This is a genomic window from Vreelandella venusta (genome assembly GCF_007989605.1).
Taxonomy (GTDB): Bacteria; Pseudomonadota; Gammaproteobacteria; order Pseudomonadales; family Halomonadaceae; genus Vreelandella; species Vreelandella venusta.
The window spans coordinates 1-115,343 of record NZ_BJUL01000007.1; the positions used below are offsets into that span (position 1 = coordinate 1).

General features: G+C 50.6%; 111 protein-coding genes and 1 tRNA gene (1 of these 112 running past the window's edge). 31 read left to right on the forward strand and 81 right to left on the reverse strand.

Annotated elements, in window-relative coordinates; translation table 11 throughout:
- Positions 1-45: 45 nt before the first annotated feature.
- Positions 46-122 (reverse strand) — tRNA-Val (locus tag HVE01_RS09240).
- A gap of 181 nt (positions 123-303) precedes the next feature.
- Between HVE01_RS09240 and HVE01_RS09245 the strand changes: the two genes are divergently transcribed.
- A complete protein-coding gene (locus HVE01_RS09245; protein WP_146943727.1) occupies positions 304-1,374 on the forward strand; it encodes an endonuclease/exonuclease/phosphatase family protein in 1,071 nt (356 codons plus the stop codon).
- Between the two features lie 30 nt (positions 1,375-1,404).
- Here the strand turns inward: HVE01_RS09245 and HVE01_RS09250 are convergent, their stop codons facing one another.
- Entirely contained in the window at positions 1,405-2,781 is a 1,377-nt protein-coding gene (locus HVE01_RS09250) for a class II fumarate hydratase (RefSeq protein ID WP_146943729.1), read from the reverse strand.
- Positions 2,782-3,130: 349 nt separating this feature from the next.
- On the opposite strand from HVE01_RS09250, the gene HVE01_RS09255 reads away from it, so the two are divergent.
- On the forward strand, positions 3,131-3,505 hold the full coding sequence (locus HVE01_RS09255) for a phasin family protein (protein ID WP_146943731.1): 375 nt from the start codon (positions 3,131-3,133) through the stop codon (positions 3,503-3,505).
- Between the two features lie 75 nt (positions 3,506-3,580).
- Here the strand turns inward: HVE01_RS09255 and hda are convergent, their stop codons facing one another.
- Entirely contained in the window at positions 3,581-4,285 is a 705-nt protein-coding gene (gene hda / locus HVE01_RS09260; RefSeq protein WP_125747466.1) for a DnaA regulatory inactivator Hda, read from the reverse strand.
- On the reverse strand, positions 4,282-5,394 hold the full coding sequence (locus HVE01_RS09265) for an AI-2E family transporter (RefSeq protein ID WP_146943733.1): 1,113 nt from the start codon (positions 5,392-5,394) through the stop codon (positions 4,282-4,284). The genes hda and HVE01_RS09265 overlap by 4 nt, the downstream gene beginning before the upstream one ends.
- Before the next feature lie 200 nt (positions 5,395-5,594).
- On the opposite strand from HVE01_RS09265, the gene purM reads away from it, so the two are divergent.
- Both purM and purN read left to right on the forward strand, forming a co-directional pair.
- Positions 5,595-6,662, forward strand: coding sequence for a phosphoribosylformylglycinamidine cyclo-ligase (gene purM / locus HVE01_RS09270; RefSeq protein ID WP_125747462.1), 1,068 nt, complete (start codon positions 5,595-5,597; stop codon positions 6,660-6,662).
- Positions 6,659-7,417 carry a phosphoribosylglycinamide formyltransferase gene (gene purN / locus HVE01_RS09275; protein ID WP_146943735.1) on the forward strand — a complete coding sequence of 253 codons (759 nt, stop codon included), beginning with the start codon at positions 6,659-6,661 and terminating at the stop codon, positions 7,415-7,417. The genes purM and purN overlap by 4 nt, the downstream gene beginning before the upstream one ends.
- Positions 7,418-7,502: 85 nt before the next feature.
- On the opposite strand, the gene dcd is transcribed toward purN, so the two are convergent.
- The 4 genes from dcd to cobA form a co-directional block, all read right to left on the reverse strand.
- Positions 7,503-8,069, reverse strand: coding sequence for a dCTP deaminase (dcd, locus tag HVE01_RS09280; protein ID WP_038483741.1), 567 nt, complete (start codon positions 8,067-8,069; stop codon positions 7,503-7,505).
- 11 nt (positions 8,070-8,080) lie between these two features.
- Positions 8,081-8,881: an iron-sulfur cluster carrier protein ApbC gene (apbC, locus tag HVE01_RS09285; protein WP_146943737.1), complete on the reverse strand. Its 801-nt coding sequence runs from the start codon at positions 8,879-8,881 to the stop codon at positions 8,081-8,083.
- Between the two features lie 154 nt (positions 8,882-9,035).
- Positions 9,036-10,160 (reverse strand): coiled-coil domain-containing protein, encoded by a 1,125-nt coding sequence (locus HVE01_RS09290; protein ID WP_125747456.1) that lies wholly within the window; start codon positions 10,158-10,160, stop codon positions 9,036-9,038.
- A gap of 139 nt (positions 10,161-10,299) precedes the next feature.
- Entirely contained in the window at positions 10,300-11,136 is an 837-nt protein-coding gene (cobA, locus tag HVE01_RS09295; protein WP_240645190.1) for a uroporphyrinogen-III C-methyltransferase, read from the reverse strand.
- A 265-nt stretch (positions 11,137-11,401) separates the two neighbouring features.
- On the opposite strand from cobA, the gene HVE01_RS09300 reads away from it, so the two are divergent.
- The 4 genes from HVE01_RS09300 (at position 11,402) to HVE01_RS09315 (ending at position 15,593) form a co-directional block, all read left to right on the forward strand.
- The gene (locus HVE01_RS09300) at positions 11,402-12,301 is read left to right on the forward strand and encodes a GGDEF domain-containing protein (RefSeq protein WP_146943739.1); all 900 of its coding nucleotides are present in this window, start codon (positions 11,402-11,404) and stop codon (positions 12,299-12,301) included.
- A gap of 28 nt (positions 12,302-12,329) precedes the next feature.
- Positions 12,330-12,668, forward strand: a complete 339-nt coding sequence (locus tag HVE01_RS09305; RefSeq protein ID WP_146943741.1) for a 4a-hydroxytetrahydrobiopterin dehydratase — start codon at positions 12,330-12,332, stop codon at positions 12,666-12,668.
- Positions 12,669-13,859, forward strand: a complete 1,191-nt coding sequence (locus HVE01_RS09310) for an amino acid aminotransferase (RefSeq protein WP_125747447.1) — start codon at positions 12,669-12,671, stop codon at positions 13,857-13,859.
- A gap of 249 nt (positions 13,860-14,108) precedes the next feature.
- Positions 14,109-15,593 carry an NCS2 family permease gene (locus tag HVE01_RS09315; RefSeq protein WP_125747445.1) on the forward strand — a complete coding sequence of 495 codons (1,485 nt, stop codon included), beginning with the start codon at positions 14,109-14,111 and terminating at the stop codon, positions 15,591-15,593.
- Positions 15,594-15,599: 6 nt separating this feature from the next.
- Here the strand turns inward: HVE01_RS09315 and HVE01_RS09320 are convergent, their stop codons facing one another.
- The 18 genes from HVE01_RS09320 to leuC all read right to left on the reverse strand — a co-directional run bounded on the left by HVE01_RS09320 (position 15,600) and on the right by leuC (position 35,201).
- A complete protein-coding gene (locus tag HVE01_RS09320; RefSeq protein WP_146943986.1) occupies positions 15,600-16,934 on the reverse strand; it encodes an MATE family efflux transporter in 1,335 nt (444 codons plus the stop codon).
- A gap of 165 nt (positions 16,935-17,099) precedes the next feature.
- Positions 17,100-17,684: a YceI family protein gene (locus tag HVE01_RS09325; RefSeq protein WP_125747443.1), complete on the reverse strand. Its 585-nt coding sequence runs from the start codon at positions 17,682-17,684 to the stop codon at positions 17,100-17,102.
- A 72-nt stretch (positions 17,685-17,756) separates the two neighbouring features.
- Positions 17,757-18,311, reverse strand: coding sequence for a cytochrome b (locus HVE01_RS09330; protein WP_125747441.1), 555 nt, complete (start codon positions 18,309-18,311; stop codon positions 17,757-17,759).
- A 232-nt stretch (positions 18,312-18,543) separates the two neighbouring features.
- Positions 18,544-19,743 (reverse strand): O-succinylhomoserine sulfhydrylase, encoded by a 1,200-nt coding sequence (locus HVE01_RS09335; protein WP_125747439.1) that lies wholly within the window; start codon positions 19,741-19,743, stop codon positions 18,544-18,546.
- Positions 19,744-19,801: 58 nt separating this feature from the next.
- Positions 19,802-21,325 (reverse strand): amidophosphoribosyltransferase, encoded by a 1,524-nt coding sequence (gene purF, locus HVE01_RS09340; RefSeq protein WP_089038171.1) that lies wholly within the window; start codon positions 21,323-21,325, stop codon positions 19,802-19,804.
- A gap of 167 nt (positions 21,326-21,492) precedes the next feature.
- Entirely contained in the window at positions 21,493-22,092 is a 600-nt protein-coding gene (locus HVE01_RS09345) for a CvpA family protein (RefSeq protein WP_125747437.1), read from the reverse strand.
- Positions 22,093-22,095: 3 nt separating this feature from the next.
- Complete coding sequence (locus HVE01_RS09350; RefSeq protein WP_125747435.1) at positions 22,096-22,743, reverse strand: SPOR domain-containing protein; 648 nt, start codon at positions 22,741-22,743, stop codon at positions 22,096-22,098.
- A 42-nt stretch (positions 22,744-22,785) separates the two neighbouring features.
- Complete coding sequence (folC, locus tag HVE01_RS09355; RefSeq protein WP_125747433.1) at positions 22,786-24,126, reverse strand: bifunctional tetrahydrofolate synthase/dihydrofolate synthase; 1,341 nt, start codon at positions 24,124-24,126, stop codon at positions 22,786-22,788.
- On the reverse strand, positions 24,119-25,138 hold the full coding sequence (gene accD / locus HVE01_RS09360) for an acetyl-CoA carboxylase, carboxyltransferase subunit beta (RefSeq protein WP_125747431.1): 1,020 nt from the start codon (positions 25,136-25,138) through the stop codon (positions 24,119-24,121). Before accD ends, folC begins: the two co-directional genes overlap by 8 nt.
- Before the next feature lie 90 nt (positions 25,139-25,228).
- Entirely contained in the window at positions 25,229-26,032 is an 804-nt protein-coding gene (gene trpA, locus HVE01_RS09365; RefSeq protein WP_125747430.1) for a tryptophan synthase subunit alpha, read from the reverse strand.
- A gap of 8 nt (positions 26,033-26,040) precedes the next feature.
- The gene (gene trpB, locus HVE01_RS09370; RefSeq protein WP_125747428.1) at positions 26,041-27,279 is read right to left on the reverse strand and encodes a tryptophan synthase subunit beta; all 1,239 of its coding nucleotides are present in this window, start codon (positions 27,277-27,279) and stop codon (positions 26,041-26,043) included.
- An 85-nt stretch (positions 27,280-27,364) separates the two neighbouring features.
- A complete protein-coding gene (locus HVE01_RS09375) occupies positions 27,365-28,000 on the reverse strand; it encodes a phosphoribosylanthranilate isomerase (RefSeq protein ID WP_125747426.1) in 636 nt (211 codons plus the stop codon).
- A complete protein-coding gene (gene truA, locus HVE01_RS09380) occupies positions 27,997-28,959 on the reverse strand; it encodes a tRNA pseudouridine(38-40) synthase TruA (RefSeq protein WP_125747424.1) in 963 nt (320 codons plus the stop codon). Before truA ends, HVE01_RS09375 begins: the two co-directional genes overlap by 4 nt.
- A 24-nt stretch (positions 28,960-28,983) precedes the next feature.
- On the reverse strand, positions 28,984-30,567 hold the full coding sequence (locus tag HVE01_RS09385; protein ID WP_146943743.1) for a type IV pilus assembly protein FimV: 1,584 nt from the start codon (positions 30,565-30,567) through the stop codon (positions 28,984-28,986).
- 168 nt (positions 30,568-30,735) lie between these two features.
- Positions 30,736-31,848 (reverse strand): aspartate-semialdehyde dehydrogenase, encoded by a 1,113-nt coding sequence (asd, locus tag HVE01_RS09390; protein ID WP_125747420.1) that lies wholly within the window; start codon positions 31,846-31,848, stop codon positions 30,736-30,738.
- Positions 31,849-31,976: 128 nt separating this feature from the next.
- Entirely contained in the window at positions 31,977-33,056 is a 1,080-nt protein-coding gene (gene leuB, locus HVE01_RS09395; protein WP_038483705.1) for a 3-isopropylmalate dehydrogenase, read from the reverse strand.
- A 42-nt stretch (positions 33,057-33,098) separates the two neighbouring features.
- Entirely contained in the window at positions 33,099-33,746 is a 648-nt protein-coding gene (gene leuD / locus HVE01_RS09400; RefSeq protein ID WP_146943745.1) for a 3-isopropylmalate dehydratase small subunit, read from the reverse strand.
- Between the two features lie 3 nt (positions 33,747-33,749).
- Complete coding sequence (gene leuC, locus HVE01_RS09405; RefSeq protein WP_125747416.1) at positions 33,750-35,201, reverse strand: 3-isopropylmalate dehydratase large subunit; 1,452 nt, start codon at positions 35,199-35,201, stop codon at positions 33,750-33,752.
- 158 nt (positions 35,202-35,359) lie between these two features.
- On the opposite strand from leuC, the gene HVE01_RS09410 reads away from it, so the two are divergent.
- Positions 35,360-36,259 (forward strand): LysR family transcriptional regulator, encoded by a 900-nt coding sequence (locus HVE01_RS09410; protein ID WP_125747414.1) that lies wholly within the window; start codon positions 35,360-35,362, stop codon positions 36,257-36,259.
- 90 nt (positions 36,260-36,349) lie between these two features.
- On the opposite strand, the gene bla is transcribed toward HVE01_RS09410, so the two are convergent.
- From bla to HVE01_RS09425, 3 genes are all read right to left on the reverse strand, one after another.
- Positions 36,350-37,246 (reverse strand): class A beta-lactamase, encoded by an 897-nt coding sequence (gene bla / locus HVE01_RS09415; RefSeq protein ID WP_213017554.1) that lies wholly within the window; start codon positions 37,244-37,246, stop codon positions 36,350-36,352.
- A 73-nt stretch (positions 37,247-37,319) separates the two neighbouring features.
- On the reverse strand, positions 37,320-37,886 hold the full coding sequence (locus HVE01_RS09420) for a GNAT family N-acetyltransferase (protein WP_146943747.1): 567 nt from the start codon (positions 37,884-37,886) through the stop codon (positions 37,320-37,322).
- A 69-nt stretch (positions 37,887-37,955) separates the two neighbouring features.
- Positions 37,956-38,813 carry a LysR family transcriptional regulator gene (locus HVE01_RS09425; RefSeq protein WP_146943749.1) on the reverse strand — a complete coding sequence of 286 codons (858 nt, stop codon included), beginning with the start codon at positions 38,811-38,813 and terminating at the stop codon, positions 37,956-37,958.
- Between the two features lie 149 nt (positions 38,814-38,962).
- Here HVE01_RS09425 and HVE01_RS09430 point away from each other — a divergent pair, with 149 nt between their 5' ends.
- Complete coding sequence (locus tag HVE01_RS09430; RefSeq protein WP_146943751.1) at positions 38,963-39,565, forward strand: glutathione S-transferase family protein; 603 nt, start codon at positions 38,963-38,965, stop codon at positions 39,563-39,565.
- A 260-nt stretch (positions 39,566-39,825) separates the two neighbouring features.
- Here the strand turns inward: HVE01_RS09430 and HVE01_RS09440 are convergent, their stop codons facing one another.
- The 3 genes from HVE01_RS09440 to HVE01_RS09450 all read right to left on the reverse strand — a co-directional run bounded on the left by HVE01_RS09440 (position 39,826) and on the right by HVE01_RS09450 (position 42,219).
- Positions 39,826-40,290, reverse strand: a complete 465-nt coding sequence (locus tag HVE01_RS09440; protein ID WP_146943753.1) for a GNAT family N-acetyltransferase — start codon at positions 40,288-40,290, stop codon at positions 39,826-39,828.
- 288 nt (positions 40,291-40,578) lie between these two features.
- Complete coding sequence (locus HVE01_RS09445; RefSeq protein WP_146943756.1) at positions 40,579-41,079, reverse strand: P-loop nucleotide/nucleoside kinase family protein; 501 nt, start codon at positions 41,077-41,079, stop codon at positions 40,579-40,581.
- Between the two features lie 15 nt (positions 41,080-41,094).
- Complete coding sequence (locus HVE01_RS09450) at positions 41,095-42,219, reverse strand: FAD-dependent monooxygenase (RefSeq protein ID WP_146943758.1); 1,125 nt, start codon at positions 42,217-42,219, stop codon at positions 41,095-41,097.
- Between the two features lie 104 nt (positions 42,220-42,323).
- Here HVE01_RS09450 and HVE01_RS09455 point away from each other — a divergent pair, with 104 nt between their 5' ends.
- Positions 42,324-43,232, forward strand: a complete 909-nt coding sequence (locus HVE01_RS09455) for a LysR family transcriptional regulator (protein WP_125747400.1) — start codon at positions 42,324-42,326, stop codon at positions 43,230-43,232.
- 144 nt (positions 43,233-43,376) lie between these two features.
- On the opposite strand, the gene HVE01_RS09460 is transcribed toward HVE01_RS09455, so the two are convergent.
- The 13 genes from HVE01_RS09460 to HVE01_RS09525 all read right to left on the reverse strand — a co-directional run bounded on the left by HVE01_RS09460 (position 43,377) and on the right by HVE01_RS09525 (position 54,502).
- Entirely contained in the window at positions 43,377-43,742 is a 366-nt protein-coding gene (locus HVE01_RS09460; RefSeq protein ID WP_146943760.1) for an SH3 domain-containing protein, read from the reverse strand.
- Between the two features lie 143 nt (positions 43,743-43,885).
- Positions 43,886-44,164: a tautomerase family protein gene (locus tag HVE01_RS09465; RefSeq protein WP_146943762.1), complete on the reverse strand. Its 279-nt coding sequence runs from the start codon at positions 44,162-44,164 to the stop codon at positions 43,886-43,888.
- Between the two features lie 106 nt (positions 44,165-44,270).
- Entirely contained in the window at positions 44,271-44,789 is a 519-nt protein-coding gene (locus HVE01_RS09470) for an AmiS/UreI family transporter (RefSeq protein WP_125747394.1), read from the reverse strand.
- Between the two features lie 22 nt (positions 44,790-44,811).
- Positions 44,812-45,396: an ANTAR domain-containing response regulator gene (locus HVE01_RS09475; protein WP_125747392.1), complete on the reverse strand. Its 585-nt coding sequence runs from the start codon at positions 45,394-45,396 to the stop codon at positions 44,812-44,814.
- Position 45,397: 1 nt separating this feature from the next.
- On the reverse strand, positions 45,398-46,549 hold the full coding sequence (locus HVE01_RS09480; protein WP_125747390.1) for a transporter substrate-binding domain-containing protein: 1,152 nt from the start codon (positions 46,547-46,549) through the stop codon (positions 45,398-45,400).
- Complete coding sequence (locus HVE01_RS09485) at positions 46,539-47,675, reverse strand: AAA family ATPase (protein ID WP_146943764.1); 1,137 nt, start codon at positions 47,673-47,675, stop codon at positions 46,539-46,541. The genes HVE01_RS09480 and HVE01_RS09485 overlap by 11 nt, the downstream gene beginning before the upstream one ends.
- Before the next feature lie 76 nt (positions 47,676-47,751).
- Entirely contained in the window at positions 47,752-48,792 is a 1,041-nt protein-coding gene (locus HVE01_RS09490) for an aliphatic amidase (protein WP_125747386.1), read from the reverse strand.
- A 546-nt stretch (positions 48,793-49,338) separates the two neighbouring features.
- Positions 49,339-49,962 carry a peptidase E gene (locus tag HVE01_RS09495; RefSeq protein ID WP_146943766.1) on the reverse strand — a complete coding sequence of 208 codons (624 nt, stop codon included), beginning with the start codon at positions 49,960-49,962 and terminating at the stop codon, positions 49,339-49,341.
- A gap of 255 nt (positions 49,963-50,217) precedes the next feature.
- Entirely contained in the window at positions 50,218-50,652 is a 435-nt protein-coding gene (locus tag HVE01_RS09500; protein ID WP_125747382.1) for a glyoxalase superfamily protein, read from the reverse strand.
- Positions 50,649-52,046: an MATE family efflux transporter gene (locus tag HVE01_RS09505; RefSeq protein WP_146943768.1), complete on the reverse strand. Its 1,398-nt coding sequence runs from the start codon at positions 52,044-52,046 to the stop codon at positions 50,649-50,651. Before HVE01_RS09505 ends, HVE01_RS09500 begins: the two co-directional genes overlap by 4 nt.
- A 413-nt stretch (positions 52,047-52,459) precedes the next feature.
- Positions 52,460-53,077 carry a LysE family translocator gene (locus tag HVE01_RS09510; RefSeq protein ID WP_146943770.1) on the reverse strand — a complete coding sequence of 206 codons (618 nt, stop codon included), beginning with the start codon at positions 53,075-53,077 and terminating at the stop codon, positions 52,460-52,462.
- Between the two features lie 90 nt (positions 53,078-53,167).
- The gene (locus tag HVE01_RS09515) at positions 53,168-53,569 is read right to left on the reverse strand and encodes a GFA family protein (RefSeq protein WP_146943772.1); all 402 of its coding nucleotides are present in this window, start codon (positions 53,567-53,569) and stop codon (positions 53,168-53,170) included.
- A 210-nt stretch (positions 53,570-53,779) separates the two neighbouring features.
- Positions 53,780-54,502 (reverse strand): DUF4336 domain-containing protein, encoded by a 723-nt coding sequence (locus tag HVE01_RS09525; protein ID WP_146943774.1) that lies wholly within the window; start codon positions 54,500-54,502, stop codon positions 53,780-53,782.
- Between the two features lie 383 nt (positions 54,503-54,885).
- Here HVE01_RS09525 and HVE01_RS09530 point away from each other — a divergent pair, with 383 nt between their 5' ends.
- Together HVE01_RS09530 and HVE01_RS09535 are read left to right on the forward strand one after the other, a co-directional pair.
- On the forward strand, positions 54,886-55,752 hold the full coding sequence (locus tag HVE01_RS09530; RefSeq protein ID WP_198350391.1) for an SUMF1/EgtB/PvdO family nonheme iron enzyme: 867 nt from the start codon (positions 54,886-54,888) through the stop codon (positions 55,750-55,752).
- Positions 55,745-56,287 carry a carbapenem self-resistance protein CarG family protein gene (locus HVE01_RS09535; protein ID WP_146943776.1) on the forward strand — a complete coding sequence of 181 codons (543 nt, stop codon included), beginning with the start codon at positions 55,745-55,747 and terminating at the stop codon, positions 56,285-56,287. The genes HVE01_RS09530 and HVE01_RS09535 overlap by 8 nt, the downstream gene beginning before the upstream one ends.
- A 189-nt stretch (positions 56,288-56,476) precedes the next feature.
- Here the strand turns inward: HVE01_RS09535 and HVE01_RS09540 are convergent, their stop codons facing one another.
- From HVE01_RS09540 to HVE01_RS09570, 7 genes are all read right to left on the reverse strand, one after another.
- Entirely contained in the window at positions 56,477-57,250 is a 774-nt protein-coding gene (locus HVE01_RS09540; RefSeq protein ID WP_146943778.1) for a class I SAM-dependent methyltransferase, read from the reverse strand.
- Positions 57,251-57,382: 132 nt separating this feature from the next.
- Positions 57,383-57,886, reverse strand: a complete 504-nt coding sequence (locus tag HVE01_RS09545; protein ID WP_146943780.1) for a P-loop NTPase family protein — start codon at positions 57,884-57,886, stop codon at positions 57,383-57,385.
- 110 nt (positions 57,887-57,996) lie between these two features.
- The gene (locus tag HVE01_RS09550; protein WP_244973797.1) at positions 57,997-58,620 is read right to left on the reverse strand and encodes a class I SAM-dependent methyltransferase; all 624 of its coding nucleotides are present in this window, start codon (positions 58,618-58,620) and stop codon (positions 57,997-57,999) included.
- 94 nt (positions 58,621-58,714) lie between these two features.
- Positions 58,715-59,029, reverse strand: coding sequence for a YdeI/OmpD-associated family protein (locus HVE01_RS09555; protein WP_146943782.1), 315 nt, complete (start codon positions 59,027-59,029; stop codon positions 58,715-58,717).
- Positions 59,030-59,035: 6 nt separating this feature from the next.
- On the reverse strand, positions 59,036-59,191 hold the full coding sequence (locus HVE01_RS09560; RefSeq protein WP_186808830.1) for a 3-methyl-2-oxobutanoate hydroxymethyltransferase: 156 nt from the start codon (positions 59,189-59,191) through the stop codon (positions 59,036-59,038).
- A gap of 174 nt (positions 59,192-59,365) precedes the next feature.
- A complete protein-coding gene (locus HVE01_RS09565) occupies positions 59,366-59,854 on the reverse strand; it encodes a GNAT family N-acetyltransferase (protein WP_125747369.1) in 489 nt (162 codons plus the stop codon).
- A 31-nt stretch (positions 59,855-59,885) separates the two neighbouring features.
- On the reverse strand, positions 59,886-60,383 hold the full coding sequence (locus tag HVE01_RS09570; RefSeq protein ID WP_146943784.1) for a GNAT family N-acetyltransferase: 498 nt from the start codon (positions 60,381-60,383) through the stop codon (positions 59,886-59,888).
- 590 nt (positions 60,384-60,973) lie between these two features.
- Between HVE01_RS09570 and HVE01_RS09575 the strand changes: the two genes are divergently transcribed.
- Positions 60,974-62,287, forward strand: a complete 1,314-nt coding sequence (locus HVE01_RS09575) for a hypothetical protein (protein ID WP_146943786.1) — start codon at positions 60,974-60,976, stop codon at positions 62,285-62,287.
- A gap of 20 nt (positions 62,288-62,307) precedes the next feature.
- Here HVE01_RS09575 and HVE01_RS09580 read toward each other — a convergent pair whose 3' ends face one another.
- Positions 62,308-62,826, reverse strand: a complete 519-nt coding sequence (locus HVE01_RS09580; RefSeq protein WP_125747363.1) for a zinc ribbon-containing protein — start codon at positions 62,824-62,826, stop codon at positions 62,308-62,310.
- Between the two features lie 163 nt (positions 62,827-62,989).
- Here HVE01_RS09580 and leuS point away from each other — a divergent pair, with 163 nt between their 5' ends.
- From leuS to HVE01_RS09605, 5 genes are all read left to right on the forward strand, one after another.
- Complete coding sequence (leuS, locus tag HVE01_RS09585) at positions 62,990-65,575, forward strand: leucine--tRNA ligase (RefSeq protein ID WP_125747361.1); 2,586 nt, start codon at positions 62,990-62,992, stop codon at positions 65,573-65,575.
- The gene (locus HVE01_RS09590; RefSeq protein WP_125747359.1) at positions 65,572-66,084 is read left to right on the forward strand and encodes an LPS-assembly lipoprotein LptE; all 513 of its coding nucleotides are present in this window, start codon (positions 65,572-65,574) and stop codon (positions 66,082-66,084) included. Before leuS ends, HVE01_RS09590 begins: the two co-directional genes overlap by 4 nt.
- Complete coding sequence (holA, locus tag HVE01_RS09595; RefSeq protein WP_146943788.1) at positions 66,081-67,148, forward strand: DNA polymerase III subunit delta; 1,068 nt, start codon at positions 66,081-66,083, stop codon at positions 67,146-67,148. Before HVE01_RS09590 ends, holA begins: the two co-directional genes overlap by 4 nt.
- Before the next feature lie 158 nt (positions 67,149-67,306).
- A complete protein-coding gene (locus HVE01_RS09600; RefSeq protein ID WP_146943790.1) occupies positions 67,307-67,720 on the forward strand; it encodes a PA2779 family protein in 414 nt (137 codons plus the stop codon).
- Positions 67,721-67,730: 10 nt separating this feature from the next.
- Positions 67,731-68,672, forward strand: coding sequence for a PA2778 family cysteine peptidase (locus HVE01_RS09605; protein WP_244973796.1), 942 nt, complete (start codon positions 67,731-67,733; stop codon positions 68,670-68,672).
- Between the two features lie 40 nt (positions 68,673-68,712).
- Here the strand turns inward: HVE01_RS09605 and sthA are convergent, their stop codons facing one another.
- The 9 genes from sthA to HVE01_RS09650 all read right to left on the reverse strand — a co-directional run bounded on the left by sthA (position 68,713) and on the right by HVE01_RS09650 (position 78,422).
- On the reverse strand, positions 68,713-70,104 hold the full coding sequence (gene sthA / locus HVE01_RS09610) for a Si-specific NAD(P)(+) transhydrogenase (protein ID WP_125747351.1): 1,392 nt from the start codon (positions 70,102-70,104) through the stop codon (positions 68,713-68,715).
- Between the two features lie 100 nt (positions 70,105-70,204).
- Positions 70,205-70,459, reverse strand: coding sequence for a (Na+)-NQR maturation NqrM (gene nqrM, locus HVE01_RS09615; RefSeq protein WP_009723507.1), 255 nt, complete (start codon positions 70,457-70,459; stop codon positions 70,205-70,207).
- Between the two features lie 203 nt (positions 70,460-70,662).
- A complete protein-coding gene (gene nqrF / locus HVE01_RS09620) occupies positions 70,663-71,895 on the reverse strand; it encodes an NADH:ubiquinone reductase (Na(+)-transporting) subunit F (protein ID WP_125747349.1) in 1,233 nt (410 codons plus the stop codon).
- A 68-nt stretch (positions 71,896-71,963) separates the two neighbouring features.
- Positions 71,964-72,581: an NADH:ubiquinone reductase (Na(+)-transporting) subunit E gene (nqrE, locus tag HVE01_RS09625; protein WP_009723509.1), complete on the reverse strand. Its 618-nt coding sequence runs from the start codon at positions 72,579-72,581 to the stop codon at positions 71,964-71,966.
- 1 nt (position 72,582) lies between these two features.
- A complete protein-coding gene (locus HVE01_RS09630) occupies positions 72,583-73,251 on the reverse strand; it encodes an NADH:ubiquinone reductase (Na(+)-transporting) subunit D (protein WP_125747345.1) in 669 nt (222 codons plus the stop codon).
- Between the two features lie 2 nt (positions 73,252-73,253).
- Positions 73,254-74,075: a Na(+)-translocating NADH-quinone reductase subunit C gene (locus HVE01_RS09635; RefSeq protein WP_125747343.1), complete on the reverse strand. Its 822-nt coding sequence runs from the start codon at positions 74,073-74,075 to the stop codon at positions 73,254-73,256.
- Positions 74,075-75,301 (reverse strand): NADH:ubiquinone reductase (Na(+)-transporting) subunit B, encoded by a 1,227-nt coding sequence (locus HVE01_RS09640; RefSeq protein ID WP_125747341.1) that lies wholly within the window; start codon positions 75,299-75,301, stop codon positions 74,075-74,077. The genes HVE01_RS09635 and HVE01_RS09640 overlap by 1 nt, the downstream gene beginning before the upstream one ends.
- On the reverse strand, positions 75,301-76,650 hold the full coding sequence (locus HVE01_RS09645) for a Na(+)-translocating NADH-quinone reductase subunit A (RefSeq protein WP_125747339.1): 1,350 nt from the start codon (positions 76,648-76,650) through the stop codon (positions 75,301-75,303). The genes HVE01_RS09640 and HVE01_RS09645 overlap by 1 nt, the downstream gene beginning before the upstream one ends.
- Before the next feature lie 317 nt (positions 76,651-76,967).
- Positions 76,968-78,422, reverse strand: coding sequence for a glyceraldehyde-3-phosphate dehydrogenase (locus tag HVE01_RS09650; RefSeq protein ID WP_146943794.1), 1,455 nt, complete (start codon positions 78,420-78,422; stop codon positions 76,968-76,970).
- 251 nt (positions 78,423-78,673) lie between these two features.
- On the opposite strand from HVE01_RS09650, the gene mfd reads away from it, so the two are divergent.
- Both mfd and HVE01_RS09660 read left to right on the forward strand, forming a co-directional pair.
- Positions 78,674-82,123, forward strand: a complete 3,450-nt coding sequence (gene mfd / locus HVE01_RS09655) for a transcription-repair coupling factor (protein ID WP_186808831.1) — start codon at positions 78,674-78,676, stop codon at positions 82,121-82,123.
- A gap of 106 nt (positions 82,124-82,229) precedes the next feature.
- Entirely contained in the window at positions 82,230-83,354 is a 1,125-nt protein-coding gene (locus HVE01_RS09660) for a L,D-transpeptidase family protein (protein ID WP_146943798.1), read from the forward strand.
- Between the two features lie 88 nt (positions 83,355-83,442).
- Here HVE01_RS09660 and HVE01_RS09665 read toward each other — a convergent pair whose 3' ends face one another.
- From HVE01_RS09665 to HVE01_RS09685, 5 genes are all read right to left on the reverse strand, one after another.
- Positions 83,443-83,706 carry an Lpp/OprI family alanine-zipper lipoprotein gene (locus HVE01_RS09665; protein WP_009723517.1) on the reverse strand — a complete coding sequence of 88 codons (264 nt, stop codon included), beginning with the start codon at positions 83,704-83,706 and terminating at the stop codon, positions 83,443-83,445.
- A gap of 222 nt (positions 83,707-83,928) precedes the next feature.
- A complete protein-coding gene (locus HVE01_RS09670; RefSeq protein ID WP_146943800.1) occupies positions 83,929-84,561 on the reverse strand; it encodes a L,D-transpeptidase family protein in 633 nt (210 codons plus the stop codon).
- A 154-nt stretch (positions 84,562-84,715) separates the two neighbouring features.
- Positions 84,716-85,177, reverse strand: a complete 462-nt coding sequence (locus HVE01_RS09675) for a DUF6586 family protein (RefSeq protein ID WP_125747329.1) — start codon at positions 85,175-85,177, stop codon at positions 84,716-84,718.
- Complete coding sequence (topA, locus tag HVE01_RS09680; protein ID WP_125747327.1) at positions 85,174-87,801, reverse strand: type I DNA topoisomerase; 2,628 nt, start codon at positions 87,799-87,801, stop codon at positions 85,174-85,176. The genes HVE01_RS09675 and topA overlap by 4 nt, the downstream gene beginning before the upstream one ends.
- A 303-nt stretch (positions 87,802-88,104) precedes the next feature.
- The gene (locus HVE01_RS09685) at positions 88,105-90,642 is read right to left on the reverse strand and encodes a DUF3141 domain-containing protein (protein WP_146943802.1); all 2,538 of its coding nucleotides are present in this window, start codon (positions 90,640-90,642) and stop codon (positions 88,105-88,107) included.
- Positions 90,643-90,869: 227 nt separating this feature from the next.
- Between HVE01_RS09685 and HVE01_RS09690 the strand changes: the two genes are divergently transcribed.
- Positions 90,870-91,856, forward strand: a complete 987-nt coding sequence (locus HVE01_RS09690) for a LysR family transcriptional regulator (protein ID WP_146943804.1) — start codon at positions 90,870-90,872, stop codon at positions 91,854-91,856.
- A 248-nt stretch (positions 91,857-92,104) separates the two neighbouring features.
- Positions 92,105-93,163, forward strand: coding sequence for a lipoyl synthase (lipA, locus tag HVE01_RS09695; protein ID WP_146943806.1), 1,059 nt, complete (start codon positions 92,105-92,107; stop codon positions 93,161-93,163).
- A gap of 114 nt (positions 93,164-93,277) precedes the next feature.
- Here the strand turns inward: lipA and lipB are convergent, their stop codons facing one another.
- From lipB to HVE01_RS09750, 11 genes are all read right to left on the reverse strand, one after another.
- Complete coding sequence (gene lipB / locus HVE01_RS09700; protein WP_125747319.1) at positions 93,278-93,937, reverse strand: lipoyl(octanoyl) transferase LipB; 660 nt, start codon at positions 93,935-93,937, stop codon at positions 93,278-93,280.
- Positions 93,938-93,939: 2 nt separating this feature from the next.
- On the reverse strand, positions 93,940-94,251 hold the full coding sequence (locus tag HVE01_RS09705) for an HP0495 family protein (RefSeq protein WP_125747317.1): 312 nt from the start codon (positions 94,249-94,251) through the stop codon (positions 93,940-93,942).
- 136 nt (positions 94,252-94,387) lie between these two features.
- The gene (locus tag HVE01_RS09710) at positions 94,388-95,587 is read right to left on the reverse strand and encodes a D-alanyl-D-alanine carboxypeptidase family protein (protein WP_146943808.1); all 1,200 of its coding nucleotides are present in this window, start codon (positions 95,585-95,587) and stop codon (positions 94,388-94,390) included.
- 69 nt (positions 95,588-95,656) lie between these two features.
- The gene (locus HVE01_RS09715) at positions 95,657-96,631 is read right to left on the reverse strand and encodes a septal ring lytic transglycosylase RlpA family protein (protein WP_146943810.1); all 975 of its coding nucleotides are present in this window, start codon (positions 96,629-96,631) and stop codon (positions 95,657-95,659) included.
- 2 nt (positions 96,632-96,633) lie between these two features.
- Positions 96,634-97,650 (reverse strand): lytic murein transglycosylase B, encoded by a 1,017-nt coding sequence (gene mltB, locus HVE01_RS09720; RefSeq protein WP_125747312.1) that lies wholly within the window; start codon positions 97,648-97,650, stop codon positions 96,634-96,636.
- Between the two features lie 47 nt (positions 97,651-97,697).
- Complete coding sequence (gene rodA, locus HVE01_RS09725) at positions 97,698-98,861, reverse strand: rod shape-determining protein RodA (RefSeq protein WP_125747310.1); 1,164 nt, start codon at positions 98,859-98,861, stop codon at positions 97,698-97,700.
- A complete protein-coding gene (gene mrdA / locus HVE01_RS09730; protein WP_125747308.1) occupies positions 98,861-100,768 on the reverse strand; it encodes a penicillin-binding protein 2 in 1,908 nt (635 codons plus the stop codon). Before mrdA ends, rodA begins: the two co-directional genes overlap by 1 nt.
- 35 nt (positions 100,769-100,803) lie before the next feature.
- Complete coding sequence (rlmH, locus tag HVE01_RS09735) at positions 100,804-101,271, reverse strand: 23S rRNA (pseudouridine(1915)-N(3))-methyltransferase RlmH (RefSeq protein WP_125747306.1); 468 nt, start codon at positions 101,269-101,271, stop codon at positions 100,804-100,806.
- Positions 101,268-101,654 carry a ribosome silencing factor gene (gene rsfS, locus HVE01_RS09740; protein WP_009723533.1) on the reverse strand — a complete coding sequence of 129 codons (387 nt, stop codon included), beginning with the start codon at positions 101,652-101,654 and terminating at the stop codon, positions 101,268-101,270. The genes rlmH and rsfS overlap by 4 nt, the downstream gene beginning before the upstream one ends.
- A gap of 107 nt (positions 101,655-101,761) precedes the next feature.
- Complete coding sequence (gene nadD / locus HVE01_RS09745) at positions 101,762-102,421, reverse strand: nicotinate-nucleotide adenylyltransferase (protein WP_164517078.1); 660 nt, start codon at positions 102,419-102,421, stop codon at positions 101,762-101,764.
- A complete protein-coding gene (locus HVE01_RS09750) occupies positions 102,418-103,725 on the reverse strand; it encodes a glutamate-5-semialdehyde dehydrogenase (RefSeq protein ID WP_125747304.1) in 1,308 nt (435 codons plus the stop codon). Before HVE01_RS09750 ends, nadD begins: the two co-directional genes overlap by 4 nt.
- A gap of 186 nt (positions 103,726-103,911) precedes the next feature.
- Between HVE01_RS09750 and HVE01_RS09755 the strand changes: the two genes are divergently transcribed.
- From HVE01_RS09755 to HVE01_RS09765, 3 genes are read left to right on the forward strand one after another with little or no spacing between them, the layout of a single operon-like run.
- Positions 103,912-104,769: a hypothetical protein gene (locus tag HVE01_RS09755; RefSeq protein ID WP_125747302.1), complete on the forward strand. Its 858-nt coding sequence runs from the start codon at positions 103,912-103,914 to the stop codon at positions 104,767-104,769.
- Positions 104,762-105,694 carry a diguanylate cyclase domain-containing protein gene (locus HVE01_RS09760; protein WP_125747300.1) on the forward strand — a complete coding sequence of 311 codons (933 nt, stop codon included), beginning with the start codon at positions 104,762-104,764 and terminating at the stop codon, positions 105,692-105,694. Before HVE01_RS09755 ends, HVE01_RS09760 begins: the two co-directional genes overlap by 8 nt.
- 27 nt (positions 105,695-105,721) lie before the next feature.
- Positions 105,722-107,113, forward strand: coding sequence for a bifunctional DedA family/phosphatase PAP2 family protein (locus HVE01_RS09765; protein ID WP_125747298.1), 1,392 nt, complete (start codon positions 105,722-105,724; stop codon positions 107,111-107,113).
- A gap of 10 nt (positions 107,114-107,123) precedes the next feature.
- Here HVE01_RS09765 and HVE01_RS09770 read toward each other — a convergent pair whose 3' ends face one another.
- From HVE01_RS09770 to mpl, 3 genes are read right to left on the reverse strand one after another with little or no spacing between them, the layout of a single operon-like run.
- Entirely contained in the window at positions 107,124-107,747 is a 624-nt protein-coding gene (locus HVE01_RS09770) for a LysE family translocator (protein ID WP_171880229.1), read from the reverse strand.
- Positions 107,747-108,415 (reverse strand): flavin prenyltransferase UbiX, encoded by a 669-nt coding sequence (locus HVE01_RS09775; RefSeq protein WP_125747296.1) that lies wholly within the window; start codon positions 108,413-108,415, stop codon positions 107,747-107,749. The genes HVE01_RS09770 and HVE01_RS09775 overlap by 1 nt, the downstream gene beginning before the upstream one ends.
- Positions 108,412-109,797 carry a UDP-N-acetylmuramate:L-alanyl-gamma-D-glutamyl-meso-diaminopimelate ligase gene (gene mpl, locus HVE01_RS09780; RefSeq protein WP_146943812.1) on the reverse strand — a complete coding sequence of 462 codons (1,386 nt, stop codon included), beginning with the start codon at positions 109,795-109,797 and terminating at the stop codon, positions 108,412-108,414. Before mpl ends, HVE01_RS09775 begins: the two co-directional genes overlap by 4 nt.
- A gap of 242 nt (positions 109,798-110,039) precedes the next feature.
- Between mpl and HVE01_RS09785 the strand changes: the two genes are divergently transcribed.
- The 5 genes from HVE01_RS09785 to HVE01_RS09805 all read left to right on the forward strand — a co-directional run.
- Positions 110,040-110,426: a glutaredoxin family protein gene (locus HVE01_RS09785; protein WP_146943814.1), complete on the forward strand. Its 387-nt coding sequence runs from the start codon at positions 110,040-110,042 to the stop codon at positions 110,424-110,426.
- Between the two features lie 326 nt (positions 110,427-110,752).
- Positions 110,753-112,324 (forward strand): ABC transporter substrate-binding protein, encoded by a 1,572-nt coding sequence (locus HVE01_RS09790; RefSeq protein WP_125747290.1) that lies wholly within the window; start codon positions 110,753-110,755, stop codon positions 112,322-112,324.
- 151 nt (positions 112,325-112,475) lie between these two features.
- Positions 112,476-113,525 carry an ABC transporter permease gene (locus HVE01_RS09795; RefSeq protein ID WP_089038088.1) on the forward strand — a complete coding sequence of 350 codons (1,050 nt, stop codon included), beginning with the start codon at positions 112,476-112,478 and terminating at the stop codon, positions 113,523-113,525.
- Entirely contained in the window at positions 113,522-114,466 is a 945-nt protein-coding gene (locus tag HVE01_RS09800) for an ABC transporter permease (protein WP_146943816.1), read from the forward strand. The genes HVE01_RS09795 and HVE01_RS09800 overlap by 4 nt, the downstream gene beginning before the upstream one ends.
- A gap of 7 nt (positions 114,467-114,473) precedes the next feature.
- Positions 114,474-115,343, forward strand: partial view of an ABC transporter ATP-binding protein gene (locus HVE01_RS09805; RefSeq protein ID WP_125747284.1) — the 5' portion only. 147 nt of this gene lie beyond the right edge of the window; 870 of the gene's 1,017 nt are visible here — the first part of the coding sequence; it begins with the start codon at positions 114,474-114,476; its stop codon lies off the right edge, out of view.

Genomic DNA, 115,343 nt, shown 5'->3' on the forward strand with positions numbered 1-115,343 from the left:
TGAGCTATGGTCCTATAAGTAACTAGCTGCACATAACACGAAATATGGTAGGACCAGGCGGATTTGAACCGCCGACCTCCACGATGTCAACGTGGCGCTCTAACCAACTGAGCTATGGTCCTGCTGTGCAACGGATGCGTATTCTACGTCTTCATAGCTGAATTGCAAGTAGTTTTTAGCACTGCTCAATCAAGCAAATGAACGACTCCCCTCAATTTTAATGTCTTATCGACACTTATCTGTGGTTACCGCTAAGCTAAACATAGATTAACCACTATTCACGGTTAAACCAGGAGGCAAATCTTGCTTGGGCCTTTGCTAGGATGCATCGCTATCTCATTGTTACTCGCCACACTGATTGCCCGCGTACCTATGCGCTGGTGGTGGGTGCGCAGTTTTGAATTTCCGCGACTGCAAATCGCCGTATTAGCGGCAGTATGTGGTTTAACAAGCCTTTGGATATTAGCCCCAGGGCCGTGGCGGGTTACCGCAACACTGGTCTCACTCGTCACGCTAGCGCTTCAGCTGCGCTATATCCTGCCATGGACAAAGCTCTGGCCTGTGCAGGTAAAAGCCGCCCATAATGCCCCTAAAGACCAGATGGTTACACTGTTAATCGCCAATGTACTGACACCCAACCGCCAGTCAAAAGAGTTACTGGAGATCATTAACCACCACCAGCCAGATATAATTCTCACGCTGGAATCCGACCAATGGTGGCAAGAGCAACTTGACTCGGCATTAGATGAGCAGTGGCCGCATAGCGTTAAGATTCCCCTAGACAACCTTTATGGTATGCACCTCTATTCTCGCCTAGACCTGAAAGATACTGAGATTAAGTGGCTTATTCAGGATGACATACCTTCGATTCACACCCAGGTAGAGCTTAAAAGCGGCCAGCACATTCGCTTATTTGCCGTTCACCCAAGACCACCAGCCCCCAGTGAAAGCGAAAAATCGCTATGGCGTGACGCGGAACTGTTGTGGATTGGCAAAGAAATACATCGACACCCAAAGGCCACTATTGTTGCCGGCGACCTGAATGATGTTGCCTGGTCACGTACAACACGCCGTTTTTGTCGCATAGGAGGCATGCTGGACCCACGACGTGGTCGCGGCTTGTACAGCACCTTTCACGCTAATTACCCCCTATTGCGCTGGCCTCTCGACCACGCGTTTGTAAGCGAGCACTTCACCCTCGTCAACATGCAGCGACTTGGGGCGTTCGGATCTGACCACTTCCCTATATTGACCACTTTTTGCTATCGGCCTTCGCGTCAAGATGAACACGAAACGCCCGATGCCAGTGCAGAAGAGCGTCAAGAGGCAAACGACACCATTCAAAAGGGCAAAACGGAAAAACAAGAAACCTAACCGCCCACCCTCTTAACATCTCAACAGAGGCTACTCAGGTATACCTCCTTGCGTTAATACCGCAGGGTCTAGCAAACGTTCGAGCGTTGAGCGATCTAGATCAGTTTCTTCTTCTGCTACGTCGATGATTGGTCGCCCAGCTTGATAGGCTTTTTTAGCCACCGCGGCGGCGGCGTTATAGCCAATCACGCTATTAAGGGCCGTGACTAAAATAGGATTCCGTGCGAGCGGCCCCTGTAAATTATCGTCACGCACTTTGAATGTGGCGATAGCACGCTCACCCAGCAAGGTAGCGGTGTTACTCATCAAGGTAATCGATGTAAGAAGATTCGAAGCGACTAGCGGCAGCATCACGTTGAGCTGGAAGTTACCACTCTGACCCGCCACCGTTACCGCGGCATCTAGGCCGATAACTTGCGCTGCCGCTTGGGCGGCCGACTCGGGAATCACAGGATTTACCTTACCCGGCATAATGGAGCTACCAGGCTGTAGTGCCTCAAGCTCAATTTCGCCCAGCCCCGCCAACGGCCCTGAATTCATCCAACGCAAATCGTTAGCGATCTTCATAACCACACAGGCTAACCCTTTCAACTGCCCTGATAACTCCACGGCAGCATCCTGGGATGCCAAACTGGCAAAAAAGCTGTCATTAGGTACAAAAGGTAGGCCGGTCTGCTGGCTTAAGTCACTAGCCATTAGCTCGGCAAACCCCTCAGGCGCATTGATACCGGTGCCCACCGCCGTGCCGCCTTGCGCCAATCGACACAGCCTTGTCATGACGCTATCAAAACGCTCGATGGCCTGCCCCACTTGGCTCGACCACGCGCCTAGTTCTTGATCCATACGCAGCGGCATGGCATCCATCAGATGAGTACGACCTGTTTTAACAACATGGGCCAGCTCGCTCGCCCTACGATCAATCGTGGCCTGCAGCTTCACCAGTGCGGGACGCAGTGTTTCATTAACGGCTATCGCTGCCGACAGGTGGATGGCCGTTGGGATAACGTCGTTACTCGACTGCCCCATATTAACGTGATCATTTGGCGTTATCTCCACCCCTTCACGACTGGCAAGCGTCGCGAGCACTTCATTGACATTCATATTGGTCGATGTACCAGAGCCTGTCTGGAAGACATCAATCGGAAAATGCCCATCATGCTTGCCACTCATCACAGCCTGAGCCGCCTTCTCAATCGCCTCTGCGCGGGGTTTATCTAACAACCCCAACTGACAGTTACTTCGCGCAGCAGCGAGCTTTATCCGCGCGACAGCGTGAATAAATGCCGTGGGCATGGGTGTATGCGAGACAGGGAAGTTGTTGATAGCCCGTTGGGTTTGAGCGCCATAAAGCGCATTTGCAGGCACATCAAGTTCACCCATGCTATCCCGTTCAATACGTGTATCCATCCTGGCACTCCTTTTAAAAATGACTTAGCCAACGTCGCTCACATCACTAACGTCACGTTTCCCAAAGATTATTTTAGTGATAACGGTTATCTATACGTTTAAGCCTAGCCCTACCGGCGCGTTAGGTAAATCCATGCGCATCATCGACTCACACAGCGACACTCACACGATCTTTAAATTCACTCCACCGCAATGTTGCACTGCACAAAAACCCCTGTTATGCTGCAACGCAAGATAGCTAGATATCAGCTGCGGTGGATGCTTAACCAAACCGTTGCTGATCAACCAATACTAACGGCACCGTCAATCAATGGGCCGATTAGTGGGCAATGGAACAGGAGTGTTTACCATGCAAACATTTAACACCAACGAAATGACTCAGCAGTTCGACAACATGTTCATGGCGCCTGTGCGTGCGTACATGACGCTAAGCATCGATTACTCTGAAAAAATGCTTAACGCACAGTTTGATGCCAACAAATCTTACCTAGATACCGGCATCGCCCAAATGCGTCAGCTGATGAGCGTAAAAGATGCCAACGGCCTGCGCAGCTACATGGAAGGCCAGCAGAAAGTGGCTAAAGAACTCGCTGAGCGTGTAAAAGGCGATGCAGATAAAGTCGTTGCTCTTCAGCAAGACTTCTTGCAGAAAGGCCAAAAACTGACAGAAGATAATGTTAAGCAAGCGCAAACTGCTGCTAGCAAAATGAGCAAAACTGCTTAATCTGTTAGTTATTGACTTGCTGCCATTAAAACGCCCCTGCCAGTGATCTGGCAGGGGCGTTTTAGCAATTGCGCTTTACCAATTAAGAGCAGACTTGACGAAAGGAATAGTCAGTTTCCGCTTAGCGGATAGCGATGCTTGATCAAGCGTCTCAAGTGCACGACACAAATCCCCCAGCTCTCGCGGCCCCCGGTGCAAAATGTAGCGCCCTACATCATCAGGTAGCTGCATTCCACGTACGTTGGCGCGAAGCTTTAACGCTGCTAGGCGTTCGTTATCATCCAACGGATGCAGATGAAACGTGACTCCCCAGGTAAGTCGAGATGCTAAGTCAGGCAATGCAACATCTAACTGGCGCGGAGACGTATTGGCGGCAATCACTAAGGCTTTTCCCGCATCACGCAGCCGATTAAAAGCGTGAAACAGAGCTTCTTCCCAGCGTTTACGCCCGATCACATATTCAAGATCATCAATGGCGACAAGATCCAAGCGTTCAATATCCTCCAGCATCAGCGGAGGGAAATGACCCAGGTCTGCCAATGGCAGATAGAGTGCCCGCTTATCTGCATCGGAGGCCGCGTGACACGCCGCCTGTAAAAGATGGCTACGACCACTGCCCGGTGCGCCCCATAAATACAAAAACGGCTCAGCGTCAGACTCAAGCTGCCGACTCAGATACTCCATTAATGAAGCGTTTGCTTGTGAGGCATAGTAATTATTAAATGTCGCGTCGTCTCGCAACCCTACCCCAAGCGGTAGCTGTGCCGGCAAACGGCTCATGGTGACTCCCTTTCGTCGTGACGACCTAGTCCATCGTTGTCATGTTGCTGTTCTATCGGACGTTGCTCGGCATCATAGAGAGCACTGCCTTTATAACGATCTTTAATTTCCCTTAAAAGCACCATAATAATCGCTGCTACAGGCAATGCTAAGAGTACGCCCGTCAGACCGAAAAGATCCCCACCCGCCAGTACCGCAAAGATAACTGCGACAGGATGCAGGCCTATTTTATCGCCTAACAGCTTAGGCTGAAGTATGACACTTTCTGCTGCCTGACCGATACCGAATACCGCGATCACACCCAGCACAGCCCACCATGTATCAAATTGGAACAGCGCCACGATAAGCGCCACCACTAACCCCACAATAAAACCCAGGAACGGCACAATACTGACGAGCCCGGACACAACACCAATCAGCAGGCCGAAATTCAGCCCCATCAACGTTAGGCCCGCTGCATAAATGATACCCAAACACAGCATGACCAGTAACTGCCCACGCAGAAACGCTGATAGAACTTCATCGCAGCGCTGAGCCAACCGGTCAACATCGCTTTTCCATTGACGAGGAACCAAATCGGCAAGACTAGAAATCAGCCTGCTCCAATCAAGTAGTAAATAGAACGTTACGACAGGAATAAGCGCAACGTAGGTCACCCAGGAAATGAAAGCCACTCCAGAACGGCCTATTTGGCTTAGTGCTTGAGCTGCATAACTACCCGCATCACGCCAGTTTTTGATCAATGTTTCTCGAACGTTCGTTAGCTCGGCGCCCAAGTCGTACCCCGTCCACTCCTGAACTTGTGGCGCTAAAATATTCTCAATCCAGTTGAAAACACTCGGCAGCGCTTCTCCCAGCTGTTTTGTCTGCTGAACAACTAGCGGGATCAAAATAAGCAGGCTTAAAGAAAGTATCAACAACAGGACAAAAAAGACGCTACTAACTGCCCAGGGCCGCTTCATGCCTAACCGTTGGAAATAATTAGCAAGCGGGTCAGCTAGGTAGGCCAAAATTAAACCCGCAATAAATGGCATCAATACCGCATCTAGTAAGTAGATGCAGCCCACCAACACCACCAAAAACACAACGCCCCACCATGAATGTCGCATGCTCTTTATATCCCTCCTGGAAAGCTGGTTAGCGCCCTTAGCATACTGAATAGTAACAAAAGTAGCGTATTGAACATCGGTTAACGCCGCACATCGATGCGACTTACGTCTCTGGGTGTTACAATCCGTTCCGTTATTGCCCCAGCACTGGCCAATTCGCCAGCACTACCCGTACTGCTATAGGCTTCACAGGATCTGTCATGACCGATACCTCCACTTCTCAGGCCACTCCTTCACTCAGCTATAAAGACGCAGGTGTCGATATTGATGCCGGCAACGCGCTAGTTGATCGCATCAAACACGTTGCCAAACGCACAACACGCCCTGAAGTTCTGGGTGGCCTTGGCGGGTTTGGCGCACTGTGTGAGCTTCCCGCTGGTTATAAGCAGCCAGTCCTGGTCTCCGGCACGGATGGTGTCGGCACTAAGCTGCGTCTTGCCATGGACCTTGGTAAGCATGACACCATTGGCATAGATCTTGTCGCAATGTGTGTCAACGATTTGATCGTTGCAGGTGCTGAACCGCTGCTCTTCCTTGACTACTATGCCACGGGCAAGCTGGATGTGGATATCGCTGCAGATGTCGTGACCGGCATTGGCGCTGGCTGTGAATTGGCTGGTTGCGCACTAGTCGGCGGCGAAACTGCCGAAATGCCCGGCATGTACGAAGGCAATGACTACGACTTGGCAGGCTTCTGCGTTGGCGTTGTTGAGAAGGCCGATATTTTAGACGGCAGCAAGGTAGCCGAAGGCGATGTATTGCTGGGGCTAGCCTCTTCTGGCCCGCACTCTAATGGCTACTCGCTGATTCGCAAAATTCTGGAAGTTAGCAACACCTCACTCAGTGATACTGTGGATGGGCAGCCGCTTGGCGACGCGCTGATGGCGCCAACGCGTATTTATGTGAAATCGTTGCTGTCGATGATGCGTGGCACAGATATTCCCGTTCACGCGCTTTCTCATATTACGGGTGGTGGTTTACTGGAAAACATTCCCCGTGTTCTACCCGACACCCTCGCAGCCCACGTTGATCTTGCTACCTGGCAGCGCCCAGAAGTATTTAACTGGTTACAAGCCCAAGGCAATGTCAGTGAAACTGAAATGCACCGCGTACTGAACTGCGGCATCGGCATGGTGGTTGTCGTTCCCCAAGCCCAAGCTGACGACGCTATGGCACATCTGCAAGCTCAAGGCGAGACCGTCTATCGAATTGGACAGATTATTCAGCGCCAGGAGGAAGCCGTCGTTTTGGAGAACCTTCGCGCATGAGCAGTACCGACTTCGACAGTGGCGCGTTCAACGACACTATCAACGATATGGCGCCAGAACCAACAGCGGCGCGACGTGTCGTGGTGCTAATTTCTGGCAGTGGCAGTAATTTACAGGCGCTGATTGACGCGCAAAGCCATGATCGACTTGGCGGCGAGATCGTCGCTGTTATTTCCCATGAGCCGGATGCGTTTGGCTTGAAGCGCGCCTTAGAAGCAGGTATTGAAGCCGTTGCGCTACCTCATCGCGAATATGATAGCCGCGATGCTTACGACGGAGCGCTCATCAAAGTCATCGAACGTCATGAGCCTGACTTGATTGTTTTAGCAGGCTTTATGCGCATTTTGACGCCGCGCTTTGTACAGCGTTTTTTAGGCAAAATGCTCAATATCCACCCTTCACTACTGCCCGCCTATCAAGGGTTAAATACCCATGCCAGGGCGTTAGCAGACGGTGCCAAACAGCATGGCTGTAGCGTGCATTTTGTCACTGAAGAGCTAGATGGTGGGCCTGTTGTGCTGCAAGCAGAACTGAACGTGACAAATGAAGATACCGTTGAGACGCTTAAGGAGAAGGTGCACGCTCGTGAACACCTTATCTTCCCAATTGCCGTTCAGTGGTTTCTGCAAGGCCGCCTACAATATAGCGCTGAAAACGCCACCATGGATGGGCATCCTCTGCCTCCCCATGGTATGCGGCTCTCCCACACAGATGCTGCAGAAGAGCTAGACGAAGAGTTTGACGAAAACACCTAGACGTCACTGCTCTGACCATAAAAAACGCCTTACCGCTATTAGCGCGTAAGGCGTTTTTTGTTCAGCCTATCAATAAAGTGCGCAATTAAGTGCGCGGCAGCGTAACGCCTCGTTGCCCCATATATTTACCACCGCGATCTTTATAAGATGTTTCACACATCTCATCCGACTCAAGGAACAGCATCTGAGCTACCCCTTCATGGGCATAAATCTTGGCCGGCAGGTTGGTAGTATTTGAAAACTCAAGCGTCACATGCCCTTCCCACTCTGGCTCAAGCGGCGTTACGTTGACAATAATGCCACAGCGCGCGTAAGTGGATTTGCCAAGGCAAATCGTCAGCACACTGCGCGGAATACGAAAATATTCAACCGTGCGTGCTAATGCGAAGGAATTCGGCGGAATAATACACACATCGCCCTTAACATCGACAAAGCTTTTGTCATCAAACGCCTTGGGATCAACAATAGCCGAATGTATGTTGGTAAACACTTTAAATTCATCGGCACAGCGAACGTCGTAGCCGTAGCTCGACGTGCCATAAGAAATGACACGCTGATCATTCACATAGCGCACTTGCTCAGCTTCAAATGGTTCAATCATGGCATCGCTTTGCGCCATGCGACGAATCCACTTATCAGATTTAATACTCATTTGTTACGTCATCACTCGCTAAAAGAAATAGTCGGACCGCTGCTATGGCTAGCATTTACTGATTGCGCTACTTGATGGGCAATGTCTGCAAACGTGCGGCTCACTGAGCTGTCGGGTTCGGAAATTACGCTGGGGCGACCAGAGTCAGCTAACTCACGGATAGATAGCGTTAACGGCAACCGCCCAAGAACGGTCGTATCGTACTCTTCTGCAATGCGATCACCACCACCAGTACCAAAAATTGCTGCTTCGTGGCCGCAATTTTCACAATGATAAAGGCTCATGTTCTCTACTACGCCTAGCACTGGCACATTGACCTTACGGAACATCTCAATGCCTTTGCGAGCATCAAGAAGCGCAATATCCTGAGGTGTGGTGACAATCACAGCGCCAGAAACAGGCACTTTTTGCGCCAACGTCAGCTGAATATCGCCGGTACCAGGCGGCATATCAATCAGCAGGAAATCCAAATTATCCCATTGGGTTTGTGTCAACATTTGCTGAAACGCACCGACCACCATAGGACCACGCCAGACCATCGCCTCACGAGTGTTGACCATAAAGGCCATCGACATCGCTTGAAGACCGTGCGCTTCTAGCGGCAGAAACTTATTGTCCTCCGTCGCCTGAGGCCGTACGCCCTCTTTAACACCCAACATTTGCGCTTGGCTAGGACCGTAAATATCAGCATCCAGTACGCCAACACGATACCCTTGGCCGGAAAGCGCTAGTGCCAAATTAACAGTAACGGTCGATTTTCCGACCCCACCTTTTCCCGATGCCACCGCTACTATATGTTTTACACCGTCCATCAATGGCACTCCTGTCTGTTGCGACTAATCGATCCGTGGTTTGAATGATACTCCTAGGCGGCCTATTTCTAAACCAGCATGCAAAAAGCGGATGCAGGGGGTGCCTACATCCGCTTTCTTACGCTAGCAATCAGCGCATACTCATACGTGTCGATCAATTACTGCTCTGCTGCCCCTGATCTTCGGCACTCGCTTCTTCGGTTTGCTCAGAATCATTTGAGTCAGCGCTGTCACTCTCGTCATCTGTCAAAGAAGGTACTTCATCATTCGCCGCATCGTTGACATGTAAACGCCCCTCCAACGAAGAAAGCTCGTCACGCCAATCGCTAAGCTGGGTTTCCAGGCGCGCCAGCTGCTCTTCACGGGCTTCAATATCACTTTCAACGTTAGCTACTTCTTCACGACCAATATCCAGCGCGACCATAAGATCATCCATCTCGCTACGCACTTGGTCGAGGCTCTGTTGCTCTTCTTCACGCAGCTGGGTTAACGCGTCAACCTCGCTTTGTAACTCATCCCGCTCACTTGTAAGCGAGTCACGCTCGCTTTGTAAATTATCCAATTCACTTTGAACGGCTGCAACGTCTTCCTCAGTACCGGATAGTTGTTGGCTAGCTTCACTAATCTTAGTTTCTAATCCCGACAACTCCTCTTGAGCGGCATTAAGCTCGTCAACCGCCGCCTGACGCTCTTGTTCAGCTTGCTGGCGTGCTGACTCTGCTTCTTGGCGAGCCTCTTCGGCACTTTGACGCGCTTCTTCTACTTCCTGGCGAGCAGACTCAGCTTGGTCACGTGCGCTTTCCACTTGATCGCGCTCTTCTTTTAGCGATTGCAGATCGGCTTCAGCGCTCTCGACCTGCTCGTTCAACGCATCAACCTCTTGCTGAAGTGCATCACGCTCAGCGACCAGTTCTTCAAGACGCGATTGCACCGCATTTGTATCACGCTGAGCGGACTCTAAATCGCTTTGTGCCTGAGCCTGCTGCTCTTCCAGCGATGCCATCTCCTCGCGCATTGCACTTAAATCGGTCTCAGCTTGCTCAACTTCCGCAATCCGCTGGCTAAGCTGATTATTCTCTTGCTCGACGCTAGCTAACTGACCTTCTAACGTTTCGACACGCTCTTGGCGTGTGCCTGAATTAGACTGCGCCATAATTGCCCAAATAACAGCAATGGCGGCAATACCAGCAATACCTTTGACGCGGTTATCCTTAAAAAGCGTTTTCATGTCCGGCTTACTCGCTGACGCTTGATTATCCGAGTGGTTTGCTTCTGGCATATTGCGTCCCTCTCTTCATTTATAGGCTACCGATATCAGCAGCGTTAATAGACATTTAGCACCTGACACTCTTTTACTAGCATACACATCTAGCAACATCTAGCCAGCGATCAACGTATGTGACTAACGGCCTATACAGTTACCCGCTTGTTGGCTTAGCCACATGCTTACTCTCCTTAAAGCCTATCGCATCCGCAGCGGCAAGCTCAAACCAAGAAAGCGAGCTATGTAGTGACACAACACTGCCAATAATCAATAACGTAGGCGATGTAACCTCACCTTGGTAAAATGCCTCTGGCAGCTGTTGTAAACAACCAATATGGGTACATTGATGCTGTGTTGTGCCCTGCTCAATTAGCGCCAAAGGCGTGCTGGGCGTGAGTCCATGGTCCATTAATGCTTGGCAGATAGCCTCTAAGTTACTCAGCCCCATATAAAACACCAGGGTCTGGCCAGACTGGGCTAACGCTTGCCAGTCAAGCACGCCTTGTCCAGGTTGCAAATGTCCCGTAACAAAACGCACCGATTGCGCATGCTCTCGATGCGTCAACGGTATACCTGCATAGGCTGCACAGCCGGATGCCGCTGTAATCCCCGGAATAACTTCTACCGCCACGTTTTCAGCCACTAGCGCTTCAAGCTCTTCCCCGCCTCGGCCAAAAATGAAAGGATCTCCTCCCTTGAGACGCACAACTTGCTTACCTTGCTTGGCCCAAGCCACCAATGTTTGATTAATTTCATTTTGCGGGACGCTGTGCAACGCCTTCGCCTTGCCAACGTAAAACCGCTCAGCCTGAGGCCCAATCAAGGCTAGCACTTCCTCACTGACGAGGCGGTCGTAAAGCACCACTTCTGCTACCTGAAGCCGCTTATAAGCCTTCAACGTCAATAGCTCTGGGTCACCTGGGCCAGCACCTACCAAACTTACCCAACCATCGCCACCTTTTTGAGCGCTAGCCGAGTGGCCTGTTTTTATAGTGGCTGCCTTTACATCGCTCAAAGAAACACCCCGAGAATAAAAAATGATCTCGCCTATTAAAAAGCAATCAACCATCCCGTGTCGCGCCCAAATTACTAAGGGCGATGCGTAATACCCCCTTAAATTCCCTCAAGGAATATGCATAGAGCAATTAATTTCAAAAAAAGCGAGTATTGTCAGTCATAGCTTACATATTAGTAACGTTTTTAGGGCTAACCTTTACGATTAACTTTTATTTGGCATATGCTTTGGAGCTTCACGCATGCTCGTGAATGATACAGCCCCAGTACCGCACAGTACTGATAGCCTGATATCCCAGATACCTGGGGTTATTTTTCAATTCTACCGATCACATTGCGGCCGTATGTACTTTCCCTATCTGGAAGGCGGGGGCGAGGCACTGGCGCACATCGACCGACAACAATTAGCGCATGACGCTGGTCAACTTATTGAACACTTAACCGGTCACGATCATCCCAAAATAATGTCATCCATTGAACGATCTGCACGCTGGATGCTACCGCTTACGACTCGCTTTCGCCTGCCGTTTCCTAAAGGAAAGCCACACTGGATTGCGGTAAGTGCTAATCCCTCCCCAGCAGCCAATGGTATTCGCTGGAGCGGCATCATGATGGATATTACTGATCAAGTCGCTGAAGAGCAGCGACTAAGAAAACTCTGCGACACGGATCCTTTAACGGGATTGCCCAACCGTCGCAAACTTATGGTGAACCTAACGAATCTAGTGTCACTAAGCAGCAGGCACGGGACACCTCTTTCTATCATGATGGTAGACATAGATCATTTTAAACAGCTCAATGATCGCTGGGGGCACTTACAGGGCGATAGCGTACTTGAACAACTTGCCTTACAAACTCAGCAACTCCTGCGCTGCGAAGATATGGTGGCAAGACTTGGCGGTGAAGAGTTTATGGTCGTGTTGCCGCTTACACCGCTGCAACAATGCCATAAGCTCGCTGACCGTCTCCGACATGCCATCGCAAGCTACGATTTTGGAATCGGAGAAGGCCAAGTAACCGTGAGCATTGGCGTAGCGGAATATCGCTGTGGTGAGACTTTAGCCAACTTAATAGCGCGCGCTGACCAAGCGTTATACAGCGCAAAAGAGGTTGGTCGCGACTGTGTATGCCTTCTACCCTGATAAAGGTAATTTTAAAAGGAGGCAACCCATGACAACGCTTGCTCAAACCACCTGCGAACCTTGCAGTGGCAATGCCATACCGCTCACTTATAGTGCATGCCAACCCCATCTAGCAGCGCTTTCAGAGTGGCAGATTGTTGAGCACGATGGCATCATGAAGCTGACGAGACAATTTACGTTTCGCAACTTTGCCGATGCCCTGGCATTTACCCAGCGCGTTGGCGATATAGCAGAGCAGGCTGGGCATCACCCTGTCATTGTTACTGAGTGGGGTAAAACCACCGTGACATGGTGGTCCCATGCAATCAAGGGCCTGCATCTTAATGATTTCATTCTTGCCGCCAGAACCGACGAGGTAGCCGAATAAATGTTTGAGCAAATTGAGCGAGTCCCAGGAGATGCCATTCTCGGGCTGATCGAAGCTTTCAAAAAAGACACCAATCCCCAGAAAGTCGATTTAGGGGTTGGCGTATATCGCGATGCACAAGGCAATACGCCAGTCATGCGCGCTGTCAAGGAAGCAGAAGCTCGCCTGCTCAAGAATGAAACCACCAAGACCTATATTGGTTCTCACGGTGCCCCTGCTTACGGTGATGCTGTGCTGCCTATGGTACTCGGTGCAGATTCTTCCGTATTAAAAGCCAACCGCGCGAGCGCCACCCAGTCTCCTGGTGGAACAGGCGCACTCCGCTTAGCTGCTGACTTTATTGCTCATCAGCTGCCTGGAAAAGGAATCTGGGTCAGCGATCCTACTTGGCCAAACCATCACGGCATTTTCACCGCCGCGGGTATCGAGCTTCATAAATACCCCTACGTTGATGCTGACAACCGCCTTGATTTCGCGGGTATGTTAGCAGCACTGAAAAAAATCCCCGAAGGCGACGTTGTGGTACTTCACGCCTGCTGCCACAACCCGACCGGCTTTGATCTGTCTAAAGATCAGTGGCATGAAGTAATGGCGGTACTGAGCGAGCGCAAACTACTGCCATTGGTTGACTTTGCTTACCAAGGCTTTGGGGAAGGACTGGACGAAGATGCCTATGGTGTTCGTCTGCTAGCTGAAAACCTTGATGAAGTTATCATCACCAGCTCCTGCTCAAAGAACTTTGGCATTTACTGCGAGCGTACTGGCTGCTTGATCCTGGTTGCAAAAGACGCCGAGCAGATGGAAAACGTGCGCTCTCAAGCAGCGATTGTTGCCCGTGAGAACTACTCTAACCCTCCCGCCCACGGCGGCGCGATCGTCAGCGAAATTCTCCACGACGCTGAGCTGTCTGCAATGTGGCGTGAAGAGCTGACCGAAATGCGTGATCGCATCAATACGCTGCGTCGCGACTTCGTTGAAGCCCTTAAGCCCTACGGCCTTGCTGAAAAATATGCATGCGTTGCAGAACAGCGCGGCATGTTCTCTTATACCGGTTTAACTCCGGAACAAGTAGACCGCCTACGTGACGAGTTCGGTATTTACATGGTGCGTTCTGGCCGTGCCAACGTGGCAGGATTCTCACACGAGAATTTACCTTACCTCGCTAAGGCCATCGCTGCCGTTAACGAATAACGCCCGTTAGTTGATCGCCTTCGCATCAACGACAAAACGCCCAGGCAAATTGCCTGGGCGTTTTTGTCGATGAATTGAAGATAACTATCTGAACAGGCAAACGATTGTTATGTACAATTGCGTGCTTGCCGCCAGAGCCTGGGGCGCCCGTGCGGCGTCCGCTACAACGCAATGCTTGACCGATCAGTCAAATTTTCGGCACACTCAGCATAGCCTTGTATACAACACACCATAACTAAGAGGCCTAACATGGCGGCTGTCGGCACTCACTATCCGTGGTACAAAAAAGAAGACACCGACGCGTTCTTCGCGCTGTTTCAAAACAATATTGCCAACTTTGTCATTATCGCAATTACCATGCTGGGCATGGGGTTTCCCACATCCATTGTGTATGGTCAGGTGTTGCCTGGTGCCGCAGTGGCAGTCATGGCAGGCAATTTTTATTACGCATGGAGTGCCGCTAGGCTCGCACGAAAAGAAAACCGCAGCGACGTCACCGCGCTCTCCTACGGTATCTCCACACCGGTCATGTTTGTGTTTCTATTCGGCGTATTGCTCCCCGCCAAGCAGCTAACCGGTGACGCGGAATTAGCCTGGAAAGTTGCCGTGGCCGCCTGCTTTATTAGTGGCGCAATAGAAGCCTTGATTAGCATCATTGGCCGCTGGGTGCAGTATCACCTCCCGCGGGCCGCCATGTTGGGTGCTGTTGCTGGCGTCGCACTCACCTTTATTGCCGGCGAGATGCTATTTAAAACTCTGGAAATGCCTATCATTGGACTGCTAGTGCTCGGCATTATCATTGTTGGTCTTGTGGCCCGCGTCAGCATGCCGTTCAAGCTACCGACATCACTGTTTGCCATTGTGGTCGGTACTGCGATGGCATATTTGATTGGCGATGCGGGCAGCGAACGCTTTAGCGATGCTTTTACCCATTTAGGGTTCTACCCCCTGCTGCCTAATTTGGCATGGTATGAAGGGCTAGGCTTGCTGTTTAGCGGCATGCTGGCCGTACTTACCGTTGTGCTGCCCATCACCCTCTATAACGCTATTGAAACCATGAATAACGTTGAAGCGATGGAAGCGGCTGGCGATAAATACGATGTGCGTGAGTGCCAGGCAGTTGATGGAGCAGGCACGATGATCGGCGCGCTATTTGGCGGCGTATTCCCAACAACTGTTTATATCGCCACGGTGGGCGCGAAGTGGATGGGCGCAGGGCGAGGCTACAGCATTTTAAACGGTGCCGTTTATGCCCTCGCCACTATGTTTGGCCTGATCGCTGCCTTAGCGGCCATTATTCCGGTCTCAGTAGTGGCCCCTATTTTGGTATTTGTCGGCATGTCGATGATAGCCACTGCGTTTCAAGCGAACGATACCCGCTATTATCCGGCCATTGCGCTGGCGATGCTGCCCTACTTTGCCAACTATGTAATGACACGCTTCAACCGCGGCGCCGGTGAGGTCGTCAGCGATATCTCCAGTGCCATTGTTGTCATGGGACAAGGTGCGATGTTTATGGCTATCTTCCTTGGGGCAATGACAGTGTCGGTAATCGACCATCAGTTCCGCCGTGCAGCGGCATTTGCCGCTATTGCGGCTGGCTTCTCATTTGTAGGACTAATGCACGCACCAAAACTGGCCTTTAACGCGGCGCCTGAATTTGTCATGGGTTACTTGGGCATGGCATTACTGTTTATGTACTTCTCATTCCAGGAAGCCCCTAAGAAGCACTAAACGGCATTACTTGCTGAATCCCGCCTGCCGATGCGGGCGGGATAAAATGCGCTTGAGCACTATCCAAGCAACAATACCTGCCAACACGTTACCCAATGCCGCGCCAGCGGCTAAGCCTGCCCATCCAAACAACTGCGCACCCAACCATAAACAAGGTAGATAGCAAATAAACAATCGTGCGCTTGAAAGCAGCATTGCTCTAAGTGGCCAGCCGAGCGCATTACCTGCCGACACCACCAGCATACACACGCCCAGCGCGGCATAACTCGGCAACAAAAAGCGAATGAGCAGCGCAAGCTCACTTTGCACCTCTTGGTTTCCAGCTAACACCATAGCCACCCAAGGCGACGCCAGCGCCAGTAAAAGCCCCAAGCTAAGCTGCCATATTAACGCGACATTCACGGCCAAGCGCATTAGTTGCTGAATCTGCCCCCAGTCGCCCGCGCCATAGCAGCGCCCAAGCCATGGTGGTAGCGACATCGTCATCGCCAATATCACCATCAGCGAAACCGTTTCGAGGCGGCTGGCAAGCCCCCAGGCTGCCACCTGGGTATCGCCCAGGCTAGCAACAGCCGCAATCGCCAACATTGATGCCAGTGGCGGCATCAACTGACTAACCATCGCAGGAGCAGCGATACCGGTAAAAGGCCGCCACGAGCGTCTTGCTTCTTGCCAAAGTGCGGTATTCGTCGTCCACTTTTGATGCTTAAGCTTAATACTGCTAAATAACAGCCCAGCAAAAAATGCAATGGCGGTTGCCCAGGCCGCGCCCGCTAGCCCCCATCCTTGCCAAGAACCAATGCCAAAAATGAATAGCGGGTCCAACCCCAGGTTAATAAGGCTGCTGAGCACCATCATCTTACCTGGCAGCCGTGTATCGCCGTGGGCACGAAACACACTATAGATAAAATAGAGCAGCGCGCCTAACCAAGCTGAAAATAGCTGCGGCCCCCAGTAAGCGTGTATATAAACCAATGCGCTATCATCGGCACCTAGCAGCCTAAATATAGGCACTTGAAGAAACCAAAACGCTACAACGAGCAGGCCAATCACGAGGCCACCGGCAATTAGCACAAGACTGCTTAACCGCTTCGCTCGAACGTCTTCTCCAGCGCCTAAGGCGCGCGAAATGAGCGCCGCAATCGCGATCCCCATTCCCACTTGAATGCCAATAATCAGAAATGACAAAGGAAAGGTAAACGACTGGGCGGCCAAGGGCGCTGTTCCCAAACGGGCAATAAAAGCACTATCTACAAGCTGGAAACCCAATAGCGCCAGTACACCAATGGCCATCGGCCACGTTTGGCGCCATAAGGTTATCGCCAGCTCACGTTGCTGCATAATGACCGCTGCCAAAGAGAAATCCTCAAAACAGAGTAGATAACGGTGAACGCTAACTAGTTAACAATTCTAACAACCTACGAGGTGTAAGTTGTTTCTTGCAACTCCCAACGCAAAAGCGCCATCACCCAGACAAGGGTGATGGCGCTTTATGCTCACACTCGTTTACTGACGAATGCCTTCAAACGTCACGTAAAGTTCCAGCTCATGCATCGCTTCAGGGAAGTCGCTCATATCAATACCGAAATCACTCAGTGTTAACATGGTGCTGCCTTCAAAGCCTGCACGATAATTGCCCCAGGGGTCATCACCTTCACCCATTAAGGTAACAGGCATTTCAATTTCCTGTGTCTCACCATGAAGCGTTAACTCACCGGTTACGACGCCTTCATTTTCACCCGTTGATTCAAAACCGGTTGAGGTGAAAGTTGCCGTAGGAAATTCGCTGGCATCAAGAAAATCGCTGCTCAAGAAGTGACGATCACGCTCTGCATGATTAGTGTTGAGGCTGTCCACCTGCACTTCCATTGCTACAGAAGAGGCTTCTAAATCCTCTGGGTCATAAGAAAACTGACCATCAAACTCTTCGAAAGTACCCAGAATATAGGAGAAGCCGAGGTGGCTTATTTTGAATTGAACAAAGGCGTGCTGACCTTCAGTATCAATTTGATATTCTGCTGCTTGCGCTTGGCTGAACGTCGCTAGCGAAGCGGCGGCAATTGCAGTAGCAAAAGCGGTTTTCTTTAACATCGTGGAAATCTCCTTTATTTTCCTAATAAACACTACGAGCAAACTATCAGCGCAGTGGACAAAAAAATTCCATTATTGCTTGCGGCCATGAGCAGGATTCACCATCCGTACGAGTGTCGAGTGGCGATCCCACCAATGATGCTTCAGAGCGGCGAGCGCGTGTCCTGCAGCCAATACCATAAGTACCACGGCACTGTACCAGTGCACATTGCCTGCCAGACTAGCTTGATCAGGAAGCCCGTGAAGCAGCGCTGGCACTTCAAACCAATCAAACACACTAATTCCACGCCCATTGGCGGTAGAGATTAAATAGCCACTAACAAGCACTAACAATAACAGGACATACAACATTATGTGGCCAACATGGGCAGCTAGACGTTCAAAGCGGCTTCCCTCTGCATGAGGCGTTGGTTGAATTAAGCGCCATATCAAGCGAGCAAAGGTAGCTATTAACAGCAAGATACCAATCGAGCGATGCACCCACGGCGCTTGGTTATACCATGTATCGTAATAGCCAAGATCTGTCATCCACCAGCCTAGAACAAACAATCCCACAATTGTTAATGCACTTAGCCAGTGAAGCGCAATACTAATAACTCCCCATCCACTCTGCGTGTTCCGCCACATCCTTGCTTTCCTCGTTATAAACAGCAACTTCATGCCTGCTGTACGCACGCTTCTATACAAAGCATACCGTCTTAATGATCAAAACACTGCTGAAAAAAGCAGAACACACCATTCGTAAAAACCGTTTGTTAACAGCATGCTTAAAATCGTCGTTAGGCAAATGCTGTCAGCGATGACCGCAATAAAAAACCGGCCACGAATGACCGGCTTATCAAAACGCTAGTTGAATCGCTTAGCTAGCCACCAAAGCATCCAGACCAACAGCAAGATCACGCTGAATATCAGCCTGGCTTTCCAGCCCCACCGCTATACGAATCAACCCAGGCACGATACCTGCGGCCTGCTTCTGCACATCAGAGAGACGACCATGCGTTGTAGTCGCCGGGTGGGTAATGGTGGTTTTAACATCTCCGAGGTTACCTGTTATAGACAGCATGTTGGTAGCATCAATGACTTGCCAAGCTCCCTCCTGGCCACCTTTCACCTCAAAGCCCAATACGGCACCAAACCCTTGCTGTTGTTTTTTGGCAAGCGCATGCTGAGGATGGGCTTCTAAGCCACTATAGTGCACTTTATTAACGGCCGGGTGTTGATCTAGCCAGAGCGCCAAAGTCAGCGCATTCTCGCAATGTGCCTTCATGCGCAGCGATAAGGTTTCAAGCCCTTTGGTGAAAATCCACGCATTAAAGGGACTCAGGCAAGGCCCGCAAGTACGTACCACACCAAATACTTCTTCCAACACGTCGTGTTTACCAACCACCGCGCCACCAATAGCACGTCCCTGGCCATCCAGATACTTCGTTGCAGAATGGATAACTAAGTCAGCGCCAAGCGCAATTGGCTGCTGAAGTGCCGGTGTTAAGAAGCAGTTATCAATCGCCAACAATGCACCACTACGCTTAGCAAGTTCGGCTAATGCTGGAATATCCGCGACTTCAGACAGCGGGTTGGACGGTGTTTCCGCAAACAACAGCTTGGTATTTGGGCCGATGGCCTCTTCCCAGGCAGAAACGTTAGATAGCTCTACATAACGAGTCGTGATACCAAATTTGCCCAGATATTTGTCAAACAAACTCACGGTAGAACCAAACAGCGAGCGCGATGCAACGATTTCATCGCCGGCACTTAGCAGTGCCAACGCCGTCGATAAAATGGCCGACATACCCGAACTTGTTGCCACGCATCGCTCTCCACCTTCAAGCGCCGCCAAACGGCGCTCGAAGGTATGGACCGTCGGATTAGTAAAGCGAGAATAGACGTTGCCCGGCTCCTGCCCCCCAAACTTGCGCGCGGCTTCAGCCGCGCTTTCGTAAACAAAGCTTGAAGTGGGAAAAATGGGCTCGGCATGCTCTTGCTCAAACGTACGGTGATGGCCCGCACGAATGGCAAGGGTCTCTAGCGACCAATCATCCTGGTGACTATTATCATGCATGGCTGAGCACCTTTAAAACGTCAATAAAAGTTGTAATACGAGCTATTAATACGCGGTATTAGTCGTCAAGATCGTCATCATCTTGGTTGTGCATACCCACTAGCGCATGGTCACCCGCACTTTGATCTTTGGCTGCGTCATTACGACTCGCTTCAAGCACAGCCAAGTAGGCATCATCAATGTCACCAGTGACATAGTTACCGTCGAAGACAGAGCAGTCAAACTCATCCATTTCAGGATTAACCTCACGGCAAGCCGCTTTCAAATCTTCCAGGTCTTGATAGAAAATTCGATCCGCACCAATCAGCTGACCAACCTCTTCTTCTGTGCGGCCATGCGCAATCAGTTCTTTTGCCGCAGGCATATCAATGCCATAGACATTAGGGTAGCGAACGGGCGGAGCAGCTGAGGCGAAATACACTTTACGGGCCCCTGCATCGCGCGCCATCTGAATAATCTGCTTACAGGTGGTTCCACGCACGATAGAGTCATCCACCAGCAGCACATTTTTGCCTTTAAATTCGACATCAATGGCATTCAGTTTTTGACGCACCGATTTTTTACGCTGCGTTTGGCCAGGCATAATAAACGTGCGGCCAATATAGCGGTTCTTCATAAACCCTTCGCGATAGGTCACCCCTAAGTGCTGCGCCATCTCAAGGGCAGAAGTGCGCGACGTATCGGGAATTGGGATAACAACGTCAATATCGTGATCAGGCCATTCATTAAGAATGCGGTCGCCAAGCTTGCGCCCCATCTGCATACGAGTGCCATACACGTAGGCACCATCAAGAATAGAGTCGGGGCGCGCAAGATAGACATGCTCAAAAATACAGGAACGCAGCACAGGTCGATCAGCACAGACCTGAGTATGAATCTGCCCCTGCATGTCGACAAAAATCGCTTCACCGGGAGAAAGATCACGCTCCAGCTCAAAGCCGCCGACATCTAAGGCGACAGATTCCGAAGCAATCATGACCTCCTGCCCCTCGTCACTTTGGCGAGTACCAAACACTACAGGACGAATGCCATGATGATCCCGAAATGCCACCATACCAAAACCGTTAATGATCGCGACCGCCGCGTAGCCGCCTTTGCAGCGCCGGTGCACTCTACGAACGGCATCAAAAATGTCCTCGGCTTCCAGGTGCAAACCCTGTTTACCCAACTCATGGGCAAATACGTTTAGCAACACTTCGGAGTCAGAGCTGGTATTGATGTGACGAAGGTCCGTCGAGAAAAGTTCTTGCTTTAACTGATCAGAGTTAGTCAGATTACCGTTGTGAGCCAGCGCAATACCGTAGGGGGAGTTGACATAAAACGGCTGAGACTCAGCTTCGCTAGAGGAACCTGCGGTTGGATAACGCACGTGACCAATGCCAAGGTTACCTTTTAGGCGAGCCATGTGGCGGGTATGGAACACATCTCGAACCAGCCCATTACTCTTGCGCAGTAGGAAGCGTCCCTCGCTCCAAGTCATCATGCCGGCAGCGTCCTGACCCCGATGCTGAAGTACGGTCAGAGCATCATAGATTCCCTGATTTACCGCCTGCTTGGCCAGAAGGCCCACTATACCGCACATTCAAGTTACCTCGCTTTAGTGCCATGGTTCACCGTAGCAAACCCGTACGTTCATCAAACGAATGTAAGCCACTGCCTATTTCTCGGTCGCAAAAGCGGGCATTGGTAGACAGCAGCTAACTGTATTACTAACTAAACATCACGGCGCGCCATCATTAAACAGCGCACTCACTGGCCAGCATTTTCAGATGTTGGCGTAAAAGGCTGTGGAACTCGCTCTTCCTGAGCGTCCTGAGCGCGGAGGTCAGGCAGCGAAATATCGCGAAGCGAGTCAGGCGCCTGTGGCAGCTCCCGTTCCCATTGATCTAACTGGCTTACCGCCCAGTCGCGCAGCTCAATAAACGTCGGCCGAAGCTCAGCCTCTTGCCAAGCCTGTAGCTCAGCTAAGGGCGTTAGAGTAATCAGCACGGTTGCCACCAATAAAATAACAGCGCCACGCGCAAGCCCAAAAGCAGCACCGGCAAAGCGGTTAAGCAACCCCATACCGACCCACTCAACTGCCGCATGAACAAGGCGGATCACAATCCCACAGAGCAAAATGACCGCAAATATCACTAAAATAAATGCCAACACTAAGCGCGCATCGAAGCTGTCGATGAACCCACTCATTAAGTCCGCCACCGGTTCTGCCAGAACGCGCGCTACCAACAATGCGACTACCCAGGCGGCTAGACCAAGAGCTTCCCTGACGAACCCGCGCATAAAGCCGGCCAGCATGGAAAGTGCCAACACCGCCAGGAAAAGCGCGTCTATCCAAGTAAGTGCCATAAGTTAATTTCTCACTCGCACTAACAAGCCCTGTACATTGGCACGCTGCTTAATAATCGCCATCGCAGACTCACCGTCTTCAGACGTGGCATAAGGGCCAACATAAACAGAGGTAAGGTTATTATCGCGCTCACGTAAGTAGGCACTAAACCCCGCCTGAGTAAGCTGATCGCTTAGTCGCCTTGCGTTACCCGCATCACCAAAGCTGCCCACTTGAACCGCCCACTCGCCTTGGGAAGAAGATGTTGGGCCAGCAGCATTCGATGATGTGCTTGAAGAGCTGGTAGACGCGTTATTACGGTTATTCGCAGCCATTAACTCAGCGATTGGATCATCGGCTCCAGCACTCTGAGTATTAGAGCTACTGGCTTGACCGGTTTGTGGCTGCCTTGGATTGGCATCAATTGGCACACTGATCGCGCCATCTACAGATCGACCTTCACTTGAAGATGAGGATGTGCTGATGGACGACGGCATTTCAGGATTCGGAACATCTTGCTGTGTTGCCTCAACAGGTCGCTCAATCACAAACGTAGGCTGAGGGCGCTCTTCCCGGGGAGCAGGATCACTCATCAACCACGGCACGAAAATCGCCAGCAACGCGAGCAAGATGACAATACCACTGATGCGTTCCGTTTTACCGTATTTCATATCCCTCTCCATCAAGCTTAGCGAGCACAACGGTTAGGCCGATTAAGCTTGCGGCAGTGTTATTTCCAACAAGGCCGCAACTGTAAAAAACGAGCCGGTCACTAACACCCGGTCGGAGGGTGTCAGCTGCTCAGCTATTATCTGCACTCCGGCCTCTGGGGAACTGGCGCAACCATGCACACGCCCACCCAGAGATGTGATACGCCCTGCCAGTTCGTCAGCTGACCGACCACGCTCCCCTTCCAACGTCACGCATACCCAGTCAGTAATGCGGGGTAGCAAAGCGCTAATAACACCATCAGCGTCTTTATCATTTAGCATGCCGATCAGCGCCCACTGCCGACCACCTGCAGGCACCAATGGGAGTCGTCTAGCGACATAATCGGCTGCATGAGGATTATGCCCAACATCCAGGCACCACTGTCCTATCCACTGCATACGCCCTGGCACTTGCACCTCATGAAACGCCCGACGACATGCGTCTGCATTCACCACTAACCCGCTAAGGATCAATGCTTGGAGGGCCGTTGCGGCATTGTCAATCGGCAAACCAGGATCAGGAAGGTCAGCGATGGAAATAGCATCTCCCTGACAGCTCAGCCCACTCCAGCTCCATTCAGACGGGCTATCTGCGGCATCAGCAGCATTATCATCAATGGAGTGACTAAAAGCCTCACCAAGGCAGTAAACAGGAGCGGCAATCGCATCGGCAGCCGCTGCGACACTACTGGGAAGCAGTCGACTGCCTAATACCGCGGGCTTTGCAGCACGAAAGATGCCGGCCTTTTCGCGGCCGATCTGGGCAATATCAGATCCCAAAAAATTGGCATGATCCTGAGCAATCGTGGTCACAATGGCCACGTCTGCGTCAATAATATTAACGGCATCTAATCGCCCACCCAGACCAACTTCGAGCAGCGCTAAATCGAGGTCTTCCTGTGCTAGGCACCAGAGGGCACAGAGCGTGCCCGCCTCAAAATAGGTTAAGCTAATTTCAGGCGCTTGTAGCCTCGCGTGCTCTACGCAAGAGAAGCCCGTCATTAGCCGCTGGTCGTCAGCGTAGCTACCATTGATCGTGACACGCTCGTTATAGTGCACTAGGTGGGGCGAAGTATAAGTCCCCACATGTAAACCGTGACTGCGAGCGATAGCATCCATCATGGCAAGGGTCGACCCCTTGCCATTGGTACCAGCCACCGTAATTACCTGTATTGCAATCGGTCGGCTTAGCAACCCCATGCGTTTGGCAACTTCTGCTACGCGCTCAAGCCCCATATCAATCCCTACAGGATGTAGGGTTTCAAGGTAGTGCAGCCATTCGGCTAAAGACCCCGGAGTTACAGCGTCAGAAGCTAAAGAGTCAGGGGCTATAGACTTAGACATTGCGGTTCGAATCGTCGCTCTGAACGGTACTGGCTTCGCTATGCGTTTCAGGCGTATCCGCACCTGCTACATCTACAGCATCGGCTATTGGCGCTTCATCAACCAACGGCTCGTCAATCGATGCATCGTCACTGACATCGCTCTCGGCAGGCAGCGCGATATTATGCGTCAGCTTACGCAGCACACCACCAACACGAGCACGCATATCATGGCGATGCACGATCATATCAACGGTGCCGTGCTCCAGTAGAAATTCACTGCGCTGAAAGCCTTCCGGCAGCGTTTCACGGACGGTTTGCTCAATAACGCGCGGGCCAGCAAAGCCAATCAAGGCGTTGGGCTCGGCGATGTTAAGATCGCCCAGCATCGCAAGCGATGCGGATACTCCGCCAAACACTGGATCTGTCAGAACAGAAATGTAGGGCACACCCGACTGCTTAAGCTTTTCAAGCGCTGCCGAGGTTTTAGCCATCTGCATGAGTGAAAACAGTGCTTCTTGCATCCGAGCCCCACCAGAAGCGGCAAAGCAGATCAATGGAAGCTGTTCTTCAAGGGCTATGGTTGCCGCGCGGACAAATTTTTCGCCAACAACCGCGCCCATTGAACCGCCCATGAAGGTAAATTCAAACGCAACAGCAACAACCGGTAGCCCGTCTAGCTCGCCACGCATAGCAACCAACGCATCTTTTTCACCGGTTTCTTTTTGGGCAGCCGTTAAGCGGTCTTTGTATTTTTTAGAGTCGCGAAATTTCAAGCGATCATTAGGCTCAATCTCAGCCGCAATCTCTTGGCGATTCTCTTTATCCAAAAACCAGTCCAAACGTTTACGCGCGGTCAACCGTAAATGGTGGTCGCACTTGGGGCAGACGCTGTGGTGCTTCTCAAGCTCAGGGAGATAGAGAACCGCTTCGCACTTGGGACATTTACGCCAGAGGCCATCGGGCACGCTGGCGCGACGGTCTTTACGCTGGATACGCCCCATGGAGGGCACAATCTTGTCTAACCAGCTCATATCAAAAAGTTTCCGTATACGTCATGCTTAGCAACGCCAAGCTTGATGAGTGTCGTCAGTCAATTCAGTGTAGACGATGAGGGAATGCGCTTAGGCATCCATCGCGTTGCGCATGTCGCCCAACACGCTTTTAAGCTGACCAGCAATGGTTTCAGGTGCGTCAACGCTCTCTGCAATGCGGTTCACTAGCGCACTGCCAACAATCACACCATCAGCAACTTTCGCCACTTCAGCGGCGGTCACACCATCGCGGATACCGAAGCCAACACATAATGGCAAATCGGTCATTTCGCGTAAGGGGGCAAGATGCTCAGCCACATCGTCAGCATTGAGTGTAGCAGCACCGGTAACGCCCTTAAGCGAAACATAATAGAGATAGCCCTCACCGTGGGCGCATATTGTAGCGGCACGCGCATTGGAAGTGGTAGGCGCAACCAAGAAAATCGCTGCTAAATCGCGAGCTTTTAACAGCGGGCCGAACTCATCAGCCTCTTCAGGCGGCATATCTACCACGAGCACGCCATCAACGCCAACGCTTGCCGCTTTATCAGCAAACGTTTCATAGCCAATCCGCTCTATCGGATTGAGATACCCCATCAACACGATAGGCGTTTTAGCATCCACTTGGCGGAACTCAGCGACCATATCCAGCAGGTCAACCAAACGAGTACCCTGCTTAAGCGCGCGCTCACAGGCCTTTTGAATCACCGGGCCGTCGGCCATTGGGTCTGAAAACGGCACGCCAAGCTCAATAATATCAGCTCCTGCCTCTACCAGGGCATGCATGAAGCCCACGGTGTACTGAGGCGCAGGGTCGCCGGCGGTAATGTAAGGAATCAGGGCCTTACGACCCTGCTCTTTTAATTCTGAAAAACGCTGGTCAATACGGTTCATGCTAGCCCTTAAAACTCGATGCCATCAATGTTCGCCACGGTCATGATATCTTTATCACCACGACCAGAAAGGTTGACCACGATATGCTGGTCAGGGCGCATGGTCGGTGCCAGCACCTTCGCATGAGCAAGCGCATGGGCGGATTCCAATGCGGGCATAATCCCTTCCATATGCGTCAGTTCACGGAATGCTTCCAGCACTTCTTTATCGTTTGCGGCTACGTAGTTAACTCGCCCAACATCTTTCCATAGCGCGTGCTCAGGCCCAACCCCTGGGTAGTCGAGGCCAGCAGAAATTGAGTGCGTGTCTGACACTTGCCCCGCCTCATCAGACATCAAGTAAGTTCGATTACCATGCAAAACACCACGCGGCGCATTGGTCGAAAGCGGCGCAGCATGTCGGCCTGTTTCGATACCATCGCCACCGGCTTCGACACCATACATCGCTACCGCATCATCTTCGACGAAGGGATAGAATAGGCCCATGGCGTTAGAACCGCCCCCCACGCAGGCAATCAGCGCGTCCGGCAGGCGTCCAATTTGCGCTAACGACTGTTGGCGAGCTTCACGCCCCACGACCGCGTTAAAATCACGTACCAACTGCGGGTAAGGGTGCGGTCCCGCCACGGTGCCAATAATGTAGAACGTGCTATCAACGTTGGTGACCCAGTCACGCAATGCTTCATTCATTGCGTCTTTAAGCGTACGAGTGCCTGATTCAACCGGAATTACACGTGCACCCAACAGACGCATACGATAAACGTTCAGCTTCTGGCGTTGAACGTCTGCCGCTCCCATATAAACGTCACACTCCAGTCCTAAGCGAGCTGCCACAGTCGCCGTAGCAACACCATGTTGGCCTGCTCCGGTTTCAGCTATAACCCTGGGCTTGCCAGTTTTTTTGGCTAACAGCGCTTGGCCGATAGTGTTATTAACCTTATGAGCACCGGTGTGATTTAAGTCTTCACGCTTCAACCAAATTTGCGCGCCACCTAGCGAATGAGACCAACGCTCTGCATGATAAAGCGGCGACGGACGCCCGACATAATGGGCAAGATCACGGTCAAACTCAGCCTGGAAATCGGGATCATCACGCAAACTCGAATAGGTCTGCTCTAACTCTTCCAGGGCAAAGCTCAGGGTTTCCGACACAAACCGGCCGCCGTAGGGACCAAAATGACCACGGGCATCCGGCATTCGGGTCAGGTCGCTGAACTTGGTTTCAGTCGCGGAGACAGTCACAGGCATACCTCACAAGATCGCCAGAACAGGCAAACAATAAATGAACGAACAAAGAGGCGTAGACACCCCGCGGGCACGCTACGCAGTGAGCTTAATGGGCGCTAGCTAACGCCACATTTTGAACAAAAGATGCCATTAACTCGGCATCTTTTATGCCATGAGATATTTCTATACCACCAGAAACATCAATAGCATAAGGTATTACTTGGTTAACCGCAGAAGCCACATTATCAACCGTTAACCCACCAGCCAGGATAACAGGTTTTTCTAAGGTTGCGGGGATTCTAGACCAATCAAACGTCTCTCCAGTTCCCCCTGGGATACCAGGTCGATAAGCATCTAATAGCAGCGCCTGCGCGAGCGAGTAGTCAGCCGCCGCCTGGTGCAGGTCGATATCATCATGCATGCGCAGTGCTTTTATCCAAGGCCGCCCAAACTGCTGACAGAAAGAGGCAGGCTCGTCACCATGAAACTGAATTAAATCCAAGTAAGGTAAGCACTGCTCAATGAATTCAGCAGGCTGATTAACAAACAATCCCACCCGCGTGACAAAAGCGGGCACTGCCACTGCTAACTCTTCCAACACCGCAGGCGTTATGCTGCGGGCGCTCTTAGGCCACATCACGAAGCCAAGCGCGTCCACACCCAGCGATGCTGCCAGCGCGACATCCTCATGGCGAGTTAAGCCACAAAATTTAATCCGCGTACGACCAGAACACGCGTTCATAATGGGGTCTCCTGCTGCTCTGAAGGCGCTGGCTCTGGCTGATTTAAGGGCGCTTGGCTGTTAAACGTCAGCTTGCGCCTTGCAGCGATGCGTGGATTATCTGGCAACTGACGCTCACCAGTCCACTCACCGGTAAATGCGAGCAAGTTGGGGCCTAACGGCTCTTTTGGCAGATCAAATCGCTCATCATAAAGCGAGTCTACGAAATGAAGGCCGCAGGCTGGCGCTGTGACATCGCCTTTGCGGCGATTCTTCAGCGCCAGCAGGCGCTCAATATGCCCTTCATCCTGCGAACCGCGCCCTACGCTAACCAGTGCCCCCGCAATATTGCGAATCATGTGGTGCAAAAAAGCATTGCCCTGAATATCAATGACCACTATTGGCCCATAGCGTTTCACTTCTACGAAGTGCATTTGCCGCCAAGGGGTTTTGGACTGGCAGCCCGCCGCTCGAAAGCTGCTGAAGTCATGCTCGCCTACCAGAGCCTGCGCAGCCCGATGCATGGCATCGGCATCTAACGGATCTCGACACCAAGTTACGTTGTGGCGTTCTAACACCGGACGACTAAGTTGATTCAACAAAATATAACGATAACGACGCCCAAGTGCGCCCAAGCGGGAATGAAAGTCATCGGACACAGGTTTTACCCAGCGCACCGCCACATCTCTCGGGAGATTGGTATTGCTGCCAAAAATCCAGGCTTTTTCAGAACGCTGAACAGGCGGGTCAAAATGGATGATCTGTCGGGTGGCATGCACGCCAGAATCGGTTCGACCACTGGCATGAATACGCACTGGCGCGCTGGCCACTTTCTCTAGCGCATCTTCCACCGCTTGTTGAACAGAAGCTGCGTGTTTCAAACGCTGAAAGCCGCAAAAGCGCGTACCATCATATTCAATGCCCATCGCTAGGCGCCCTGTTAGGGGCTTTGTTTCGTCAAAATGGTAAAACAGCGTCATGAAGCCACGTCACATAGAAGATAGTTAGGGTGCACCATTATCCCGACGTCGAGGCTCAAATGCCACCTCTTCGACTTCCCAGCGTTCCTCGACGCTCTTCCCTCCATATTGGTTGCGTCCCACGCCTGGAGGTGAAGACGTCTCCTGCCGTTCGGCCTCAACTACCGGCCCTGGCTCACTGTTAGCAGGTACTGTATCAACCGTCGGTGAACCCCGCATTGGTGCCTCAGTAGTAGAAGAAGGCGTGGTAGTTGAAAACGTAGTAGGTGAAAACGTGGTAGGTGGAGGAGAAGTAGGTGAAGGCGTAGCAGGTGGAGGCGTAGCAGTTGGCATCGTATCAGCGTTATAAGCCGAGGAAATGGGTGCAACATCTTCCCACTGCCGTTCACGACGCCTACGCGACCATACTAGCGCTCCCAACAAAAGCGCTAACGCACTACTAGCGAGCGGCCACTGATAGGCGGCCATGCGCTCAACAATTGTGGCTGACGCACTCTGTGAACGGTTCAGGTTAGGCACCTCGTTAGCCGGACGACTGTTTGCCATCAGCGCGGCACTCCCCGCCAGCACATCTGATAGCTCTTGAGCTTGGTGAAGCTCGCGCTGAGAAGCGCTTAATGCTTGCGTTAGCGAAGCCACCTCTTGACGCAGCACAGCTAGCTGATCATGCATTTCTTCGCGCTCGTCAAGCACCGCTAGCAGCCTGTCCTGGCCCTCCAACAACTGTTCAGCGAGCTCTTTTTCGATGGCGACAACACCGGGTGTTTGCAGAGATAGAGCAGCCCCTTGGTCGTCACTCTGCCTAGCTGACTCGACCACCTGCTCTACGCTCGAACCACTAAGGCCTTCAGGCTTTTCTTGAGACTCAACCTGGCGGCCTACGGGTGAGCGCACCGCCTGAATCGCCTGGGCAGCATTGCTGGACGTTCGTGACGTAATCTGCTGACGGGTAGGGATATTGAGTGTCTGGCCCGCACGGAGTTCATCTATATTGCCAGTGGGAAACGCAGCGGGATTAGCGACTAAGAGTGCCGTCATCATTTGTTGAATGGTTACATCGGCTGGCTTCACCCTTGCGGCAACGCTCCAAAGAGTATCGCCACTGGCTACGTAGGCTATATCACGTGAAGCATCGCGTGCAGCCGATAACACAGAAGCAGATTCCCTACTGGGCGATTCAGCCGATCCGGTGGCGTCAACCGGGCTGTCTAATGCGTAGTCGGGTGGGTCAAACAGCAGCGTTAAAGCGCGTGTCTGTCGCCCTTCTGGTGAAGAAATCGTTAACAGTAGATCCAACCACGGCTCATGAACTGCTTGGGAAGAGCGCAGCAAAAGCCGGTGCCCAGCAGGCTGCTCTTGAATCTGAACATTGATACTTGCGGTAAGGGATGTCCACTCCAACCCCAGTGCCCTAAACGCCGATTCGCTTGCCAGGTCGACACGTAAATCACTCAGCGCGAAACCCTCACTTTCCTGAAGTGGCACTGTGGCCTCAAGCGGCGCATCTAATGGTGAGTTTACCGTTGCCTGCCCCAACCCCAACGCCACTGCCAGTGGACTAATAGCGCTTAGCGACAGTCCCAACATCCCTGTTAATTGTTTTCTCATAAAGGCCTCTGCTGCCTTTTATTTGATTGCGGTCAAGCCACACTTTCTTACATTTACTTAGCAAAATCACACTCTGCATCCTTTTTACCACACCCAGAGAATAAAAAAACGGGAAGCTGCGAACAGCTTCCCGTTTTTATCAACGCTTTTATTTAAGCGTGGCGAGCTCTACTGCTCGCGTAAGATCTTCAGCATACGCTTGAGCGGCTCGGCAGCACCCCATAACAACTGGTCACCAACACTGAAGGCTGATAAGTATTCACCGCCCATATTCAGCTTGCGTAGACGACCGACCGGTACTTGCAGCGTGCCAGTCGCAGCAGCGGGCGTTAGGCCAGCAACCGTAGCGTCTTTGTCGTTCGGGATCAGCTGAACCCACTCATTGTGCTTAGCGATGCGATCTTCGATCTCGTCAAGCGGTACATCCTGCTTCAGCTTAATAGTGAATGCTTGGCTGTGAGAACGCATTGCACCGATGCGTACGCAAAGACCATCAATGGGGATCGGGTTATTTTGCAAACCTAAGATCTTGTTAGTCTCAACGCTGCCCTTCCACTCTTCACGGCTTTGGCCGTTATCAAGCTTGGTATCGATCCATGGCAGCAAGCTACCCGCTAGCGGTGCACCGAAATTATCTGTGGGAAAGTCACCACTGCGCATCGCAGCCGTCACTTTACGGTCGATATCCAGAATCGCGCTAGAGGTATCTTTAAGCTCTTCGCCTACGCTATCGCGTAGCTGCCCCATCTGGTTCAACAGCTCGCGCATGTGCTTAGCGCCTGAGCCGGAAGCTGCTTGATACGTCATGGAGGTCATCCACTCGACCATGTCTGCTTCGAACAAGCCACCCAAGCCCATCAGCATCAGGCTCACGGTGCAGTTGCCGCCAACAAAAGTTTTAGCACCCTTCGCTAACTGGTTATCGATCACCTTACGATTGACCGGGTCCAGAATAATGGTCGCTTCATCTTCCATACGCAGGGTGCTGGCCGCATCAATCCAGTAGCCTTTCCAGCCCGCCTCACGCAAGTCTTTATAAACCGGCTTGGTGTAGTCGCCACCTTGACAGGTAATCACCACGTCCAGTGCTTTTAACGCATCAATATCAAACGCATCTTTCAGTGGAGGCACGTCCACGCCGATATCGGGGCCAGGCTGACCAACTTGGGAGGTGGTGAAAAATACCGGTTCAATACCGTTAAAATCACCATCTTCCTGCATGCGCTGCATCAGCACTGAGCCAACCATGCCACGCCATCCCACGAAACCGACTTTCAACATGTGAAGTCCTCCAACTAAGAATGAGAGCGATATTATACACAAATATTAGACACAACGTCGGCCACCCCCAGGGTGGCCGACTGTTAATACCTTTCAGCGTCAATTAGTTAGCACGCTTTATACATAATTTAATTTTTTGCAAAGGCCGCCAATACGGCATCACCCATCTCATCGGTAGAGACACGGCGCGTCCCTTCAGAGGCGATGTCAGCAGTACGCAAGCCATCATCTAACACACTGCCAACAGCGGCTTCAATGCGCTCAGCCATGGCGGTTTCATTCAATGAATAGCGCAACATCATCGCGACCGACAGCATCATTGCTAATGGGTTAGCAATATTCTGCCCAGCGATATCCGGCGCGCTACCGTGGCAAGGCTCGTACATGCCCTGGCCACTCTCGTTTAGCGACGCTGAAGGCAACATGCCGATAGAGCCGGTAAGCATGGCAGCAGCATCGGAAAGAATATCGCCAAACATGTTGCCCGTCACTACCACATCAAACTGTTTCGGCGCGCGCACCAGCTGCATGGCGGCGTTATCCACGTACATATGGGAAAGCTCAACATCCGGGTACTCCGGTGCCAAACGCTCCATCACTTCACGCCACAGAATAGTGACTTCCAACACGTTGGCTTTATCCACCGAGCAGAGTTTTTTGCCACGCTTCTGAGCCATTTCAAAGGCGACGCGACCAATACGCTCAATTTCGCTTTCAGAGTAGATGTAGGTGTTAAAACCCACCCGCTCGCCGTTGCGCTCTTCGATGCCACGTGGCTGGCCGAAATAGATGCCACCGGTAAGCTCGCGGACAATCATAATATCCAGCCCAGCCACTAACTCCGGCTTCAAGCTAGAGGCGCTAGCCAACTGCGGATAAAGCATGGCCGGACGCAGGTTGCCGAACAAACCTAAGTTTTTCCGCAGACCTAACAGGCCTTTTTCAGGACGCTTGGAAAGGTCTTCGAGTGTATCCCATTTAGGGCCACCAACAGCGCCCAGCAAAATAGCACTGGCTGCCTTGGCTTTTTCTAGCGTTTCAGCAGGCAGTGGCTCACCGTGAACATCGTAAGCAGAGCCACCGACAAGGCCTTCTTCGACGTCGATATCCAAACCAGCTTCCTGGCAGGCCTTCAGCAAGCGGGCCGCCTGAGCCGCAATTTCAGGGCCAATACCATCACCCGGCAGCAGTAATACCTTATGAGTCATGCAATTTCCTTAGCATTTCAAACGTTAAAGGTGAATGAACACTTACGCAGGCTGGCGGAACAACCAAGGACGCTGCTGGCGGTGTTTTTCTTCAAACGCACGAATTGCGTCTTCGTCCTGCAGGGTAATACCAATATCATCCAAGCCGTTCAGCAGGCAGTGCTTACGGAACGCATCCACCTCAAATTCGAGAATTTCGCCACTGGGCGTGATGACCCGCTGGTTCTCTAAATCTACGTCTAATTGATAGCCTTCGCTGCCTGCCACTTCAGCAAACAGGCGGTCAATAACGTCTTCTTCCAAGGTAATCAGCAGAATGCCGTTTTTGAAAGCGTTGTTGTAGAAGATATCGGCAAAGCTTGGCGCAATCACCGCTTTGAAACCAAAATCTTCCAGCGCCCACGGGGCGTGCTCGCGGGAACTACCACAGCCAAAGTTGCGACGCGCCAGCAACACTTCAGCACCTTGGTAACGCGGCTGGTTCAATACAAAATCCGGGTTCAGCGGGCGCTGCGAGCAGTCTTGTCCTGGCTGGCCTTCATCCAGGTAGCGCAGTTCATCAAACAGGTTCACGCCAAAGCCAGTACGCTTAATCGACTTCAAAAACTGCTTCGGAATAATCAGGTCGGTATCGACGTTCGCACGGTCAAGCGGCGCTACAATTCCTTCTAAACGTTCAAACTTTTTCATGGCTTAGGCCTCCTGCGCGTGGCTAGTATCGTTAGCGGGTAAGGTACGTACATCAACAAAGTGACCAGCAATCGCTGCCGCCGCTGCCATTGCAGGGCTCACCAAATGCGTGCGTCCGCCGTAACCCTGACGGCCTTCAAAATTGCGGTTAGACGTTGATGCACAGTGCTCACCAGCGCCCAACTTGTCGGCATTCATTGCCAAGCACATTGAGCAACCCGGCTCACGCCATTCAAAGCCTGCTTCAATAAAGATTTTATCCAAGCCTTCTGCTTCCGCTTGGCGCTTCACCAAACCAGACCCCGGCACCACCATGGCAAGCTTAATCGAGTCCGCGACTTTATTGCCTTTCGCCACTTTGGCCGCTTCGCGTAAATCTTCAATACGCGAGTTGGTACAGGAGCCGATAAATACTTTATCGAGCTTAATATCGGTAATTTTCTGGTTTGCCTGCAAGCCCATATATTCGAGGGCGCGCGCGTGGCTGCGCTGTACGGTGTCATCCAACGCGGCTTGGGGGTCTGGCACTTGGCCGGAAATACCGGTAACCATTTCCGGGCTAGTCCCCCAACTGACCTGCGGTTCGATCTCTTCAGCTTGCAGTGTAACCACTTTATCGAACTGCGCGTCAGCATCGGAAACCAGATTGCGCCAGTCAGCGACCGCGGCTTCCCACTGCTCTGCGGTGGGCGCAAAGGGACGCTCGGCCAGGTAATCAATCGTCGTATCATCGACAGCAATCAGGCCCACACGGGCGCCAGCTTCAATGGCCATATTGCATACGGTCATGCGGCCTTCCATAGAGAGCGACTCAATCGCACTACCGGCAAACTCAATGGCATAGCCCGTACCACCAGCGGTGCCAATCTTGCCAATAATCGCCAACACCACGTCTTTAGCGGTCACGCCCAGGCCAAGTTCGCCTTCCACACGCACTTGCATGTTCTTCATTTTTTGCGCCAGCAAGCACTGGGTCGCCATAACGTGTTCAACTTCTGAGGTGCCAATACCATGAGCCAGGGCGCCAAACGCACCATGGGTCGCAGTGTGGGAATCGCCGCACACCACGGTCATGCCGGGTAACGTTGCGCCCTGCTCTGGGCCTACCACGTGCACGATACCCTGGCGCGGGTCGTTGATTTTGAACTCTTCAATGCCGTACTCAAGGCAGTTATCGTCCAAGGTTTGTACTTGGATTAACGACACCGGGTCTTTAATACCGCTATTGCCTTCCGCACGCTCTTTTACCGTCGTAGGCACGTTGTGGTCCGGCGTTGCCAAGTTAGCATCTAAACGCCAAGGCTTGCGATTAGCCAAGCGCAGGCCTTCAAACGCCTGGGGCGAGGTGACTTCGTGAAGCAACTGGCGGTCGATATAGATCAACGCCGTGCCGTCGTCACGCTGTTTCACCAAATGTTGATTCCAGAGTTTGTCGTAAAGCGTTTGACCTGACATGTTGCTCTCCTGGGCATTGCCCTGCTAGTTCGGTATGGCAGCCTCTACGTGCTGCTTATGTGGCTATGTAGGCAGTGTCACGCGAGTCGCGCATAAAAGCAATTCATGTTATTCATAGATTAGATTCCAAACTGGAATACCAATTAAGGGAGCCGCAAGTGGATACTCAAAGCCTGCAAGCATTTCTGGCCGTTGCCGAAACCCAGAGCTTTTCCCGCGCGGCCGAACAGCTGTATTTAACCCAGCCTGCAGTAAGCAAACGCATCGCTACTCTGGAAGACCAACTTGGCACCCGGTTATTTGACCGCATCGGGCGGCGTATTGCGCTGACCGAAGCGGGCAATGTATTACTTCCCAAAGCACAGCACATACTGTTTACCGTGGAAGACAGCCGCCGAGCACTTGCCAATCTTTCCGGCCAAGTAGGCGGTAAGCTAATGCTAGCCACCAGTCACCACATCGGCCTGCATCGACTGCCACCGCTGTTAAAGCAATACACGCATCGCCACCCGGAAGTGGCGTTAGACTTGCACTTTCTGGACTCAGAGCTAGCCTACCAGGGCGTGGTCGATGGCACGCTGGAGATGGCAATAGTCACTCTCGCCCCCCACCCCGTTGAACAGCTTCACGTGGTAGAGCTATGGCGCGACCGGCTGTGTTTTGTCTGCGCCACCGACCACCCATTGGCGCAGCGTACCCGCTACACTAGCAGCCCGCTCAGCTTGACTGAATTATGTGAATTCAATTGCGTGCTGCCAGGTGCCAAAACCTTTACCCGCACCTTGATTGGCCAACGTTTTGCCGAAGTGGGCCTACAGCTTCCCGTTAGCATGGCAACAAACTATTTAGAAACGCTGAAAATGATGTGCAGCGTGGGCCTTGGCTGGAGCCTACTGCCTGAAAACATGATCGATAGCGAACTCATTGAGCTCAATGTAGACACCGCCCCCATCCAGCGCCCGCTGGGCTATCTCGTCCACACCAGTCGTACGCTTTCTAATGCCGCTAAAAAAATGATTGAAGAACTGGAAAGTACCCGCCAAGTCACTCTCGATTAGCCGCACGCGCCAGTGTTGTGGGCACGCACCAATGTTGTGAGAAAGCGATACGCGGGCCTATCAAGCACCCGCGAAGCGATGCCTGAACAATTACAAAGCGCTATTCGTCTCCACAACCTCTCGGATCACACTGCCCAATTCAGCTATTGCGCTATTTCGTTCTTCAAATGATGCGTCCGTTTCGGTGATATAAAACGCCACGATGGTAGGCTCGCGCTCGGGCGGCCATATAACAGCGGTAATCGATCTTGAACCAAAGCCACCGGCTCCCGTCCGATCTCCAATTACCCACTCATCAGGTATTTGTGACCTAAACAAGCCATCAGCCACTTCATTATTAATCAGCCATTCACGCAGTTGGTTTTTAGACTGAGGCGATAGCGCGTTTCCCACTACCAGCTTCTCAAGGTTACTCACCATTGCATTGGGCGTGGAGGTGTCACGCTCATCATGTGGAGCAGCCTCGTTTAGCTCCGTCTCCCAACGATCCAAGCGCGTGACACTATCCCCCAGCGCTCTAACAAATTCTGTCACGGCCTGCGGTCCACCAATTGCCTGTAAGATCAGGTTAGCCGCAGTGTTATCGCTGGTTGTCAGCGTCGCTTCGCACAGTTCAAACAGCGATATTTCCCGGTTATCGGCATACGCTTCGGTAACGGGTGAATAGGTGACAATGTCAGAAGCAGATACTTTTATTCGTCTTTCGAGTTGCTCACTTCCTTCATCCACACGCTGCAGCAGCGCTGCGCACGCTAAGGTTTTAAAGGTGCTGGACATCGCGAACAGCTGGTCTGCGTTGTATTCCCAGCGCTGCCCAGTTTCCAGGTCATAGGCTGCAAAACCAACGCGTGCATCCAACTGCTCCTCTATACGCTCAACCTCTGTAAGCAACTTATCATCCTGGGCCATCAACACAGAAGGAACCGCTATTAAGCAAATCGATATAATCCAGCGCGAAACTTGTTGTTTACAAAGCACTTTTATCATCCTTTAAACATCATATAATCGATCATAAGGGTAGAGGCATGCTGCCCGCCATATACAGGGCCTGGAAGGTAGATTAATCGCGGGAAGTTGACGACGGGTCACTAATCAGCCTTCCATACAACGCGGAATCAGAGACAACACCATTCACTTCCCATCGCTGCCGAAGCACCCCTTCTAGAGTAAAGCCAAGCTTCTCAAGCGCTTTCGCTGAAGCGTGGTTATCTGGGTCAATTTCAGCTTCAATACGACGAAGCCCCAGTGCATTAAAGCCATACTGTATCAAGGCTTCACCCGCCTCATTAATATAGCCTTTGCCCCAATAGCGTTGGCCTAAGCCAAAGCCGACTTCAGCACGCTTAGACTCTTTGTCATAACTAAACAGCATGCACTTACCCACCAGATCACTTGTTGACTTTAGATATATCCCAAGCACCAGTGACTCTTCACGCAGCATCGAAGCGTTGCTGACATCAACAAAATCCAAAGCGTCCTGAATATCTGACCAAGGTGCCGTATTCCAATACTTCATCACTTCAGGGGAAGAAAATATGTCTAGCAGGCTTTCTGAATCAGCGGCTGCTAATGGCTGCAGTGTTAGCCGTTCGGTTTCGATCACTGGAAAAAACAACTCTTCTGACATTCATAACTCCTTTTTTGCACGACGCCGCCAACCCGTGCAGCTGCACAGCCCGCACGACACAACGACATTCTATGTCTCGTGCAGCCTAAGCGATAACGCTTTTGCCAACTCACCCGCCCAACTCACCGACACCAAAGGATGCCTAGAGGAAGAGCTGACCAGCACAATATCAATACTAGGCAGTGCCGGCATCCCATGAGCAGCGCCGACTTCGATCAAACCACGCGGCAAGGAAGCTGTCGCTGCCGCCGTGATAGCCTTGCCCTGCCGAACCAGCCCCATCAAAGCTCCGGTATTGGCGCTGAGCGCCTTTATACGGTAAGCGCGGCGTGTTTTATTTAGGCCATCCAGAGCAGCACTGTGAAACTTACAGTCGGCTTCATACAGGGCCAAAGGCAACGTTTCGTGCTGCTGCCAGTCAAATTCCGGGTGCTGTATCCAAATTCCCTTATCAAGCATCAGCACATGACCTTCATCACTGTTAGCTGCTCGCGTCAGGATAGCCAAGTCCAGCGCCCCCTCATCCAGCTGCTTTCTCAACGTGATGGTAGGCGCGCATATCAGCTGTAGTTGAACATTGGGGTGTTGGTCATGAAGGGTATCTACCAACAAAGGTAGCAGGCTCTGGGCGTAGTCATCTGGGCTGCCAATACGCAACGTTGGTAAAGCGGCGCTCGATCTCAGTTGAACTAGCGCCTCATCATGCATTGCCAGTAAGCGGCGAGCGTAGCTGACAAGACGTTTGCCCTCGTTGGTGAGTTCTAGATGGCGGCCTTCTTTAAAGAACAAGCTGCAGCCGACCTGCTCTTCCAGCCGCTTCATTTGCATGCTGAGCGCGGCCTGGGTTCGGTGAACCTGACGCGCGGCTCGGGTAAGGCTACCGGTATCAACCACGGCAATATAGGTGCGCAGGAGATCCATATCCATGTAACGGGGCCTCTATCCATCAGCCCCACTGATGGCTGATATCAGTACTATTCGTTTGTCGAACTTCGCGGAAAGCGAAACACTGTCCTCCGTGGCTTGGGTGTAGATTCAGTCCCGCCACCCTTGCGTTCAATTCACTGGAGAAGACGATGATCTTGCACGACTACCGACCTTCCGGCAACGGCTACAAAGTACGCCTATTACTGAATTTGCTGGATAGACCATATGACTATCGCCATTACGATATCGTGCATGGAGAAACGCGCACCCCGGCATTCCTGCAGAAGAACCCCGCTGGCAAAATTCCAGTACTGGAGCTCGACGACGGCCGTTTTCTCTGCGAGTCGAACGCCATTCTCTACTACCTAGCCCAAGGGAGTAATTATTGGCCAGAAGATCGCTGGAACCAAGCCCAGGCCCTGCGCTGGATGAACTTTGAACAGTACAGCCACGAACCCAACATCGCCACACCGCGCTTCTGGCTAACTCACCTTGGCCTGAATGATGAACGCCAAGCTCAGCTAGCGGGTAAACAAGCATTGGGGCGCGAAGCGCTAGCGGTGATGGACGATCACTTGGCAAAGCAGGAGTGGTTCGTAGCAGGCCGCTACACCATCGCGGATATTGCCCTCTTCGCCTATACCCATGTAGCTGAAGATGGCGGGTTCACACTGGCGGATTATCCCAACGTTTGCCGATGGCTGGATCGGGTAGCGTCTCACCCGAACCACATTGCGATCACAGCGGAGTAGAAACATTTCCATGCTGACAATTGCCAAGCTTAAAACTGTACCAGCTCAACTTCATTAAGCTTTCTCTTGGCTGACACCGCCACGCTGTTAAAAATCGGATTGTCGGTAATAGCGCGAACGCTTGACAAGCACCAAGTCAAATAACCAGGTTCCTAGCTATTTGAACAAGCAGCCTTCACTTCAGAAGGCTGCCATTCATGTAGCTGTTCAACATCCACAATGGCGTCAGCCCTACTATCAGGAGCATCCCTTAGCACTATTTACATAGTAATTCGGTAGTATCGACCATAGTCTCCATCCTTGGTCGCGCCATGTACCACCTGCCAGCCTAGCTTTTCGGCGACTCTCTTACTGGCCACATTATTCTCTGAAATGAAAACCTGAACAGTCTCCCAATCAACCTCGGTGGCTAGCTTTTCCACGACCAGCTCACAGGCTTTGGCGGCAATCCCCTTCCCCCAAAACTCAGTTCTAATGAAATAACCGAAATCCACAACACCGTTCATCTCTTTGATGCCACAAAATCCGATGAACTCATCGCTATTTACATCCGCGATAACAAAGCGAGATGGGTTGGCGAGCGCACTCTTAAACCATAAATCAGACTCGTCCTCTGTAAGAGCACGACGAGGCCCCAGAAACCTCATTACTGCAGGGTCTCTTAGCATAGATACAACTGCCAACCTATCGTGTGCATGAAGGTCTCTAAGCTTCACTAAACTCATCGTTAAAAATTCGCGCTAACATCGACAATTAAAAAACACAATTAATATCAAGCTCATCTTTATTCGCTCTACTAAGACAACCTCCTCGACAACTTGAGGCAAAAACTATAGAAATAAAAAATGCCGCTACAGTCTCAACAAACCTTAGCAGCATACCCACTTCAACTGTTCTATCATCGCTTTTTGGGTCATGCTCTAATTTATTTTAGGCCACAACAAAGCTCCAAATAAATATTTTGCCAATACAGATAAAACGGTACCAAAAGCATTAGATAAACAGCACGCAAGTTATGACAACGCCCGCTCGACAACCTGGACATTGAATCCCTCTGATTCTTCGGGTAACTCAAAGTAGCCCGTTACCCTCCTGAAAACCTCCTCGGTATCGAAGCTCGCCCGATCAGGCTGCTCCCTTTGGCGCTGTTTCAGCTGTCTTAGACAAACCTCGTCTTCGGCCATCACATAGTACAGCTCGTGGGGTATCCCGCGTGGCGAGTAGATATCCTTAAACCATGCCCTTTGCTTCCTCGTATTGCCGGGGAAATCTAGAACCACAGTGGTGCCTGCCAAAAGTATTTGCTCAACGTGTTCCCTAAGCAATGGTTTAAGGCGCGACGAGTAACTGATGTAGTCGTTGAAATCGTTGATTTCGCCAGGAAAAAGAGTAGCTAACCAGTCATCCTCTGAAAGCAGCACGGCGCCGCGCTCACGCGCAATGCTGGCAGACAGCGTGCTTTTTCCAGCGCCCATCTTTCCGCAGAAAAATATTAACGTTCCATAAGCACTCATTTCCTACTCCTTTAACTACGCCTGCTGCGTTTCTAATCCCTGCATCCATAGCAGGCTTAATTGCTCAGCAGAAATGCCTAAAGTCGCTGGCTGAGACACAAGTTGTGTTCCAAAAATTCTCTCGGCCGCCTGTCTTCCAACGGTTTGAGCTGAGGATGTCTTAACGATTCGCTGCTGATAAAAACTTGTCAGAACACTTTCCAACTCACCTTGCTCTCCCAAAAGCCTGACAAGATGCCACGCATCTTCCAGCGCCTGACATGCTCCCTGCCCAGATGTTGGTAAAGACGCATGGGCCGCATCTCCAATAATGACAACATTGTCTTGATGCCAATAAGGCAGAGGATCAAGATCATGAACAAAAATGCGATTGAGCGATGCTGCATCATAGAATTTCAGCACGTTGCGTACCGGGGCAGGCCAGCACCGAAAACGCTGATGCAGCTCATCATACCAAGCAGATAAGGGCCGTTGTTTATCAATATCAGCATTCCATGCGCCAGCCCAGAAACATAGCCCATTATTCACAGGGACAATTCCAAACCGCTCACCCACGCCACGAAAATCATGGATGGCGTTATTTAAAACCCCCTTATTCAACTGACTGATACCAATGATATTAATGAATCCTTGATAACGGGGACTCACCTTTTCGGCATATAGCGTGTGACGCACCACCGAATTCATTCTCCCATCGGCTCCTACTACCACGTCAAACTCTTGCTTTAATCGGTCAATATCCTGCGTCGTCATTGGCCAGCCAAGGTGTATTTTCACCCCCAAATCATCCAACCTCTCGGCCAGTATGCTCATAAGATCACGGCGCAATATTGTTATACTGGGGAAACCACTCAGCAGATTCACTTCCTCAAGATCAAGCTCACCCTGCCAAGCGCCAAATTGATCAAACTGACGCATTAAACGGGGAGTACCACCCAGACGTTTTAGCTCTTTTTCCAACCCCATCTGTTGCAGAACAAAAATTGCATTTGGCCATAAAGTCACGCCAGCACCAATGGACGAAACCTTACTGTCACGCTCATACACGTTCACTTGATAGCCTTGTTGTGCGGCGAGGATTGCCAGCGCTATTCCTGCAACCCCTGCACCAACAATGGCAATACGATTGGTATTCTTCATCGGCTCTACCTAAATAATTAAATTCGGCAGAGATTGTCACAAAGCCACCTTGAAGGATAAACACGCTATTATTGCGTTATTAATCCCATTTTTTGAGATAATCTATGATTGAGAAAATCGAGCTTCAATGGTTACTTAGCTTTCAGGCGGTATATCAGCAACTGAGCTTTAAGCGCGCAGCGGAGCAGCTTCAATTGCCAACATCCAATGTCAGCCGCCATGTCGCGTTATTGGAACAACAACTTAGCTTGCGACTATTGGAGCGCACCACCCGCAAGATGATACCAACCGCTGCAGGCAAGCAACTTTATCAGGCTATCACGCCGCTCACACGAGCAATGAATGACGCACTAGAAGAAGCCTCACTGCATGGTGACTCTTTATCCGGCCACCTTAAGATCATCATGCCTGACCTCCCCTTTCTGGCCGAAATCACTGCAAATTTTTGCCTCCAGCATCCTCAAATACAACTAAGCTGCGACACCCAATTAAACCCTTCGGAAGGCTTGTTAGAAGGGTTCGATCTAGTATTACGCTTCGGTAGAGGGCCATTGGAGGATTCTGGCTGGGTCGCTAAAGAAATCCAGCGCTGGCCGAGCTGCGTAGTTGCCGCGCCGCAACTTCTTAAACAACACCGAGTGCCTGACTCACTGGATGAACTGAGCAAAGCGCCCTGCATTACCAGCCTGTCTGTCCTACAAGGCATGCCCTGGCGATTCAAGCATAACCAGACCATTCAGGTGCAATCCAGCTATAAGGTTAATAGTGGCTACATGGCTAGAGCTGCCGCGCTGAAAGGACTTGGCTTTGCTATTTTACCCACTCATGCATGCCAAGCAGATATAGAAAATGGATCGCTTATTAAGATTGATCTTAACTGCCAGCCAGAGGATCTCGTCTTATACGCGTTTTACTCGGGAAAAAAATACCCACTGGAGAAAGTGAGAGTATTTTTGGAACACCTGAGATTAGCAATTATGGATCTTGATTCAGGTGGAAATAAAGTCTCGTGATTACTTCCTCCATATCAGCTTCCACCTGTTACTCAACGCCAGACTGAAGACATCTGTAGGTGGTGACGTAGACTGGGCTGCCATCACAAACGGCGCGCGAAACAGGCATCCGGCGGCGAATTGATGGCATTGCCAACACTGCGACTACTCTTCAACCTCTTGCAAATTCTCTAATGGAACCCACCCTGATTCTTTGCTGATAGACTTTTCACACCATAGCCATCCATTCAAAATTCTTGCGCCAGTTAGACGCTCACCCGCCAGCACATTAAGCTCTCTAGCGGTGTAGTCATCAAGCGCACGCCCCTCTGAACCTTCCAATCGCTCAATAACTTGCCCAGGCACCCAACCTGGTTCCTGCCCGGGAGAACTGCAGAAAAACCAGTTATCCCACTCTTCAGTTCCCTTATACTCCTCGCCAACAATAAGAGGATCACCTTTTCTGAAAGTGATTGGGTTAGGAAACTCACTTTCATGTGAACTAACAACGAGATATTTCTTGGTGCTCATATGACTCTCTAGCTCTGGTTAACACCCGCATGCAAACTTGTGGGCTTATCATGACCACAGGCCCATCTTAACTCATTCTGCTATGACTCACTCACCCACTTTGAATAACTGGCACGCTCAATATCCACAATTTCGACGGTTAATCAGCAACGTGGAAGCTCAAGTGTTTGCAATTGCGCTAATACCGATCTTGAAAGCATTTCCTTTTGGGCAGGGGTTCTACCTGCCAGAATCTTTAGCACCACATGCACAAAATCAGACCTTGCCTTCCCCGTTATATAGCTTTGATAGGCAACTGACCTAACTTTTATGCCACTACCATCTGCCTCAAATAGCGCTGACGTCATGGCACCTGCAAATACCAATGGTAATATCAACTCACCGTCCAACGATGCTGAATGCTCAACAATGCAATGTGGCATGAACTACTCCAAAATATAATACCGTTTATAAGTACGGCTTTGTAGCGAAGGTAAAGCCGCAGCGGAAAAAGCCGTCGTTAAGCACCACGATAAGGACGCCATTAAGTCAAGTAGAAATGATACCATGGAGAATCAAAACACCTGGAACCCACCCAGTAAATATTGCACAGAAAAGTGTATAAACTGCGACACTTTTCTTTATATTTTTGGCCAAAGCAAGAAGAGCAAAAAAACCGAACCATAGAACTGCCCATGCAAACCAGTTGATTGCATTCCAGAAACCAAATGTCCAACTAATACTAGAAACTGAGTTAATACCAACTACTGCAGCCGTAATGCTAACGAATAAGCAGAACCACCCTAGGCCTCTTCCATCTACTTTTAACAACTGATTTGCTCCAACCCAAAGATAAGTAAAGGAAAATAAAAATGTAAATGCTCCCGCACTGACAGCCGTTGAATTTCCTGGATCATTAAAAATCAAGTACACAGCTACAAGAAAGCTTAGAGCACCCACTAAAATATTTATCACCGAAACTTCTCTATCACCTATTCTGCCTAGCAACCATATACCATTAACAAAGAGAACAGCTCCAACATATAAAAGCGTCAGACCTAACATCATTGCATTTCTCCTTTTGAATTCATTATTCAGACTTATCAATGATTATTTCAGCTATTTCAGCTATACTTTTCCTCTCTTCCATTGCACTTTTTGACAAAAACTGATGAGCCTCCTCTTCTGTCATAGGTGCATTTTTCATAAGAATCACTTTCGCTTTATTCAATAAGGACATAGAAGACAACTTATTATGAGCCTTGTTAATTTCTTTCCTATATTTTAACAAATCTTCACTATTCCTCCTTGCAACCACCAAGCTTGGAAGAACGTCATGCGACTTTAGAGGAACGGTTACGACCCCATGAGACTCAATCTCTAAAAGCTGCGATAAAGTAGAAGGGCTTGCGTACTCAACGATAAAAATTAATGTCACAGCTTCAGTAGAATCACGTATTATTTTTTTCAATCGGGCATGGCTACTATCTTGAAAGACGCCTGAAAATATGATGTCGACAGGGAAGTCAAGAGTTTCCGGCAATGGCCATAAATGCCGTACAGGACAACCAATCCTAATTAGTTGCAAAACTAATGAATCGCTAACTTCACCCTCAGGATTCAATACTAAAACCTGCAGGTCTCGAAGTTTTCCAAGGATCGAAGAGTTACTCATATCACAAAACCCTGGGCATTAATTCAGTCCAGTTTTCGAGCCGGTGCACAACCACATATGGATCTGGACAAATAGGTGAAGGGGATGTCCACTTAACATTAAAAGCTCCATCGTGATCTATTTCTGCTATTCTTGACGTTAAATGTGAATGGTTGTTTTGCTTTTCTATCCACACAGGGCCTTGGGGAGCATGGATCTCAGTCAAGTAGAGTTGCTCTCGAACTTTTTCTAATTCGACACTTCCAGCAGCCCGCATCGCTTGGCACAACAACAAAGTTTGGTGGTAGGCTGCTTCAGTCCAAGCCGTAACTGATACATCGCTAGGAAAGTAACTCTTACATTCAGATAAAAAAAGAGTACTCTTTTCACTTTTATTAGAAGAAAAGTAAGGTGCTACAACAATATTCCCTTTAGCTGTCTCTAATGTCATTTTATTTATTTCAGCCTCACTTGTCGTCAGGCTTGCAATTGGAGGTTTTTGACCTGACAAATAACAGTTTGCAAATTCTGTGTAAAACTCAGCTGTCCCATGACCCACTACAGTAGAAAAAACCACGTCAGGCTGCAAATTAGCCACTTTATTAGCAATATCCTTCACCTCATTGAAGGATGGGTAAAGAGGCATATAAAACTCATCGAGAATAGTGCCGCCATGCTGCTTATACAATAGCCGCATCACATGATTACTTTCGCGCGGGTAAACATAATCAGAGCCTACAAAAACTATATTCGAACCATAGTTTTTTATTAGATATGCAGCAAGCGGAGCACTATTCTGATTCGGTGCTGGACCTCCATAAAATATGTTTGGAGAGTATTCAAACCCCTCATAGGGAGTTGGATAGAAAAGTAACACATCAGACCTCTCAATTGTCGCCATGATAGCCTTTCTTGTATGCGACATGTAGCAACCAACAAAAAAATCAACTTTATTATTTTTAATAAGCTCCTCAGTATATGCACGAAACCTATCAGGATCTCCGCCTAAGTCTCGGTGCATATATTTTATAGGCTTTCCTCCAATGCCACCTGATTCATTAATTTTTTTAATAGCTAGCTGTGCTCCAAATCTTTGCGAGCGCTCGATATCAGCTGTAACACCAGTATCTGAGAACAATAGACCAATCACCGGCTCTTCGATCCTATTTAACATTATAAGTCAGCCTTTTAAAAAAAATCTTACCATTAAAAATAGATGCATGATATTTAACAGGGTCATTACCTTCAAGGGCGACTTGATGATTATCTAACAGATACTCAGCTAGGAAAACCTCGAGATTTTTCCTAACAGAGCGCCTTATAGACCTCGCCCCAAACTGCCGATCATAGCCTGCATTTGAAATAAACTTAACCACATCAGCGTCGAATGTTAATAAACAACTATGCTTAATTAGCCGACGATTCAATTTTTCCAATTCAAGCTCCACAATACGCCCGACAGCATCTTCTCCTATCCAGTTAAACACGGTTATATTATCTATACGATTTACAAACTCAGGAGAAAATGTATTCAACAGCTTTTTTTTCACAATTCTCTCAAGACCTTCACCCTTCTTTCTCGAACATCTATGAATAACTTTCAATAAGATTTTTTTTCGACTTTCTTCATAACTCTGAATCTCATAAGCAGCTAAATTACTAGTCATAAAAATGATAGAATTCCTAAAGCTGTACGTCTTTTCTCCCGATGCTACAGTCAACATTCCATTGTCAAATACGTTTAACAAAGCATGAAGAACTTCTTTGCTTGCTTTTTCAACTTCATCTAATAAAACAATTCCAGGTATATTATTTCTACCCTCAATCATTTTCTCATCAAGAATAGTTTTACCTTCCTTGGCACCAACGTAACCAGGAGGAGCTCCTGTCAAAGAAGCTGCATAATGCTCTTGAGACAAGGTATTCATGTCTACACGACAAAAGGAATCAGCGTCACCATACAATGAACGTGCTAAAGACCTTACTAATTCTGTTTTACCTACGCCTGTAGGACCAAGGAGCAAAGCCGTATAGAGTGGCCTTCTAGGATCGGCAATATCGGCTCTCACTACTTTAAGCATATCTTCTACTGCTTGCACTGCCTGCTCTTGACCTATAATCTCAGATCTAATTGCTGACATAACCGCCTCAATATCGAACTGGAAACGGCTACTGAATCTGGCTTTACTGGCTAAATGTAGACTCTCTATATCTTGTCCTGAGGTATTTTCATCCTTTAATGCTTCAGCATTTTTATTTTTTCTTTCTGTTTCAGCTAGCATTTCATTTAAAAACGGCATAAATGCATCTCATTATCTTTTTATCTTGAAGCCCCGAAAGGTTCGTCCGGGGCTAAGAAGCTTCAAATCAACCTAATTAAGCTTCCTTCTCTTTTCCTTCATAGGAGAGGTTTCCAACTGGACACTGAGCAACACCTGGAGTACGCCGTGTCATGCTCTCTACATCTTCTCTAGCTTTTTCTGCGTCATTTACCCAAGTCTTATAAAATTCAAATGGACACTCAGCGAGTCCTTTATCACCATCTCCAGACGCCTGCATTCCGGTATAGCCACGGTGCAGTATTTTAAACAGATGGTTTTGAGACTGATCATTGGCACGAGCATCGCGGATCTGTGAAATGGATAGTTGAGCATACTGAATACCCATTTCTTCTTCACCGCACTCTCCGAGCGTACGTCCGTCAAAACCAATGATTGCTGAATGCCCAAAATAGCTATATACGCCATCGAAACCTGCGGCATTAGCAACTGCAACGTACGAGTTATTTGCCCAGGCCATAGTTTTAGACATCATGATTTGCTGTTCTTTTGATGGATACATATATCCTTGACAACGAACTATCAGCTCAGCTCCCTTCATTGAGCAGTCCCGCCAGATTTCAGGGTAGTTACCATCATCACAAATTATAAGACTAAGTTTCATACCCTTAGGACCTTCTGAAACGAAAGTCTCGCCACCTGGATACCATCCTTCAATAGGACACCAAGGTATTATTTTGCGATATTTCTGTACAATTTCACCTTTATTATCCATCAGAATTAAAGTGTTATATGGGTTCTTCTTAGGATGATTTTCATGACGCTCACCTGTCAAAGAGAAGATGCCCCAGGTATTTGCTTTACGGCATGCTCGAGAAAAAATTTCTGTTTCTTCTCCTGGGATGGTGACAGCGGTTTCCATCATTTCTTCTGGATCATACATAATTCCCTGAAGGCTATATTCTGGAAAGATGACTAGATCCATGCCTGGAAGCCCTTTTTTCATCCCAATAATCATTTCAGAAATTTTGTTGGCGTTTTCAACCACCTCTTTCTTAGTGTGTAGACGAGGCATTTTATAGTTTACTACTGCAACACCAACTGTATCATTGCTACTTGAAATATCGCCGTGACGCATAACTGCACCCCTTTTATTTTTGTAAAAAAAAGGCTCTCTCAGGACGAATCCTGAGAGAGCCTATTTGCTCTGTTCGCATGTCAACACTATGTAGACTAGCTACATTATAAGTGCTGAGTATTTTGGCCGACTTCGCCACATCGCCTTTGATGTTTTAAAATCTAAGCTCTTCCTGTATAGCCCATACAAATAAATCAGTGCAAGAAAAAAATCTCAAATACAACCAAAGTATAAAAAACAGTGAATGTTAATATAAAATCCCAAAAACTTCATACCAAGTCCCTTCGTCCGGCGCTGTATTGCCTGAACCAACAGGCTATAAAGTGCTTCTGGTATAAATAGAAATCACGAACTCATCCACAACGCCTAGAACATCCTCGGAGGCAGGGAACTGGCGATCCTTCGAGCCTTTTCAGTACATCAACAACATCGGCCTACAGCTATTCCCCAAATCGGACTCCCTATAACCCCACGTCGGAGTTGTATTTATTGAGCATGACTTGCAGAGGCAATTCCTTACTGGATTGAATGGCCTCCAGCTCCTTATTAAGTTTCGGCCGTCCAAACTTCAAACTCATCACCATTGATGATAATTGCTTGCGTATTGCTAATTGGGCAAAGATCTATTTTGTCATCATAGCTAGTGATAATTTTTTCAACGACTTGCTTGAAAGGAGCGTTGGTATGGTGTGGCACTGGATAAAAATCAACCATATTTAATGATGAAAAAGAGACTAAATTAGGTGCCGCCGTGAAATCGTCCATGTCTTTCACATACTCAATGTTAGGCGACATAACAATGGAGCCAGCAGACTCTCCGATATACATTTTCCCTGAACTTATTTGCTCCTTTATGATTTGATCTGCACCAGTTCTTTTCAACTCTTGAAGTAAAAAGAAAGTATTTCCACCAGTGACATAGATATAGTCATTTTTTTGAAGCTTGCTGTTTACCTCTTCACTTGGAGCAGTTGAAATCTCAAGCTCATCAACAATTAGCCCACACTTCTCGAGTGCTTCCTTGCCTGCGGCCACATAAAAATTGACATCTTCGACTAGACTTGCAGTAGGAATGAACGTAACCGTTTTTCCTACACATTTTTCGCTGGTAAACTTCACAAATAGATCGGCAACATCTGCGAAAGATGAAGTTAAAAACATGTTTTTCATTCGACTTCCTTACTATCTAAATGCTGTCATTATAGAGGCTTAACAGGCTGTAGAAAATCCATTTCCGAGCCCTATCTACCACCTTCCATGTTGGTTAGTTTTGGGTAAAAATCATTGTGACACTTCGGATGGAAAGCAGATAAGCCTAACTTGTATTCGATCAGGTAATGTAGCGTGCGCTCAAACAGACCTAGATAGAGGTGTGGACGGTTCGCAACTCCCGCCCACATTACCTGGTTGAAGTGCCAGCGCTATTTACCTGCGGCGCACGAGAGGCTCGACGATTAATTGCGGCGTGCCATCCGACGTCTTTTGTGGTGACCGACCTTCTTGATCAATGACGCCCCTAATACGACGGCGCATGTTGGAGAAGCTCGCAAATTGGACGGTATCGATCGGCTGGTCCAGCTGTATCGAAAGCCTATAGCTTTTTCCTACCTTCGATATCGCAACAATCCGGCCGCTAAAATTTTGCCCCAGGTACTGGCCACGAACCTCATCATGGATATTGAAGGGCGTTGGTTCGGCACCTGACAGCCGAGCATAAAGCGTGTTCCAGTCCCGCACGCCGTTTTGCTGGGCGATGAGCTCCAGCGATTGAGCGTGGCTAATCTGTGTTCCTTTGGCGACAAGCGCTTGACGCAGTGATTTTGCCTGCGCCTTGGCTTCCGCAAGTGTTTGAAGGGTCATGTTGGCTCTCCTTGTATTGCCAGCCCAAATCCGGAGCCGGTGGTATGCCGTTTCAGGCTGGCAATCACGATGACAATTGCAAGACTAGCCATGAGGCCATCGGCAATTGGGAACGCGAACCAAATCGCATCGGCGTCTTTGATGAGCGCGAGCGCAACAATCAGTGCCGGACTCAGTAAGAAAGGTTTGGTTAACGTCAGAACCGCTGCGCGCCCCGGCTGCCCCACCGCTTGAAAATAGAGCGCTAGTACTAGAAGCGGACCAACGACGAAGTAAAAATACATCATCGGACGCAGGATCGCCCCCACTTGGGCCACTACGACTGGGTCCCGGACAAAGCCCTCCCCAATATGGTGGCTGCTGCCGAGCAGAATGATCTCAACTGCAACGCAATAAAACAGTGCTGTGCCGAGTGCGAGTCGCAGTACAGCATCCGACCGAAGGTAGAGCCCCGCGCCGACATTGTTCCCGACAATGCTCTGGGTTGCGAGCGCGATAGCCATCAAGGGTAGGAAGATGAAGCTGAAGATCCGAGTGACGATCCCGTAGGCCGCGATGGTGTCGGCATAACCAGCCTCTGCTGTCAGCCGCAGGGTTGCGATCAGAGTCGCCGAAACAAGCGCAATACCGATGAAGCTGAGACTGAGAGGTGCCCCAAGGGCTAGTATAGGGCGCCAGTCTCCAGACCAGCGGTATCTGCCGAGCGATGAAAGCGGCAGTAATCCGTCTCCACGCACACGCAGGCCAATCAAAAGCCCTAAGCCCAGGCCCTGGGCTAGCACCGTGCCCCAGGCTGACCCGGCGACGCCGAGGTCAAAAATAACGATCAGCACATAGTTCAATGCAATATTAGCAAGCGTCACCCCAACCGACATTAGCGCAATGAACCCCGCCCGGCCCTCATTGCGCAATGCATCCGCATGCAGCCCAAGCAGGAACTGTAACGGCGTCGCATAGATCATGATCGATAGATAAGTGTGGGCCATCCCAGTGATGCCGTTCTGCCCATCCGTCAAGTAGCCAACGGCGGCACGCCCTCCTACCAGGAAGATCACGATCAGAGTGAGTGAGATACAGAGTGCCAACCCATGTGCTCGAGTAAAGACTGCCGCAGCCTGATCTCTTGCATCCGCGCCCAGGTGACGGGCCAGAAGACTCGACATACCACCGCTGACAAGAGTCGACAGGGCAACGGTGATCATAAAGGCCGGAAAGACGATGCTGACGGCAGTTAAGGCATTGGTGCCGACGAAGTGCCCTAAAAAAGTGGCGTCGACAATATTCAGCAGCCCGTTCATTGTCATGACGAGCATCATTGGAAATGCATTGGCGAAGAAGGTTCGCCCTATGGGGGCAATCAAAAAACGATTGTCAGGTGAGTGTCGGGACGACATCAATCACTCCTCAAATGAGGCATTTCGTTCTTGATGGGGGCCTGCATTGCCCACCTACGAAATGCTTCGAGAGTGAGTATGTTCGTACCGTCGGGCTTCACCGTGACTTGCGTCTGCAGGCGGCAGGTGCCCGATACCTTTAGCCGCAGACTTTAAGACCTTACCAACGCATATGTCAAGCAGGAAGGCATCAGTCTAGTCGTAACGAGATACCTAACTTTGAAGTGTTTATAGCCCTGCCTCCTCGAGGGGTAAGGGGCAAATAATAACGCCCGAAGTATCCGCCTGCCTTTACTTGTTATGTATTTTTCAACTTCTGATACGCGTAGAAGCAGATTGAATCTGCCCACAAAGTTGATCATGTTTGATGGGGTCAAAAGACGGTATGACGCCAGCTACAGCTGGCGCCTTCCTTAAGCCTTTGCTATTAGATACGATCCGGCTCCAACCATTAAACCACCGGCCGTCACCTTAACTGCTCGCTCTGCTCTATGGTTAGTGCCAAATGACGCAACGGCCCCCGCGAAATATGCATAGCCTAATTTGACACCACCAACGGCGAGTACGGTTATCATCGCAATTGCTGCGATATCCCATGTCTGGATAGTGGCCAAATCAACAAAAGTAGGGAATAAGCTCGCGTAGAAAAATATAGCTTTTACATCACCTAGAGTGAGAAGCAGACCAGAGAAAAAGCTTGCTGATAATTTCGCTGCTGACCGGCCGGAATGCTCCACTTGCAATGGCGCTTTCGATCTCATAAGACATATACCAAACCAGATCAAATACGCGCCTGCCAAATATCTCAGTATCAAGAAAAAACTACCCACGACTTCTGCCAGCGCAGTCATTCCTAAAACAGCTAGCAATACAAAGATAAGATCACCGACTACAATTCCCGCTGCAACGGCACAGCCGTTCGAGAATCCGGCAGAAGAAGCGCGAGCAACGACTAAGGCGACACTAGTGCTGGGAACTAGCGCTAAAGCTGACATCACTGTAAACAGAGCTAATATTTCGACTAAACTCATAGTAATTCCTGGGCTTAACGCTTGGCTCTGTGGCGTGCCAAAACGCAGCATAGGTGCATCCGCAACAGCCGCTGGTTATGTAATAGTCGCTCAATCTGGCAGCCCCTCAAACTTTGGCACCTCCCCCAACTCCCCATCCCAAGCAGCTTTGCTAGATAAAAAGATGTGTGCAGTTGGCAACATAGTGATTTCAGTGTCCAAACACCCAGCAGGAACAATGAGCAAACCCGCGATCTGAGTATTCGGTAATGCTGAACCACACAACTTACAAAAACTCTTGTTATGACGAGAGCCTGGAAGCGCAAAGCAAGTCACAGCATCTGTACCTGACTGCCAGATCAATTTAGCTGAACTTGAGAATAGATTTGCCGCATGAGCCGAGCCTGTATCTTTTTGACAGTGCTGACAATGACACAGGTAAAAGCTGTCAAACTCGCCTTCTACCTTAAATCTCACGGTGCCACACAGACAAGAACCAACATGATCAGTCATCAGAATCGCCTTCCCAAAGAAATCGCTGAGTCTTCTCTTGACTACTAAGCAGGTCATTTGTAAGCAAAGCTACAAGACTCTCCAAATCTTCATATTTAGCTGAACGATACTTTAAGTCTATTGAAAGTTCCTTTTTACCGCTGACTGCTAATGCCCCAAGCTGCGGCGCGAAGCCTCCGGCAGCCTTGACTTACCATCTGTGGCTATTGATTATTTCACCCATCGAAAAGCACGCTTTAATTCGGCAACGCCATTCGTTTCATACCAACGGCCATGGGCAATGATTACCTTATCAGGACTCCATTCCAGAATTTTATCAATCGCCTTTTTTAATTGCTTATGGCGTCCTAAATATGCCATTCGCAAATCAATTGGAAGCTTGCCGTCAGGATCCAAATTACCAGCAAGCCACATGAACATCCTTATAATCAGTGATTTTTCCATTTGAGCCTCAAAATTCTCGATTAAATCAGCAAGGATAAGCGTATTAGAGCCTTTATGGTAAAAGACGACCTCTTCTAAAATCCTACTCCCTTTAACGATCAACTGCTCTATATCCCCTCGCCATTCGTTTTCTGGCTCATCTGAAAGATCCTTATCAAATTCCCAACCAACTTTTCGCGCGGCGTCACGAGAACCAGGAGATGCCCAGGATATTGCGTTTGGATATAGTTCTTTCCATTCACCAATCCACCAGTAGTGAATTCTGTTGGGAGACACAAGATGTTTAACTTCTCCTAGCTTTTCAACTTCTTCTTTCAAGTACTGAGTAAGCTCGACCGGAGAATGTATAAATAATGCCCCAGAAGATAACCGAACAATCGTCATCCTAGTAGGAAAGCTTACCCCTTTAAACTTTATGAGTGGCCCATCCACAATCCAAATATCTTTTGCAACAGGTTTGAGAACCTGTATAGGCTTATATGTTTCCACTGCTTTACTCCTGCATCTTTAACTGTTCCAACCAAGATAAGTAACGCCTTGCTACTTACTTTCCTTGACCGATTTTACTTTGAAGGTAACGGTGCGAACGCCTGCATAGGCTGCGTCGGCGGCATTCTCCGCATCAATTGTTGTCAACGCCATCGATAATGTCAGGTCGGTCGCTGTTCTGCTCAGTAGCGAGGCCTTGGTCAGAGATACCTTTTTCTGCTTCCCCAAAAACTAGTCCGCAATGCGACGAAAGGTCTGCTTCCGCCATGAATTAGCGATAGCTTTTAAAGCAGATTATTAACTACAATAAGCGTAACGTAAAATCGAAAAATTTATATTTCCCAAAAAATAATTAGTCACTAGTAGACCTGAGGTTTTGGATTTTGAAAAATGTCACCGGGATTTTGTGTTTTCTTTTTTGTACACCTGTGTTTGCGCAGAATAGTTTTCATTTGCCAGACGAAGCTAAAGTAGAGGGCGGCAGCTTTTACGTCGGCACAGTTTTTGGCGACCAAGATTATGCTGGCAATGCCAATCTTTCTACCCCTTCATTCTTAATCATGAAAACGGAAGTGCCGTATCGGCTCTATCAGGAAGTGCAATCCTGGGCCTTCCAACATGGTTATTCATTGGGCGACGCCTGTGATGGCGCCACAATTGACGACTGTCGGTCAGACAACCAGAGTAGCGGCCAGCACCCTGCCGTTAATGTCACCTGGTGGGATACCATTTTGTTTGCCAATGCCCTAAGCGAATACCAAGGGCTGACTCCCTACTACCTAGACACCGAGGGGGCGCCGCTTAAAGCCATACCGGAAATCGATGATAGCTCCGGCATACAAAGGGAGCCTAAAGCATCGGGGTACCGTTTACCTGATATGGTTGCATGGCAAGTCGCGGCTAGAGGTGGCTATGAAGGTATTGCAGACGGCTCCTATGGCTACCCTCATTCAGGCAGTCCACAACCGGAAGCAGTCGCCAACTTCCCCTCTGAAGATGGCACCATATTGGGTACATTGCCCGTAGGCTCTAAGCTTCCCAATGCTTTGGATCTTTACGATATGAGCGGTAACGCGGCGGAATGGATTGATGAAAGAAACCATTACGCCAAGGGAATCCCCATGTATTATTTTTGTGGCGGCAGTTATCAACAAGCCGTCACTAACGTGCTATCAGGTTGTGATGTACATTCTCCGGGGTTTGGAATGCCCGATATCGGTTTCCGGTTAATAAGAGCGGTCGATGAGTAAGCACCTATTCTTCCTGCTGGTTTACTTTTTTAGCACTAATGCCATGGCGTTTTCTCAGCTTGAGTTAACCGATGGCGTAAACCGTATTGATCTCAACAGAAACGGTATGGAGGATTATGTCATTGCCTCGATATATGACAGAAACATGTCATATAGTAATAATTCGCTGACCTTCTTTATTCGCTTGCCTAACGGCGAGCTCAGCATTATACCAGCAGCCAATCGAGATACATTCACTTGGCTAGATCATCGTATTTTCTCCGGCGCCATCACGATTCGGGACAACCGCCTTTTCGAGTCCGATAATGGCGTTTTTCTAGTGGTCGCCAAAAAGCATACTGAGAATAGGGATTTGTTTGGTCCTGGGCCTTTTACGTTTGAGGTTTACGGTATCCAACAATCCAGCCAACACCCCGGCGCCCCACTTTATGAGTGGTCACTATTGAAGACTTTTGAGTCGACTGGGCAACATGCGTCTTCCGAGCAGGCTTTCCTGGAAATCGACGCAGAGGCACTGAAGCGGGGCAATAACTGAGCGCTCTAATCATTTGAGTAACGGTTAGCATTACTTGGTTGATGCTTACGTGTTCACGTAAGCATCAATGGTGCCCGTCAAACAGTGTCTTCTTCTACTTCTAGTATGCTGGATTTTTCCGCCTCACCTGAACCAGCCCAAGGTACACACGAAACCGAGAAAATCACGTAATAGCTTTCGAGCAGCATGTTAGGCGATTCTTCGTGCTTTAATTGCGTACAACAATGGAACCTGTTGTCCCTTATATAACATTTGATACCCTAAGCCTGGCACCAACTCTAAACCATCAAAGCAATTATAAGGGCTATAGGGATGCTCAGAGAAAGACTCTATAGCTAACCCTGCACCAATTAAAGCGCTTATAACCTCACTCATTGAATGGGACCAAGTTACCACCGTTGATTTAGTACCATCGCAGTTTTCGGTATAAGTACCTTCCTCTTCAACATCAGGGGCATCGCTGGAGAAGTATGAGTAACCTGATAACAAGTCGTTAAAAGCATGAAACTCAATCAGATGAAATTCACCACCAATTTTTAATGATTTAGCGACTGTTTGTGCCCAACCTTCTAAATTGGATAGCCAGCACAAAACTCCGTATGAAGTAAATACAACATCGAATTCCTGTGTATTTTGACGACCAAATTGAACAACATCACTTTCGATAAAATTTGCTTTTAAGCCTAAAGACTGCTTCAGCAAGTTTGCCTGTTCGATTGCATCAGCAGACAAATCCACACCCGTGACCTCTGCACCTAAACGAGCCCAAGACAGGGTATCTTGACCAAAATGACACTGTAGATGTAATAAGGATTTCCCCTCTACATTTCCAAGCTGTTTCAGCTCTACTGGGTTTAACGAGCATTTACCATTTCTGAATGACTCAACATCGTAGAATGACGATTCAACATGCACTTTGGTTCTTTTGTCCCACGCCTCTTTATTTATGCTCAAATAATCCATTTTATACCCATATAGTATATTTTTTCGCCTAACGAGACGGTAGAAAAACCGATTTCGAACCGTCTACATCGCCTATCATCCTAATTTATTTACTCAGCAAGTTATCTGCCCGAATCATTCTAACATTGGCATTCAGCCATTAACTGCTCGCTCTACCTCAGAGAAGCTGCTGCAAACTACTATTTTATCAGCCTGAGCTTTCGAAAACGCATAAAATCGTACCAGATTGTCTCGGTCGTACTTTTGGTTCCAAGACATCAGCTCAATAAGATTTGCCAACGTTTCATTTTTCTTGCGGCTGCGTGAAAGCTTGTAGCCCAAATAGCGCCGCAGTATCCTCCATTGCCTCAGCAATACTGGTGTATTGAGAACAATTATCTTATCGGCTCCTTCAAAGGACTTCTCTAGCCACTTATAGTAAACCCCTTCAATTATCCAGGTGTCGTTCGACAGGATAGACTCTAAGTTTTTTTGCCGTGCCTCGTCGCCAGACCTGATGTAATCCGTATGATTTCGATCCCAAAATATGTCATCTAAATCGTGTTGAGGCAGACCATATTTCTCTGAAAGCTTCCTAGCAATATATGATTTCCCGCTTCCCGGGCCACCAATTATATGCAGTTTTTGATATTTCATAGCATGACGCCGCGTTAAGTAGTGAGAAACGCTGCCATTCTACCAAACTCGCTGCGGTGTAAACATTAAAGTCAAAATATCGAACGTTGCGAATCTGTCTTAAATGCTTTTTATGTTCGTTTCACCGCGACAACAGAATAGGTGTGCCAATGCTTCATTCTACCCAATGCAGTTTTAGCTTTTTCGTCCCGTTCATAGAATCTGACTATTTCAAACCCATTGAACAACCTCTTTATCTCAGATTCGGATAAATAGGTAATTGGACTACGATAATTTTTAGCCCAACTGTCTTTGACACCCGTAAAGTCGCCTGCAAATACCCCACAGACTTCAATTGATGACTTAATATTTCTCCAAGTCGTTTCAAATCGATCTGGGTCTGCGAAGAACAAGCTTGAATTAGCGATAACTACGCCAGACGTAGGATAGTCGAAGGACTCAAACGAAGACTCTGAAATTTTGACTAATGAGTTTGACCCAAACCTATCTCTACAAATAGCAACTGAGTCAGAATTAATGTCAAAGCCATGCACTTTAAAACCCTGCTGCTCTAAATACTGAATATCACTTCCTGTGCCACAGCCACAATCAGTGGCTACTTTGAGATTTGACTCATTGAACTGAACAGCAAACTCGGTGCGTTTTAAATGAGGGCGAGATAGTGCCTTTCCGTAGTAATGACGCCAGATTTCAGCATTTTTATCCATATTTCTCTGACTTTCCATACAAAACATATAAAACGCCTTGCTGTGTTGCGCAGCGGTGAGAAAAGAAAAAGTACAAAGGAGCGTAGGCCACTGAGTCGCATATGACCATTTGTTATTTATTTCATTTTTCTCCTGGCTTTTTCTTTTTATCTATCAAAACATCCTGTTGCCATTTACTCGGTTTTTTGTCCGTGCGATGTATACACCCTACCCAGCAGCAAGGTCTTTTTTTCCCTTCTAGAAGTTCTTCAGTAGCTCGAACTATCCGCTTTACTCTAGTTTTCTCTTGTTTGGCGTCTTCAACCCAACAAATAAATTCATTACGGCCAATTGCCGATAAGGCTTCCCAAGTATTAATGAGGCCTTTTTCAGTTAATGCTACGGCCAAATCAACGGGCAATTCATGCACTAGGCCTCCGGAAAGTTTTGGCTTCATATTCAATCACCTAATTTCTGGTTTTGCGGGCCAACGCTCGAAATACGTCACGCTGCTTTCGATTCCCATTTCGACCATACCAACAGTATCGCCAACAAGCATTATCAGAACCCATGCTTCCTCGATACTCCTGGCAACTGGGCAGGTATATGCTGTCAGCATGGGGAGAGTTTTAGTCTATTCATCTCGATAAAAGCTTGCGGTTTCACCTTCATACATCCTTTCTCCTTCGGCTACGGGAGAAGCTAACGCCATTTTAAGGCGCGACGAAATGCTTTCCAAAATGTAAGCGAAGCGATCCTGATAAGCATTGAGAAATCGTTCACAAACACTTTATTATGTACCGACGTACGCAAACACATGGTTACGGTGCAACTCCCCCTCCAGATTGAAATTGAGTTCACCAATGATGTTAAAACCTAATTTATCATAAAACCCAATTGCGCCATGATTATTAACCCAAGTGGATAACCAAAAAGGGAAACCATGAGCATTTTCTATTTCCCTTAGGAGTTGGCGACCAACACCTTTGCCATGAAAATGTTGTGATACATATAGCGTTACAATTTCGTAGCCTAAACCATCTTCAAGCTCTGAATTCAAATCAGCAACAATAAAACCAATAAGGTGCGAATCCTCTTCGAAAACCCTAACATCAATACATTCTCTTTCAAGTAACTTAGCAAAATATTCCTCATTGAAAGTAGACAAGGCATATTTTGATATTTGAGAACGCACACCTTTCACCGCATATGTGTGCAACCAAACTTGAAGTGACAACGCTGCTAAATCTAAACAGTCACGTTTCAATGCTTTCCTAATCATTGACGAACTCCTTTAGGCATATGGCAGTTCACTATGACGCATGCGCGTTATCATCAAGTACTCGTTTCATTAGCTGCGCACTATTACCATAACTTTTACACACTTCTTGTTCTAATGGTGTAAAACCTTGTTTTTGCCAAAATTGCATTGAATTCTGAACAGACACTAACCGAATTTCTCTGTAGCCTGAGACGATAGCAATATTCACTAAATGCGCCATCATTGTTGAGCCAATACCTTTGCCAAACGAATTACTCGACACAGCTAAATCGTGGAGGAACAAAATTGATCCTTCTGTCCCTTTTGGCAGCTTGTTGAACAATTTCGGTGGCGTCTTACTGTTCCAAGAATGCGCTAACACATATCCTGCTAGCCGCTCATCATCTCTATAAATAAAACAACTGCTTAGCGACCTCAGCCACTTATCCTGCAACACCTCTAGGCTCTCTGGTTCAACCAAATGATAAACTTCTGCTTGCAGTTTCAATATCTCAGGCCAAGTTGTTTCCACGATAGATTCTATTGACATACTTTGACCTAAAATACTTTGGGCATAACAGCGTGTTCTAGCTCATTAGTCCAAGGATATGCACTTGATGGCTTCTCTCAGGTATAGCTTAGAGCTACCGCAGCCCTTTCGGCTAGATAAAAAAGCACGCTACCGCCCCGGTACATCAGGGCTGAATTAAACGCTCCGCTGGCGACCGTCTGGGCTTATCTTGTTTGATATTACGTTAAGCAAACTATCTATTTTTTACATTACTCAGTTTTCTTCGGCATGGCAAAGTAGAAACGTCGCTTTGTTATGCTTCTATCGTTGTATGTGTTGATCCGTGCCCTTGTCCTTCCGCGGGTGCCTCATTCGCTCGTTCCTCGCGATATTCGTTACCGCGCGCTACAAGTTGCTTTGATTGGTTATAACGGCGCGGCTAGTGTTGGCGGCATTATCATCGCGCGCTGAAGCGCCCTCCCACAATAATTCGAGGCCTATGGGCAGCAGCACGCACCGCACTACATGAATGCACTTATTGTTACGTTTATGCGAAGTTTCCTGCGCCTTCTGCTAGCCAATTGTTGAAAAGCCGATTAGCCTGCTAACTCAACCAGCAAGGGATTGAGATGCAAGAGACAACGTTGCGGCAGCGGGTGGCGGGGGTTTTGATTCTGCTTGGGCTGGTCGCTCAAATTATTGGCTTTATCGGCGTGATACCGACGGCACAGGCGGTGAGCTATGTGTTGTGGGTGGCGGTGGCGCTGCTATGGCGAGATATCCCGCGCCGTTCGCGCATACAGGCGGGAGTATTGATTACCCTTGGAGCGCTGATGCTAGTAGTGGCAAGGGTGATGTATGGTGCCAACGTAAATTGGCCTGCCATGCTTCAGGGCAATGTGTTTGTGGCCACGATGCTGGTGGGCGTTAGCTTTATTTCGTTGATTGGTACCCAGGGTAATAAGCGCCCGCCGGGTAAACGAGTGACCGGAGCAGATGGCGTGCTGCGCACGTGGCTAGGGGTACACTTTCTCGGCACCATTCTAAATCTTTCGACGATCTTTATGGTGGGCGACCGCTTAGCCAGGCGCTCTCCGCTAACCATGCCCCAGTTATTGGCCTTGAATCGTGGACTTTCCAGTGCCGCACTATGGTCGCCCTTTTTTGCCTCTATGGCGGTGGTGATTGCATTGGCGCCCGACGTTCAGTACGGCCAGATTGCGCTGATTGGGTTTCCGTTAGCGCTACTATCCGGGCTATTAACCACCTTAGAGTTGAGCCGTCGGTTTGATTTAACCGAGGTCGACGGCTTTTCGCTTTCGCCACGCAGCCTGTTAATGCCGGCGAGCATGGCAGCACTGGTAATGCTGTTTCATTTTTGGCTTACGCCATCGCTCACCATTGTCAGTATTATTACCTTTTTACTGCCAGTGGTAGCGGTGCTGAGCAACCTACGTGAAGGCACGCGTTTTACCCTGCGGCGCATTCGCCAACACACCACCACACGACTACCCGCCATGCGCGGGGAAATCTCGCTGTTTTTAGCGGCGGGCTTATTAACGCTGGGGCTTTCTACTCTGGTAGCAGCCGCAGCAGGTGACGACTGGACGCTATTTGCCACGTTTGGCATGTGGCAAGCCATGGTGAGCTTTGCGGCGATTACGCTGAGTGCGCTGGCGGGATTACACCCGATCATTGGTGTTTCCGTGCTGGCATCTATTTTGAATTTAGCAAGCGGTGAGCAAACGCTGTTTGCCTTTGTTGCGCTGAGCGCTTGGGCGGTAGGTACCAGCGTTGGGCCGTTATCTGGCATTAATCTTTCGCTGCAGGGGCGCTACGGGATTAGCGGCTACCGCATGATGAAAAATAATTTACTGTATGCCGCGATGATGAGCCTGCTCTCGCTGGGTGCGATCGCAGGCCTGAGCATCTGGGTCAATTAAGTGATGAGTGCGCTAGCCTCCTAGGTTTCGACGATTTTACTGGGAAAGCGGTAGAAATAGCGGTGGCCACACTGGTGGCAAGGTTCCAGGCGTGAGACGCTTTCTAGCATCACCTGAGCATCGCAGTGTACGCACGCCATCAGGCCTGGCGCAGCAACTTCACCTTCACAGTAGTCGGCACGAGCAGCTTCCAAGTCATCTTCGAAGCGTTCGCGCTCCACCACGCTACGGTCGGCAATTGAAAGCAGTGATTCCGCTACCCGCCGTGAAAGGCTATCGATATCAATACCCAACCAGCTAGCAACCTGCTTACCGGTATCCGCCATGTAGTAGCGCATATCTTTCAGGTCACGCTCTACCCAGGCACGCAGCAACGCGAGCTCGTCTTTGGTGTACTCTTCCAGCTCCGCTTCAAAAGCAACGGCGTCGTCCAAATCCTTTTGTAGATTATCCCAGGTAAGATCGTTGGCCCCGTCCTGCAAGCGTTCTAGCAGGCGCTCGTAGCCTTCTCGCAAACGGTGATCGTTATGTTGTTCCATGGTACCTCTCCTTTTGTCGACCCAAGGTGCGGCCTATCATCGGCTAACCGTTCAAGGATACACCTGCATAGGATACAATCGACGTTACTTATCTGACAGCCGTCATCCATTATTCACTTTGCGCCCTTTTTGGGCGAATTACCCCAAGGCATTGAAAACACCGATGGACGCACATTACAGCCCCCGTGAGATTGAACGTGACGCTCAGCAGTACTGGGATAAACACCAGTGCTTCAAAGCAGTAGAAGACGCTAACCGCGAAAAGTTCTACTGCCTATCCATGTTCCCCTACCCCAGCGGCAAGCTGCATATGGGTCACGTGCGTAACTACACTATCGGCGACGTTGTGTCCCGTTTCCAGCGCATGCAGGGTAAAAATGTCATGCAGCCCATGGGTTGGGATGCATTCGGTATGCCTGCGGAAAATGCCGCGATTCAAAATCAGGTGCCGCCCGCGAAGTGGACCTATCAAAACATTGATTACATGCGTAATCAGTTGAAAGCGCTTGGCTTTGCCTACGACTGGAGCCGCGAATTCGCTACTTGCGATACCAGCTATTACCGCTGGGAGCAGTGGTTCTTTACCAAGCTGGTCGAAAAAGGCTTGGTCTATAAGAAAATGTCCACGGTGAACTGGGATCCGGTTGACCAAACGGTACTGGCTAACGAGCAGGTAATCGACGGCTGCGGCTGGCGTTCTGGTGCACCGGTAGAGCGTAAAGAGATCCCGCTGTGGTTCTTGAAAATTACCGACTACGCCGATGAGCTGTTGGCAGATCTTGATAATGTCGAGTGGCCCGAACAGGTCAAAACCATGCAGCGCAACTGGATTGGTAAATCCCGCGGCGTTGAGATGACCTTTGATATTCAGGCGGCAGACGGCAGCGCCTGCGAGCCGCTGGCGGTGTATACCACCCGCCCGGATACGCTGCTGGGTGTCACCTACGTGGCCGTCGCCGCTGGTCACCCGCTGGCTAAGCAGGCTGCCGCGCAAAACAGCGAACTGGCGGCGTTTTGTGACGAATGCGCCAAAGGTGGCACGTCGGAAGCCGAAATGGCCACAAAAGAAAAGCTGGGCATGCTCACTGGGCACAAAGCGATTCACCCGCTCACCGGTGATGAAGTGCCGGTGTTTGTGGCCAACTTCGTCTTAATGGAGTTTGGCACCGGTGCGGTGATGGCGGTACCTGCCCACGACCAGCGCGACTGGGAATTTGCCACCAAGTACGGCGTAGAGCTTAAGCCTGTGGTGGCCGATGCCAACGGCAACCAGCCGGATATTTCCGAAGGTGCTTATGTTGAGCACGGCACGTTGATTAACTCTGGCGAATTTGATGGCCTCGAGTTCCAAGCGGCGTTTGATGCGATTGCCGCAAAGCTTACTGAGCTTGGCCGTGGTGAAGTAAAAACCAATTACCGTCTGCGTGACTGGGGTATTGCTCGCCAGCGTTATTGGGGTGCGCCAATTCCTGTGAAATATGGCCCGGAAGGTCAAACCGTGCCGCTCTCCGATGATGAATTGCCGGTAGCACTGCCCATGGAAGTCACCGTGGATGCTTCCGGCTCACCGCTGAAGAAGATGCCCGAGTTTTCTGAGCTGGGCGATGGCTGGGTGCGCGAAACCGATACCTTCGATACCTTTATGGAATCGTCCTGGTACTTCGCCCGCTTCTGCTGCGCGGATAACCACGAAGCCATGTTGGACGAGCGCGCCAATTACTGGCTGCCCGTTGACCTGTATATCGGCGGTATCGAACACGCGATTCTGCATCTACTCTACGCCCGCTTCTTCCATAAACTGCTGCGCGATTTCGGCATGCTGGATTCCGATGAGCCGTTCCAGCAACTGCTCACCCAGGGCATGGTCATTGCGGAAACCTTCTACCGCGTTAAAGATAACGGTGGTAAGGAGTGGTTCAACCCCGCCGACGTAGAAGTCAAACGCGATGAGAAAGGTCGACCGTTAAGCGCTGTTCTGATCAGCGATGGCCTGCCGGTAGAGATGGGCGGCATCGAGAAGATGTCGAAATCGAAAAATAACGGTGTTGATCCTCAGTCGATGATCGACAAGTTTGGTGCCGATACCGTCCGCCTGTTTATGATGTTTGCCGCACCGCCCGAGCAGTCGCTGGAGTGGTCGGATTCTGGCGTTGAGGGTGCGCATCGCTTCTTGAAACGGATTTGGCGCCAGGTGACCGAACACTTGGCTGCGGGTACGCCGGGCAAATTGGCCGTTGATGCGTTAAACGACGACCAAAAAGCACTGCGTCGTAAGACCCACGAGACAATCAAGAAAGCCAGTGATGATATTGGCCGCCGCACCACCTTTAATACCGCCATTGCCGCAGTCATGGAACTCTCTAACGCAGTGGCCAAGTTCGACGATACGTCCGAGCTCGGCTTAGCGGTCAGCCGCGAAGCGCTTGAGGCGTGCGTGCTACTGTTGGCACCCATTACACCGCACTTGTGCCACGCACTGTGGCAACAATTAGGCTATGACCAGCCCGCCATTGAAGCCCAGTGGCCACAGGTAGATGAAGCCGCGCTCACCCGCGACAGTATCGAACTCGTCGTGCAAGTGAACGGAAAACTGCGCGCGCGCCTAGAAGCCCCGGCCAGCGCAGATAAAGCCGCCATCGAGCAACTGGCGATGGAGAACGAAAACGTCCAGCGCCATCTGGAAGGTAAAACGGTTCGTAAAGTCATCGTTGTACCCGGCAAGCTGGTTAACATTGTGGTGAGTGGATGAAACCATCCCAACACGTTACGCGCCGTCGTTTCCTCGCTACCAGCATCGCCGCCTCAGCGGCGGTGTTGCTCAGTGGCTGCGGGTTTCGCTTGCGCGGCTCAGATTCGATGCCGCGCCTGCCTGCCCTATCACTTGAGGGCGACGACAAAAGCGCCTTGGCTCAGCAGCTACGCATCCGGCTACTGCAGCGAAGCAGCGAGGTTTCTGATGGCGCTCCCTGGCGGGTCACGCTGGGCTCACCAACGCTTCGCCAACGCCGTATTGGCAGCGAAGGACGTGCCAGCCAAGAACATGAGCTAACGCTAAGCACGTCTCTCTCCGTGCAGCAGCGAGAAGACAATGCTTATGTGCTTAATAATGCAACGATAACGACCGATACGCGCATTCGGGTCAGCGATGACGATCTACTCAATCGCGAAACCCTCTTTCAAGAAGCGGAACAAACGCTAACACGGCAACTGGCTGAGCGCATTGTCGAAAGACTGGCGAACCTTGAGGCCATTCAGTGAAGGTATTTTCGGATCAGCTTCCCGCGGCCTTAGCAAAAAAACTGCCCAAGGTCGTGATTGTTGCCGGTGATGAGCCACTGCAACATCGTGACGCCTGTGATGCCGTGCGCTCAGCCGCGCGGCAAGCGGGTGTTGAAGAGCGGGAAGTGCTTGATGTAGAGCCTAACTTTGCCTGGAGCCGACTGCTAGAAACCGCCAGCAATCTATCATTATTCGCCTCTAATAAGCTTCTGGAACTTAGGCTAGGGACGCATAAACTCGGCCAAGATGGCAGTAAAGCACTGGCACAATATGCTGAATTGATGGACGGCAGCGACGACTTGCTGCTGATTAGCATGGGCAAACTAGACGCCAAGCAACAAAAAAGCGCTTGGTTTAAAGCACTCGACAAGCACGGTTTATTTGTACCTGTATGGCCCGTCGATGCTTCGCGGTTAGGCTACTGGCTACGGGATCGCGCATCGTTGCATGGTTTGCAAATTGACCTAGAAGCGGCTCGCTTATTGGGTGAGCGCACCGAAGGTAACCTGTTGGCTGCTGATCAGGAGCTGCAAAAACTGGCGCTGATTCATCCACCTAACACTCGCCTTAATGTTGAAAGCATCGCCCAAGGCGTGGAAGACAGCACTCGCTTTGATGTGTTTAACCTTGCGGATGCCTGTTTAAAAGGAGAGCCAAGCCGTACCTCGCGTATCGTTAATGGGCTGCGCAGTGAAGGAGTTGAAGCCCCCATTGTGCTTTGGGCACTCAGTCGCGAGCTACGCACCCTGCTTTCGCTGCACCAGCATTTGGATCAGGGACAAAGCTTTGAGCACGCGTGTAAAACCCAGAAACCAATGATTTTTGATAAACGCCGCCCCGCTTATCAAAAAGCGATCAGTCGCCTATCAATGAAACGTTTACACAAGCTCCTGCTGATGGCCCAACGATTAGACCTGGCGGTGAAAGGGGCTTCTGCGGTGCCCTTATGGCCAGGACTTCATGACTTAGCTATGACTATGGCGGGTGGTAAGGGACTGTTAGCTGAATCCGCTTGGACCTACCGCATTAGTGCAAATAATTAGCACTTTTCGTTTTCGCCTTAAATCCACCACGGTTTATTTTTATACTATTGCTTCAGGTTACAAATTAGCTTGAAAAACCTCTGATTAACTATTGCGCTTGCCCATGCTGCATTAATCAGAGGCTCCCTTGCTCCCCGATACGTCTAAGGATGAAGACAATGAAAAAAGTGCGTGCTTATCTCTCAAGCTTACTGATCGCGGTGCTAGTCGTTACCAGCCTACCTGTTGCCGCTGCGCCCACGGCCCCGCAGAGTATGGACGCTGCCGCGACAGAATTAGTCTCTACGCAATCTGTATTAGCCGGCGACCGCGCAGGTGCTGACCGCGAGCGTATCAATGAAATTCTCTCCCGTGCAGATGTGCAAGAAGAGCTACTCAAACAGGGTGTCCACTTAGATGACGTTGAAGCTCGCGTTGCCGCACTCAGCGATGCAGAAGCGCAGCAAATGGCCGAACAGCTCGAACAGCTACCCGCCGGCGCTGGCGTGGTTGGCGCCCTGTTTGCGGTATTTGTGATCCTGCTAGTGACTGACATTCTCGGCCTGACCGATGTTTATCCGTTCACTCGCTGATTTGACCACCATGATGAAACAGCTTTTAAACGCCCGCTTTGCGGGCGTTTTACTGCTTACCTTGCTGATCCCGACTCTGCTTAGCGGCTGCGCCAGAAGCCCAGTGCTGCTAGAAAGCACTAAAGCTAGCCTGGCACCGCAGACTGAGCTTACCGAAGTACCGTTTTACGCCCAAACGGCGTATCAGTGTGGCCCTGCAACGCTGGCAATGGTGCTCAATCACCAAGGGGTCGACACAGAGCTTGAGCAGTTAATCCCACAGGTATTTCTGCCTGGGCGAGAGGGTAGCGTTCAGCCTGAAATGCTAGCCACTGTGCGCCGTTATAAACAGTTGGCGATTCCCATTCGTGGCACCATGGATGCATTGCTTGGACACCTGGAGGCAGGTGACCCTGTAGTGGTGATGCAAAACCTCGCCTTGCCAGCTTTCCCGATGTGGCACTACGCAGTAGCCATTGGTTTTGATTTAGCTAATGAAACGCTGATTTTACGTAGTGGCGAAATCGAGCGGCATACAATGTCGTTTAGCCGCTTTGATGCCACCTGGGCGCGCAGTGAGCGCTGGGGGTTTGTGGTTAGCGAACCTGGCAGCCTGCCCGAAGGCATTACCGCTCACAACGCACTGGAAGCCATTAGCGCTTACGAGGAACAGCATGGGCCTGTAGCAACACTCTCCAGCTGGCAAGCCTTTGCAAAACGCTTCCCTGCTCATCCGCTAGGGCAATTTGCACTCGGCAATGCGCTATACGCCGCTCAACAGCCTCAAGCCGCGCTTGAAGCCTTTGAATCAGCCACACAGCTTGACCCTGCCATGGGCGCAGCATGGTTCAATGTCGCCATACTCAGGCTTCAGCAGGAAAATAGCGCGGGCGCGCGGGAAGCACTCATTCAGGCTGCCGCTTTAGACGGTGACTGGCAGCTACGCGCTCAGCAACTGTTGGATGGTTTGTGAGGTGTAAGCATGGGGGCATAGCCCCCATGCTTAAAATATTTTAAAACACTCGGTTTAAGCCATTTTGCGCCGCCACCCGGTACGCTTCTGCCATCGTGGGATAATTGAAAGTGGTATTAACGAAGTACTTCACGGTATTCGCCTCACCTTCCTGCTGCATAATCGCTTGGCCGATGTGTAGAATTTCCGACGCCTGGTCACCAAAGCAATGGATACCCAGAATCTCCAGCGTGTCTTGGTGGAACAAAATCTTCAGCATGCCCACCGTATCGCCGGTAATTTGCGCACGCGCGGTATCTTTAAAGAACGCCTTACCCACTTCGTAAGGCACTTTGGCTTCGGTCAGTTCACGCTCGTTGGGACCAAAAGAGCTGATTTCGGGAATGGTGTAGATCCCAGTGGGTACATCACTAACGAAGCGATACTCTTTTTCCAGTAGCTCGTTACACGAGTTTAATCCCTGGTCGTAGGCAGCACTGGCTAGACTCGGCCAACCAATCACATCGCCTGCAGCGTAAATATGCGCAATCGCGGTGCGGTAGTGCTCATCAACGCTAAGCTGACCTCGGCTGTTTGCCTCTAAGCCAATATTCTCAAGTCCAAGGCTATCGGTATTACCGGTACGGCCATTCGCCCAAAGAAACGCATCGGCGCGGATTTTCTTGCCCGACTTCAGGTTTACGGTTACGCCGGCGTCGTCACCTTCGACACTTTTATAGTCTTCGTTATGGCGAATCAGCACACCGTGTTTACGCAGATGGTAGGAAAGCGCATCACTGATCTCATCATCCAAAAATGACAGCAGGCTGTCGCGGTTGTTGATCAAATCAACCTTAACCCCAAGACCCGAAAAGATAGAGGCGTACTCGCAACCGATAACACCTGCCCCAAAGATCACCAGTGTCCGCGGAGTATGGGAAAGGCTAAGAATCGTATCGGAGCAGTAGATACGTGGATGACGAAAGTTAATATCCGCCGGACGATAAGGCCGCGAGCCGGTAGAAATAACAATTTTCTTGGCTACCAGCTCTTCCACACCTTCCTGCCGGTCTCGCACCACCACGGTATGCTCATCTTTAAAACGCGCCACACCATGAAATAGATCAATGCGGTTGCGCGCATAAAACGTCGTACGCATTTCGACCTGTTTATCGATGGTGCCACGCGAGCGCTCCATCACTTTAGGAAAAGAAAACCAGCGGGGTTCACCGATATCGCGGAACATACGGTTGGTATTGAACGCCATGATCTGTTTGACCTGATGGCGCAGCGCTTTTGAAGGGATCGTGCCCCAGTGGGTGCAGTTACCCCCCACCTGGACCTGCTTTTCAATAATCGCCACTCGTTTGCCGTGCTTGGCGGCGTTAATAGCAGCGCTTTCCCCAGCGGGACCAGTGCCTATCACCACAACATCGTAATTGTGAACGGCCATACGACTTGGATCTCCTTATTGCTAACTTAAAAGCGCTCTCAACACTGGCAGTTACATAAACGCTCGCGGTTAGCGAGCGTCTGAATGGCCAATGGCTAGATTAACGACGCGTTGCGTCATAGCCTAGGTCAGCTCCACGGCTTTCATCGCTACGCCGACGTACGCTTCCACGCTTGCGGTTTTCTTCTTCGCAAACCTCATCTTTGCCGCCGCAGATGTCGCAGCCTTCTTTTAGGCCTAACTGATTTAATCCACCGCAGGAACCCGCAATGGGCTTGCGGCCCATTAAGACACCAACGGCCATTGCCGTCATTACCAGCGCCATAAAACCAAATACCAGTAGCCAGATTGTCATGTTCACCTCCCAGCATTGCGTTAACTGCTCACCTGCCGACAACGGTCATGTCGTTAAGTGCCGTAGAATTTTACTGCCTATTGTACCTCAGCCACTTCAAAATGATCAGACAACGCATCGTTTTTCAGTCATCTACATACAAACGGGGCTGACCCAAAGGCCAGCCCCGCTCATGCCCGAAGGCAGCTTAAAGAATCACATTGTTAACCGCCGAAGTCATCCAGCAGGATGTTTTCCGGCTCCACGCCCATATCGAGCAATAGCTTGATAACAGACGCGTTCATCATGGGCGGCCCACACATGTAGTACTCACAATCTTCCGGAGCTGGGTGGTCCTTCAGATAGTTTTCGTACAGTACGTTGTGGATGAAGCCTGTCGGCCCTTCCCAATTATCTTCTGGCTGCGGATCAGAAAGCGCCAAGTGCCACTCAAAGTTCGGGAACTCTTCGGCTAGCTGATCATACTCTTCGTTGTAGAAAGTCTCACGCCAGGAGCGCGCACCGTACCAGAAAGTAATTTTACGATCTGACTTCAAGCGTTTGAGCTGATCGAAAATGTGGCTACGCATTGGCGCCATACCCGCACCACCACCGACAAAGATCATTTCAGCATCGGTGTCTTTGGCAAAGAACTCACCAAACGGCCCCATTACGGTCACTTTGTCGCCCGGCTTCAAATTGAAGACGTAGGTCGACATAAGGCCCGGCGGGTGGCTTGTACCCGGAGGCGGCGTCGCGATACGAATATTGAACTTGAGGAGGCCTTTCTCATCCGGGTAGTTAGCCATGGAGTAAGCGCGGATAACTTCCTCGTTATTCTTATGGGAAATTTTGAACATATCAAATTTTTCCCAATCGCCACGATACTCTTCTTCGATGTCAAAATCGGAGAACTTAATATCGTAAGGCGGCGCCACCAGCTGTACATAACCACCGGCGCGGAAGGCAACTTCCTCACCTTCGGGCAGCTTCAGGTTCAACTCTTTAATGAAGGTCGCGACGTTGGGGTTCGCGGTAACTTCACACTCCCACTTCTTAACGCCGAAGACTTCTTCAGGCACTTCTACTTTCATGTCCTGCTTCACAGGAACCTGACAAGAGAGGCGCCAGCCTTCTTTCTTCTCACGCATAGTGAAGTGAGACTCTTCCGTCGGCAAAATAGAGCCGCCGCCCTCTTCTACTCGGCACTTACACTGAGCGCAAGAACCACCACCACCACAGGCAGAGGAAAGAAAGATTCCGTTTGCAGCTAGGGTGTTAAGAAGCTTACCACCAGCCTGAGTCTGCAGGGTGTGCTCGGGGTCGCCGTTGACTTCAATCGTCACGTCCCCGCTACTCACTAGCTTGCTGCGCGCTGCCAGAATGATCGCCGTTAAGCTAATAACGATGATCGTGAACATGACAACACCGAGCAAGATGACAGATGTATCAACCATGTCGGTTTCCTATTGCTGAAGGTTTTCTGTACCTCGGCAGCCTGAGCTGCCGAGAAAACCGGCTCCGATTAAAGCTGAATGCCTGAGAAGGACATAAAGCCCAACGACATTAAGCCAACGGTAATAAACGTGATGCCAAGCCCCTGAAGACCGCCAGGCACGTCGCTATACTTCAGCTTTTCACGGATACCAGCCAACGCTGTAATCGCAAGCGCCCAGCCAACACCAGAACCGAAACCGTAGATTACGGACTCACCGAAGTTGTAGTTACGCTCAACCATGAACAGTACGCCACCTAAGATGGCGCAGTTAACGGTAATCAGCGGCAGGAATACGCCCAGCGCGTTGTATAGCGCAGGAACATATTTATCGAGGAACATTTCCAGAATCTGAACCAGCGCGGCAATAACGCCGATGTAGCTCAGAAGACCCAGGAATGAAAGATCGATGTTTTCAGCACCGCTTATGCCAGTCCAAGACAAAGCGCCTTCAGCCAGCAGCAGGTTGAACACGAGATTGTTGACTGGAACCGAGATTGTCAGTACGACAATAACGGCGATCCCGAGGCCAAATGCAGCGGAAACCTTCTTAGATACCGCCAGGAATGTACACATCCCTAAGAAGAAGGCCAGTGCCAAGTTTTCAACAAAAACCGAAGCAACGAAAAGGCTTAGATAGTGTTCCATGTTACACGGCCTCCTTCGGCTTGGTGTTGTGCTTCATTTTGAACTCGTTCTCTTCTACCTGCTCAGGATTAACTGAACGTAAAACCCAGATCAGCAAACCGATAATGAAGAAGGCAGAGGGCGGCAGGAGCAATAGACCATTGGGCACATACCAACCACCATTTTGCACTGTAGGCAGGACGGTAAAGCCAAAGATACTGCCAGCACCCAGTAACTCACGGAAGAAGCCAACAACCATTAGGATAAAACCGTAGCCCAAGCCGTTACCGATCCCGTCAAGGAACGACATGCTCGGCGTATTGGACATCGCAAAACCTTCCGCGCGGCCCATTACGATACAGTTGGTGATAATCAGGCCCACAAAGACTGAAAGCTGCTTAGACATTTCGTAAGCGTAAGCTTTGAGGATCTGGTCAACCACGATAACCAGCGACGCAATAATGGTCATTTGAACAATGATACGGATCGAAGACGGAATATGGTTCCGGATCAACGATACGAACAAGTTCGAAAAGGCCGTTACAAAAGTAACCGCTAGCGCCATTACCAGCGATACGCTCATGCTAGTCGTAACCGCTAGAGCAGAACAGATCCCCAGGATTTGTAGCGCAATGGGGTTGTTCTTAAAAATCGGCGCCGTTAAAACACTTTTTGCATTTACATCCGCCATGATCAGGCCCCCTCAACATCGTCGAAGTCGGTATCGGTGTCTTCGGCATCTTCTGGTTCAGTACCACTGCGGAAGTTAGCCAAATACGGACCGAAAGCCTCTTCGCTGAACCAGAACTGCAGCATGTTGGTCACGCCGTTACTGGTTAGCGTTGCACCAGAAAGCGCGTCAACCTCGTGCTCGTTGCTTGCGCCGCCTTTGGTCAGGTGGATTTCCGGAGAGAGGTCGCCCTCTTCATCGTAAATCTTCTTACCTTCCCATTGAGCTTGCCAACGCGGATTATTTACCTCAGCACCAAGACCCGGCGTTTCGCTATGGTCGTAGTAAGTGATACTAACGATGGTATTACCGTCGCCTTCAACCGCGAGGAAACCCATCATGCGGCCCCAGAGTCCTTGCCCACGAATGGGCAGAACAATTTGCTCGGGGTTTTCAGCATCGCCGACAAGATAAACAGTCGCGAAGTTCTCAACACGAGACAAGCCTGCAATGTCACGATCACCGGAAAGCGTACGCCCCGTTGCAGGATCACGAGATGCTTCGAAGCCGTCGAAGGTCGCTGGGTCGAATTGATCGGTGTACTCACCGGTATCAAGCTCAACGACACGTGCCGTGATTTGCGTGCTGAACGCTTCCTCAACATCCATGCCAGGCTCATAGAGACCTGCCACATTTAGAATGTTGGTTTTACGATCCAATTCCTGGTTGAGCTGCTGCATAGGGCGCAACGCTACGGCAGCCGTCGAAACGATTACCGAGCACACGATACACAGCGAAAACGCTACGGTTAGGATCTTTTTGATGGAGTTGTTACCTTGAGCCATTAGGCATTCTCCTCGGCCGCTACGCCAGTCCGCTTGAGACGGCGTTTAATATTGGCCTGGACGAACATGTGGTCAATCAGCGGCGCAAATAAGTTAGCGAACAGAATGGCCAGCATGATGCCCTCAGGGAACGCAGGGTTTACCACGCGGATCAGCACGGTCATTACACCGATCAACGCGCCAAACACCAAGCGCCCCTGGTTAGTCATGGAAGCAGACACCGGGTCCGTTGCCATAAACACCATGCCGAAAGCGAAGCCACCAATCACCAAATGCCAATACCAGGGCATTGCAAACATGGGGTTGCTGTCAGAACCAATCAGATTAAACAGCGTACTGGTGGCGATCATACCCAGGAGAACCCCCAGCATGATTCGCCATGACGCGATACGCGTCCACAGCAGTACTGCCGCACCGATAAAGATCGCCAGCGTCGAGACCTCACCCACTGAACCTGGGATAAAGCCAAGGAAGGCGTCCCACCAGCTCATTGTATCGGTCAGCGCAGTCATGCCGTCTTGGAACGCCATGGAGAGCGCAGTTGCACCCGTGTAGCCATCCGCGGCTACCCATACGGCATCTCCTGAGATTTGCGCTGGGTAGGCAAAGTAAAGGAACGCACGGCCAGTCAGCGCGGGGTTCAAGAAGTTTTTACCCGTGCCGCCGAAGATCTCTTTACCGATTACCACACCAAAGGTGATACCCAGCGCAACCTGCCAAAGCGGAATAGTCGCCGGCAGAATCAGCGCAAACAGTACCGAAGTGACGAAGAAGCCTTCGTTAACCTCATGGCCACGTTTGATGGCGAACAGTACTTCCCAAAAACCACCCACCGCAAAGGTGACAAGATAGATCGGCAGGAAGTAGGTCGCACCGAGGACAAAGTTAGCCCATAAGCTGCTGGGGTCATGTCCACCCGCCAGGGTCATCATGATCGCTTCACGCCAACCGTTCATTGATGCATAGCCTGCATCAATAGCGGTATTGGCCTGCCAGCCGGCGTTCCACATGCCGAAGAACATCGCCGGGAAAGTACACAGCCAAACGGTGATCATGATGCGCTTTAGATCGATACCGTCACGCACGTGGGCAGTGGTTTTTGCAACGCTGGGGGGCGAATAGAAAATAGTATCTACCGCTTCGTAGAGCGGATAGAACTTTTCGTACTTACCACCTTTATGGAAGTGCGGCTCGAGATTATCGAGTGTTTGTCGAATACCCATCATCAGGCCTCTTTCTCGATCATGGTGAGATTGTCACGCAGGATAGGGCCGTACTCGTATTTGCCTGGGCAAACATAGGTACACAGTGCCAAATCCTCTTCGTCTAACTCAAGACACCCAAGTTGCATGGCAACTTCAATGTCACCCACGATCAGCGTGCGCAGCAGCTGTGTTGGCATAATATCCAGAGGCATAATGGCTTCATATGCACCGATCGGCACCATGGCACGTTCAGAGCCATTGGTTGACGTGGTTGGTGCATAGTTGCTCAGGCCTTTAATCTTAGAGATGTAAATGCCCATGATTGAGTGCCGATTAGCGCCCGTAGACATCCATCCAAAGAAGGTGCGCTTGTTACCTTCCTCAAGCAAGCTTACTTGGTTATGGAAACGTCCCAAGTAAGTCAGGCTTCCTTCGGCAGAAACACCAGAGAACACAGAGCCTGAAATAACACGGGTGTCATCGGGCTTGATGACCTCACCTGCTAAGAGCTCCTCCGTACTGGCACCAATGCGGGTGCGCAATAAACGAGGATTTTCAGCACGCGGGCCGCCGACAGCAATGATACGGTTCGTATCAAGTTTGCCTTCAACGAACAGCTTGCCGAACGCAATCACATCCTGATAGCCGATGTGCCACACTTTCTTGTGCAAGGCTACCGGTGAAAGATAGTGAATATGCGTCCCTACCAAACCTGCCGGATGTGGGCCAGCAAAGCTCTCAGTCTTTACACCGCTGACATTACCACCAGGAATGGAAGCATTAGCCCCCGTGCACAGAAAAACGTTGCCCTCGGTCAGGCGGGTTAGCACCTTGAGGCCGTCTTCAAATGCTTGAGGGTTTTCGTTGATCACTACCGCAGGGTCAGCGCTAAGTGGATGAGTATCCACAGCAGTAACAAAAATATCGGTAGGTGTGCTGTCGATCGCTGGCGTGCGAGAGAAAGGACGGGTGCGCAAAGCAGTCCAAAGCCCTGACTCAACCAGTTGATCAACAACAGATTGACGTTCAAGCTGCCCTAAAGCGTCACGATCATGAGAAGCAAATGTCATCGCTTCTTCATTTTCATCGACTTTAATAACGACAGACAGCAGACGTCTCTTTTCGCCACGGTTAATAGCCACGACTTCACCGCTGGCGGGCGCGGTAAAGCGCACACCATCAATTTTCTTATCGGTGAAGAGTAATTGGCCTAGTTTGACCTTATCCCCTTCCTGAACTTCCATCGTCGGCTTCATGCCAACGTAGTCGGTGCCCAGGATTGCCACGTGGCGCACAGGCCGCGCATCTTCAATACGCTGCTCGGGCGCTCCCGTGATGGGGAGATCCAGGCCTTTTTTGACTTCGATCATAGTCTCGCCCAGTTGATGGATCGGATATACGAAGGTAAGGGGTTCGAATGCTTATTTCTGTTCAGTAAATTCTTATTGTCTGTTCAGATTGTTACCAGTCAGGCTCAAGCACGCTTGAACCACCCCGAAAAATCCATCGTATTATAAAGATAAGCGCGGCCAATGACCACATCCGTGACAGTCGCCTAAAGTGCTATAGACGCTCTAGCAGGCCTTGTTTTGAACACAAAAAAAGCCACCCGGAGGTGGCTTTTAGTACGACTTAGCGGTTAAAAGCGCTTTAACTGCTGCTTAAAGGCCATTAATGCTCAAACGACTCAATGCGGCAACTTCAAAAACTTCACATTAGACATGTGCTGAAGAATGCGAATAACTTGGCAGCTATAACCAAATTCATTGTCATACCACACATAAACGACGGCGTGATTACCGTTTGCAATGGTGGCTTTAGCATCGACAATACCCGCATGACGATTGCCGACAAAGTCAGACGATACAACTTCCGCTGAATCAACGAAGTCAATCTGCTTCTGGTAGGAGGAATCAATCGATACGCGGCGCAGGTAATCATTCAACGCCTCAGCATCAGTGCCCTTTTCCAAGGTTAAGTTCAAAATAGCCATAGAAACATTGGGCGTAGGAACGCGAATGGCGTTACCTGTGAGCTTACCTTCAAGTTCAGGCAGCGCTTTTGCGACCGCTTTTGCCGCACCTGTTTCGGTCAATACCATATTCAGCGCCGCACTACGTCCACGACGGTCGCCTTTGTGGTAATTATCGATCAGGTTTTGGTCATTAGTGTAGGCGTGCACGGTTTCTACGTGCCCTGTCACCACACCATACTCATCATTTAGCGCTTTTAGCACTGGTACGATGGCGTTGGTAGTACAGGAAGCGGCCGACACGATACGGTCATTATCGCCAATTGTTTCATGATTAATGCCGAAAACGATATTTTTGATATCGCCTTTGCCGGGAGCCGTTAATAAAGCTTTCTTCGCCCCCTTGCACTCAAGGTGCTGACCCAAGCCTGCTTCATCGCGCCAGATACCGGTATTATCAACAATCACAGCGTTGTCGATACCGTAAGCAGTGTAATCAATTTCACTCGGTGAGTCGGCGTAAATAACCTGAATCACATTACCATTGACGATAAGTGTACGCGCTTCAACGTCGACGGTAATGGTGCCATCGAACGGCCCATGCACCGAATCGCGACGCAGCAAGCTGGCACGCTTTTCAAGGTCTTTTGCCACATCTCCGCGGCCACGCACAACAATGGCCCGCAAGCGCAACAGATTACCGCCGCCCGCTTTTTCGACCATTACGCGTGCCAACAAACGGCCAATACGGCCAAACCCGTAAAGTACCACGTCTTGAGGCTCGCCCTTACTACCATTCGGCTGAAAGCCATCAATAATCTCAGCAAGCTCTTTACGCAGGAAAGCATCAAGATCACCACCACCCTGGCGCTTAAAGTTAACCGCCAGCTTGCCAACGTCAACATGCGCAGGCCCGAGGTTCAGCTCACTCATCGCTTTTACGATAGGGAACGTATCTTCAACAGATAGCTCAGTGCCTTCAATTTTGCGTACAAAGCGGTGATCTTTGAGGATGCGAATAACTGACCGCTTAATCAGGGAGCGACCGAACATAGTGGCAACAACATTGTTCTGGCGATACAGCTGACCCACCAGCGGAATCATTTGCTCAGCCAGAGCTTCGTTGCTTTGCCATTCCTGAAAAACGTTTTCGAGAGCTTGCTGACTCACGTGCGGCCTCATTGGGTAGTGAAAAGAAATTTCTTGGAACATTATCCTGGGCTTACCAACATGCCGCAATGAATGGATAGTCGCACAACATGTAGGGGTATTACAGAAAAAGCGGATTGACTACAAACCACAATAGTGCATCAAAACCACAAAACTTACTTAACGAGTAGTTGCTTTGCACAGGCCTCTGCCTGAAAGTACTGATCGTGTATGATCCAGATTCCGTTTCAGCACAAAACGATACCGTGACTATGTCCTCTTTCTCTCTGCTCGAACCACCCCAGCCCAAAGGGATTCGCGATACGCTTTACCTGACAGCGCCGCCGGGCAGTGCAACTGCCCTGGCTCTGGCTCAGGTTGCGCTAAGCGCACCATTATTGGTGATTACGCCGAACACTGCCAGTGCGCAGCGCCTGGAACAGGATCTGGCGTTCTATAGCAATGTTCCCGTGCTACCTTTTCCAGATTGGGAAACGCTGCCTTATGACAGCTTCTCCCCGCATCAGGATATCATCTCGTCACGCCTACGCACGCTGCGCTTACTGCAGGATGGCGTTCGCGGCATTGTGCTGGTGCCAATCAATACGCTGATGCAGCGCCTATCTCCCGTATCATACATTGCTGGGCGCGTTATGACGCTAAAAGCGGGCGCTACGCTAAATCGGGAAACATTTCGCGAATCGCTATCGCGGGCGGGTTATCGTGCCGTTGAAACGGTCTACGAGCCTGGCGAATACGCCATGCGCGGCGCAATCATCGACCTTTTCGCCATGGGCATGGATGAACCAATTCGTATCGATTTGTTCGATGACGAAATCGATACGCTACGCCATTTTGACCCTGGCAATCAACGCTCTACCAATAAAGTCGATGTGATTGAGCTACTCCCTGCCCATGAGTACTCACTCAGCCGCAGCGCCATTGCTTGTTTTCGAGAACAGTTTGAAACGCTTTTTGATGTTGATCCACGCCAGTGCCCTCTTTATAACGATGCACTGAAAGCAATTCCCTCCCCGGGTCTAGAGCAATATTTGCCACTGTTCTTCGAAGAAACCGCTTCTTTATTTGAGCATGTTACCGATGACACCCGCGTGGCACTACTGCCTGGGGTATTCGAAGCCGCTGAGCAGCACTGGCAGTCTATTGAGTCACGCTATGAGAATTTAAGGGTTGATCCAACACGCCCTCTGTTACCCCCCGCTCGCGCGTTTATCCCCGTTAATGAGGTTTTTTCAGCGATCAAAGCTCGCCCCCGAATCGAGCTAACCGAAGACAACACGCAACGCCATGCCCTGCAGCCAAAAGCCCAAGCACTCCCCTCGCTGGCTATTAACGCTCGGGCCAAAAACCCCCTTAACGAACTGGCTACTTTTCTGGATGAGCAGCACGCTACAAGGGTACTGTTTGTTGCCGAGTCACGGGGACGCAGAGAAGCGTTGGAAGAAGTACTGGCGCCGCTTAAATTAAACCTGCCCCATATCGACAGCTTCCAGGGCTTTTTAAGCAGTACTGATCACATTGCCATCACTGAGAGCTTGGTAGGTAGCGGCTTGTGGCTTACCGAGCCGAACGTTGCCGTTATCAGCGAGACTGAATTATTTGGCGATGTAGTACGCCAGAGCAGACGGCGAGAAAAGGCCACCGACGACAACGAATTGGCCGTGCGCCATCTATCGGAATTACGAGAAGGCGCACCGGTTGTTCACCAAGCACACGGCGTCGGCCGCTACCTGGGGCTGGAAACCCTTGAAGCTGGCGGTCAAGCTAACGAATTCCTGGCGCTTTCATATGCCGACGGTGCCAAGCTCTATGTCCCAGTCGATAGCTTACACCTTATCTCTCGCTATAGCGGCGCCGATGACGAACTCGCCCCGCTGCACCGACTAGGCTCAGATCAGTGGGAAAAAGCACGCCGTAAAGCGGCTGAGAAAATCCGCGACACTGCCGCCGAGCTGCTCGACATTTATGCTCGGAGAGAGGCCCAGGAAGGGTTCGTTTATGATACGCCGGGCGATGAATATGTTCGCTTCTCTGCCAGCTTCCCGTTTGAAGAAACCCCTGACCAGCAGGCAGCCATTGAAGCAGTAATAAACGACATGATCTCTCCGCAGCCCATGGATCGCGTTGTGTGTGGCGATGTAGGCTTTGGTAAGACCGAAGTCGCCATGCGTGCCGCCTTCCTGGCCGTTCAGACCGGTCGCCAGGTAGTGGTGCTTGTGCCCACCACACTGTTAGCTCGCCAGCACTTTGAAAACTTCCGCGACCGCTTTGCCGACACTGCTGTGAATATTAGCCTTATTTCACGCTTTACCAGCGGCAAAGAAATGACGCAAACCTTGGAAAGCATCAAAAATGGCCAAACCGATATCGTAATCGGCACCCACAAACTGCTATCTAAAAGCGTTGAACTGCCCAAAATGGGGCTTTTAATTATCGATGAAGAGCACCGCTTTGGGGTCGCGCAGAAAGAGAAACTCAAAACGCTGCGCGCCGAAATCGACATTCTGACGCTCACCGCAACACCGATTCCGCGCACCTTGAATATGGCCATGAGCGGCATCCGAGACCTCTCAATTATTGCCACCCCGCCTGCGCGGCGTTTATCGGTTAAAACCTTTGTGCAACAGCGAGATGACAGCGTCATTAAAGAGGCGCTGCTGCGTGAAATATTACGCGGCGGACAAGTCTACTTCTTGCATAACGAAGTTAAAACGATTGAAAACACTGCCCAACAAATCCGCGAACTGGTGCCAGAAGCGCGGGTTGCTGTTGCTCACGGCCAATTACCCGAGCGCAGCCTTGAGCGGGTAATGTCAGACTTCTATCATCGTCGCTTCAATGTGCTAGTGTGCTCTACCATCATCGAAACTGGCATTGATGTGCCCAGCGCCAACACGATTCTGATTGAGCGCGCCGACAAGTTTGGCCTAGCCCAGCTACACCAGCTGCGTGGCCGGGTTGGGCGCAGCCACCATCAAGCATATGCTTACCTACTAACACCTCCCCCCAAGGCAATGACACGGGATGCCGTGAAACGCCTGGAAGCGATTAGTGCTTCTGACGATCTCGGCGCTGGTTTCACTCTAGCAAGCCACGACATGGAAATACGTGGCGCAGGCGAGCTGTTAGGCGACGAGCAGAGCGGCCAAATGGAAACTATCGGCTACACGCTTTACATGGAAATGCTGGATCGTGCCGTAAAGGCGATCCGTGCAGGCAAAACACCTAATATTGATGCCCCCTTCAACACCGGCGTCGAGATTAGCCTCAATCTGCCAGCGTTGATTCCAGATGACTATCTTCACGACGTACAGCAGCGCCTGGTGATGTATAAGCGTATCGCCAATACCCAGAGCGACGCTGAGCTTAAGGAACTACAAGTCGAGCTTATTGATCGCTTTGGACTCCTTCCTCAGCCCTTGAAGAACCTGATACGCCAGACCAGACTCCGCCAGCGCGCTGAACAACTAGGCGTAGCGCGGATTGAAGCCGGTGAAAACCGTGGACGAGTTCTTTTCAACAGCACAACTCAGGTCGACCCATTAACGCTTGTGACCCTCATTCAAAAATCGCCACAGCACTACCGATTGGATGGCTCAGACACTTTACGATTTGAATTCCCAATGGAAACTACCGAACAGCGTTTTGACAAAGTCGAAGCTTTGCTGACAACACTCAATCAAAAAGTAGCGGCGGCGTGAACCTTGGGGCAAACTTGTATGAAAGCCCTACGCACGGCCCTTTAACTGCCGCCCACGACAATGCTAGTTTGCAGTAATGTGGCGCATACATTTATTAGGAACCACCATGAATATTCGTAAGCTATATAACGCCTGGGGCCCGACAAGCTTAGCTGTCTTACTGACAGCAAGTCTCTCCACCCCCATTTATGCACAGCAGTCAACTGACGCGGCTGAAAGCGCTGCCTCTCCTTCAGAAGAGACGCTGACCAGCGCTGACCAACCCGCAGAGCAAAGAGAACTCCCCCGCGGCCATTTTCGCCTTCCTGAAGAAGGCGACATTATTGGAGAACACTACACCGTCGTCGTAGAAGACCCTGAAGATACTCTCATCGATATCGCACGACGCCATAACATTGGCTACGAAGAGATTCGTATGGCCAACCCAGGCGTCAGCATGTGGGTACCTGGGGAAGGCACAGAAATCGTTATACCGGCGCGCTATATTTTACCCCCCGCCCCCCGCGAAGGCGTGGTGGTAAACCTGTCTGAACTGCGGCTTTATTATTATCCAGCTGACAATCCCGGCATTGTTGAAACCTATCCTGTCAGTGTTGGCCGTGAGGAATTTGCTACACCGGTCGGCATTACCCGCACGACAGTGAAGGTAAAAGATCCTGCCTGGGCGCCGCCAGCCTCTATGCGTCGCGAAGCCGCTGCACGTGGCGAGCCAGCACCTTCTATTGTGCCTGCCGGCCCCAACAATCCACTGGGGCGTCACGCTATATTGCTGGCGATGCCTAGCTACCTGATTCATGGCACCAACCGCCCTGAAGGCGTGGGCATGCGAGTTAGCCGCGGCTGCATTCGCATGTACCCTGAAGATATTGAGTCGCTCTATGAGCGCATGCCTAGCGGCACGCAGGTTAACTTGATGGATGCACCGTTTAAAGCAGGCTGGGCAGCAGACGGCACACTATTCGTTCAGTCTTACCCTCAGCTTGAAGAAAACGTTGGCGATTTTGAGCCACTACTCAACGCCATCGAACGAGTAAGCGAACTTGCTGAAGACCAAGCAGAAATTGACTATGCCCAGGTAAAACTTGCGGTGGAAAACCCGGATGGTCGTCTTATAGCGCTTTATGGCCCCCAGGCACCAGCGCCAACGCCTACTGAAGAGCCTGTCGAGCTTGATGGATTATTCGAAGAAATTGAGCTCACCACAGCGACACAAGCCGAGGAAGAGGCATAACCTTAGTCAAAATAAAAAACCCCGCCGAGGCGGGGTTTTTTTACATCTACAGCAACTCTAAGTTATAACACTTAGAGCCCAGGCAGAATTACTTCTGCATGGAACGCTGGAACATGCGGTTCATTTCTTCACGGTTCTGCTGAGACATCTGCAGAGCAGCTTGCGCGTCGCGCTGAGCTTGGTTAGCAGTGTTCATTGCTTGTGAAGCCATGCTACGTGCTTCTGCGGCATCAGCCTGTGCAGATTCAGCAGTCATGCGAACTTCTTCCAGGGCGCTGGTAGAAGCACAGCCAGCCAGAATTGCCAGAGAAGCGGCAGCGGCAGTCATCTTCAGAGCAGTCTTCAGAGTCATAATGTTCTCCTTGAGTCTTCCTTGGGTACAACGTTAAGGGTATGACAAATTTAAGGCTAAAGCGTTAGCTCAATTTTGTCTACCTGCGGTGCAGGTTCTTTACAGCGACTTGTACCATGGCATTACACCAATGCACGCAAGTCAAACGCTGTTTTATAATAGACCACAGCGCTTGTCTATAGCCACGTATTTAAAACCTTTAACTTCCTTCAGCGACATAGCCTATCGGATCACTACGCGAGTGCCAACACCTACCAGCGATGCAACACGCTCAATTTGCTCGTTGGTGACAGCAACACAACCCTGAGTCCAGTGGAAACGGCCATGAATATCTGGATCACCCTCACCAATGCCATGTATGCCAATGGCGCCGCCCAGCGCCGTATTCTGAGGCGGTGAGCCGTGACGCTGATAGTGATCAAAATAAGCATCGTAATCTGCTTGGGAATAAATGCCTTTTTCGAGCGCCATTCGCGCATGAGGTGGCGTAGGATAGTCGATACCAATAAAAATATGCCACTGACTTTCGTAATTAAATCGATTAATTCGAAACTCACCAAGCGGTGTCACGTTATCACCACGGACACGCTGGGTTTTCGCCCCGCCTCGCCCAAGGGATATGGGCGCGTAGTGCTCAACCAATGCATTACCACGGTAGACACTCAACGTGGCGTCTTTGTCATCAATTAACACCCATAGTTCATTACTGTGACGCGGAATACTCGCACGCGAAAGAAGCGTCTCAACCAGATCTGTGGGTTCATAATTATTTAAGGCACCGGAAGCTGCTGCACTGGCCACAGCAGGCCAGCCCAGCGCCAACGCTAAAAAACGGCGACGATCTACAGGCATCATTATCGCTCTCTATACAGGCCAGCATCACCAGCCAACAAAGCATTTGTGGAAGTTGTTATACCTTATTCTCACACCAAATGTCAGCGCTTTCAAAAAAGCCCAATCACCCAGCAATAATTCTACGTAAACATGATGCCAAACAGCTCGCCATGCATTACCACTCTTGGCTAGTTTCACGTAACGCTGCAATATCTCGCTTTGCAGCATGAAGGTTAACTAACAGCTGGTCAGCAACACTCTCTTGACTGCCGACAGCAATCATTGAGGGGTTCTGTACGGTGCGCTTACTGACCCCTTCGTCACTGTGCAGCTTCTCAACGTGTCCTATCAACCAGTGCAACCAGCTATCCGGCTGGTGCAACAAATCTCTTAAGCGTTGCAGTTCAGCAACGGCGGGGCCTTGCTCATTAAGGAGCACTTGCCAGCCATGCTCGTTAAGACGTGCATGCTCGGTCACTTCTTTGAGCAGCGAATTTAATGCCAGTTCAAAGAGCGCCAAAGCGCTCTCTTCAATCGCCATTTGACGAGCCTGAGCATGTTCGTCATCACCTGTTGGAAGACCAACCAAAAGCTCAGCCTGATAAAGCAGTTGGTTGGTACGAGAACGTGGGCTCACTTGCGTTTATCCTCCACGTGCCACTTACCCGCCTCAAACGTCGCTTTCCAGCCGGTTGCTTTGCCTTCTTCATCGGTCATCACGTACTGCTCTTTATTTTTCCGTGAATAGCGAATTTGCGCAGGACGGCCATCCGGGTCTTCGCTGGGCGCCTTTAAGATAAAGTGATACTTTTCCGGCAGTTCGTCGGCGTGGGCTTTTAACTCTTTTACCAGCGGTGGACGAGTTTCACGGTTTTTAGGGAACTTGCTGGCCGCTAAGAACAAGCCGCTGGCACCATCGCGAAGTACGTAGTGATCTTCTACCTTCTGGCAGGCCAGCTCCGGCATGGGAATGGGGTCCATTTTGGGCGGTGCCACTTCACCACTACGAAGCAACTTGCGGGTGTTTTTACATTCACTGTTGGTGCAGCCGAAATATTTGCCGAATCGGCCTGACTTAAGCTGCATCTCAGAACCACACTTATCACATTCGATAATAGGGCCGTCGTAGCCTTTAATTTTAAACTTGCCCGCTTCCACCTCATAACCATCACAATCAGGGCTATTGCCGCAAATATGCAGTTTACGCCCCTCATCGATGAGGTAGTTATCCATGGCAGTTCCACACTTCTGGCAACGACGCTTGGCACGGAGTGCGTTGGTTTCTGCTTCTTCGCCCGCATCTTCTGCAACAGCTTCTTCACCAGGAATTAAATCAATGGTGGTTTTACAGCGCTCTTTGGGCGGCAAGTTATAACCACTGCAACCCAAGAATACACCGGTGGAGGCCGTCCGAATCTGCATTTTACGGCCGCAGCTTGGGCAATCAATATCGGTAGGAACTGGCTGATTAGGGCGCATTCCTTCGTCGCTCTCGGCTTTGCTAAGCTCCTGGCTGAATTCACCATAGAAAGCATCGAGCAAGGCTTGCCAGTTACGCTCACCTTCCGCAACTTCATCCAGGCTATCTTCCATTCGAGCCGTGAACGAATAATCCATCAAATCGGGGAAAGACTCTTTCAGTCGTTCGGTGACAATATCACCCAGCTTTTCAGCGTAGAAGCGGCGATTTTCAAGCTTTACATAGCCACGATCCTGAATCGTGGAAATGATGGCAGCATAGGTAGAAGGACGGCCAATGCCCTGCTTTTCGAGCTCTTTTACTAAGCTGGCTTCCGTGTAACGCGGAGCCGGCTTGGTAAAGTGCTGTTGAGGGTCAAGCTTTTCAAGCGCCATCGCCGTACCCTTCGGTAAATCAGGCAGGCTTTGGTCTTCATTTTTACCCGATGGCTTCATCACCCGCGTGTAACCATCAAACTTGAGCACTCGTCCTTTGGCGCGCAAGTCGTAGCCATCAACCTCAACGCTCAGCGTACTGGAAAGGTACTCAGCAGGCGTCATCTGACAGGCCACAAATTGACGCCAAATCAGCTCGTAGAGGCGCTCTGCGTCGCGCTCCATACCAGAGAGATCGCTTGCCTTGCGCTCAACGCTAGAGGGCCTGATCGCCTCGTGGGCTTCCTGGGCGCTCTCTTTACTGCTGTAGCGATTAGCAGACTCTGGCAAATAGCGTGCACCGTACTCATCACCAATAAACGAGCGAACACTCTCTACCGCATCCTTTGAAAGATTGGTGGAGTCGGTACGCATGTAGGTAATGTAGCCAGCCTCGTAGAGGCGCTGGGCCATGGTCATGGTTTTCTTAACAGAGAACCCTAACCGACCACTGGCAGCCTGCTGCAACGTTGAGGTAATAAACGGCGCGGTAGGTTTGGAGCTTGTCGGTTTGTCTTCACGGGAGGTAATCGCAAGCTTGGCTTTGCGCAGTTGCTCAATGCGTGCCAGCGTGTCCTTTTCAGAGGTAGGACGGAAAGGTTTGCCATCCTGACGCACCAACGCAAACCTGACTAGCTCACCCTCTGGAGAAGCGAGATCTGCATGGACATCCCAAAACTCTTCAGGAATAAACGCACGAATTTCTCGTTCACGCTCAACGATCAGGCGAACCGCGACCGACTGAACACGGCCTGCTGATAAGCCCCGGGCAATCTTGGCCCACAGCAACGGTGAAAGCATAAAACCAACAACACGGTCTAAGAAGCGGCGCGCTTGCTGAGCTTCCACCCGGGGAATATTTAGCGCCCCTGGCGACTTAAACGCATCCTGAATGGCATTTTTGGTTATTTCATTAAATACAACGCGCTTATAGCGGCTGTCATCACCACCAATCGTTTCGCGCAAATGCCAGGCAATTGCTTCCCCTTCGCGGTCCAAATCCGTTGCGAGATAAACAGCATCCGCTTTTTCAGCCAGCTTCTTTAATTCAGAGACGACTTTTTCTTTACCAGGGAGCACTTCATAGCGCGCTTCCCAGCCGTTATCCGGGTCGATGCCCATCCGCCGAATTAACTGATCATGGGCCTTACGTTTTTTATACTCTGCTTTCTCTTCCGCCGACATCTTGCGTGTTGCCGCAGCCTGGCGAGCGCGCTCCTTCGGGTCGGAGGCTGCCTTACCTGAGCCGCTGGTCGGCAGGTCACGGATGTGACCCACGCTCGACTTGACGATGAAATCGTTGCCGAGATACTTATTGATCGTCTTCGCTTTCGCAGGCGACTCGACGATGACCAGTGACTTGCCCATAGTGCTCCACTTTCCTAATGCTCAGGCGCTATCGCCTATGCTCTGAATACGTTGTCGCCTGTCGTTATCACTTGACGACCATGAGAAAAATGCGCCTACCCTACCCCAGGCCCGCAACAAGCGCCAGTAACAAGCGACGCATAAGTAACAAACTATTGCGGAACCACGAGGTGTCTATCCGTATTATTTTTCATAATGAAGTAGCTAGACACTAGACTGCCAATACGCAGACGGCAACCCAAAATAAGCAAACAAAAAAACGCCCCTGTATCAAAACAGGGGCGTAGACAAACGTTACAACACTTAGCGCTTGCGCGGTGGCTTCCTACGCGACGCCGCTCTCGGCTGAGGCTTGTTTGCTTCTTTAGCTGCATCTGCTGCTACATTATTAGAAGCAGGCACCGTTTCGGTAGCAGCACGCTGGGTAGTATCCTTTTCCGTCGATACTTTCTCTGTCGACACGCTTTCAGCTGGAGCGCTTGCAGCGGTTTGCGTATCAATAGCCGCCTTCTGGTCACCTGCTTGCTTAGTGTCAGTAGCTGGTTCGCTCAAGGCTTTTTGTTGAGTAGCTTTTGGTTGAGTAGCTTGCTGCGGCCTCGCCTGATCAAACAGTGTCTTCACCTGTTCAAAACGCTCTGCTGCGTGCTCGGACAACTCACCACTTGCGGCGAACACATGCTCAAGGTGTTCAATATGACCATCGATGTCACTGCTGCTTTGCCCTTTTAATAGCTCGGGCAATGACGATAGCGCTCGCTCACGATCTAATTTCAAGATAAAGAACTGGTCACGCACCAAACGCTTAAATTCACTCAAGGTTGAACCAGGCTCTAGCTCAGCACGGGAAGCACGTAACCGTTTAAAATTGCGCTCATCGGTCGCTGGCGTTCCGCCTAACACATAGATAACCGACCGCATGACCGCCTCGTGGGGGCCACCCTTAGCTATGTTATTGCGCAGCTCATTTTTGCGGTTTTCAACAAAACGTTGGTGCTCTGGCTCAGCTCCAGGACGACGACGATGCACATGGGCATCGCCATACAAACCTACCGCTGCTTGTAATAGAGGCTGCCCGTATATGTCCATAAACAGCCGCTCTATCGTGCTATCGCGCAAATCACGCACGGCATTTAGGTTGGCGACGATTTGATCAGAGCACATCGTTTCTAATGCTTTGAAAACATTATCTTGCCCCACTGGCTGACGATGACTGCGCACTGCTTCAGCCATCACCGGCAACGGAACCGTTAGCGGATTACGATCAGATAGAAGCTTGTAGCCTAACCGGATAGGATGCATACGACGAATCCAGCGTGCGGCCTCTGGCGTCATCACAGCCTGCACCCAGGGTTGAACGTACAACCGATAGAAACCAAGATTGATCTCAGAAATACGTGCAACCGTTGCAAACCGGCGATCATCCTCTGGGATATGCATTACATCCTGATCCAGCTCCTCGAAATTACGCGATGTAAACTCAAGCAAATAATCACGCTCAAGCAACTCCGCATCATCTCGCTCACTGGCATGCGAGACTGTTGTCTCATACAGTCCAGGCGGCATAACGTCGATATAATCCATGTTAGCCGTGAACTCAGCATGCTCCTTGCGCGACACGCTACCGGAAACAAAAATCCCTAAGTGCCCTGTTGTATCGTGCATGCAGTACACGATCGTCTGTTCGTTGGCGATGATATCTTCTTCGCCTTCATATAAATCACGAATCCAACCCAGCGCCTGAGGCGGCGGAGTTATATCGTCACCACGCGAACAGAACACAACAACAGGTGAGCGCACATTGCGCAGATCAATACGGCGACCATCGCGGGTCACTAGCTGAGCCGTCGAGAGGCGATTACCAACAAATAGGTTATCGACAATATATTGAATCTCTTGGCCACCTAACACAACGTGACCACCCCACCAGCGCTCGAACTCTAAATAGCGCTTGGACTCGGTATCGATGTTGTCATACAGGTGGTACTGCTTTTTCCAGTAGGTATTAGCTGGGTTGAGGCGTTCGAAGTTCTGTACTAACCAAGCACCATCAAACAGGCCGTTACCAATGTCGCTAGTTAAAGCAGTAATCCAGCTTCCTCCGGTCATGCCACCGGTGTAGCGCATGGGCGCTTTACCGTGCTCCCCGGCCCAGTAAGACAGTGGCGCACCGGCAATAAGAATCGGACCGAACACATCCGGCTCAAGTGCCGCGGCCATCATTATTTGCCAACCCGCCTGGCAGTTACCCACTACCATTGGTTTTTCAGCTGTTTCCGGATGTAGAGCGATAACATGACGCAAAAACGCGATTTCCGCTTCTACCACATCCTCAACGGTTTGACCCGGCTCGGGAAAAGGCAAAAAACCAATAAAATAGCAGGGGTGACCAGCCTTTAGAGCAACACCAAGCTCACTGTCAGGCTTGAATCCGCCAATACCAGGGCCATGACCTGCCCTGGGGTCTACGACAACAAACGGTCGTTTTGCAGGATCGATTTGAATATGGCTGGGAGGAAGAACTCTCAGCAGCTCATAATTGGTTGGATGTGGAAGCGTGCGTCCATCAATAAGCACCTCTGTATCAAACCCAAGCACGTTCGGCTTAGTTTGCTCCATATGCTCAAGATACTGATTTCCGCGTTCGCGCATAACATCCCAATACAGGACGCTACGCTCAATACTGTCACGCCAATAGCCAGCTGCAGCCCGTCCGAATCCGAACGGATCTACCATGCTAGTAAAGGCCTCGCCGACCGGGAATGGAGCTATTTGATCAGACGCTCCTGGCCACAGGTTTTTCAGCGGGCTGCCCGGCAGCAAAGGATGAGCGAGAAAGTTCATAAATTCTCCCATTGGGCCGATGCAAAGCATCCGTCCCGAAACGTTGTTGCTGCAATGCAATATAGTTTAGGCCACTCGCTGCATAACGTCGATGCTTACCTTTGCAAATTCATCATTGTTGTCATAAAGACGCCGCACATCATCGGTGGTAGCATTTCCAACATAATGTTGAGATTTTGTTTTGTGGCACTTTCTATTCTTCGGAGGGTGTATACCTAGAGGTTGTTATGTCATCCCTTACACTACTCAATCGTTTGACCTTCCGACAATTACAGGTATTCCAGGCAGTCCACCGCCAGCGCTCCTACTCGCGCGCAGCCGAGCAGCTAGGGCTTACACAACCTGCCGTTAGCGCACAAATACGCCAGCTAGAACTCGCCCTTGGTCAACCACTGTTTAAATATGCCGGTAAAACGCTTCACGTGCTACCTGCCGCGGATACCCTAGCGCTCTCAACACGTGAAATTTTCGGACAGCTCTCTAGACTGCAAATGAATCTCTCAGAGATTAATGGCAGCATTAGCGGTGAGCTAAACATCGCGGCAGTCTCCTCCGCCCAATATGTGGTGCCTTATTTATTAGCGCGGTTTCGAGCACGCTATCCCGACGTTCGTATTCGTCTAAAGGTATGCAACCGCAGTCAAGCGCTTGAAAGACTGGCAGAACAAAAAGATGATGTCGTGATTATGGCCATGGTGCCTGAAGACGACGATTTAGTAGTCATGCCCATTCTTGAAAATGAACTTATCGCTCTCGTATGGCCAGACCACCCACTGCTTCACATGAAAGCCCCCACACTAGCCGACTTTGCGCGCCATTATGTCTTGATGCGTGAGCCAGGCTCCGGGGTGCGCATCGCCTTTGAGCAACTGGCTGTTGATCAAGAAATCGGTCTTCCCCACCGCATTGAATTAGGCACTAATGAAGCCATCAAGCAAGGCGTTATGGCCCACCTAGGCGTTGCCGTTTTGCCCCGTTTAGCGGTTCAGCTAGAACTAGAGCAAGGGCTATTATCAGCACTCCCTTTGCCCAACTTTCCCATTCGGCGCTCGTGGTGCACGGTGTATCGTCGCGATCATTTTCCGACACCAGTCGCGGATCTTTTTTTACGCTTCACCCGGGAACACCTGCCAGATTTTGGTCGGCATTTTCAAGCTCCCTCTAGCCCACTGCCCAGCCACGGCGTTTCCTGCCTACCTTTACTATCGATATAGCGGGTCATCGGCTAGCTAGGCTGCCTGTTTAGCGGTTCGATGAAGGAGGCTTAGTGTCTTGTTAACCAACAGATATGTTACATTAGTCTACTACCTACGTATCATTCAGAATCTTCAGGATTTGGCATGTATTCGCGCAGGCGATCCAACTGTCAACGCCATGGCATATAAACGCCATCGCAAGAGCATATGGTTAGACGCCACGACGTTTGGGCATTGCCTGCCGCACAGTAGAGAGGCTCTTTCCTATGAGCAATAACCCAACAACGCGCGTCCCTAGCGGCGAAAAATTCCGCAATGAGCATGGCATGTCGGTCATTAAAGACGGCATGAAACAGCGTAAAGCGTCGCCAGACGAAGCGTCTCCCAGCCTTGACCGCAAACCTAAATGGCTGCGCGCACAGATTCCTGGGGGCGAACGCTTCGAAGCCGTCAAAAAGAATGTCTCTACGCACCGTCTTAGCACTGTCTGTGCAGAGTCGCACTGCCCCAATATGGGCGAATGCTGGAGCAATGGCACCGCCACTATTATGTTAATGGGGTCTGTGTGCACACGTGCCTGCCGTTTCTGCGCAGTGGACACAGGCAACCCAAAAGGCTGGCTGGATCTAGAAGAGCCGGAGAACACCGCAAAATCGGTCGAGCTGATGGGGCTGCGCTACATCGTATTGACCTCCGTTGACCGAGACGATTTGGACGACGGCGGCGCCACGCACTACGCCAACTGCATTAAAGCTATTAAATCTCGCACGCCGGAAGTGGTTGTAGAGGCTTTAACACCCGATTTTGACGCTGATACAGCTGCCATTGAGCGGGTAGTTGATTCGGGATTGGAAGTGTTTGCACAGAATGTAGAGACGGTAGAGCGGCTAACCAGTAAAGTGCGCGACCCACGTGCAGGTTATCGCAAAACGCTAAATGTCTTAGCACATGCCAAGCAGTATCGTCCCGATATAATTACCAAAACAAGCTTGATGCTTGGATTAGGCGAGACGGACGAAGAGATTCTTAAGACCTTTGATGACCTGAGAGAGATTGGCGTTGATATCGTGACGCTTGGGCAATATTTGCGCCCAACCAAAAACCATCTAGCCGTAGAGCGCTGGGTCACCCCAGAAGAGTTTGATCGCTATCGCGTGCTTGGCCTCGAAAAAGGCTTTATGGAGGTGCCGTCTGGGCCGCTAGTACGCTCTAGCTATCGCGCTGACCGTGTTTTTGAGAAAAACAACCTTGGCCTCGCGTCGCCTGCTGCGGTTCCAGGCCATGAGCCTGATGCTAACCGTATTCCTGCGTTTAATGTTGGATAAAGCGTCTAGGCTAGCGGCCTTTTATTGACTATTTTGGCTAGCTCTATTCATTCACTATCTGCACGCAATTGGCACGGCTAATTCAGTTACCACAGTGCCTTGCGTGCAGATAGCTCATGGTTTGATAGGCGATACCGCTACCAACTGACGATCCAACCGCCGGGCTAGTGCAGACGCTAGTTGATCACCGACCTGGTGAACGGCAGGCAGCGCCACTAAATCAGCCAATCGCGTTACCTGCATACCCGCATAGCCACAGGGATTGATACGCCCGAAGGGAGATAAGTCGCCATCTACGTTTAGTGCAACCCCGTGATAACTTGCCCCCCGCCGAATTCTTAACCCAAGCGAGGCGATCTTCGCTTCACCTTGCAGCGTATCAACATAGACGCCAGGTGCATCTGGCTTCGCCCAGGCAGAAACGCCATAAAGCGCAAGTACGTCAATCACTGAATTTTCGAGCGCAGTTACTAGCTGACGAACCCCGATCTTGCCACGGCGAACGTCCAGCAATGGATATAACACAACTTGACCTGGACCATGGTAGGTTACCTGCCCTCCACGATCCGCTTTCACCACAGGGATATCACCAGGCATTAACACATGCTCTGGTTTGCCTGCCTGACCTTGAGTAAAAACGGGATCATGCTCAACTAGCCAGAATTGATCAGGCGTTGTCTCGTCCCGCGTATCAGTGAGTTCGCGCATCGCGCTCCACACCGGCAAATAGGCACGATGGCCAAGCTGGTGCAGCTCAATAAGTTGACTAGCCAAGGTTACACCACCATGTGTACGCGACCTGTCGCCTTCAAGTCATCGAACAGCTGTCGCAGCTGATGCTCGCCAGTGGCCACAATAGTGACACGCACAGATTGAAAACGTCCGTTACGGCTGTCGACGACCTGAAGTGACGTCTCATCAAATTCCGGAGAATGTTTAACAATCACCTGACACACACAGGCTGGAAAATCCTCAGCGGCGTCGCCAACAACTTTCAATGAGTAATCGCAGGGAAAAGTGATTTTAGGTGGCTCATTGACTTGAGGCTGACGTAAATCTCTTAGCCCATTTTTCGCGCCTTTTTTCATAGCTCACCTTTACACGCAATATAGTGATATTTTTGCTCAGGGTACGAATACAGTAAAGCCTTATAAGATTAGTAGCTTAAGCGCAAAAAATTAGAAATCCTGCGCTTAAGCTCGCAGCTACTAATCGGTAAAGCTACTAATCAGTAAAGCTACTCAACAAACCACTGAAGAAACGCCTTACTTGGTCAAATAGGCGCTTAAACAAGCCACCCTCTTCAACACTTTCTAGTGCCACTAGCTGGCGCTCGCCGACCATTTCTTCGCCTAAATATACTTCTAGCGTACCGACATCATCACCTACGGCGATCGGTGCTTGAAGATCCTCATCCAGGTTCAAGCGAGCACGCAACTCTTCGTTGCGGTTGCGCGGAAGCGTCATAAATACTTCGCCGTCAACGCCAACACGCAGTTCATTGATATCTCCCCCCCAAACACGCGGCGTTGCAAGCACTGCACCACGCTCATAGAGCTTCATCGTTTCATAGAAGCGGAAACCGTAACTAAGGAGCTTTTGCGTCTCCTGAGCTCTTGCCTCCTCAGAATTAGTACCCATCACGACTGAAATTAGTCGCATGCCATCACGCTCGGCCGAAGAGACAAGACAGTAACCTGCCTCCGTTGTCCAACCGGTTTTCAGACCATCGACACTCGGGTCACGCCACAGCAAGCGGTTGCGGTTTGTCTGATCGATACCACCAAACGCGAAGTTGCGCTGAGAGTAAATCGTATAGTGCTCGGGGTAATCATTAATAATATGCTGTGACAACAGTGCCATATCACGAGCAGTGGAGTAGTGATTCTCGCCAGGAAGACCTGTCGGGTTTTGGAAATTCGTATTGTGCATCCCTAAGCGCGTAGCATGCTGATTCATCAAATCGGCAAATGGTGCCTCACCACCCGCTAGGTGCTCAGCCATCGCCACGCTAGCATCGTTACCCGATACAATAATAATGCCATGCAGCAGATTATCGACCGAGACCTGGTCGCCTACCTCGATGAACATCTTGGAGCCGCCAGTACGCCAAGCTTTCTCACTGATATTAACCATATCCGTCAAGCTAATTGTACCGCGATCTAACTCACGCTCGACCAGATAGGCGGTCATGAGTTTAGTCAGGCTGGCTGGTGGTAAGCGTTCATCAGAATTATGTTCAGCAAGAATGCGACCGCTGTTGGCATCCATCAGAATCCATGAGCTCGCCGCTAGCTGAGGAGCGGAAGGAATAATCGTTTGCGGCTGTGGTATCACCTGGGCCACGGCCGGTGAAGACACCACAGCAAAAACCGCAAACAAGCAAAGCCCTGCGGTACGGCGAATAGACATCAATACATTCATTTCTTACTTCTCACAACAAAGAAAAAACGTCAACGAAGCACGTTTAATTTAGCTAATAATTGGGGAGAGCTATCTCACGATAAACACTTGTGGAAAGCCCGCCCGACGGAGTTCTTCACGTGCTTGGGTTTCCTGCTTAGGACTCACTGGCCCAACCTGCACACGATGCACGTCTGCATCACTCATCACCCGTACGCTATGCGGCAGCTCACTGACCAAACGTTGCTGCAGCTGCTGGGCTCCTTCTTCACTGCCCAATGCCGCAATTTGTAGATAAATAGCGTCATCTGCTGCCACTGACCGCTGATCAGCCGCATCTCGAACAGGCCGCTCATTCACAGTAGAAGATGGCGAAGGCACCCCATCAACTGGCTGGCGACTTCTACCTTGCTGAGCCAGCCATTGTTCAGGCTCGATCGCCTCGACCCGAACGGATCCCGTACCATTATCTAAAAAGCCTAGCCGTGCAGCCGCTGCATAGGAAAGATCTATTTCACGGTCACTATGAAACGGCCCCCTGTCGTTGACGCGGACAATAACAGATTGACCGCTGTCTAAACTGGTGACACGGGCGAAGGTTGGCAATGGCAGTGAGCGGTGAGCCGCAGACATTTTATACATGTCATAAATCTCACCGTTTGATGTGGCATAGCCATGGAATTTTTCACCGTACCAGGAGGCCGTGCCTTGCTTCACATAGCCCGTTGCATCCGGCAACACATGATAGGTTTCACCCCACACTTCATAACTGGAGCGATTGCCGGAGCGCGATAGCGGTTCTATGCGCGGCTCAGCGTTTGGCACCTTGCTCACATCCGGCGGCTCTAACGGATAGGCATCGCCCGTCATTGCATAGCGCTCTCCCGATGATGCACCACCACTACTTGCTCCACTGCTGGGCGCACCGCTCGTACTCTCAGCAGGCTTACTAGCAGGCTGATTAGCGCTATTTTGTTGAGCTTCATGGCTGGCACAGCCGCTAACCAACGCTATGATGATCACCGCACCACCTATGCCACGAGCCTCAGACAGCACTGTTCTCATAGTTAGCCCTCAACCTGCCGTGCAATCGCCTCTGACAGCTCAGTCACTGCCATCGCATAGAGGTGGCTGTGGTTGTAACGGGTAATAACGTAAAAGTTATACTCCCCCAAGCGATATTGAATACTATCATCGGCAAGCTCGAGCCTTAAAGGCACCACAAGCAGCTCTGAATCCAGCGCATTCTGTGGTTCAATGCCAGCTTCAATCGCTTCAGACACAGTCACTTCAGGCTTACTGGTTTGGTTAATAGGAAGCGTCTCAGGCGCTGAATCAGGGCCATCGGCCTCATGATAAATTGCCCCATCACGCTGCCAACCATGTACCGCAAAGTAGTTCGCCACACTGCCAATAGCATCGACCGGATTCTCCCATAAATCTCGTTTACCATCACCGTCAAAATCGACCGCATAGGCTTGATAACTTGTGGGAATAAACTGGGGATACCCCATTGCGCCGGCATACGAACCATACAGCTCGTCAACCTCAACGCCTTGCTCATGAGCGATTTTCAAAAAAGCCGCCAGTTCGCCGCGAAAAAAACTACCGCGAACAGGATGATTGAAGGCTAATGTTGCTAACGAGTCTAATACGAGGTGGCTGCCTTTATGCTTACCGTAATAGGTTTCAACACCAATAATGGCAGCAATGATCTCTGGCGGGACACCATACACGTCCTCAGCCCGGATAAACGCATCCTCATACTCACTGATGAACTCGGCTCCCTCCTCAATACGTTGCTGGGTTAAAAATATATCCCGATACTCATACCAACGTAAGCGACGTTCAGCCGCGCCTTCCATCGCATCCAAAACAGATTGGCTAAAGTTGGCCTGATTCAGGGCATCAGTTAGCCATTGTCGAGGAATTCCTTGTGCTGTTAACTCGTCAACTAACTGTTGACTACCTTCGTGCTGCTGCGGATCTAAGGGCGACGCGTCATCAGCCCATGCAGCCGTGTAGGAGCACGCCAATAACACAGCTGCCACGCAGCCACTTGCTTTACTTCGGGCCCATTTCATTAACTTACCACTCCTGTGAAAAAGCACCGCTACTTATCTATTCGATACTAGCGCGGCAACAACCGCCGATGGGCATGTATTGACATGAGAATACCGAACCCCGCCAGCAAGGTCACGCTGGAAGTCCCGCCATAGCTCACTAGCGGCAGCGGCACGCCAACAACGGGCAAAATACCACTCACCATGCCGACATTGACAAATACATATATAAAAAATGTCAGGATAATACTGCCTGCAAAAAGTCGCCCAAAAGTGTCCTGGGCAGACGCTGCCAGCCACAGTCCACGTCCCACAATCATGACATACAGAGATAGCAGAACTAGCATTCCCACTAGGCCAAACTCTTCACCTAGCACGGCAATAATAAAATCTGTATGGCGCTCAGGCAGGAATTCTAATTGAGATTGAGTACCCTCAAGCCAGCCCTTCCCCCACAAGCCACCGCTACCTATTGCTGTTGTTGATTGAATAATATTCCAACCCGCTCCTAAGGGGTCACTGTCCGGATCCAGGAACGTTAAAACCCGTTGACGTTGGTAGTTGTGCATATTCATCCATAACACAGGAAGCCCTGCTGCAATTAAGGCGCCAATCAAACCAATCAAGCGCCAGGACAAACCTGCCAGAAGCACAACAATCACCGCCGCACTGGCCACTAAAAGCGACGTTCCAAGGTCCGGCTGAATAGCCGTCAGTACCACCGGCAAGCCGATGATCACCGCACAAACAAAAATATGCTTGAAGCGTGGCGGTAATTGGCAACGATTCAGATAGGCGGCCACCATCAGTGGCACCGCTAGCTTCATCATCTCAGATGGTTGAAATCGAATAACGCCCGGTATTTCAAGCCACCGCTTTGCCCCCATTCCCACATCGCCAGCTATCTCCACTGCCAACAACATAGCTAAGCCCAGACCGTAAGCAAAGGGAGCCCAGCGCAGAAACGTGGAAGGCGACAATTGAGCAATAACCACCATAACCACAATGGCAACACCGAAACGTATCGCTTGCGCAATTACCGTATCAACACGCTGCCCGGAAGCGCTATAAAGCACTAACAAACCGCCCCCCATCAGCAACAACAGCAACCCTAGCAACCACGGGTCCAGGTGAATCCGCTCCCAGATGCTTTTGCGCCTAGCAATACCGCTATCTGGCGGGCGTACGGGATAACGACGTAGTGGGCGAGAGAGAGTTTGCCATGAACTCATTAATTGCCCTCCACTCTGGCGGTATCTTCTACTAGTGCTTCTTTAACTTGCTCAGCGTCTGGCGCATCGTCTCTTAATATCCATGCATCGGTCATCGCACGCGCCAAATGGGCGGCATGTGTACTCCCGCCCCCAGCATTTTCAACAATAACTGAGACCGCAATTTGCGGATCATCGATGGGCGCAAACGCCATAAAAAGAGCGTGATCGCGCAGGCGCTCCTCAAGTTCTGCGGCGTTGTAACGCTGATCTTGGCCAAGCGAGAATACCTGAGCCGTGCCTGATTTCCCCCCCATACGGTACTCTAGCCCCACCCCGGTGCGGCGTGCCGTGCCTTCTCTCCCGCTGAGCACTTTTTCCATGCCGCTGAAAACACGGTCCCACCAATTGTCATTATCCAACTGAATATCGGGCAGCGTATCTGGCAAATCCAGCGCTAAGGGCTCGTCGCCTATTGCTAGCGCAAGGCGTGGTTTTACCCAATGACCGCGATTAGCCAATGTCGCCGTTGCACTCGCTAGCTGTAACGGAGTTACCTGCCAATAACCTTGCCCAATCCCCACCGAGAGTGTTTCACCGGGATACCAAGGTTGATTAAAACGCGCCCGCTTCCAGTCACGAGACGGCATCAGACCGGTACTTTCGCCTTGCACATCATGAGCAACACGTTGGCCAAAACCAAAGTTGGTCATTTGTTCATGCAGGTTATCGATCCCAAGGTCATGGGCTAGAGTGTAGTAATAAGTGTTGTTTGAAACGGCAAGAGACCGCTCCATATCTACCCGGCCGTGCCCCCAGCGTAGCCAATTACGATAGCGACGAGAGTCGTTGGGCAACTGATAAAAACCAGGATCATTAATCGTGCTATCGGGAGTGACAACCCCCTCTACGAGCCCCGCAAGTGCCAAAAAGGGCTTAATGGTTGAACCTGGTGGATAATGGCCACGAATTGCTCGATTAAATAACGGGAGGTCGATATTTTCCTGTAAGCCACGATAAGAAGCGACATCAATTCCCGTTACAAACTGATTACTATCAAAACCAGGCGTCGATACCATGGCCAGGATTTCACCTGTCCCAGGAACGATAGCAACGATAGATCCACGCCGATCATCTAACAGCTCGTAAGCGAGCATTTGCATTGACTTATCAAGCGTTAATGTAAGATTCGCCCCAGGTACCGGATCAGTACGACCCAGCTCTCTGAGTACACGCCCACGTGCGTTCGTTTCAACTTTACGCAGCCCAGCCTGCCCGTGCAGCTCTGTCTCGTAAAATCGCTCAATCCCCGTTTTACCAATAAAGTGCGTTCCCGCATATCGCCCAGCATCTAGGGTTTGCATCTCTTCTGCGTTGATACGTCCGACATAACCCAGCGAATGAGCCATCATTTCGGCATCAGGATAGTAGCGAAGCAGTTGTGCCTCTACTTCGACCCCTGGTAGACGATGTCGATTCACCGCTAGCCGGGCGATTTGATCTTCACTCAAATCGCTCATTAAAAGCGCTGGCTGGAACGGGCGCTGGCGCTGCCGGGAACGGACATTAAACGCTTCAATATCTTCTTCGGGTAGATCTAGAAGCTCAACTAACAACGCCAGCGTTTCATCTAAATCATCAACTCGCTCGCGCACCAATGTGAGGTTATAAGTAGGGCGATTTTCGGCAAGAAGGACGCCGTTGCGGTCGTAAATCAATCCCCGGTTGGGGGGCAGCGGTTCAACACGGACACGGTTTTTTTCAGAGCGAGTACTGTATAAGTCGTGCTGAACGATCTGTAAGTAAGCCAAACGCCCCGTCAGCAGCCCCGTCAAAACGACCACCACTAAGACGGCAAGTAGCGCCCTGACACGAAAAATGCGCAATTCTTGCTCAGGGTTTTTAAGCGTGTCATGGCGCTTAGGCATGGGTAAAGATGACTCTCAAATCAGACAAAAAGCAGTTATCGATGATAGGGATGACCTACTAGCAGGGTCCACGCCCGGTAAAGTTGCTCAGCCAGCATGATGCGTACCAGAGGGTGCGGTAATGTGAGGGGCGATAAAGACCACGCTTTATCAGCCATTGCTGAAAGGGATGGCTCTAAGCCATCAGGCCCTCCCACCAACAGCACTATATCTTTGCCCAACATGCGCCAAGCGTCGGCTTCGTCAGCAAGTTGCTCGGTACTCCAGGTTTTACCCTTAACCTCAAGTGCCACGACATACTCATCGCCACGCAGTTTGTCACGTATACGCTGAGCTTCTTGCGCACGCGCTTTGGCTATATCGGCATTTTTGCCACGCTGACCCAGTGGAATCTCTTCAATTTCAAGCGAAAAGTCTCTAGGCAGCCGTTTGCGGTAGGTTTCAATGCCCTCCTCAACCCAGCCAGGCATTTTGGTGCCCACCGCTAACAGCCGGATCTTCATGACATTGTGGCTCGCTCTTCAAACCGCTTCAGCGACTCACTAATAGCCCCAGCGTCATTAGGCAGGTCTGCCCATAAGCGCTCAAGATCATAGAGGGCTCGAGCTTCAGGCAACATAATATGGACAACTACATCGCCTAAGTCGACCAATACCCAGTCAGCATTATCGCCACCTTCAACCCCACGAGGCGAAAGCCCTGACGCTTTAGCCTTTTCAACAACATTTTGCGCTAAAGCAGCCACGTGGCGAGTAGACGTACCACTGGCGATCAGCATCAAGTCAGTGACTTCAGTCAGCTTGGAAACATCTAACTGCGTAATATCTCGTGCTTTAAGTTCTTCTAGGGCATCAACCGCTAGATTTTTAAGTGTATCGATGTGCATGGCTCCTAAAGGCAACCCCTTGTTGTCGCAAGCTCAGCAAAAGCAAGCTCGGTGATAGTCAGTCAATCAGCCGGCCATTGTAACGGCTTCTTTCCTGACTGCCAGTGCTATTCGCCAGAATGATAGAGGCCATGCCGCAGAATGGCTTCCTCAACGGCCTCAGGCAGTAGATAACGAACGCTTTCGCCCTTTTCTAAACGCTCTCTAATATAAGTAGCCGAAATCGCCATCATGGAGGGCAAAGCCAGCGTCAGAACATTACCATTAGGACTTCGCATCAGTTCATCTACACTATCGACTTCACGATCACCCACCAGTTCCCTTAATGCTTCAGGCCAGCATTCGTTATAGCCAGGTCGAGCGATTACAACGAGATGTGCTAAGGAGAATATCTGATTAACTTTGTACCATTTGGCTAACCGCAGAAAAGCATCGAACCCGATAATCATGACGAGACGCGCACTATCGCCATACGCTTGCCGCAGCTCGGCAAGCGTATCCACACTATAAGAAGGCCCTTCGCGGCGTAGCTCCCGGTCATCAGCCATCACACTAGGCGTGTCGCCAATACCTAGCCTTAACAACTCAAAACGCTGCTCCGGTGATACCTGAGGCGTATCGCGCAGCGGCGGCTGAGGCGCGGGAATCATGTGCAAACGATCCAGCTCAAGGGCTTCACGAACCTCAACGGCACTTCGCAAATGCCCCAGATGCACAGGATCAAAGGTGCCCCCCAGCATGCCTATTCGCATGGGTGTTGAACTCATTGCCTGATTTGCCCATCACCAAAGACGACATATTTTTGCGTTGTAAGCCCTTCTAACCCAACCGGCCCTCGAGCATGTAACTTATCGGTTGAGATACCAATTTCAGCGCCCAGTCCATACTCAAAGCCATCAGCAAAGCGCGTTGAGGCATTTACGATGACTGAGCTTGAGTCGACCTCAGCCATAAAGCGTCTCGCTAGACTGATGTCTTGAGTCACGATGGCGTCAGTATGGTGGGAGCCATATTGCTCGATATGCTGAATCGCCTCATCCATGCCATCAACGACCTTAATCGCTAGAATAGGCGCAAGGTACTCAGCGCCCCAGTCTTCTTCGGTAGCCAACGCCGCTTGGGGCAGCAAAGCTTGTGTACGCTCGCAACCGCGTAGCTCAACATGGTGCTCGGCGTAGGCACGAGCCAACTCTGGCAGCACGATGTCAGCAATCGGCGCATCCACTAGCAGCGTCTCCATCGTATTGCAGGTGCCATAGCGATGCGTTTTGGCGTTCACAGCGATGGCCAACGCTTTAGCGGGATCGGCCGTAGTGTCGATGTAAACGTGACAAACCCCATCGAGGTGTTTAATGACCGGCACCGTTGCTTCCCGGGAGATGCGCTCTATTAGCGACTTTCCACCTCTTGGAATTATGACGTCGACGTACTCGGGCATGCTAATCATCGCACCCACTGCAGCGCGATCAGTGGTGGCAATAACCTGAACGGATTCAGCTGGCAAGCCAACCTCAGCTAGCCCCTCCTGAATACAACTGCTAATCGCCGCATTTGACGCACTGGCCTCAGAACCGCCGCGTAGTAAGCAAGCATTACCCGATTTTAAGCACAGGCTTGCTGCCTCAAGGGTAACGTTGGGACGAGATTCATAAATAATGCCAATAACCCCAAGTGGCACACGCATTTTGCCAACTTGAATGCCGCTTGGGCGGTAGCGCATATCGTCAATTTCGCCAACGGGGTCTGGCAATGCAGCCACTTGGAGAAGGCCTTCAACCATGGCATCAATTCGCCCATCATTAAGCGCCAGACGATCGAGCAAGGCAGTGTCTAAGCCACTTTCTTTGCCACGCTGCAAATCAAGCGCATTCGCTTCTAGTATTAATTGCCTAGATGCCGTCAGGCGTGATGCCATTGCTTCAAGCGCACGGTTTTTTAATCCCGTATCAGCGCGGCGCAACTCTCGAGCAGCCGCCCTAGCGCCTTGACCAAGCACCTGGATATAAGCGGGCACATCCCCCGCAGCTAATTGCTGTAGGGCTACGTTTTGGCGTGCGTTTGAACCGCTCATACTTTCTCCCTGTCTTATCGCCTATGCAAGGCAAATTGCATTCTATGGTAGTGGTACTAGGTGTTTGGCAGTATGTTACGCCATTAGAGCGTTATACTGATGCTGTTAATGATTACATTTCGATGCCCACGCCTAGTCAAAGTGTTGCATGGGCAACCCTGAATTAAAGGTGAATAGTAAGCCACCATGCAAAGCAAGTACAAAATACGCCTACTGAGAGCTAACTTGTTCGCAGCGGCGTTAGCATTAGCGTACTGGACATTTATGGCGCAGCCAGTGGCCGCGCTAGTACTCTGGTTGTCTGTAGGCTGGCTTTTTGTTACTGCGCTATTGCTCGATTTTAGCCATCGTCGTTCTAAAGCCCTACCTTGGCAAGTAATCACCGGGGCGCTACTGTTGGGGCTGATTGCCGTGGCTCCAGAACGCCATAGCTTTTTAATATGGGCTTGGGCGGCAATGTTCATGCTGCCTCAGCAACGCTGGGTGGCCGTATTCAATACCTTCGCTGCGTTGATTAGCTGGTCATTAATTGCCCCTCTTCTTAGCTTACCCGAAGCGCTACTACTGTTGGCGACATTAATCACGCTAGGCGTACTATCCAGTGCCAAAGCGTGCCAGTTAATCGATATTAACGGCTCCATTCGCAAACGCCTTAGGCTAATCCCCGGGCTAAATCTATGGCCAAGCGGACAGCTGCTGAGAGACCTGAGCCGTGAACAGACCCGCTCTGAACGTGAAGCCATCTATGCAGAGTTATTAATTATTCAAGTTAAACGCCATCAGCTTTGGTCGACGGCGCAAAAATTATGCAACCTCATATACAGCTTCGAACACGTTTATCGGTTAAATAATCAGACGCTTGCCGCTTTGATGTTGTCACATAATGCCAAAGAAGCCGCCCATCGCCGCAAGCTTCTCTGTGCAGGCCTCCCAGAAACACAGCACTCCCACCACCTACCACTCATGGATATAGAGCTATCACGCCTATCCGTCGAGGCGTTAGTTCAGCTCCCGCTTCAACAACGGAAAGCTAACGATGATTGATCAACCGCGGCAAAGACACCTGATGACGTTTGCTTACACCGTCAGTGTGATTCTAGTAGCAGGGTACACATTCTGGCTTTATAGCATGGGAAATTATCATGACCTCTTAGTGCCCATGTTTGTGACACTGCTGCTACTTACTGCGTTGTTAATGCACCATAGCGAAGCGTTAAACCCTGTTGTTCCCCGCGCTATTTTGTTGGGCAGCAGTTATGTGATTACCCTGGCCGCTTTCTACCATAACCCTAGCACCTCGACGATTTGGATCGGACTGCCCACAGCCGCTGCCTTTTTTTTACTACCGCTATCGAGCGCTTTATTACTAACGGTATTGTCCAGCCCCCTGTGGTGGCTACTAACCCGTCACAGCGATGCAGCCTCAGAGACAGTGATTGCTTATATCGCGCTCACCCTGCTGATGGCCCTACCGCCATGGGAGCACGCACGCCAGAGAGCATTGTTGAGGGCAACAGACCCCAACGACAATGATTGCAATGCCTACCATATTGATACGCTTAAAGAGCGACTACACAATGAGTTCCTGCGCGCCGCAATGCTTAACAAACGCTTGGCGGTCTTAGTGATGCATTTACCCCAGCTTGATATGGCGGAAGAACAGTTTGGTTCACGTGCAAAGACAGCGCTGCTAGGGGCTCTTTGTAATGAAGTAAATAGCCGTTGTCGCGACCACGACCTGTTAGGCCGAGCAGATAACGCTACGTTCTGGCTAGTGCTGCCTGACACAAGTGAGAGCGGTGCCATGTTGGTGCGCGAGCGGCTTCAACGCGCATTATCCCAACGTGTTCTAGTGGAAACTGGGCAGCTAGAAACCCGTATTGCTGTTTGCCTGCCATGCCGAAATGAGAGCTTTGAACGCTATATCAGTCGCTTGGAAGCTCGTGCCAACGCATTATCTATAGCCTAATGCGGATCCAATGGAGCAGTATTTTTCATGGCTGATACACTTTTTGCCCTGTCACTTTCGCCAGCCATGTTATTACTGTTGGTGGCACTAATTTCACTGTTTGAATCCCTTGCGCTCGTTGGCTTACTGGTCCCTGGTGTTGTGTTGATTACCGCTGCTTCGTCCGTAGCGGGGCATGAAGCCATTGACCTGCCATGGCTAATCGGCGCTGCGTTAATAGGCGCCATTTTGGGGGATAGCATTAGCTACCTGCTCGGCTACCACCATCGTGAGCAGGTCACTAATCGCTGGCCTTTATCCATGCATCCAGAATGGCTGGAACGCGGCGCACGTTTTTTTAACCGTTATGGTGTCCATTCCGTCTTTATTGGCCGATTCGTAGGCCCAGTCCGCCCAATTATTCCGCTTATTGCAGGTATGATGCGGATGCCAAAGCGCACTTTTTTGTGGGCCAACGTCACCTCCGCAGTCCTGTGGGCTCCCGCTTATGTGTTGCCTGGCTACTTATTAGGAAGAACCTGGCAACAGCACCTCAATCTCCCCCAAAATATAGAAACAGCAATCATTACATTAAGCGCCAGCATCGTCGTGCTGGCAGTGATTTTTTCCTGGGGAAGAGCCCAGGTTGGACGCCACGGATTCATTTACTTAGCGACAGCACGCCTTATTCGCCGTACCCCCTTTATGCGTCGGTCGTGGCTCTCAATGAGCCTTAACGATGAAGTGCCGCTAGCCTCGTTACTGCTGTTTTTGATCACACTGGCAGGTGTCTCAGCCTGGACCCTGCTAGTCATCCACCATCAAGGCCCACTAGCGCTAGACCTACAAGCACAGCGGCTGTTTAGCTGGTTAACCAATGAACCACTTCAGTTAACCAGCCTAGTTTTGGCTAAAATAGGGGATGCACTTGGGGTTAGCGCACTGCTTCTGCCTTTGGCAGTTTGGCTTATACACCATAAACGCATGGATGTTCTCTGCCATTGGGTCTTTGCTATCGGTGGCGTTGCGCTACTTAATACGGTCGGAAAAATGGTTTTTGAACGTACTCGGCCAGCAACACCAGAGCACTTAATTGGCTCATTTTCATATCCAAGTGCACACACTTCCACGACGGTTGTTATTGTGGGGCTAGCTGCGGCTTTCATTGCAGCAGAATTGCACCGCAAACAACGCGTTTGGATTTATTGGCTGGCTATTGTCTTAGCAACTCCCATGGCGTTATCGCGCTTGATATTAGGCGTTCATTGGCTAAGTGACCTCATCGGCGGTGCGCTCTTAGGTTTACTGATATGCGCCCTCACTCGGCTGAATTGGCAGCGGCGCGTTAGAGCTCCGCTACCTCCTTGCCCATGGGGCAGACTCGTGGCTTCCACCACCGCGCTGCTAATTTTGCGGATTATGCTGATGCCACCTGTCTAGCCATTCGCGGTTATCCCAGGGCCAGCCAGATTCCCACTCCAATCATTAATGTCCCGGCAATTCGATTAAGTAACCTTACATTGCCGCTTTTGCCCAGCACTTTGCGCAACGTTTTTCCCCCAGTGGCATACACCAGCATACTGGCAAACTCGATTACTAAAATAACCGCAATCAGCAGGCTTAACTGAGGCGCAAGGGCTCGACTACTATCTAAAAACGGCGGCAACAGCACCATGAAAAAGGCCCAGCCTTTAGGATTGGCCACTGCCGTGACTAACCCCTGAGTGGCCAACTGCACTCGTCCTGCAGCAGGTCCGGCATTAAGCTCGGCAGGAATAGCCATGCGCCCTCTAGAGCGCCACATCATAACGCCCAAATAAGCTAGGTAAGCGCCGCCTACCCATTTAAACGCAATGAACAGCTCGGGCTGACGTAGCATTAACGCGGCCACACCAGCGCCGGCAGCGGCTGCCACAATACCTACACCAACTAACTCCCCTACCATCATCCACAGTGTTCGCTTCACTCCCTGAGTCATCCCCAGCACCATGGCCAGCGTCATACACATCCCCGGCGTTAGTGAAACGAATAAAAAAGTGGGTACAAACACTGACAGCGTCGCCCATGACATCATCATTGCTCTTCCGTGTTGTTTACGTCGTTATCTGTATCGCGTGAGGTAGTTTCATAGCCCTCTCCCCAACGCGGTACCAGACGATGGGTGATACCTAGCTGATTGAGTATTCGGGCGACCACAAAGTCGATCAAATCTTCTATCCGTTCTGGGCGATGATAAAAACCTGGAGCCGCAGGTAAAATCACGACCCCCAAGCGGCTTAGCGCCAGCATGTGCTCTAAGTGAATGGGCGAAAATGGACTCTCACGCGGCACCATGACTAGTGTCCGCCGCTCTTTTATAGCAACGTCAGCGGCACGCTCAATTAAGTTGTTGCTCGCGCCTGTTGCAACGGCAGACAACGTACCGGTAGAGCAGGGACAAATCACCATCGCAGAGGGAGCCCCAGACCCCGATGCAACGGGCGCCATCCAGTCTTCACGACCAAAACAGCGGATTTGACCGGGCTTGGCACCACTCTGCTCAGTAAGCGCCTCGACTAAGCGCTTTGGCTGGGCAGGTAACGACACATCCGTCTCAGTGGCAATGACCATGTGCGCCGCTTTTGAAATCATCACCCATACTTCATGCCCAGAGGCCACCAATACATCGATCAAGCGCAGGCCATATTGCGCCCCCGAAGCACCTGTCAGCGCCACTGTCACCGGAGGTTTAAAATCTGTCACTTAGCTTGCTCCTTGGCAGACAGCGCACTCAATAGACGCTGGTGAACGCCCTCGAAACCGCCATTGGACATTACAACAATACGGTCGAGCGGAGTCGCTTGAGCCACAACCGCATTAACAAGTGCATTAATATCGCTATATAACTCGGTATGTTCGCCTTGCTCAGCCACTAACGTCTCCATGGACCAGTCAAGCCCTGCTGGTTGAAACCAGAACACTGCATCCGCTTCGGCAACGCTCTCGTTTAGTCGAGCACGTAGAGCGCCTAAACGCATGGTGTTGGAGCGCGGCTCAATCACTGCGAGCAGCCGCCCTTTTGTGGTGGCAGCTCGCAGCCCTTTTAAGGTCGCTGCAATCGCAGTTGGATGATGAGCAAAATCATCGATGACTTGCACACCGTCCACTTCACCAATGATTTCCTGACGTCGACGGGGCGTCTTAAAACGCGCCAGAGCCGCACAAGCGCGAGCGAGATTCACACCGCAACGGCTCGCTGCAGCAAGTGCCGCAAGTGCATTGCGCGCGTTGTGCTCACCGGTTAACGACCACTCGACCACGCCGTCCTCTTCGCTGTTTTCCCCAATGTGGAGTACCTGAAAGCGACTACCATCTTCACGCTCCAAACGCAGCTGCCACTCGCTGCTGGCTAACGTGCCGAAATGCTCGACCGACGACCACGCTCCCATTTCCAGAACACGCTCCAGCGCTGGCTGTTGATCAGCAACCAGCAAGCAGCCTTGGCTCGGCACAGTTCGCACCAAATGGTGAAACTGGCGTTCAATCGCCGCAAGGTCAGGGAATATATCGGCATGGTCAAACTCCAAGTTATTCATCACCGCAATTTGGGGGCGGTAGTGAACAAACTTAGAGCGCTTGTCAAAGAACGCCGTATCGTACTCGTCAGCCTCGACAATAAAGGGACTGTCGTGATGGCCTAAGCGTGCCGACACGCCAAAATTACGCGGCACGCCGCCAATCAAAAATCCAGGCGTTAAGCCAGCGCTTTCCAATAGCCATGCCAAAAGGCTGGCAGTGGTGGTCTTACCGTGAGTACCTGCAACGGCAATGACTTGCCTGCCAGGCAGTACATGTTCAGCCAACCACTGAGCGCCAGAAGTATAGGGCAAACCGCTATTTAGCAACGCCTCGACTTCGGGATTACCCCGCGATAGCGCATTACCGACAATGATAAGGTCAGGTTGCTCAGCAAGGTTTTCAGCGCGATACCCTTCCATCAAGGTGATCCCGGCCTCTTCCAACTGGGTACTCATGGGAGGATACACATTCGTATCTGAGCCGCTCACCTGATGCCCTAACTCCCGCGCCAGCAAAGCCAGGCTGCCCATAAAAGTGCCGCAGATACCCATAATATGCAGACGCATAGGTGAAGCGCTCCTTACTTAACCAGTTAACTAAGCTGCTGAGACTAGCATGCAACGTTAACTGGCTCATCTAGTTCAAGGCAGGTCTGGACTTTAAAACTAGCGCCAAGGCTCGTTCAGAAGTGACAAAACGCCCAGTTTGATGCAGGATGCGGCTACCTTTTTGCTCATGATCTGTTAGACACGATCATTCATACATATCCTATCGCTGACCAGTGTCAGTGCTAACGAGGGAGCTTACGATGCGCGTTTTAATTCGCTATTTCTTCAGAGGTGTTCGCCTTATTCTAGCCCCCGTCATGTTGATCTCTGAGAAGCTTTCAACCCCAAAAGCGGTAGAGCGTACCGAGCAAGAGCAAGCCAAGGTCGATGCTGCCTGTGAACACTTAGCCCTCTACCAGTTTCGGACGTGCCCTTTCTGCATCAAAGTACGCAAAGAGATCGCCCGCCTGGGTCTTAAGATTGAACTGCGCGATGCCCAGCTAGATCCAGCCCATAAAAAAGCTCTTCAAGAAGGCGGTGGCAAGGTGAAAGTTCCTTGTTTAAAAATCAACCATGAAGACGGCCGTGAAGAGTGGCTCTACGAGTCAGATGCCATTAACCGCTGGTTGCACCAACATTTCGCTTAAAAATACCTTTATACAGATGCCGCTATTGAGCAGAAGCGCCTAATAGCGGCTCACACCCCCTACACCTTCGTCTAACCTCCTTTCCTCTTAATGCCGTGCCCAGCCCTGTCATTCAGCAGATGAATGATACCTCTCATTATTTCGATTGTATGACGTGCCTCCCTCTCTCTATGTTTACAGAGAACACAATATCGTTAGAACAGCTTACAAGCTGACCGTGTCTGTTTTGCTGGCTTGCAAACGCAACCAGTTTTAAAACGCTCCGTTTTAAAACACCCTGGCGTTAACCAGCAAAGTGAACAACAAACAATACAAAGGGAAACATTATGACGTTCAAGAAAACGCTACTGGCTTCTGTTATTGGTGCTGTGGTTGCAGGCACGACGATGCTACCCATGACCGCAAGCGCAGAAACCCTGCGCATTGGTTACTCTGCCGATCCAGAAACTCTCGATATCCACGAGCAGTTATCTGGTGGCATGTTGCGCCTTTCACACTTAGCGTTTGACCCACTGGTACGTTGGACAAAGGATTTTCAGTTTGAGCCGCGTCTGGCGACCGAGTGGGAACAGGTAGACGAAACCACAACACGCATGACGCTGCGTGAAGGCGTCAAGTTCCACTCTGGTAACGCGTTCACCGCCAAAGACGTGGTATGGACCATTGAGCGTCTCAAAGAGAGCCCCGATTATCGCGCTATTTTCGAGCCTATCGCAGGCGCCGAAGCAGTTGACGATTACACTGTCGAAATTACCACCACTGAGCCCTACCCACTACTGCTCAACCTTGCGACTTACATTTTCCCTATGGATAGCGAGTTCTACTCGGGGGAAACGGAAAGCGGCAATGCAAAAGCAGAAATCGTAAAAGCGGGCAACTCATTCGCATCGCGTAATGCATCGGGCACAGGCCCATTTATTATCACTGAACGCCGCCAAGGTGTCCGCGTTGATTTTGAACGCTTTGAAGATTACTGGGATACCGAAAGCGAAGGTAACGTTTCTAAAATTGTGCTGACGCCTATTGCTGAGAATGCCTCACGCGTGGCGGCACTGCTGTCAGGCGGCGTTGACTTTATTGATGCCGTACCGCCCAACGATCTGGACCGTGTTCGCGAAGCCGATAACGCCAACCTAGTAGAAGTGGATGGTACGCGCATCATCGGCTTCCAAATGAACGAAGAGCGCGTTGAAGCCTTCCAGGATGCGCGTGTGCGTCAAGCCGTTGACCTGGCGATTAACCAAGAGGGTATTGCCGACCGCTTAATGCGCGGTTTCGCCACGCCTGCAAGCCAGTTCTCTCCCGAAGGCTATTCAGGCCACAACCCTGACTTAGTGCCTCGTTATGACATTGAACGTGCCAAAGAGCTGATGGCAGAAGCGGGCTACGAGGAAGGGTTCAGCGTTGACATGATCGCGCCCAATAACCGCTATGTGAACGATGCCCAGATCGCTCAAGCAGTGGCAAATATGCTGGCACAAATTAACATTAACGTTAATCTGCGCACCATGCCCCTCGCTCAATACTGGCCTGAGTATGATGAGCGCGCTTCCGACATGGCGATGATTGGCTGGCACGCTGATACCGAAGACACCGCCAACTTCTTCCAGTACCTCTCTTTCTGTATTGATGAAGAGACTGGCGCTGGCCAGTACAACTACGGCAGCTACTGCAACGAAGAAATCGACGCACTTGTGACTGCGGCAGATAGCGAAACCGATCTCGAAAAACGCAATGAAATGCTGCGTGAAGCCGAAGCCATGCTTTATGAAGACGTGGGCTACATCACGCTGCATTGGCAGAACCTTGCCTACGGTGCAGCTAACGGCGTTGATATCGAGCCAGTTGTTAACGCCCTAGACTTCCCCTATCTAGGTGATCTGGTAATTAGCCGCTAATTACCACACTTACTTTCACACCTGCAAGGATGCTTCGTTCCCCAACGCCTTGGGGGACGAAGCGTTGTATGTGGTTAACAGCCTCATCATAGGCATCGCCCTAACTTGCAATTAACGCTCTATTAAACCTATTACATAGGTGGCGTACGCCATGATTGCTTTTTTAATCAAGCGCCTGATGCACGCGATATTGGTGATGTTTGTCATCAGTGTACTGGCCTTCGCCATCCAGGATAACCTGGGTGACCCTGTACAACAGATGGTCGGTCAGTCGGTTCCCGAAAGCGAACGTGAAGCCATTCGCGAGCGCTTGGGCTTAAATGATCCGTTTTTAGTTCAGTATGTACGCTTTGCGAAAAACGCCGTTCAAGGCGATTTTGGCGACTCTTATTTTTATCGTGAACCTGCGCTGGAGGTTATCGCCCGGCATTTGCCTGCAACGCTCGAACTGGTGTTCGCAGCCACGCTGATTATTGTGCTTTTCTCAGTACCGATTGGCGTTTATAGCGCGATAAAACCTCGCTCACCTATATCACGTTTTTTTATGGGGGCTTCGATCATCGGCATTTCGATACCGGTGTTTTTGACCGCCATCTTATTGATTCAGATTTTTGCGATTGGCATCACTATCACGCCGTTTCCTGAAAGTACCAGCTGGGGAGCTTGGCTCAATGGTCTGCTATCGACAGAGGGCAATATGCCGTCGTTTGGTCGCGGCTATGATTTAGTGCATGTGGTAGGCCACTGGGACACTAACTTAGCCACCTGGAGTGGTTTACAGCACCTAGCGTTGCCCGCGATTTCATTGGCATCAATTATGTTACCGCTGTTTATCCGCCTGATTCGTGCGGAAATGATGGAAGTGCTGCAATCAGAGTACGTGAAATACGCCCGCGCCAAAGGTATTTCAATGCGACGCGTTTACTTTGTACACGCGCTCAAAAACACCATGCTGCCGGTTATCACCGTTGGTGGCGTACAGATAGGCACCATGGTGGCTTACACCATTTTGACCGAAACCGTTTTCCAGTGGCCGGGCATGGGACTGATGTTTCTTGATGCCATTAATCGTGCCGATATACCGCTGATTGTTACCTACCTGATGATTGTCGGCGTCATTTTCGTGGTGACGAACACCATTGTGGATTTGATCTACGGCTTCGTTAACCCCACCGTAAAACTGACAGGTAAGCCCGCATGACAACGCCCACAACAACGACTGCACCTAGCCGCTGGGAACGCCTGCGCGACTCCTACTTATGGTACAGCTTTAAACGCGACCGCACGGCTCAACTGTGCCTCGCGATGTTTATTTGCCTAGTTATTGCAGCGTTTTCAGCGCCATTGCTAGCCCCTACCGACCCTTATGATCTGGCTCAAATCGACATTATGTCGTCCGAACTGCCTCCCTTTTGGATTGAGGGTGCCGATGAGCGTTATAGCTTAGGCACCGACGCTCAAGGGCGCGATTTATGGTCGATTATTCTCTACGGCACTCGCGTATCGCTACTAATTGGCTTTGGCGCGGTCATTCTTCAAGCGCTGCTCGGTGTAACGTTCGGCCTAATGGCAGGCTATCTCGGCGGCCGCGTCGATGCGTTGTTAATGCGCTTGGCCGATATCCAGCTGTCATTTTCTACCCTGATGGTCGCTATCGTGGTGGGCGCTCTAGTGAAAGCCACCATGGGCAGCGCGTTTTACAGCCAATATGCCGTGCTCATGCTTATTTTGATTATCGGGTTAGCCGAATGGCCGCAGTATGCACGCACGGTGCGCGCTTCAGTACTGGCTGAGAAAAACAAAGAGTATGTTGATGCCGCACGCGTCATGGGTCTACGTAGCAAACGCATCATGTTCCGCCATGTGCTGCCTAATACCATGTCACCGATTTTTGTTATCTCAACGGTGCAAATTGCCAACGCGATTATCTCAGAGGCTGCGCTGTCATTTTTAGGCTTGGGAATGCCGGAAACCCACCCGTCGCTTGGTTCACTCATTAAATCGGGCTTTGATTATATCCAATCAGGGTCTTGGTGGATCACCCTGATTCCTGGAGCAGTACTCATTGTGCTGGTGCTGTCTATCAATCTATTGGGCGATTGGCTACGTGATGTCATGAACCCACGACTCTATAAAGGCTGAGGACACCATGGCACTACTTGAAGTCTCTCAACTCGATGTACGTTTTGCCCTTCGCCAAGGTGAAGTGCGCGCTCTACGCGATGTCAATTTCACCCTGGAGCGCGGCGAGCGCTTAGGCATCGTAGGCGAATCTGGCGCGGGTAAATCTGTGGCCGCCTTCTCGCTACTTAACCTAATCGCCAAACCCGGCTTTATAGCGGGTGGCAGCATAACGTTTGAAGGTCAGACGCTTAACGCCATGTCTGAGCGCGGCCTGCGCAAAATACGCGGCAACCGCATCTCGATGATCTTCCAAGATCCGATGATGACACTAAATCCCGTGCTCTCGATTGGTGAGCAGATGGTCGAGTGCTTAAAAGCCCACCGACGCATCTCCACCAAAGAAGCCCGAGCGATTGCCCTGGATAAGCTGCAGCAGGTACAAATCCCCTCGCCAGAAACACGCTTGGATCAGTACCCTCATGAGCTTTCCGGCGGTATGCGTCAGCGTATTATTATCGCCATCGCCCTACTGCTCGATCCCGATATTATCATTGCCGATGAACCGACTACCGCCCTGGACGTGACCATCCAAGCGGAAATCATGGCGCTGTTGCTTGAGCTATGCGAACAGCACAACGTGGGTCTGATTCTCATCACCCACGACCTGGGGGTAGTGAGTCAAGTCACCCAACGCATGCTGGTTATGTACGCCGGTCGCGTTATTGAGCAAGGCCTCACACGGGAAATCATCAACGATCCTCAGCACCCCTATACCCAAGGGCTGATCAACGCGTTACCGCAAATGGCGACCCCAGGTGAAAAGCTCAACCAGATCCGTGGCAGCATGCCATCACTCTCCAACTTACCTGGCGGCTGCGCGTTTCACTCTCGCTGC

Bases quoted from the DNA above. Each gene is read 5' to 3' on its own strand.
- HVE01_RS09560 (WP_186808830.1), bottom strand. From the start codon at position 59,191: ATGCTGACAGCATATACCTGCCCAGTTGCCAGGAGTATCGAGGAAGCA.
- truA (WP_125747424.1), bottom strand. From the start codon at position 28,959: ATGACGCTGTTTTACCATTTTGACGAAACAAAGCCCCTAACAGGGCGC.
- dcd (WP_038483741.1), bottom strand. From the start codon at position 8,069: ATGAGTATTAAATCTGATAAGTGGATTCGTCGCATGGCGCAAAGCGAT.
- HVE01_RS09755 (WP_125747302.1), top strand. From the start codon at position 103,912: ATGCAAAGCAAGTACAAAATACGCCTACTGAGAGCTAACTTGTTCGCA.
- asd (WP_125747420.1), bottom strand. From the start codon at position 31,848: ATGTTGAAAGTCGGTTTCGTGGGATGGCGTGGCATGGTTGGCTCAGTG.
- HVE01_RS09450 (WP_146943758.1), bottom strand. From the start codon at position 42,219: ATGAAGAATACCAATCGTATTGCCATTGTTGGTGCAGGGGTTGCAGGA.
- HVE01_RS09540 (WP_146943778.1), bottom strand. From the start codon at position 57,250: ATGGATTATTTGAGCATAAATAAAGAGGCGTGGGACAAAAGAACCAAA.
- HVE01_RS09345 (WP_125747437.1), bottom strand. From the start codon at position 22,092: ATGGCACTTACTTGGATAGACGCGCTTTTCCTGGCGGTGTTGGCACTT.
- nqrE (WP_009723509.1), bottom strand. From the start codon at position 72,581: ATGGAACACTATCTAAGCCTTTTCGTTGCTTCGGTTTTTGTTGAAAAC.
- HVE01_RS09300 (WP_146943739.1), top strand. From the start codon at position 11,402: ATGCTCGTGAATGATACAGCCCCAGTACCGCACAGTACTGATAGCCTG.
- HVE01_RS09555 (WP_146943782.1), bottom strand. From the start codon at position 59,029: ATGAAGCCAAAACTTTCCGGAGGCCTAGTGCATGAATTGCCCGTTGAT.
- HVE01_RS09785 (WP_146943814.1), top strand. From the start codon at position 110,040: ATGCGCGTTTTAATTCGCTATTTCTTCAGAGGTGTTCGCCTTATTCTA.
- HVE01_RS09770 (WP_171880229.1), bottom strand. From the start codon at position 107,747: ATGATGTCATGGGCGACGCTGTCAGTGTTTGTACCCACTTTTTTATTC.
- HVE01_RS09590 (WP_125747359.1), top strand. From the start codon at position 65,572: ATGAAACCATCCCAACACGTTACGCGCCGTCGTTTCCTCGCTACCAGC.
- leuD (WP_146943745.1), bottom strand. From the start codon at position 33,746: ATGAAAAAGTTTGAACGTTTAGAAGGAATTGTAGCGCCGCTTGACCGT.
- folC (WP_125747433.1), bottom strand. From the start codon at position 24,126: ATGTCTAAGTCTATAGCCCCTGACTCTTTAGCTTCTGACGCTGTAACT.
- mrdA (WP_125747308.1), bottom strand. From the start codon at position 100,768: ATGCCTAAGCGCCATGACACGCTTAAAAACCCTGAGCAAGAATTGCGC.
- HVE01_RS09305 (WP_146943741.1), top strand. From the start codon at position 12,330: ATGACAACGCTTGCTCAAACCACCTGCGAACCTTGCAGTGGCAATGCC.
- purM (WP_125747462.1), top strand. From the start codon at position 5,595: ATGACCGATACCTCCACTTCTCAGGCCACTCCTTCACTCAGCTATAAA.
- HVE01_RS09760 (WP_125747300.1), top strand. From the start codon at position 104,762: ATGATTGATCAACCGCGGCAAAGACACCTGATGACGTTTGCTTACACC.
- HVE01_RS09420 (WP_146943747.1), bottom strand. From the start codon at position 37,886: ATGTCAGAAGAGTTGTTTTTTCCAGTGATCGAAACCGAACGGCTAACA.
- HVE01_RS09705 (WP_125747317.1), bottom strand. From the start codon at position 94,251: ATGAAAAAAGGCGCGAAAAATGGGCTAAGAGATTTACGTCAGCCTCAA.
- HVE01_RS09795 (WP_089038088.1), top strand. From the start codon at position 112,476: ATGATTGCTTTTTTAATCAAGCGCCTGATGCACGCGATATTGGTGATG.
- HVE01_RS09630 (WP_125747345.1), bottom strand. From the start codon at position 73,251: ATGGCGGATGTAAATGCAAAAAGTGTTTTAACGGCGCCGATTTTTAAG.
- HVE01_RS09490 (WP_125747386.1), bottom strand. From the start codon at position 48,792: ATGCGTCACGGCGATATTTCAAGTAGCAATGATACAGTTGGTGTTGCA.
- leuC (WP_125747416.1), bottom strand. From the start codon at position 35,201: ATGTCAGGTCAAACGCTTTACGACAAACTCTGGAATCAACATTTGGTG.
- HVE01_RS09800 (WP_146943816.1), top strand. From the start codon at position 113,522: ATGACAACGCCCACAACAACGACTGCACCTAGCCGCTGGGAACGCCTG.
- HVE01_RS09690 (WP_146943804.1), top strand. From the start codon at position 90,870: ATGTCATCCCTTACACTACTCAATCGTTTGACCTTCCGACAATTACAG.
- HVE01_RS09765 (WP_125747298.1), top strand. From the start codon at position 105,722: ATGGCTGATACACTTTTTGCCCTGTCACTTTCGCCAGCCATGTTATTA.
- rlmH (WP_125747306.1), bottom strand. From the start codon at position 101,271: ATGAAGATCCGGCTGTTAGCGGTGGGCACCAAAATGCCTGGCTGGGTT.
- HVE01_RS09290 (WP_125747456.1), bottom strand. From the start codon at position 10,160: ATGCCAGAAGCAAACCACTCGGATAATCAAGCGTCAGCGAGTAAGCCG.
- HVE01_RS09685 (WP_146943802.1), bottom strand. From the start codon at position 90,642: ATGAACTTTCTCGCTCATCCTTTGCTGCCGGGCAGCCCGCTGAAAAAC.
- HVE01_RS09480 (WP_125747390.1), bottom strand. From the start codon at position 46,549: ATGTTAAATAGGATCGAAGAGCCGGTGATTGGTCTATTGTTCTCAGAT.
- HVE01_RS09575 (WP_146943786.1), top strand. From the start codon at position 60,974: ATGCAAGAGACAACGTTGCGGCAGCGGGTGGCGGGGGTTTTGATTCTG.
- trpA (WP_125747430.1), bottom strand. From the start codon at position 26,032: ATGAACCGTATTGACCAGCGTTTTTCAGAATTAAAAGAGCAGGGTCGT.
- sthA (WP_125747351.1), bottom strand. From the start codon at position 70,104: ATGGCCGTTCACAATTACGATGTTGTGGTGATAGGCACTGGTCCCGCT.
- HVE01_RS09445 (WP_146943756.1), bottom strand. From the start codon at position 41,079: ATGAGTGCTTATGGAACGTTAATATTTTTCTGCGGAAAGATGGGCGCT.
- HVE01_RS09510 (WP_146943770.1), bottom strand. From the start codon at position 53,077: ATGAGTTTAGTCGAAATATTAGCTCTGTTTACAGTGATGTCAGCTTTA.
- trpB (WP_125747428.1), bottom strand. From the start codon at position 27,279: ATGCCTGTGACTGTCTCCGCGACTGAAACCAAGTTCAGCGACCTGACC.
- HVE01_RS09265 (WP_146943733.1), bottom strand. From the start codon at position 5,394: ATGCGACATTCATGGTGGGGCGTTGTGTTTTTGGTGGTGTTGGTGGGC.
- rsfS (WP_009723533.1), bottom strand. From the start codon at position 101,654: ATGCACATCGATACACTTAAAAATCTAGCGGTTGATGCCCTAGAAGAA.
- HVE01_RS09635 (WP_125747343.1), bottom strand. From the start codon at position 74,075: ATGGCTCAAGGTAACAACTCCATCAAAAAGATCCTAACCGTAGCGTTT.
- HVE01_RS09660 (WP_146943798.1), top strand. From the start codon at position 82,230: ATGAATATTCGTAAGCTATATAACGCCTGGGGCCCGACAAGCTTAGCT.
- mfd (WP_186808831.1), top strand. From the start codon at position 78,674: ATGTCCTCTTTCTCTCTGCTCGAACCACCCCAGCCCAAAGGGATTCGC.
- HVE01_RS09515 (WP_146943772.1), bottom strand. From the start codon at position 53,569: ATGACTGATCATGTTGGTTCTTGTCTGTGTGGCACCGTGAGATTTAAG.
- purN (WP_146943735.1), top strand. From the start codon at position 6,659: ATGAGCAGTACCGACTTCGACAGTGGCGCGTTCAACGACACTATCAAC.
- nqrF (WP_125747349.1), bottom strand. From the start codon at position 71,895: ATGGTTGATACATCTGTCATCTTGCTCGGTGTTGTCATGTTCACGATC.
- bla (WP_213017554.1), bottom strand. From the start codon at position 37,246: ATGATAAAAGTGCTTTGTAAACAACAAGTTTCGCGCTGGATTATATCG.
- HVE01_RS09470 (WP_125747394.1), bottom strand. From the start codon at position 44,789: ATGATGTTAGGTCTGACGCTTTTATATGTTGGAGCTGTTCTCTTTGTT.
- HVE01_RS09310 (WP_125747447.1), top strand. From the start codon at position 12,669: ATGTTTGAGCAAATTGAGCGAGTCCCAGGAGATGCCATTCTCGGGCTG.
- HVE01_RS09790 (WP_125747290.1), top strand. From the start codon at position 110,753: ATGACGTTCAAGAAAACGCTACTGGCTTCTGTTATTGGTGCTGTGGTT.
- HVE01_RS09315 (WP_125747445.1), top strand. From the start codon at position 14,109: ATGGCGGCTGTCGGCACTCACTATCCGTGGTACAAAAAAGAAGACACC.
- purF (WP_089038171.1), bottom strand. From the start codon at position 21,325: ATGTGCGGTATAGTGGGCCTTCTGGCCAAGCAGGCGGTAAATCAGGGA.
- HVE01_RS09550 (WP_244973797.1), bottom strand. From the start codon at position 58,620: ATGTTTTGTATGGAAAGTCAGAGAAATATGGATAAAAATGCTGAAATC.
- HVE01_RS09545 (WP_146943780.1), bottom strand. From the start codon at position 57,886: ATGAAATATCAAAAACTGCATATAATTGGTGGCCCGGGAAGCGGGAAA.
- HVE01_RS09475 (WP_125747392.1), bottom strand. From the start codon at position 45,396: ATGAGTAACTCTTCGATCCTTGGAAAACTTCGAGACCTGCAGGTTTTA.
- HVE01_RS09385 (WP_146943743.1), bottom strand. From the start codon at position 30,567: ATGAGAAAACAATTAACAGGGATGTTGGGACTGTCGCTAAGCGCTATT.
- lipA (WP_146943806.1), top strand. From the start codon at position 92,105: ATGAGCAATAACCCAACAACGCGCGTCCCTAGCGGCGAAAAATTCCGC.
- mpl (WP_146943812.1), bottom strand. From the start codon at position 109,797: ATGCGTCTGCATATTATGGGTATCTGCGGCACTTTTATGGGCAGCCTG.
- HVE01_RS09640 (WP_125747341.1), bottom strand. From the start codon at position 75,301: ATGATGGGTATTCGACAAACACTCGATAATCTCGAGCCGCACTTCCAT.
- HVE01_RS09570 (WP_146943784.1), bottom strand. From the start codon at position 60,383: ATGTCAATAGAATCTATCGTGGAAACAACTTGGCCTGAGATATTGAAA.
- HVE01_RS09605 (WP_244973796.1), top strand. From the start codon at position 67,731: ATGATGAAACAGCTTTTAAACGCCCGCTTTGCGGGCGTTTTACTGCTT.
- HVE01_RS09565 (WP_125747369.1), bottom strand. From the start codon at position 59,854: ATGATTAGGAAAGCATTGAAACGTGACTGTTTAGATTTAGCAGCGTTG.
- rodA (WP_125747310.1), bottom strand. From the start codon at position 98,861: ATGAGTTCATGGCAAACTCTCTCTCGCCCACTACGTCGTTATCCCGTA.
- HVE01_RS09645 (WP_125747339.1), bottom strand. From the start codon at position 76,650: ATGATCGAAGTCAAAAAAGGCCTGGATCTCCCCATCACGGGAGCGCCC.
- nadD (WP_164517078.1), bottom strand. From the start codon at position 102,421: ATGAGTTCAACACCCATGCGAATAGGCATGCTGGGGGGCACCTTTGAT.
- HVE01_RS09430 (WP_146943751.1), top strand. From the start codon at position 38,963: ATGATCTTGCACGACTACCGACCTTCCGGCAACGGCTACAAAGTACGC.
- HVE01_RS09460 (WP_146943760.1), bottom strand. From the start codon at position 43,742: ATGAGCACCAAGAAATATCTCGTTGTTAGTTCACATGAAAGTGAGTTT.
- HVE01_RS09455 (WP_125747400.1), top strand. From the start codon at position 42,324: ATGATTGAGAAAATCGAGCTTCAATGGTTACTTAGCTTTCAGGCGGTA.
- HVE01_RS09375 (WP_125747426.1), bottom strand. From the start codon at position 28,000: ATGAACGCGTGTTCTGGTCGTACGCGGATTAAATTTTGTGGCTTAACT.
- HVE01_RS09535 (WP_146943776.1), top strand. From the start codon at position 55,745: ATGAGTAAGCACCTATTCTTCCTGCTGGTTTACTTTTTTAGCACTAAT.
- topA (WP_125747327.1), bottom strand. From the start codon at position 87,801: ATGGGCAAGTCACTGGTCATCGTCGAGTCGCCTGCGAAAGCGAAGACG.
- HVE01_RS09665 (WP_009723517.1), bottom strand. From the start codon at position 83,706: ATGACTCTGAAGACTGCTCTGAAGATGACTGCCGCTGCCGCTTCTCTG.
- HVE01_RS09715 (WP_146943810.1), bottom strand. From the start codon at position 96,631: ATGAGAACAGTGCTGTCTGAGGCTCGTGGCATAGGTGGTGCGGTGATC.
- HVE01_RS09500 (WP_125747382.1), bottom strand. From the start codon at position 50,652: ATGACCCTTCAAACACTTGCGGAAGCCAAGGCGCAGGCAAAATCACTG.
- leuS (WP_125747361.1), top strand. From the start codon at position 62,990: ATGGACGCACATTACAGCCCCCGTGAGATTGAACGTGACGCTCAGCAG.
- HVE01_RS09580 (WP_125747363.1), bottom strand. From the start codon at position 62,826: ATGGAACAACATAACGATCACCGTTTGCGAGAAGGCTACGAGCGCCTG.
- hda (WP_125747466.1), bottom strand. From the start codon at position 4,285: ATGAGCCGTTTGCCGGCACAGCTACCGCTTGGGGTAGGGTTGCGAGAC.
- HVE01_RS09255 (WP_146943731.1), top strand. From the start codon at position 3,131: ATGCAAACATTTAACACCAACGAAATGACTCAGCAGTTCGACAACATG.
- HVE01_RS09485 (WP_146943764.1), bottom strand. From the start codon at position 47,675: ATGCCGTTTTTAAATGAAATGCTAGCTGAAACAGAAAGAAAAAATAAA.
- apbC (WP_146943737.1), bottom strand. From the start codon at position 8,881: ATGGACGGTGTAAAACATATAGTAGCGGTGGCATCGGGAAAAGGTGGG.
- HVE01_RS09710 (WP_146943808.1), bottom strand. From the start codon at position 95,587: ATGAATGTATTGATGTCTATTCGCCGTACCGCAGGGCTTTGCTTGTTT.
- HVE01_RS09250 (WP_146943729.1), bottom strand. From the start codon at position 2,781: ATGGATACACGTATTGAACGGGATAGCATGGGTGAACTTGATGTGCCT.
- HVE01_RS09465 (WP_146943762.1), bottom strand. From the start codon at position 44,164: ATGCCACATTGCATTGTTGAGCATTCAGCATCGTTGGACGGTGAGTTG.
- HVE01_RS09495 (WP_146943766.1), bottom strand. From the start codon at position 49,962: ATGAAAAACATGTTTTTAACTTCATCTTTCGCAGATGTTGCCGATCTA.
- HVE01_RS09670 (WP_146943800.1), bottom strand. From the start codon at position 84,561: ATGATGCCTGTAGATCGTCGCCGTTTTTTAGCGTTGGCGCTGGGCTGG.
- HVE01_RS09600 (WP_146943790.1), top strand. From the start codon at position 67,307: ATGAAAAAAGTGCGTGCTTATCTCTCAAGCTTACTGATCGCGGTGCTA.
- HVE01_RS09505 (WP_146943768.1), bottom strand. From the start codon at position 52,046: ATGTCGTCCCGACACTCACCTGACAATCGTTTTTTGATTGCCCCCATA.
- HVE01_RS09350 (WP_125747435.1), bottom strand. From the start codon at position 22,743: ATGAAATACGGTAAAACGGAACGCATCAGTGGTATTGTCATCTTGCTC.
- mltB (WP_125747312.1), bottom strand. From the start codon at position 97,650: ATGAAATGGGCCCGAAGTAAAGCAAGTGGCTGCGTGGCAGCTGTGTTA.
- HVE01_RS09325 (WP_125747443.1), bottom strand. From the start codon at position 17,684: ATGTTAAAGAAAACCGCTTTTGCTACTGCAATTGCCGCCGCTTCGCTA.
- HVE01_RS09320 (WP_146943986.1), bottom strand. From the start codon at position 16,934: ATGCAGCAACGTGAGCTGGCGATAACCTTATGGCGCCAAACGTGGCCG.
- HVE01_RS09425 (WP_146943749.1), bottom strand. From the start codon at position 38,813: ATGGATATGGATCTCCTGCGCACCTATATTGCCGTGGTTGATACCGGT.
- accD (WP_125747431.1), bottom strand. From the start codon at position 25,138: ATGAGCTGGTTAGACAAGATTGTGCCCTCCATGGGGCGTATCCAGCGT.
- HVE01_RS09750 (WP_125747304.1), bottom strand. From the start codon at position 103,725: ATGAGCGGTTCAAACGCACGCCAAAACGTAGCCCTACAGCAATTAGCT.
- HVE01_RS09440 (WP_146943753.1), bottom strand. From the start codon at position 40,290: ATGAGTTTAGTGAAGCTTAGAGACCTTCATGCACACGATAGGTTGGCA.
- leuB (WP_038483705.1), bottom strand. From the start codon at position 33,056: ATGACTCATAAGGTATTACTGCTGCCGGGTGATGGTATTGGCCCTGAA.
- nqrM (WP_009723507.1), bottom strand. From the start codon at position 70,459: ATGACAATCTGGCTACTGGTATTTGGTTTTATGGCGCTGGTAATGACG.
- HVE01_RS09335 (WP_125747439.1), bottom strand. From the start codon at position 19,743: ATGCATGATAATAGTCACCAGGATGATTGGTCGCTAGAGACCCTTGCC.
- HVE01_RS09330 (WP_125747441.1), bottom strand. From the start codon at position 18,311: ATGTGGCGGAACACGCAGAGTGGATGGGGAGTTATTAGTATTGCGCTT.